This is a genomic window from Nonomuraea sp. NPDC050556 (genome assembly GCF_044457355.1).
GTDB lineage: Bacteria > Actinomycetota > Actinomycetes > Streptosporangiales > Streptosporangiaceae > Nonomuraea.
The window spans coordinates 732,603-847,945 of record NZ_JBITGU010000002.1; the positions used below are offsets into that span (position 1 = coordinate 732,603).

The window sequence follows — 115,343 nt, forward strand, 5'->3', positions numbered from 1 at the left end:
CGGCCGTCACCAGCCGCCTTCCCGCGGGAAGCGACCAGGCGAACCCCATCGTGCACTCAAGGCCCGCCTTGGTGTCGAACGCCCCTCCGCCGTTGATGTAGGCGTCGTTGTCGTCCGCCCGGCTGTCTGTTCCCGCCAGGTTTCCCAACACCGACGCGTTGGGGTCCAACCTGAGCACCACGCTGTCGACGCCGTACCGCTGTGCCAGGGCCAGTCGCAGCTCGGGCGAGACCGCCCTGGCCGTGATCAGCACCTTGTTCCGCTCCGGCCACGGCCGCGCCGAGACGAGCCCATCCGCGCCGGGCAACTGCGCGCTCGTCAGCCGCAGCACCTCACGCATGATCGTCACGTGCTTGCTGTAGCTTGACGTCACGTCGGGCACCTGAGGGTTGAAGCTGTACAACTCCGTCGGCCCAGTCGGGCCCTCGCCATCCTCATCAGTGTCGCCGTCGGAGTATTCGCCGGGGATCGTCCAGTCCGTGCCGCCGTAGCCGAGGTAGGCCGTCCCTGCCAGCGCGGCGGACCCGATCGGACGGCCGTCAGCTGTGGCGGCGGGTACGATCACCTGGCCGCTGACCATGTCCACGTACGGGTCGGCGAGTTTGTCCCCGTTGGCCGCCGCCCGGTCGAAGGCGGCGCTCAATGCGTGTGCCTGCGGTTCGGCCATCTGCACCACATCCTGACCCCAGGTGGCCGGAGCCTGGATCACCTCGACCCCGTCCGGTCCGGCCGGGTTCACCACCACCGGCTCACCACCAGGCGAGAACGTCGCCGTCAGCTTCGGCGGGTCGTTGAAGTCGCTGTCCTCAGACGACGGGTAGACCCGGTAGTTCCGCACCGCCCGCTCCGCCGGCGACATCAGCACGAGCCCGTAGTTGCCGACATCGGCAGCCCACTGCTTGGCCACGGCTGTGATGTCCCAGCTCATCGGGGCCGGCGCGCCTCGCCGAAGCTCCCGGACTCGGCATCCCCGTCGTGATTCTGCCTGCCGTCAACGACGCATTCGCATCACGAGCACCTTTCCAACGCAGCGTCGAAAGCCTGCGAGCCGAAGGCATCCCCGTCCTACTCGGCCCCGGCCAATTCGAGCCACACCCACTCGGTTCCGGCGGCGACAACCTAGAGAGCTACCCCTGGGAACTGGCCGTCAAAGAGATCGGGCTACGACGCCCCCGCTGAGCGGAAGCGCTCATTTTCGCTGCCGAGTTGTTCTCATTGATATCAAGCGGCGGCGCGGCGCGCCGCCGTATGCCCCGCGTCAGCGCTACCGCGCCACGCTGCGGCCTGGGGGCCGGTCACGGCGCGGGCACGCGCGCGGGGCATCGCCGCACGGCCAACCGCCGTACCCACGATCCCCGACGACCTGGGCGCCACGCCGCCGCACACAGACGGTCATTCCGCCACCGGCCCCCACCGCTGCGCGGCCCTTTGGGTGCTCCGCACGGGCGCCGGCCGCTCCACTCGCGACATCCAGGAAAGCCGCTGCAAGCATGCCTCCGGCGGGGAACTTCGTCGGTCTCCGGCTCCGGTGGGGTCAAGGCTCATGATGGCTAGATGAGGTCTAGGCGAACAGCTTCCCGTAGGCCTTCTTGGGTGTCATAGACCTCGAAGAGGTATCGCGCATACTTCGGAAAAGTGAATAGAGGTCAACGAATCGCTGCCGGTCCGCCTCATAGTCACGGACAAACAAGCCGACGTTCCGCCACCTCTTAAAGGTTTCCTGAAACAGATACTGATTTACTTCCTGGGTGACAGTACGGCATATCATTGCTGCTTCGTGAACACGGGCAAGGTCGATATTCAAAGTAAATCTACTGCCGGCACTAGGCAGTCCCAGAGCGACTGCATTCCCAGTTCCAATGTTGCCATGCGCGTGGACTGCTGCATGTCGCAGATGGCACAATGCGTCGTATTTTTCTAGTGCAGTCTTGAGCGGCCCCGTTTGAGCAAGATCAATGTCGGTAACCTTCTTGACAACTCTCTTGATCTCCGATGCGCCGGCCAAACTGGTCCCATCAAACAGCCCAAGGGCAACATCCTCTGATTCGTAGTAGTGAATGCTGCCAAAGGGAACGACTTGGGAACTTGCATGTTCCTTGCAGAGGGGACAGAGATTTACGAGGCCAGCCAGTACAGTCCGGAAGAAGGTCTCTGTTGCCCCCACATGCCCCAGAAGCAGGAGTCGACCTAGGATGGAATGCTCTTTGAGCAGGCCCGGCTTGCCCACGAGTGTCATCGACTCGGCTGCATCATAATAGTCGTCAATAGGCGCCTTACGACTTCTGGTATGAGGCTGACAAGCAGACGCGATGTCCAGGAGAACGCTTGGGCTCAGATCACACACCCTGACCGAAGGCGAATTAGACACTGACGTACTCCTCGGCTATGGAGTAGATCTTCTTTGCCCACACAGCTCCAATATAACGACCTCGAAGTAGCTCCTTGAACTCCACATCGAGCAGCACATCTTGGATCGAACGTAGGCTTGTTCTAGCAAGGGCGATCTTCTTCTTCTCAGGGATTTGTAGGTCGCTAATGGGGCGCTGCAAGATCTCATGGTAAATCGACTTGTCCGTGAGCGGCTTTCCGCACTTCATACAGAACTGCGCATCTTCACTAACGCGCGGCGCACCACACGCACTACACGGCGTTAGGTTGAGGGTACAGCGTGAGCGATAGTCCTCACCCAGGAAGGTCTCGGGCCTACCTCGCACGAGAGCGGCAGGTGGGCGCTTGAGCAGTGCGCCTACTATCTCGCGGGCAGCAGGGTTACGGCCCAACGCCAAAGCATTGGCGTTAATTACGAAAGACGAGTGAATTTCGTATCTTTCGAACACTCCTGCGCTACCCCTGGACTGGGAATCAAGTGTCCGAATAATTCCTGCATACGCCATTAGGTCGACGACCTGCTGGAACTCTCTTGCGAGAGGGCGTCTAGGAGCTGTTTCTTGGATCTGCTGACTGTGGGTGTTGTTGTTGTCACGATTGGTTCATGGGTCGTGGAGATCTGACGAATGCCGAGTGGGAGCGGTTGATTGCGTTGCTTCCCGAGGCCGGTCAACGTGGCGGCCGGTGGAACGATCATCGGATCACCATCAATGGGGTGCTGTACCGGGCACGTACTGGGCTGCCGTGGCGTGATCTACCGGAGCGGTTCGGGCCGTGGATCACGGTCTACAAGCGGCATCGGCGCTGGTCGGCGGATGGCACATGGGAACGGCTGCTGACGGCGGTCCGCGCGGCCGAGGACGCGGCCGGCCGGGTGGACTGGGACATCTCCGTGGATTCCACCACCGCGCGGGCGCATCAGCATGCGGCCGGGGCATCGCGTGCCAGGCCCGCGATGGTCGGGCAAAAGGGGGCCGGTGGGGGGACAAAGCACCTCGATCCGGTGCTGGCCAGGCTGGCGGACCGGCTGGTGGAGGTGGTCAGGCTGGGGAATGCCTAGGCAGGTCCCGCGGCGGGTTCACCACGAAGATCCACCTGTCCGCTGACGGTCGCTGCCGTCCCTTGTCGGTGCTCTTGACGCCCGGCCAGCACGGCGACAGCCCGCAGCTACGGCCGGTACTGGAGGCCATCCGGGTGCCGAGGCTGGGGCCAGGCCGTCCCCGCACCCGGCCCGACAGCCTGGCCGCCGACAAGGCCTACTCCTCCCGCGCCAACCGCACCTACCTGCGCCGCCGCGGCATCCGACACACCATCCCCGAACCTGCAGACCAGCAAGCCAACCGACGAAAACGCGGGCCGGCCGGCGGCCGACCGACCGGCTTCGACATCGAGCGCTACAAAGCCCGCAACGTCGTCGAGCGGGCCATCAACCGGCTCAAGAACTTCCGGGCCGTGGCCACCAGATACGACAAGCGCGCCTACATCTTCCTCGGCACCGTCACCCTGGCCAGCCTGATCATCTGGCTCCGAACCTGATCCAGGAAACAGCCCCTAACCCCAACTGTCGCGGTCTTTTGGCCGACGATCTTCGACGCATTGAAGCGAGTGAGGCTACCAAGAAACGAGTCCTCTAGGCGGCGCCCCTCAGCAATTAGATTCGAATAGCGCGGAATCTTCTGGCCTGTGCTTTCAAATACTGCGCGCGCGATTGCTACATTTCTTTCGATGGCCAGGTCAGCTCGCCGTCGCGTTGGCGGCTTATGAGATCCTTCATCCTCGTCGTAATCGAGAACCTCTTGAATCATGGTAAGGAAACTTCTCGGCATCCCAAAGGACGCGAGCGCCAGATACTGAAGAAGTTCGGACCGCTCCCCACTGAACTCTTCATTCATCTCGGCAGGCAGACGCCTAGTCAACACTTCTTGCATTGTTTCTAGAAAGGCGGGGTCATCGGCTCGATACCACGCCTCTAGCACCTCTGCATCATGTCCGATGTGCATATTTGCGGAGTAATTGGTGACGCCTGGATAGACAGCTGCCTTCGGGGCTACAACCCGGGTTCGCAGTTGTCGAAATATCTCGAAAAACTCTCTTTGCTGCTGGGCTGAGAAAGCATGCGCCGCATCGTCGAACAGCAGGACTGCGCGCTTGCGGCCAGCCGATGAGACATAGTTATTTATGTGCGCAATCAATTGTGTAGGCGACACCCTGCGAAAGTTTTCCGGAACGTTTCCTACTTCCAAGTCTTCGATAAACTCAGAGGCCTCCGTGAGGTGATCGAGTGTCTCATTCGATACCGTATTAAGCGCCACTGTATCGGTGTCGCGAAGTCCAATGATGACCTTGGCGATCACCCATTGCCGAAACAATTCGGTGGCGTCCGGGCGCGCCTTGAATATTGGTTCGAGAGCAAGGTGTTTGGCGTAATTCACGTAAATGGGAAAAACATCACTGCTATCAAGCAGCTGAAAGTAGGCCGTGCGCATCAAGGTGGATTTTCCAGAGCCGCGAGGCCCGATCAGAAGCTTCGCGCCCGTAGCCTTTAGCTTGGCTACCACTTTGGTCTCACGCTCTGAGAGCGCGGTCCAAGACTCTAGCTCGGTACGTGACAGGTGCTCAGCACGCGCCTCGAAGATGTTTCCAGCACGCTCATCATGTAGCATCGCGTCTCCTGAGCCCACACAGTTACAGGAACTCCACTAATAGTAGTAGAGGTGGCAAGGTGGCCGTGCGCCTCCCGATCGCCTCCTAGCGCCCGTCATAGCCATGCAGGCGGCTACATATTGACATAAACCCGGCATTTGTCCTCAAGTGCGGGTGCACTTACGCCGGCGAACCTGGGGTGTCAATGGCTCAGAGAAGCCTTGCCTGCTCTCACGCGCCGGCAGTGGTTGCCGAGCGACGTCTTACAACTGGCGCGGCTCTCGGATCGCTAGGTCGTAGTAGACCGCCGTAGATGGCCTGGGACGATCGGCGCGCTGAACTTCGTTCCTCAACCCTGGCCCAGCGAGTGAGGTGTGCGCTTGACCACGTACCGGCCACGAGCTTCAGGCGAGCGATATGCGTGTATGGTCTTGGCAAGCCAGATGCGTGGGAAATCCTTGCAGGTCAGCACATTGGGTCCCGGTGCCCATCTCCCCTCGGAATCGAACTCCCATGAGCCGAGCTCATCGGTGTGTTCTGTTCGAGATTGGAACGCATACCGCGCTGACTCACCGCGGGAGCGCGATCGCGTGATGATGGCGAGGTCCTCAGACGAGCGCTGTCTCTACCTGGGTGAACCATCTCGAGCTCTCAAAGCCTCACGTTTGGTGCTGTCACTACAGGAGAGATCGAGGTGCAGTATAGATCGTTTCTGTCGCTCCTAGCCCTGTCTCATCTTTGCCGCAATCGCCCGCGCCCTCGCGCTACTGATCTCAAGTTCTCGACGGAGGTTCTCCGCCGAGATGGGACGACCATGGTGGGACTGATGACGCTCGTCGGCGCGGCAGGCACGGTCCAGCAAGACGGAGTCCGACTCCGTCGGACCGCGACTGGTCCGCCCTGACGACTGACGGGGTGTGCGACGAGGGCGCCTGCCCCGCTGGTCTTCTGACCGGTCCGACTCTTGCTGAGGTTCTATGGATAGCCCCCCGAAGTCGGACCCCGCACAGTAGATCTGACGCAGCAGACCTGGTCCGACTTCGGACCAACCAATGAGAAGGAGTGGGGCCACCGCATCGACGGCCGCCCGCCCGAACTGGCCCTGAGTAACTGGCTCGGCCACGTTGAGCGCGAGCGTAGCCAGTCCGGAGAAGACGAGAAGGGCACGCGCGGGCCGTAGTCCGACTGCATGGGGAGTGCGGAGGGTCAGGTATTGGATGCCGAGTAGCAGTCCGACTACCGACAGATCCACAGCCGGTCCGACCAAAGGCGCGATCCATGCCGGGACGCCGAGCGAGCTGGCCAAGTGCCAGACGTTGCCGAAGCTGAAGGCGAAGGTGAGCAACGCGATGAGCGCCATCACCAGCGTCACCGTTCTGGCGATAGACCTCTCCACTGCCGGATTGGGCGGCTCAGGTTCTCGGACAACGGAGAGCGGGGCGGAGCCACCCTCGGGTGATGACCCTCTCGTGAGTGGGGTAATGGAGGAACTCGTCATCGCTGCGCCTCACCCCGGCTTGCCCTCCGGCCACCTCGCGGCTGAGGAATCGGCCTGATCACCTCGAGGATGGAGTGACGCATCCACCCCACGCCAGCCCGAGACCCCTCTTCGGGGGAGCTTGCCGGGCGTTCCCTAGTTGTTGATATCTCGCAGGGGGCACAGGATCTTGACCAGCGGTTTCTAGCCGTTGACCAGGAAGAACGGCATAGGAACGGGCGGGTCTCCAGTCTCATGGAGTCCCGCCCGTTCTCGTTGACGCTCGCCGGTTACGGACCCATAGCGGACCAAGCTGGGTCGCCCCTGAAGAGCGCCCCCTTAGCGGCGCGTGATGCACCGCTGGTTCAGCGGCGGTCGATCCAGACGTCGGCATATCCCGCCATGCAGCGGTGGTAGATCCTCTGCAGCACCTCGACGCTGCGCCCTGCCCATTGCGCCGCCTGGGCGGCAGGAACACCGGTGAACAGGCGCCACGTCACGCCGGCATGGCGCAGGTCGTACGGCCGCGCCATCAGCGGCGAGTCGAGCTGATCCGGGGTGAGCACCAAAGCGCGTACCTTTTGCCAGAGCTTGGCGGACGTCGACTTGGGGACGGGCCTGCCGCTGTCGGTGAAATCCTTCCGACCTCCGGTGTGGAGGCTTCCAGAATGATCAGTCCCCATCCGCTCTCGGGGGGTTTGCAATCGCGCAGGCGAAGCCGCTTCACCTCCGCGGGGCGCATCATCGCGTAGTACATGCAGCCGAAGAACGCCACGAACCGTGGCCCCTGCTGTCGGCCGATGTAGCTGCAGATAATCAGGGCTAGGGTTGGCGACAGCGCGGGGATCTACAGCGTCGTCTCCTTGGGGCTGCCTTTAGTCCCGCTGGACCTTTTCGCTGTCGAGAGGGTTCTCCTTGAGGCGCTATTCGGCCACCGCGAACCGAAGGGCGTTGTAGAACACCCGCCGCATACGCCGGTGATACTCCGCCGACGCCTCCGAGCCGTCCAAGAGGGTCGCGCAAGCATTCATCGCCTTGGCCACGACCTTCGGCTCTTCCAAGCGCTGATCGGCAGGGATGCCTGCCGCAGCCATGCCAGAGCCGCCGCCACTCCTCTTCGTTCCGAGAAGGCAGCAGCGCCCATCTGAGCGCGCTACGCATATCGCTGATGTCAGGGGCCCACATCAACGCCGGGGTTACGGTGAGCATCCGTTCAGGCCGGCGTCAACGGGCTGGGGCAGAACGGTCGCGTCGTCACGACCGCCGTACTGATCATGGCGGCCGGGTTCGGCGGGTTCGTGTTCATGGACGATCCCATCATCAGGTGCACCGGACTCGCGCTGGCGCTCGGGGCGTTCGTGGTCCGTCTGACCCTGGTGCCTGCGGTGATGGCCCTGCTCGGCCGCGCGGCCTGGTGACTGCCCCGGTCTGTCGACCCGGTCCTGCGGAACCTCGACGGCGAGAGCGTGTACGGGGACCTGCCCGCTCGGCACGGCTCCAGGGACAGGGTGAAGATCTGAACCTCTATACGCACGGCGATCGGCCGCCGCGCGGCCGTGCCGTACTGGCGCGTGGTGGGGCTACAGGCTGCGGGCGGTGATGTCGCCGTTGGAGGTGGTGGCGCGGATGTCCAGTACGGCGGTGCCGTTGTTCTTGAGGGCGTTGCTGATGCGGCCGTAGGGGGTGCCGGCGTCCAGGGTGGCCGAGACGCCTGCGGCTGCGGCGACTGTGATGTTGCCTGACTGGGTGGTGAGGACGACCGTGCCGCCGGTGGCTTCGGCGATCCGGATGTCGCCTCGTGCGGTGGTGATCTCCGCGGGGCCGCCCAGGCGGCCGACCTCGACGTTGCCGTCGGTGGCGGTCAGGCGCAGGCTCGCGGTCTCCTCCAGCTTGATCTGGCTGTAGGCGCCCTCGAACACGACGTCGCCGAGGCGGCCGGTCGTCTTCAGCTCGGTGGCGTCTGTCCTGGCCTCGATGTGGGAACCGGTCGGCAGGGCGACCGTCACCTCTACCGAGCCGGTGGAGCCGAGGTACTGGTTCTTCGTTGCGTACTCGATGCTCAGCACGCCGTCGGTGTAGGTGACCGTGGTCTGCTCGGCGGCCTTGACGTCGCGGGACTTGGCGGGGTTCGCGGGCAGGACCTCGACGGTGGTGTCGGTGCGGTCGGTGGCGACGAACTGGACACGCCCGGCGGGGATGTTCAGGACGGTGGTGATCGGGGCGGCGGTGGCGAAGGTGTTCATGGTTGGCGCTCCTTGATGAAGTGTCTACATGGCTCGGGCTGCGGCCACGTGGCCGCTATCGCTGAGCCGTTCATGGCCTTAGCTTCGCCGGGCGCTCTGATACCGGGCCCACACTGTCCTGACGGCCCTCTGACACCGCGCGCAGGGCCGGGGTTCTCTTCCGGGCGCGACCATGCCCTTTCCTGGAGGAATTGCTCGATCACCGGAGGTGGCGGTTGGGAGCGCCGGGATACGACGTGGCGGCATCCTCGCCAAGGAAGCCGGGCGTGGACGGTCGGCGCTGCCCAGAGCATCCAGGTTCACAGGGCCTAGGCTGGCCGGATGAGCCTTCTCGAAGAAGTGGCGGAGCGTGACCGCTGGCGCTGCTGGGTGTGCGATGAGCCGGTCGATGCCGACATGTCGGTGAACGACCCGCGTGGCCCCAGTGTCGACAGTCGCACCGCTGACCGGAAGACCAAGGTCGTCCCGAGGCTCGCGCACCGTGCCTGCAACACGCGGAAGGGCGCGGTCAAGGTGGTCATCGCCTGGCCGGACCGCCTGCACGTGGCAGACCCCGCCCCGCTGATCGCCGTGGCTGAGCGTCTCGAACGGAAGGGCGGCCGCGAACTGGTCGGCCGCTGCCTGAGCAAGAAGGACGCCCAGGAAGCGGCCGACTGGCTCGTCGACCGCTTCTCGCGGCTGGTTCCCGGGCTGCCGGTGACCGCGAGCGTCGACGCGGGTGGCGGCCAGTTCCTGGTCGCCCTGGCCACTGGCCGCCGCTGAAGAGCGAGGCGAAGCCGCCCTCGGGTGATGACCCTCTCGTGGGTGGGGCAATGGGCGAACTCGTCATCGCTGTGCCTCACCCCGGCCAGCTCGCGGCTGCGGAATCGGCCTGATCGCCCCAGGCCCCTCGCTCCCTGGTTGGCAAAGGGTCCTTAGCAGCGCTTGATCGGGTCTTCACGTGGTGCACGGCTGGGTCAGCGGCGGTGGGTCCAGATCAGGCCGTTGCCGCCTGAAGCGCCCACTGCCCATACGGAACCGGTCTCCGGCTGCAGGGCTAGGTCGCGGACGGTCGCGCTCCGGTTCAGTGGGACAGGGAAGGTGCCTGGCTCTACCGTGTCGGGGGTTATGTGGAGGAAGGCGCTGCCGTAGACGATCCAGGCGCCGCCCCTGCCGTCGGGTTCGGCCTGGGCGTGGCGCTGGATGCCTGGTTCGCTGCGTACCTCGAAGGTGAAGCCTCCCAGGTAGCCGGTCAGTAGCAACGTCTCACCGCAGGTGGCGGTGCCGCAGGGCCAGGAGGCCCAGCCGACGGCCATCACCCGCGCGGTCTCGCCGTCCATGGCGACGTCTGTCAGCTCCGAGGTCTGGCCCGGGTGTGTGGAGGGAATCGCGGGGAGGGGGACCGTGCGCCAGGCTTTGCCGTTCCATCTGGCCAGTGCCGCCGTGCCCCGCAGCGAGCCTGCCGCCCACTTCCCGTCGAGGCCCTTGACCGTGATCGGGGTGGGGACCTTGCGCCACACCGACCCGTCCAGCCGGCGCAGCCTGGAGTTCTCGATGACCCACAGGTTCTTGCCGATGGAGTACGCACGGTCCACCCGGCCGTAGGGCCAGCGCTTGACCTGCCACCGCTTGCCGTCCCACCGGGCATATCGCGACGTGCCGAACGCCCAGACCCTGGTGTCGGACGCCGACGCCAGGTGCTTCACGCGGAAGCCTGGTCCGGTGACCCGTTTGAAGGACTTCAGCAGGAGCGGCTCGTGGCCCCTCGTCCCGGCGACCCAGACCGCCCCGCCCGGGGTCACCGTCACCGCGTCGTAGGAGTCGTGGCGGGCGTCCTGAACGACGCTCCAAGGGGGAGCGAGGAGAAGGGCGACGGCGGAGGTGATCAGCATTCCCACATGGGTGAGACGCGCCTGCAGCACGAAGGGTTGGCACGGCCCCTATCGCCGCGCCGGTACTCCGGTGAGGCGGCCGTGGATGTCGGCGAGGAGCTGTGCCTCCTGGTCGACCAGGTAGAAATGGTCTCCGGGGAAGGGCACCAGAGCGAAGTCGCCGGTCGTGACGTCCGCCCAGTGCCGGACGTCGGGCAGGGGGGTCGTCACGTCCGCGGTGCCGGTGTAGGCGACCACGGGGACGTTGAGGACGGCGGGCGCTTCCCGGCTGTGGGTTTCTACCAGTTTGAGGTCGGCCCGGATGGACGGCATGGCCAGCTCGCGGAGGCCCGGGTCGGCCAGCGCGTCCGCGTCCAGCTGGCCGAGGCGGCCGATCTCGGCGATCAGTGATTCGTCGTCGAGATGGTGGATCTGCCGCCGTCGCGGGCGGTGGGGCGGGGTCTGGCCGGAGACGAGGAGGGACTGCACCTCCACCCCGTGCTCCTGGCGCAACGACAGGGCGATCTCGTAGGCCACGCTGGCGCCCATGCTGTGGCCGAACAGGACCAGCGACTCGTCCAGGAACGGCTCAAGTGCACCGACCAGCTGCCGCACGAGTTCCGGCATCGCGGTCACGCAGGGTTCCAGGAAACGGTCCTGGCGGCCGGGGTAGCGGACCGCCAGCAGGTCGACGTCCGATGCCAGCCGCTGTGGCCAGGAGCGGAACAGGCTGGCGCCGCCGCCGGCGTGCGGCAGGCAGACGAGTCGGGTCCGCGGGTGGGCCACTGCGGGGGCGAAGCGGCGGAACCAGGGCTCGATGGTCATGTTCTCCTCGATCTTCATAGGTCACCTGGCGCGGCGGCGGTACCGGATGATCGACAGCGGGGCGAACACGAGGACGAGCGCCCCCGTCCAGGCGAGGCTGTGCAGCACGGGTATGGTCGCCGATCCGCCGGTCAGCAGGGCACGGGACGCGTCGACGATGGACGTCGTGGGGTTGATCTCGCTGAAGACCCGCAACCAGGTGGGCATCGTCGCCGGATCGACGAACATGGAGCTGCCGAACTGCAGGGGCAGCGTCCAGAGGAACCCGATCGACTGTACGGTCTCCGGATTCCGGATCGCCAGTCCGACGAAGGCCGACACCCAGCAGAACCCCATCCCGTAAAGCATGAGCAGGGCCAGGGCCCCGAGCGCGGACAGCAGGTCGGTCTCCACCCGGAAGCCCATGATCAGCGAGAAGAGGAACATCACCATCAACCCGAGCAGCATGCGGCACATGTCGGCGAGGATGTGGCCGGTGAGCACCGCTGACCGGGCGATGGGCAGCGTCCTGAACCTGTCCATCAGGCCGTTGGAGAAGTCGAACGACAGCCCGATCCCGGTGGACCGGGCGGCGAACGTGACGATCTGCACCATGATCCCCGGGATGAGGAATCGCTGGTAGTCCGCCGACCCCTTGCCGATCGCCCCGCCGAACACCCAGACGAAGATGAGCGTGATCACCAGCGGCATCAGGATCGCGTCGAGCAGTTGCTCTGGGTCGTTGCGCAGCTTGATGAGGTTGCGCCGGGCCAGCGCCAGCGAGTGGCGCAGGGTCGCGCCCAGCCCGATCCGGGCTGACGGGACCGGGATGTCGAGCAGCACTGTGGAAGTCATACCGTTGTCCGCCCAGGAACGTCGCTGGTCAGGGAGAGGAACACCTCGTCGAGGCTGGGCAGGTGGGTGTCGATTCCGGCCAACCGGAGGCCGGCCGCCGCCAGGGCGTGGATCGCCTCGGTCAGCTCCGCGTCCCCTCCGATGGGGAGCGCCACCAGGCCGTCGTCGACCAGGGTCATGGGGGTGCCCGAGCCGATGCTCGCGAGCACGGTCGCCACCGCCGCCAGGTCCGCCGGATCTGCCGGCCGTACCTGCAGGACCTGGCCGCCGACGGCCGCGCGCAGCTCGGTCGGGGTGCCCGTGGCGACGATCTGGCCGCTGTCGATCACCACGATCGCGTCGGCCAGCGCCTCGGCCTCCTCCATGTACTGGGTGGTCAGCAGCACGGTCGTACCGGCGGCCACCAGCAGGCGGATCTCGTCCCAGAGGCTGTTGCGGCTGCGCGGGTCGAGGCCGGTGGTCGGTTCGTCGAGGAAGAGCACCCGGGGGTTGCCGATCATGCTGACGGCGAGGTCCACCCGCCGCCGCATGCCGCCCGAGTAGGTGCGCACGGGCCGGCGTCCCGCCGCGACCAGGTCGAAGCGTTCGAGAAGCTCGTCGGCCCGCCGGCGGGCGGCGGACGGGGACAGGTTGAGCAGCCGGCCGACCAGGTAGAGGTTCTCCCGGCCCGAGATGCTCCCGTCCACCGTGGCGTACTGACCGGTCAGGCCGATCATCGTGCGGACCTGCTGCGGTTGTCGTACCACGTCGTAGCCGTGCACCTCGATGCGTCCGGCGTCCGGACGGACCAGGGTGGCGAACATGCGGACCACGGTCGTCTTGCCTGCGCCGTTGGGACCGAGCAGACCCAGCACGGTGCCTGCCGGAACCGCGAGATCGACGTGTCGTACCGCCTCTGTCGTGCCGAAACTCTTCCTCACGCCTTCGGCTCGTAGCGCGTAGCTCAGTCCGTCGATGGCCATAGGCGTGACCCTAGCCACGGGCGTTTTCGTCTCCCTATCAGCGCCGCCGCCGGGCGATCCGGAACCGATAACGAGAAGGAACAGGCCGTCCCTAGCGTGGAGCCGATGGGGACCCATGTTCACGGGGTCCCGGACGATCTATCCCGGAGGTCCCGACATGACGGTGGTCACACCTTCCGTCACAGCGCCCCTATCTGTCGAACTCAGTGCGGATGACCGATCATCTGTCGCCCAGGTGGCCGAGGCGTTGTGCGGCCCCGGCACGTTCCAGGTCGACGATCCCAGCTGGGTTGCCCGAGCCAGGGCTGCCTGGGAGGAGTGCCCGGTCGGCCTGCGCCAGCCGCTTCGGGCGTTTCGCCGCGATGCCGGCCCGCACGGCGCGATGATCATTCGCGGGCTGCCCGTGCCGGAACGCACGCTGCCTGACACGCCTTCCGTGGCTGGCTCGGTGCAGAGGTCCGCGACGGTTCCGGCAACCCTGCTGATCATGGTTGCCGCCGGTCTCGGCGATCCCGCCGCGTTCCTGCCGGAGAAGTCGGGATCGCTGGTGCAGGACGTCGTCCCGGTGCCCGGCAAGGAGGAGTTCCAGGGCAACGTGGGCTCGGTGCTGCTGGAGTGGCACAACGAGAACGCCTTCCACCCGCACCGGCCCGACTACGTGATGCTGCTGTGCCTGCGCTCCGACCACGAGCAGATCGCAGGCCTGCGTACGGCGTGCGCCCGCCAGGTGCTCCCGCTGCTCAGCGAGACCGCCCGCGCGGCGCTCTTCGCCGACGAGTTCGTCACAGCGGCGCCGCCCTCGTTCGACCTGGCCGACAGCACCGTACGGCACGCGGTACTGACCGGCGCCGAGGAGGATCCGGACATCCAGGTGGATCTCGCCGCCACCACGGGGCAGACTCCCCGGGCCAGGATGGCGCTTCACGAGCTGCGTGTCGCGTTCGACGAGACGGCGCTGGTGCACCTGCTCAAGCCGGGTGAGTTGGCGATCGCGGACAACCGGATCACGGTGCACGGGCGGACCGCGTTCCAGCCGCGCTACGACGGCCGCGACCGCTGGCTGCAGCGGACGTTCGTGACGAACGACCTGCGGCGCTCCCGCCACCAGCGGCCCGCCGACGGATACGTCCTCATGTGACGCACAGAAAAATAAGGGGGCGAAGGTCGAAAAATCCGACCTTCGCCCCCTTTCTGCTTCCCTAACCGAGAGCCAGCGCCGCGCAGACCTCGGCCACCGGGCCCGGGTCCATCAGCTCGTGGTGCCGGCAGTCGATCTCGACCACCTGGATCGACCCGTCCACCCGGGACTTCCAGCTCTCCGGAGTCATCCACGGCTGCAGATCCCGGAGGGCCGCGATCAGCAGCACGTCGCCGGTGTACCGGTCCGGCTCCTCGTCCAGCAGCAGGGCCTGCACGTTGCTGAGCATGACGTCCAGGATCCTGGAGCGTTGCTCGACGGTCAGGAAGCGCAGCTCGCTGGTCCCCCGCCCGAGGTAGCTCAGGCACTGCGCGCGCAGCGCGGCGGGGTCGGTGGCCGTCTTCACGTCGTCGACGCCGTCGTAGAACTTGGCGTACCCGGCGACCATGGCCGTCATCATGGGCATGTCCTCGGGCGGAACCCTGGACTCAGGGTCGTCCGACGGGTACGAGTCCATGATCCCGACCAGGCCCACCTCCTGCCCGGCCCGCTGGAGCTGCACGGCGACCGGCTGCACGAGGTTGCCGCCGAACGACCAGCCGAGCAGGTGGTACGGGCCTTCCGGCCGGACGCCCCGGATGACCTCGGCGAGCTCGGCGGCGATCTCGGCGAGGTCGTTCGTCTGCGGCCCGTCCCCGGTGAGTCCCTGGGACTGGATCGCGTACACCGGCACCCGGGGGTCGAGCGCGCTCAGCAGGTTGACGTACCGCCAGCTCATCCCGGTGTTCTGCGGCAGGCAGAACACCGGCGGCAGGTCACCCTCCGCGCGCAGCGGCAGCACCCTGGCGAACGGATCCAGCTCGCTGCCCGCCTCGTCCAGCAGCGCGTCGACCCCGGCGGGGGTCGGGGCGCCGGACAGGTCGCGTGCGCTCAGCTCGACCCCGAGCACCGAGCGGAGCCGCGCGGCCAGCCGGGCGGCGAGCTGCGGGGTTCCCCCCAGCTCGAAGAAGTCGTCCTCAGGGGCGGTCTCGGGCAGGCCGAGCACCTCGGCGAACAACCGGCACAACACGTACTCACGCAGGGTCTTCGGCGCCTGCCGGCGAGACCGCGCCTCGGGCAGCCTGGCCGTGTCCAGCTTCCCGCCGGGGGTCAGCGGCAGCGCGTCCAGCGTCACGAACGCCGAGGGCACCATGTGTTCGGGAAGCTGCCCGGACAGGTATTCACGCAGCTCACCGGCGGAGACCGGCTCCCCACCGGGAACCACGTAGGCGACCAGCCGCTGGTCCTCGCGCACCACCACCGCGGCGGCGGCGAGCCTTTCGTGTCCGCGCAGCGCGGCCTCGACGACCTGGTCGTCGGCGCGCCCGACCAGCTCCAGCCGCCACTCCCCGGCGTCGCGCCGCCATCGCGCGAGGTCCCCGGTGCGGTACAGCCGTGCCCCCGGCGTACCGAAGGGGTTGGCCACGAAGCGTTCTGCGGTCAGCGCGGGCCTGCCGTGATAGCCACGGGCCAGCCCGGTGCCAGCGACGTACAGCTCGCCGGTCACGCCCGGCGGCACGGGACGCAGCGCCGCGTCCAGCACGTAGGTCGACGCGCCGGGCTGGCGCTGGGCGAAGGTCACGTCGACGGTCGCCTCGGCCGGGCCGTACGCGTTGACCACCAGCCGGTCCTGCGACCAGCGGTCGGCTAGCTTCTCGAGGTACGGCTCCGCGCCCGTGATCCACGCGCGCAGGTGGGGCAGCGGCACGGCGGGCACGCCGAGCAGCACCGCGGGCGGCACCTGCGCGTGGGTGATGCGCAGCCGGTCCAGCTCCGAGGCCAGCTCGGCGCCGGTCGGCCGGTCGGGCGGCACCACGAGGCAGGCGCCGGAGAGCAGGGCGAGGGTCAGCTCGGCGACGGACAGGTCGTAGCCGAGCACCCTGGACTCGGGGGTGACCTGGTAGTGCTCGCGCTGGTTGGCGGCGAGGCCGGACAGCCCGGCATGAGTGACCACGGTGGCGGCGGAGGTGCGTACCACGTACGCCGGGTGGTCCGGGCTCAGCGGCGCGGTGCGATCCGCGTCGGTCGGCTCCGTGCCGGGAAGCCCGGTCAGGTCGAGACCGCCGGTCAGCACCACCGCAGGAGCGAGACCGGCGGGCAGGTCGTCGGCCCGCGCGTAGGCGGCCCCGGCCTTGGTGACGGCCAGGGCGGCCACCACGAACTCGGCGGACCTGGGCAGGTCGAGCGCGACCACCTGCTCAGGCCCGACACCCTGGCCGATCAGGTGGTGCGCCAGCCGGTTGGCACGCGCGTCCAGCTCGGCGTAGCTGACCGCCACTCCCCCGGCCTCGACTGCCGGGCGGTCCGGGGTCTTCCCCGCCTGGGCGGCGAACAGCGCCGGCAGGGTGGCCTGCGGCTCAGTGCTGACGTCGGCGGCCACCAGCTCGGCGCGCTCCGTCGCGGACAGCAGGTCGAGCGCGCCGAGGCGGAGGTCCGGGTCACCGGCGACCTGCGCCAGCAGCCTCCCCAGCCGGTCCGCGATGGCCTGCGCCGTGTCGGCGTCGAACAGGTCCAACGCGTAGTCCAGCGTGCCGTGGATCCCGTCCGGCGCTCCGTCGGTGAACCGCTCGCCCACGCTGAAGGACAGGTCGATCCTGGAGGCGCCGATGCTGAAGTCCTCGGCTGCCACCTTCAGGTCCGGCATGTCCAGCGTCGGCCCCGCGTTGTTCTGGAACACCAGCATCACCTGGAACAGCGAGTGGTGCTGGGCCGCGGACCGCGTCGGGTTGGCCATCGCCACCACGCGCTGGAACGGCACGTCCTGGTGGGCGAACGCCGCCAGGTCCGCCTTCCTGACGCGGCCGACCAGGTCGCGGAAGCTGGGCTCGCCTGAGGTGTCCGTGCGCAGCACCAGGGTGTTCACGAAGAACCCGACCAGGTCCTCCAGCACCTGGTCGCTGCGTCCCGCGACCACGGTGCACAGCCGTACGTCGGTGCCCGCGCCCAGGTGGGTGAGCAGGGCGGCGGTCGCGGCGTGCACCACCATGAACATGCTGGACTGGCTGGCGCGCGCGAGGTCGGCCAGCCCGCGGTGCGCGGCGGCGTCCACCTCGAAGGACACCACGTCGCCCCGGTTGCTCGGCGTCGCCGGGCGCGGCCGGTCGGTCGGCAGTTCGAGCTGGCTGGGCAGCTCGGCCAGGTTGTCCCGCCAGAACTCCAGCTGGGTGCTGACCAGGCTGCGCGGATCCGACTCCGAGCCCAGCAGCTCCCGCTGCCACAGCGTGTAGTCCGCGTAGTGCACCGGCAGGTCCTGCCAGTCGGGACGGCGCCCGGCGCGGCGCGCGGTGTAGGCGGCGACCAGGTCCCGGCCCAGCGGACCCGCTGACCAGCCGTCGCTGGCGATGTGGTGGGTCAGCATCAGCAGCACGTGCTCGTCCGGGCCGGTGGCGAACAGCCAGGCACGCACCGGCAACTCGGTGGTCAGGTCGAACGTGGTGGTCGCCGCACGCAACATCGCGGCGGGCAGCTCGTCCGCCGTCACCTCGACGAACTCGACGACCGGGCGCGCCATCGCCTGCGGCAGCACCTTCTGGTACGGCGAGCCGTCCACCTCGACGAACAGCGTGCGCAGGCTCTCGTGCCTGCCCACCACGTCGCCGAGCGCGGCCACCAGCGCCGCCCGGTCGAGCTCGCCGGTCAGCCGCATCGACATGGGCAGGTTGTAGGTGGCGCTGGGGCCCTCCATCTGGAAGCTGAACCACAGCCGCTGCTGGGCGAAGGACAGCGGCACCCGGTCCGGCCGTGCCGTACGGCGCAGCGGGGGCCTGGCCATGCCGGCGTCGTCCAGCCGCGCCACCAGGGCGGCGACGGTCGGCGCCTCGAAGACCGTGCGGACCGGCAGCTCCACGCCGAACACGGCCCGGGTGCGGGAGAGCAGCTGGATGGCGCTCAGCGAGTGCCCGCCGATGTCGAAGAAGTTCTCGTCCGGCAGGACCCGGTCGCGGCGCAGCACGTCGGCCATCAGGCCGCACAGGATCTCCTCGCGCGGGTCCCTGAGCCTGCGCACGAGCGCGTCGGCGGGGGCGGGGACGGACCCGGCGAGCAGGTCGCCGAACAGGGTGGCCCGGTCGGCGTCCGCCAGGGCGACGGCGCGGCCCAGCGGCCGCTCCCCCGCCTGGATCAGTCCGCGCAGAGCGTCCGAGAACGCGTCCGCCACCCAGCGCACCGCTGCCTCGCCGAACAGGTCGTGCCGGTACTCCAGCACGATCTGCAGGCGCTCGCCGGTCAGCCTGACCACCAGGCGCAGCGGGTAGTGCGCCGCGTCGTCGCCGGTGATCTCGGTCAGCCGCACGCCCGGCGCGATCTCCCGCGCGGACGTGTCGACCGGGTAGTTCTCGAACACCACGAACGTGTCGAACAGGGTGGACAGGCCGGTCAGCCGGGTGACGTCGGTCAGCCGGAGGTGCTGGTGCGCCATGAGCCTGGACTGCTCGTCGGCGAGCCTGGCCAGGTTGTCCGCCACGCTCGCCTCGGGCCGCAGCCTGACCCGTACCGGCACCGTGTTGATGAACATCCCGACCATCTTCTGCACGCCGTCGATCTCCGGCGGCCGGCCGGACACCAGGGTGCCGAAGACCACGTCGTCGCGGTCGGTGATGGCCGCGAGCACGCTCGCCCACGCCGCCTGCACCAGGGTGTTGGCGGTCAGTCCCGTGGACTGGACGAGCTGTCTGAGCTGCGTGCCCACCTCGGCGTCCGGGCGGATGTCGACCTGCGCTGGCAGCTCGGAGCCGAGCTCGGCGTCCGGGGCCACCAGCGTCGGCCGGTCCACTCCGGCCAGCGCCACCTGCCACGCCTGCGTCGAGGCCGCGGTGTCCTGCCCGGACATCCAGGTCACGAAGTCGCGGTAGGGGGTGACGGCAGGCAGTCCTGTGGCGTCGCCGCCGCCGGCGTAGAGCGCGAACAGGTCGTCGATCAGCACCGCCAGCGACCAGCCGTCCACCAGGATGTGGTGGTTGGTCAGCACCAGCCGGTACTCCTCGTCGGCGAGCTTGACCAGGGTGAACCGCAGCAGCGGCGGCCGCCCGAGGTCGAACCTGGCCACCCAGTCGGCGGCCACCAGCTCGCGGAGCTTCGCGTCCCGCTCCTCGGCGTCGAGGTCGGACAGGTCCACCTCGGTCCAGTTGAGCGGGACCTCGCGGTAGATCACCTGGATGGGCTCGCCCGTCTTGCGCAGCCGGAAGCCGGAGCGCAGCACGGGGTACCTGCGGATCAGGCTCGCGGCGGCGGCGCGGAGCACCTCGGGATCCAGCCGTCCGGCGAGGGCGAGCACGCCCTGCGCCTGGTAGACGTCGACTCCGTCGTCGTCGTAGGCGGCGTGGAAGAACATGCCCTCCTGCAGCGGCGTGAGCGGCAGCACGTCTTCAAGCTTGGTCACTAGAGCGCCCCCTCTTCGGCTTCCAGCTCGGCTTCCAGCTCGTCGATCTCGGCCTGCATGAGGTCGATGGACAGGTCGGACGGGGTGAGGCCGCCGGCGCTCGGATCCACGGCGTGCCGTACCAGTGCGCGCAGCGCGTCGAACCACGCCTCGGCCAGCTCGGCCACGTCCTGCCCGGTCAGCAGCGCCTCTGGCCAGGCCCAGCTCACGGAGAGGCTGGGCCCGTCCGGTCCGTCGACCGCCGCCGCGTTGATCTCCAGGACGTGGGGTACGGCTTGCGCCGCGTCGAGCGCCGGGGGCTTGGCGATGTCGTCGACCTGGCCCCAGTCCTCCGCCGCGACGTCGCCTGAGCCGACGCCGAACCGGCCGATGTAGTTGAACCCCAGCTGCGGGGCGGGCAGGCCGGCGAGCGCCGGCGCGGTCTCGGCGTTCAGGTGGCGCAGCAGGCCGAACCCGATGCCGTGTCCCGGTATGACGCGCAACTGCTCCTTGACCGCCTTGAGCGCGCGGCCGATCGCGGGCCCGCCCGCGCTGACCTCCGCCCAGTCCGCCGGTCCCGGATCCAGCCGCACGGGATACATGCTGGTGAACCAGCCCACCGTGCGGGACAGGTCGGCTCCCTGCAGCAGGTCGTGTCGGCCGTGGCCCTCCAGATCGAGGAGTACGGCGCTGCCGGTCCGCTCGCGCCACTTGTTGATCGCGAGGGCCAGCCCGGTGAGCAGCACGTCGTTGATTCCGGCGTTGAACGCGGCGGGCACCGTGGTCAGCAGCGGCTCGGTGTGCTCGACAGGCAGCGTGGTGGACAGGTGGCACAGGGTGCCTGCGACGTCCACTGCCGGGTCGAGCGCCCGCTTGCCCACGTGCGGTTCCGTTCCGGCGAGCAACCCCTGCCAGAGGTCGAGCTCGGCCACCCGCTCAGGCCGGTAGGACTCCTCGGCCAGCCCTCTGGCCCAGGTACGCGCCGGGGTCGGCACCGGGTCCAGCTGCGGCGCGTTGCCCGCCGCCGCCTGCCGCCAGGCCAGGGCCAGGTCGGGCAGCAGGATCCGCCAGGACACCACGTCGGTGGACAGGTGGTGCACGACCAGCAGCAGCCGTCCTGCCCGGTCCTGCCCGTAGTCGAACCACACCGCCTGCAGCGGCAGGCCGTCCCGTGGGGCGAGGCGGTCGCGTGCGGCAAGGGCGTGCTCCTCGGTCGTCGCGGCGATCCGCTCGTCCGTCGCCCCGGCGAGGTCGACCCTGGTCAGCAGGTCATCGAGCGCGGGTTCGCCGACCGGACGGACGTTGAACGACCACTGACCGTCCGGTGCGACGGTGAGCCGCTGGCGCAGCGACTCGTGGTGGTCGACCACCGCGCGCAGCGCCGTTTCGAGGTCCTCGCGGCGGATGCCGCGCGGCAGGCGCACCGCGACGGACTGGTTGAAGCCGTCGTAGTGGTCGGTGAGCTCGCGCAGCCAGCCCATGATCGGCAGGGGCCCGAACTCGGCGCCGGGGTCGTCGTCGTCCTGCCTGGCCACCGGGGCCTCCGCCCAGGTGGCCACCGCGGCCAGCGCGGTGACGGTGCGCTGCTCGAACACGTCGCGCACGGTCATGGCGAGGCCCGCTCGGCGTGCGCCCGCGACGAGCTCGATGGAGATGATGCTGTCGCCGCCGAGGGTGAAGAAGTCCTGGTCGGGATTGACGTGGGACAGGCCCAGCACCTCGGCGAACAGGCCGCACAGGATGTCCTCGCGGGCGTCGCGCGGACCGGCGGCCACCTCCTGCGCCACCTCGTTGACCGGCGCGGGCAGCCCGGCCCGGTCCAGCTTGCCGTTGGGGGTGACCGGCAGCGCGTCCAGGGTCACGAACGCCGAGGGCACCATGTACTCGGGGAGCAGCCCGGCGACGTGCCCGCGCAGCTCGTCCGCCGGGGCCGGGTCGCCGCTGGGCACCACGTAGGCCGCCAGCCTGCGGTCGCCGGGCCGGTCCTCCCGCACGATCACCACGGCCTGCTTCACCGCGGCGTGCCGCAGCAGGACCGCCTCGATCTCGCCCAGCTCGATGCGGAATCCCCGCACCTTCACCTGGTCGTCGGCGCGCCCGGCGAACACCAGCTCGCCCCACGCGTTCCACCGCGCCAGGTCGCCGGTCCTGTACAGCCGCGTGCCAGGCGGGCCGAACGGCGAGGCGACGAAGCGCTGCGCGGTCAGCGCGGGCCGTCCCAGGTAGCCGCGGGCCAGGCCCACGCCCGCCAGGTACAGCTCGCCGACGACGCCTGGCGACACCGGGTTCAGCTGCTCGTCCAGCACGCACACCCGCGTCCCCACGATCGGCCTGCCGATCGGGATCTCGGTGGCGTCCGGCGGCAGCGGCTCGCTCGCCGTCACGCACACCGTCGCCTCCGTCGGGCCGTACGCGTTGACCATCCGCCGGCCGGGGGCCCACCGCGCCACCAGCTCGGGTGCGGCCGCGTCACCTCCGACGACCAGCGTGATGCCCGTCGGCAGCGAGTCAGCGGGCAGCGCGCCCAGCGCCACCGGCGGGATCATCAGGTGGGTCACGCCCATCCGCGCCACCACGTCGGGCAGCACGGTCAGGTTGATGTCCGCCAGCACCAGGCACGCGCCGCAGAGGAGGGTTCCGAAGATCTCGCCTGCCGCCACGTCGAAGCTCAGCGCGGCGAACTGCAGCATCCTGCTGTTGCGGTCCATGGCGAGCCGCTCGCCCTGCCCGGTGACCAGGTTCTCCACGCCGCGGTGGGTGACGACCACGCCCTTGGGCCTGCCCGTCGAGCCCGAGGTGTAGATCACCCACGCGGGCGAGTCCAGGCTCAGCGGCGTCAGCCGTTCGCTGTCCAGGACGGGCGCGGCCGACAGTCCGGCCACCGCCTTGGCCACGACCGGGTCGTCGACCATCACCGGCGGCGTGCCCGCGCCGAGCTCCGGCAGGCTAGCCGCCAGCTCGCGCGTGGTCACCAGGCACACGGCCGCCGAGTCGGCGACCATGAACTCCAGCCGGTCGGCCGGGTAGTTGGGGTCGAGCGGCACGTAGGCTCCGCCGGCCTTGTGCACCGCCAGCAACGCCACGATCAGCTCCACCGACCGGGGCAGGGCCACCGCCACCAGCCGTTCCGGGCCGACCCCGCATCCCACCAGGTGGCGGGCCAGGCGGTTGGCGCGCTCGTCCAGTTCCCGGTAGGAAACGGTCTGGTCCTCGAAAACCACCGCAGGCGCATCGGGTGCCAGCGCGACCTGCTTGGCGAACAGGTTCGGAATCGTCGCCACGGGTACCGCTCCATCCATCGAGTTGTTGTTCACAAGGCGCACCGCGCTCAACGGGCGGCCGGCGTCCGCGACGACGTCCGACAGCAGCCGCATCAGCCGGGCGGCGATCAGCTCGACCGACTCGCGGTCGAACACGTCCACGGCGAACTCGAGGACACCGTCGAGCCCGGCGGGGCGGCCCTGCTCGGTGAAGGTCTCCGCCATGCCGAAGTGGAGGTCCAGCTTCGCCGCGCCGGCGCCGAAGTCGGCGCCCTCCACCTGGAGGCCGTCGAGCTCCCACTGCCCGTCCCTGCCGCTGGAACTGGCGTAGGACATGGTGATCTGGAACAGCGGGTGCTGGCCCAGCGCGTGTTTCGGCGCGAGCGCGCCGACGAGCCGGTCGAACGGCACTTCCTGGTGGGCGTAGGCGCCCATGCTGGCCTGCCGTACCCGGGCCAGCAGCTCGTCGAAGGTCGGGTCGCCCGAGGTGTCGTTGCGCAGCACCAGGTTGTTGGCGAAGAAGCCGACGAGGTCGTCCAGCGCCGGGTCGCTCCGGCCCGCCGTCGAGGTGCCGATCAGGATGTCGGTGCCCGCGCCCAGTTTGGTGAGCAGGGTCGCGATCGCGGCCTGCACGACCATGAACATCGTGACGTCGCGGCTGCGCGCCAGCTCCACCATGGCGGCGTGGGTCTCGGCGTCCACCAGGAAGCGCACGTCGTCGCCCCGGTGCGTCGGCGTCGCCGGGTGCGGCCGGTCGACCGGCAGGACGATGGGCTCGGGAAGGTCGACGAGGGCCTGGCGCCAGAACTCCATCTGCCGCCCGATGGTGCTGTGCGGGTCGTCCTCTGCGCCGAGGATCTCCCGGTGCCACAGGGTGTAGTCGACGTACTGCACGGGCAGGTCGGGCCACTGCGGCGCGGCACCGGCCCGCCGGGCGGCGTAGGCGCGGGCGAGGTCCCGGCGCAGCGGTCCCAGGGACAGGCCGTCCGCTGCGATGTGGTGGATGAGCAGCAGCAGCACGCTTTCTGTCGCGCCGAGCTCGAACAGGACCGCCTTGATCGGGATCTCGACCGCCAGATCGAAGCCGTAACCGGCGGCCTCGCGCACAGCGGCCTGCAGTCCATCCTCGTCCACGGCGACGACCGACAGCTCGGGACGCGCGTCGACAACGCTCTGGTACGGAACACCGTCGTGTTCGGGGAAGACCGTGCGCAGCGTCTCGTGCCGGTGCACCACGTCCCGCAGCGCCGCTTCGAGCGCCGCCCGGTCCAGGTCTCCCGACAGCCGCAGCGCGATCGGCATGTTGTAGGTCGGGCTCGGGCCTTCCAGCTTGTACAGGAACCACAACCGGCGCTGCCCGAACGACAGCGGCACGTACCGCGGCCGCTCGACGGGCACCAGCGCGGCACGTCCTGCGTCGGCGCCCTCCAGCCTGGCCGCCAGCCGCGCCACTGTCCCGGCGTCGAAGACCTCCCACACCGGCACCTCGCGCCCGAACACCGTGCGGATCCTGCTGACCAGCCTGATCGCCAGGATGGAGTGGCCGCCGAGGTCGAAGAACCCGTCGTCGATCCCGACCGAGTCCAGCTCCAGCACCTCGGCGAACAGGCCGCAGAGGATCTCCTCCTGGACGGACCGGGGCCCGCGGAACGCGGCCGACGCGGCCACGGCGGGCGCGGGCAGCGCCTTCCTGTCGATCTTCCCGTTGCTCGTGAGCGGCAGCTCGTCGAGCACGGTCACCATGGCGGGGACCATGTAGTCCGGCAGCCAGCGCCGCAGGTAGGCGCGCAGGGACCGGCCCAGCGCGTCGGCCTCGTACGGCCTGGTCGGGTCGTTTCCGTACTCGGCCAGCGGCCGCGCGTGCGCCGCCGCTGGGTAGACGATCCCGACGGCTCCGACGCCGTTCGACCCGTCTCGGGTGAAGAGGGCGTCGACCCGGCCGTCGTCGGCGTCGAACGTCCAGGACACGCCCGTCCGGAGTCCGAGCCTGCCGCCGAGGTCGTAGAGCGCCTCGGGCTCGACCGGACCGGCCGGAGCCGCAGGAGTTGCTTCGTCGACAGCCGACAGCGCCGCCAGTTCGGGCGCCAGGCGGGCGTTGGGGATGCCGGTCACCCGGATCGCCCCTCCGCCGGACCCGGCCAGCTCGGCCTCCAGCGCCGCGAGGTCGGCCACGTCCGCGCCCCAGCGCAGCTCGCGGGGCTCGATCACCGGCTCAGCGCCGGAACGACGCAGCACGACGTCGTAGCGGTAGCGGCTCAGCTCGTTCTGCGCCACACCGCGCTTGACCCCGATCTCCACCGCCTGGCCCAGCGCGGGGAAGAACTCCGGATCGATCAGGAGTTCCTTCTCCCGCCGCACGGCCTGCGCCGTGGAGCGGCGCCACTGCTCGGGTTCGTCGTGCGGGTGGCGCGCCACCTCGACGGCGGCCCGGAAGCAGCGGAGCAGGCGGCGGTTCCGCACGTCTCCCACGAACACAGCGCCGCCCGGGACCACCAGGTCCAGCGCCTGACGCAGCACGGACTCGAGGTAGTCGACGTTCGGGAAGTACTGCACCACCGAGTTGATGACGACGGTGTCGAAGAACCCCTCGGGCAGGCCGTCGAACCGGTCTGCGGGCTGGGTGCGCAACACGACCCGGTCGGCCAGCTCCGGCTTCCCGGCGACGACGTCCCGCAGCGCGGTCACGGCGATGTCCGAGAAGTCCGTCGCCCAGTAGGACTCGCTGTCGGGGGCGAGCTGCGCCATCAGCAGGCCGGAGCCCACACCGATCTCCAGGACGCGGCGCGGCCGCAGCTCGCGGATCCGCTCCACGGTCGTGTCCCGCCACACGCGCATCTCGGGGAGCGGGATGGGGGCGTCGTCGTAACTGCTGCGCCACACCGAGAAGCTCTCGCTGAACTCGCCCGACCTGGCGTCCGCCTCGTAGGCGGAGTCGTAGACCTGCTGCCAGTCGTCGACCTGCTGCCGCTCCACCGAATCGTCGGCGGGCTGATCCTGGGCGAGCGGGGTGACGTAGGCGATCAGCTGCTCGTTCTCGCGGGCGACGACGGCGGACTGCGCGACCTCGGGATGCCGGGACAGCACGCTCTCGATCTCGCCGAGCTCGACGCGGAACCCGCGCAGCTTGATCTGGTGGTCGACCCGGCCGAGGAACTCCAGCTCCCCGTCCCTGTTCCAGCGGGCCACGTCACCGGTGCGGTACATCCGCGACCCAGGCTCGCCGTGCGGGTTCGCGACGAACCGCTCGGCGCTGCGCCTGGGCTGCCCGTGGTAGCCGCGGGCCAGGCCGGCGCCCGCGATGTACAGCTCGCCCGCGACGCCGACCGGCACCGCGCGCAGCTCGCCGTCCAGGACGTGCACCTGGGTGTTGGCGATCGGGCGGCCGATCGGCGGCACCCGGTCGTCGCCGGGCACCGAGGCCGTCGTGGACCAGATCGTGGTCTCCGTCGGGCCGAACTGGTTGACGACCACGGCGGAACGCTCGCGCATCCGCGTGGCCAGCCCGGCGGGCAGGGCCTCGCCGCCGACCAGCATCCGCACGCCGCGGAAGGTGTCGCTCCCGGTGCTCAGCAGCACCTGCCACATCGTCGGCGTGGCCTGCATGATCGTGCAGCCGGTGGCGACGGCGAGCTTGGCCAGCGCCACCGGATCGTGGACCGTCTTCTCCCGCGCCAGCACCACCTGGGCGCCGTGGACCAGCGGCATGTACAGCTCCAGCGCCGCGATGTCGAACGAGACCGTGGTCACCGCCAGCCACCGGTCCTGCGGGGTCAGCGCGCACTGCTCGCGCATCGCGGCGAGGAAGTTCGTCAGGTTCTCGTGGGTGACCACGACGCCCTTGGGCACGCCGGTCGACCCGGAGGTGTAGATCACGTAGGCCGGGTGGTCGGCCCGCAACGGCTGCACCCGGTCGCGGTTGCCGGGGTTCGTGTCCGCCTGGACGGCCAGCCGTTCGACGGTGTCCTGGTCGTCCAGCAGCAGGCGGGTGCCGGGAAGGCCCGGCAGGAGGTCCGCCGTGGCCGTGGTGGTGACCGTCAGGACGGCCCCGGCGTCGCCGAGGATGTAGTCGAGGCGGTCGGCCGGGTAGTCGGGGTCGAGCGGCAGGTACGTCCCCCCTGCCTTCTGCACGGCCAGCAGGGTGACCAGCAGCTCGGGCGCGCGCGGCATCAGGACGGCCACGATCGACTCGGGCCCGACGCCGTAATCGATCAGCGCCCGCGCCAGCCGGTTCGCCCGGCCGTTCAGCTCCGCGTAGGACAGCTCCTCGTCGTCGTAGGCGAGCGCGATCGCGGCGGGGTCGCGCAGAACCTGGGCCTCGAACGCCTCCGCCATGGTCGCGGCCGGGATCTCGGCGTCGGTGTCGTTCCAGTCCAGCAACCGGTCGCGTTCGACAGGCAGCAGGACGTCGTGCGCGCCGATCGGCTGGTCGGGGTCGGCCAGCAACGCGCCCAGCCACCGGGTCCACCGGTCGCCGAGCCATTCCACCGTCGCCTGGTCGAACACGTCGGTGCTGTACTCGATCACGCCGGTGATGCCGTCTGGTGCGCCTTCGGCGTTCCGCTGCTCGTTGAGCAGGAAGAACAGGTCGAACTTGGCGGTGCGGGTGTTGATGTCCGAGGTGGTGACGTTCAGGCCGGGCAGCTCGAAGTTCGTGCTCGAATAGGCGAAGAAGCCGAGCATGACCTGGAACAGCGGGTGATGCGCCGCGGAGCGGGCCGGGTTGAGGAGCTCGACCAGCCGCTCGAACGGCAGGTCCTGGTGGGCGTAGGCGGCGAAGTCGGTGGTGCGCACCCGGTCGAGCAGCTCGCGGAAGCTCGGCTCGCCGGACGTGTCCGTCCGCAGGACCAGGCTGTTCACGAAGAACCCGACCAGGTCGGTCAGCGCGTCGTCGGTACGGCCGGCGAACGGCGTGCCCAGCGGCACGTCCGTCCCGGCGCCGAGCCGCGTCAGCAGGGACGCCAGGGCGGCGTGCAGGACCATGAAGACGGTGACGTTGCTCGACCGCGCCAGGGCTATCGCGGCGCGGTGCGCCTCAGGCGACAGCCCCACCTCGACGTGGTCGCCGCGGTACGACGCCACGCTCGGCCGCGGGCGGTCGTAGGGCAGGTCGAGCTGCTCCGGGATCCCCCGCAGCGCCGTACGCCAGAAGTCCACGAGCGTGTCCGCCGTGCTCGGTTCGTCCAGCAGGTTCCGCTGCCACAACGTGTAGTCGGCGTACTGCACCGGCAGCGGCTCCCACGCCGGGGCCTTCCCCGCGCACCGCGCCTCGTACGCCGAGGCCAGGTCGCGCACCAGGGGTTTGAGCGACGAGCCGTCGGCGGCGATGTGGTGCATGACCAGCACCAGCGTGGCGTCCTCCGGCCCCACGACGAGCAGCTCGGCCCGCAGGGGGATCTCGGTCGCCAGCTCGAACGGGTACCGGGCCGCGCCTTCGACAGCGGCGTCGAGCTCGTCCGCGCTCACGTCGGAGGTCACCAGCTCGACGGCGGCCTCGTCCAGCACGTTCTGGCGGGCGACGCCGTCCACCTCGGGGAAGGTGGTGCGCAGGACCTCGTGCCTGGCGACCACGTCACGCAGCGCGGACGTCAGCGCCCCGCGGTCGAGCAGGCCGCGCAGCCGCAGGCCGAAGGCGATGTTGTAGGTCGCGCTCGGCCCCTCCAGCCGGTGCAGGAACCACAGCCGCCGCTGCGCGAAGGACAGCGGCACCACGTCGGCGCGCGGCTCCGGCCGCAGCGCGGGCTGCGGCGGCGCGGTGGCGGCATCGAGGCGCGCGGCCAGCGCGGCCACCGTCGGGGTCTCGAAGACCTCGCGCACCCTGAGCTCCACGCCCATGACCGACCTGACGCGGCTGATCAGCCGGGTCACCAGCAGCGAGTGCCCGCCCAGCTCGAAGAAGCCGTCGTCGACACCCACCGACTCCAGCCCCAGCACCTCGGCGAACAGCCCGCCCAGGATCTCCTCACGCGCGCTCTGGTCCGTACGGCCGGCCGACCCGGTGCCGAGCGTCGGCGCGGGAAGGGCGGCGCGGTCGAGCTTGCCGTTGGAGTTCAACGGCAACGCGGGCAGGAACACCATCGCCGTGGGGACCATGTACTCGGGCAGGCTCTGCCCGACGTACCGCCGCACCTCGGCCACGTCGGGGATCCGGTCACCGGCGGCCACCAGGTAAGCCACCAGCATCCGGTCGCCGGGCCGGTCCTCCCTGGCCACCACGGACGCGTGCGCGATGTCGGGGTGGGCGACGAGCGCCACCTCGATCTCCCCCGGCTCGATGCGGAATCCGCGCATCTTGATCTGCTGGTCGGCCCTGCCCAGGTAGTCGAGCTGCCCGGCGCTGTTCCAGCGCACCAGGTCACCGGTGCGGTACATCCGCTCGCCGGGGGGACCGTACGGGGCGGCGACGAACCGCTCCGCTGTCAGGGCCTGCCGCCTGACGTAGCCGCGGGCCACGCCGAGACCGGCGAGATACAGCTCGCCCGGCACGCCGGGCGCGGCCAGCCGCAGGTTCTCGTCCAGCACGTAGGCCACCACGTTGTCCATGGCCCGGCCGATCGGCACGGCGCTCTCGTCCTTCACCGACGCGTCCAGCTCGAACCGGGTGGCGAAGGTGGTGGTCTCGGTCGGCCCGTAGACGTTCAGCACCCGCGTCTCCGGGCAGTGCCGCAGCACGCGCAGCATCGCCGAGGAGGAGACGACCTCGCCGCCGCACCAGACCTCGGTGAGCGTCGCGAAGCACTCCGGCGACTCCTCGGCCAGCAGCGTGAACAGCGGGGTGGTCAGGAACACGGCGGTGATCCGCCGCTCGGCGAACACGGCGGCCATCGCGCTGACGTCGATGTCGGCCTCGGGCGCCACGACGACCTCGTGACCGGCCAGCAGCGGCGCCCAGATCTCGTAGGTGGCGGCGTCGAAGGCGTGCGAGGAGTGGAAGAGCACGCGGCGGTGGGCCTCGCTCGCCAGGTCGCGGTCGCACGCCAGCGCGACCACGTCGGCGTGGGTGACGGCGACCCCCTTGGGGTTGCCGGTCGAACCCGAGGTGTACATGACGTAGGCGAGGTTCTCGCCGCTGAGCCGCAGGCCCAGGTCGGTGTCCGGCAGCCCGTCGAGCTGTTGCTCCGCCACCACCAGGACGGTCGCGTCGTGACCGGTCAGGTCGCGGTCGGTGATCAGCACGGGCGCGCCGGTCTCGCGCAGCATCCAGGCGATCCTGGCCTCGGGGTAGCTCGCGTGCATCGGCACGTAGGCGCCACCGGCCTTGATCACCGCGAGCATGGCGACGACCAGGTCGACGCTGCGTTCCATCAGCAGCGCCACCGGGACCTCAGGGCCGACGCCGAGGCCGGCCAGCCGGTGGGCGAGCCGGTTCGCGCGGGTGTTGAGCTCGGCGTAGGTCAGGGTGACGTCGAGGCAGGCCAGCGCGGGCGCCTGCGGGGTGCGCCGCGCCTGCTGCTCGAACAGGGTGGCCAGGTCGCCGGAGGGGACCGGGTTCTCCTGGCCGTTCCAGACGACGAGGATGTCCTGCCGCTCCGCCGGGTCGAGCAGGTCGAGCTCGCCGATGGCCAGGTCCGGCTCGGCGACGGCCGAGGCCAGCACGAGAGCCAGCCGGTCGGCCAGGTTCTGCGCCGTGCCCCGCTCGAACAGGTCCTCGGTGTACTCCAGCGTGCCCTCGATGCCCGCCGGTTCGCCGTCGTCCGCGTGCGTCTCCTCCACGCTGAACGACAGGTCGAACTTGGCGATGCCGGACACCGGGGTCGGCAGGACCTCGGCGCGCAGCCCGTGCAGGTCCACCCGCTCGGCCCCGGCGTTCTGCAGGACCAGCATCACCTGGAACAGCGGGTGGCTGGCGAGGGTGCGGGTCGGGTTCAGCACCTCGACGACCCGCTCGAACGGCACGTCCTGGTTGGCGTAGGCGTCGAGGTCGACGGCGCGGACCCGGGCCAGCAGCTCGCGGAAGGTCGGGTCGCCCGAGGTGTCGTTGCGCAGCACCAGGGTGTTCACGAAGAACCCGACCAGGTCTTCGGCCGCCTCGTCAGAACGACCGGCGACCGCGGTTCCGATCGGGATGTCGGTGCCTGCGCCCAGCCGGGTCAGCACCGTCGCGAGGGCCGCCTGGACGACCATGAACACGGTCGTCCCGGTGTCCCTGGCGAGTCGCACCACCGCGCGGTGTGCCGTGGCGTCCAGCCGGAGCGGGACCTTGTGGCCGCGGTAGGACGCGGCGGCCGGGCGCTGCCGGTCGGCGGGCAGTTCGAGCACCTCGGGCGCGCCGCGCAGGGCCTCACGCCAGTGGACGAGCTGCTGGCTGATGATGCTGCCTGGATCGGCTTCGGTGCCCAGCACCTCGCGCTGCCACAGCGCGTAGTCCGTGTACTGGACGGGCAGTTCGCTCCACTGCGGGCCCTCCCCACGGCAGCGGGCCGCGTAAGCGGTGGACAGGTCCTGCAGCAGCGGCCGGGTGGACCAGCCGTCGGCGATGATGTGGTGCGTCACGACCAGCAGCACGTGCTCCTGCTCGCCGAGCCTGAGCAGGCTGCTCCGCAGGGGTACACCGGCGTCGAGGTGGAAGGGCAGCGCGACGGCCTCAGCGATGGCCGCGTCCAGCCCGTCCTGGGCGACGTCGACCACGGGAAGGGCCACCGGCGCGTCGTCGGGGGTCAACACGCGCTGGTACGGCTCGCCGTCCCGTTCCGGGAACATCGTCCGCAACGACTCGTGCCGCGCGACCACGTCGCCCAGCGCGGCCAGGAGCGCCTCCCGGTCCAGCGGGCCGGACATCCGTACCGCCAGCGGCACGTTGTAGGTCGAACTCGGCCCTTCCAGCCTGCTCAGGAACCAGAGCCGCTGCTGGGCGAAGGACAGGGGGATCATGAGACCTCCTCGGGCCTTGGCATCCGGCGGAGTGCCGGTCGAGCGGCCCCGGCGCCGGCCAGCTGGCCTACGAGGGTCGCGACGGTTGCCGATTCGAACAGGGAGCGCAGTGCCAGCTCGACGCCGAAGGCGGCGCGGATCCGGCTGATCAGCTGGACAGCGAGGAGCGAGTGGCCGCCGAGCGAGAAGAAGTTGTCGTCGATGGTGACCCGCGGGACGCCCAGCGCCTCGGCGAAGAGCTCGCAGAGGATCTCCTCGCGGGCCGAGCGTGGAGCCCGGCCCTGCGTGTCCGTCTGGTAGACGGGCGCGGGCAGGGCGCGCTTGTCCAGCTTGCGGTTGGGGGTGAGGGGCAGCGTGTCCAGCGGCACGAACGCCGAGGGGACCATGTATTCGGGCAGCAGTTCCGCGCACCGCGCGCGCAGCGCCTCGGTCTCCCCTGGCGGCACGACGTAGGCCACCAGGCGCCTGTCGCCCGGCTGGTCCTCGCGCACGATCACCGCGACCTGGTCGATCCCCGGATGGCTGCCGATGACCGCCTCGATCTCGCCGAGCTCGACGCGGAAGCCGCGGATCTTCACCTGGTCGTCCACCCGAGCCAGGAACTCGTACTCGCCGTCCCTCCGGCGGCGGCCGAGGTCGCCGGACCGGTACATCCGCGAGCCGGGCGGGCCGTACGGGTTGGCCACGAACCGCGTGGCGGTCAGTCCCACCCTGCCGTGGTAGCCGCGGGTCACCAGGTCGCCGGCGATGTAGATCTCACCGGCCACGCCGTACGGCACCGGCCGCAGCGCGGCGTCCAGGACGAACATCTGGGTGTTCCAGGCCGGTACGCCCAGGCTCATCACCCCGGCGGGGATCCGCTGGCCCGGGTCGATGCGGCGCTCCATGCACCCGACCGTCGTCTCGGTGGGACCGTACTCGTTGTACACGGTCACCCCCGGGTGCTTGGCCCGCCACTCGTCGAGCACCTCGCCGAGCAGCGGTTCCCCGCCGAGGACGAGCTGCCCGGTCGGCGAGAACCGGTCGGGCAGGTTGATCAGCAGCGGCAGGTGGCTGGGCGTGGCCTTGACGAACGTGGGCCGCTCCGCGTCCGCGTCCGCAGTGGACGAGGTGTCCAGCTCGATGAGGTCCACCGCGCCGCCCGCGGTCAGCGGCGCGTACAGCCCGGTGACGGTCAGGTCGAACGACACCGAGGAGTGCACGAGCGCGCTCCCGGCCACCCCCGGATAGACGTGCCGTGACCAGGCCAGGTAGTGGTTGAGCGAGTGGTGCTCCACCACGACGCCCTTCGGCCGCCCGGTCGACCCGGAGGTGTAGATCACGAACGCCGGGTTGTGCGGGTTCAGCGGGTGGATCCGGTCCTCGTCGGTGACCTCGTGGGCGGGCAGCGGTTCGAGCTCCGCGCGGGTGCGCGGGTCGTCCAGGACGAGGTGGTCGCCGCCCTCGGGCAGCCGGGACCGTCCCTCCGCGCTGGTCAGCACGAGCACCGGGTCGGCGTCGTCGATCATGAGCGCGATGCGCTCCGCCGGGTAGCTCAGGTCGACCGCGAGGTAGGCCGCGCCCGCCTTGAGCACCGCCAGCATGGCGACCACGAGATCGACGGACTTGGGCAGCGCCACGCACACGAACCGCTCAGGGCCGACGCCGCGCCGCACCAGCGCGCGGGCCAGCTTGTTGGCTCTGGCGTCCAGCTCGCCGTAGCTGAGCCGGTCGCCGTCGAACACGACGGCGACTGCGGCGGGGTCCCTGCGCACGTGCTCGGCGAACAGCTCGGGCACCATCGCGTCGGCCACCGCGGCGACCGAGTCGTTGCCGCGCGTCAGAAGTTCGTGCCGTTCTTCGGCGGAGAGCAGGTCGAGGCCGCTGATCGGCAGGTCCGGCTCGACCGCCGCGCCGTCCAGCAGCCTGACCAGACCGGCGGCGAGGAACTCGGCGGTGGGCGGGTCGAACAGGTCGGTCGCGTAGTCGAGGTAGCCCTCGATGCCCTGGCCGTCCGCGACCTCCCAGACGAAGAAGGACAGGTCGAACTTCGCCGAGCCCGCGCTGACGAAGTACGTCTCGCTGGTGAGTCCGGGCGCGGTGAGCTGCGCGTCCACCCCGTTCTCGTAGGTGAGCACCACCTGGAACAGCGGGTTGTGGGCCAGTGACCTGGCCGGGTTCAGCGCCTCCACCAGCCGCTCGAACGGCACTTCCTGGTGGTCGTAGGCGTCCAGGTCGACCTCGCGCACCCGGGTCAGCAGGTCGCGGAAGCTGGGGTCGCCGGAGGTGTCGGTGCGCAGCACCAGCGTGTTGACGAACAGGCCGACCAGGTCGTCCAGCGCCTCGTCGTCACGGCCCGCGGTGACGGCGCCCACCGGCACGTCGGTGCCTGCGCCCATCCTCGTCAGCAGCACGGCCAGGGCGGCGTGGAGCACCATGAACACGGTCGTGCCCGTGCCCCTGGCCAGCTCGGCCAGGCGGCGATGGGTGTCCGGGCCGACCCGGTAGCGCACGCGGTCGCCGCTGTAACTCGCCTCCATCGGCCGGGGCCGGTCGGTGGGCAGCTCCAGCAGCTCCGGCGCTCCTGCCAGCCGCTGGCGCCAGTGCTCCACCTGCGCGTCGAGCCGATCCCTGTTCTGCGTCTGCCGTTGCCACAGCGCGAAGTCCGCGTACTGCACGGGAAGCGGGGCCCAGTCCGGTGCGTGGCCGTCGCACCGCGCCCGGTAGGCGGCCGACAGGTCGCGGGCCAGCGGCAGGGTCGAGCCGCCGTCCGCCACGATGTGGTGCGTGACGATCAGCAGCACGTGCTCGCCGCCGGGCAGCCGGAACAGCGTCGGCCGGAAGGGGAGGTCGGCGGCCAGGTCGAAGGCGTGCCTGGCGGCCGAGGCGACGGCGTCGTCCAGCCGGTCCTCGGTGACGTCCACGACCGGCAGCTCGGGCCGGTCGGCGGCAAGCACCCGCTGGTACGGCTCGCCGTCCCGCTCGGGGAAGACGGTGCGCAGCGACTCGTGCCTGGCGACCACGTCGCCGAGGGCGCCGGCGAGCGCGCCGCGGTCCAGCGCGCCGGTGATCCGCGCCGCCCACACGACGTTGTAGGTCGAGCTCACCCCGTCCATCTGCTGCAGGAACCACAACCTGCGCTGGGCCGGCGAGAGCGGGAGCAGCTCCGGTCGCCGGGCGGGGACCAGCGGCGGCCGGGCGGGACCGGCGGGGTCGATCCGCTCGGCCAGCGCGGCCACGGTCGGCGCGTCGAACACCGCGCGGGCGGTGAGCCCGGCGTCCAGCGCCGCGCGCACCCGACCGGCCAGCTGTACGGCCAGCAGTGAGTGCCCGCCGAGCGCGAAGAAGTCGTCGTCGATGCCGACCGCGGGCACGCCGAGCACGTCCGCGAACAGCTCGCACAGCAGGGTCTCCCGCACCGTGCGCGGAGCCCGTCCACCAGAGGTCCGCGCGACCTCGGGCTCGGGCAGCGCGGCGCGGTCGACCTTGCCGTGCCGCGTCAGCGGCAGGGCGTCGAGCACCACGAAGGCGGCCGGCACCATGAACTCGGGCAGCCGGTCGCGCAACGCCCGCACCTCGACCGGGTCCTTGCGGCCCGGTACGGCAGGCACCACGTAACACACGAGCCGCACGTCTCCCGGGCGGTCCTCGCGGGCGACCACGACAGCGTCGGCCACGGTGTCCTGGGCCGAGACGGCCGCGGCGATCTCGCCGAGCTCGACGCGGTGTCCGCGGATCTGCACCTGGTCGTCAGCTCGTCCGGCGAACTCCAGCAGGCCGTCGGCGGTCCACCTGGCCACGTCGCCTGTCCTGTACATCCGGCTGCCCGGCCCGTCGAACGGGTTGGCCACGAACCGCGACGCGGTGAGGCCCGGCCGCCGCAGGTAGCCGCGGGCCAGGCCGCTGCCCGCCAGGTACAGCTCACCGGCCACGCCGGGCGCGACGGGCCGCAGGTGCTCGTCCAGCACGTAAGCGCGCGCGTTGGGCAGCAGGCGGCCCAGCGGCACCACCCCGAGCGGGTCGGGCGCGCCGGGCTCCAGCCGGTGCTCGGCGCAGTGGATGGTCACCTCGGTCGGTCCGTACCCGTTGGTCACGGTGGCCGTGGGGTGTTCCTTGCGCCAGCGGGACAACACCTCGCCGCGCAGCGCCTCCCCGCCCAGGACCAGCTCGTCACTGGGCCCCGATCCCGGCGGCAGCGCGCTCAGCAGCGGCAGGTGGCTCGGGGTGGCCTTGACGAACGTGCAGCCGAGGGCCTCGGTGGCGCCGGCCAGGTCCTCGGCGACCAGGACGCGTCCTCCCGAGGTCAGCGGCCCGAACAACGCCGTCACCGACAGCGAGTAGGCCACCGAGGTGTGCCACAACGCGGTGCCGGACAGGCTCGGGTGGTGTTCGCGGGCGGTGCGCAGGTGGTCGTCCAGGGACCGGCGCTCGATGACCACCGCCTTCGGGCGACCGGTCGACCCCGAGGTGTAGATGACGTGCGCGGGATGGCGGGGCGACACCGGGGTGGTCCTGTCGGCGTCGCTCAGGTCGGTTGCGGCGCGGGCGGCCAGCGCACGCTCGGTCTCCGGCTCGTCCAGCAGCATCAGCCGCGCTGTGAGGCCGAGCCGTCGCGCCACGCCTGACTCGGTCAGCACGACGAGCGGGTCGGCGTCGTCCAGCATGAACGCCGTCCTGCCCGACGGATAGCCCGCGTCGATCGGCAGGTAGGCGGCGCCGGTCTTCAGGACCGCCAGCAGCACCTCGATGATCCGCGCGGAGTGCGGCAGCAGTACGGCGACCAGCCGCTCGGGGCCGACGCCCAGCGCGACCAGGTGGCGCGCCAGGCGGTTCGCCCGCGCGTTGAGTTCGGCGTAGCTCAGCTCGACCGGCCCGCTCACCGCCGGGTCGTCAGGACGCTCCGCGGCGTGCCGCTCGAACAGCTCGATCAGCGGCTCTGCCGTACCATCTCGGTCGGTCTCGTTCCAGGCGGCCACCATCAGCCGCAGCTCCTGAGCTTCCATGCCGCTGGCTCCTACTCTGTCCCCGGGTCAGGCGGCATCAGCCGAACTCGACGGAAATATCGGGATCTGGCTACGCCGATTCCATGAACGAGACGAGGCTCGCCGGGCGCATGTCGGTCCAGGTGCGCTCGATGTAGTCCAGGCACGCCTGGCGGGTGTCCGGGCCGTGGCTGACGGTCCAGCCGGCGGGCACCTCGATGGCGGACGGCCACAGGGAGCGCTGGTTCTCGTCGTTGACCAGCACCAGGTAGTTACCGTTCTCGTCCTCGAACGGATTGGTCATCACTCGACTCCTCGACTTCTCGACTCGAACCCTGCTCCGAGGCTATGGGTTCTGCTTATCCCCGAGTTATCAATCCGATTCGGGGTCTCGAACTCCAGATCGAGCACGTCAGGGCCATAAATCTCCTTGACCCACCCGTGCTGGTAGACCGAGTCCAGGTACCGCTCACCGAGGTCCGGTGCGATGGCCACGGCCGTCCTACCCTCGTAGGCGGGGTGCTCGTCGAACCACTGCATCGCCCCGCTGATCACGGTCCCGGTGGACCCGCCGAACAGGAACCCCTTGCGCGCCAGGCGGTGGCAGGCCCTGATGGTGTCCACCTCAGGCACGTGGATCACGTCGTCGACGTACGACTCGTCCAGCAGCGGCGGCCGGACGCCGGTGCCCAGCCCGGGGATCATCCGGGGCAGCGGGGGCCCGCCGAAGGCCACCGAGCCGACCGCGTCGACCGCGACCACCCTGACCTCGGGGCGGTGCTCCTTGAAGTACCTGGCGCAGCCCATCAGCGTGCCCGTGGTCCCGGCGCCGACGAACAGCACGCCGAGGTCGGGAAACCGCCCGGCGATGGCGGGCGCGGTCCAGCGGTGGTGGGCCTGCCAGTTGGCCGGGTTGGCGTACTGGTTGAGCCAGACGTAACGGTCGTCGGACTCGCACAGCTCGCGCACGTACCGCAGCCGCGCGCCGAGGAAACCGCCGTCCGGCTCGGGCTCCACCACCGTGTACACGCGGCTGCCCAGCGACTCCATCAACTGCTTGGTCGCCAGGTTGCACCGGGTGTCCGTCACGCAGACGAACGTGTGGCCCCTGCTGGCCGCCAGGATGCTCAGGGCGACGCCGAGGTTGCCCGACGAGGACTCGATCAGGATGGACTCCGGCCGCAGCACGCCGCTGCGCTCGGCCGCCATGACCATCTCACGGGCGACCTTCAGCTTGATCGAACCGGCGAAGTTGAACCCCTCGCACTTGAGGTAGAGCCTGCGGCCGAAGGTCTGCTCGAGGTCGACGTAGAGATCCTCCTCGTGGTACTCCTGCGGCTCGACGATGATCGGCACCGCTCCACCCCCGTCTAGCCGTACCGGCGAAGTTCATGGAAGAAGTCCTCGACGACGTGGAGCTCCCCGCCGCGGCGCAGCTCGGCGTAGACGTGCGTGCCGACGGCGAGATCGAGGACGCCGAGCCCGAACGGCGAGAACACGAGCGGCCGGTCGGCGGGCAGCTCCACCCGGCCCGACATCACGTCGTCCAGCGTGCCGTGCACGAAGTCCCTGTTGCCGACGAGCTGCTCGGCCAGGTGCGGCGACGTGTCGGCCTTCAGGCAGTGGTCGACGTCGTCCACGATGTTGGTCGACGCGAGGATGATCTCCGGCGAGAGGTCACGCAGCGACACGTGCAGGACGATCGGGTTGTGCGCGAACCAGGCGGGGTCGCTCACGTGCGGCTTCGCCGCCACCGTCGCGAACACCAGCAGGTCAGAGCTCCTGATCAGGCTTTCCACGTCATCGTGTACGGTGACCCGGCCGCTCTCGCCGCTCCGCTCCAGATGGTCGGCGAAGCCCGCGGCGTACTCGCTGGACAGGTCGTGCACGCCGACCTCGTCGAACGACCAGCCGGTCCCGGCCAGGTAGGTGTGGATGTACCTGGCGATCAGACCGGTGCCGACGAACCCGACCCGTGGCGGGCGCCCGCGCTCCCTGGTGAACCAGTCGGCGGCCAGCGCGGCCGACGCCGCGGTCCGCGTCGCGCTGATGATCGAGCCCTCCATGCAGGCGAAGGGGTAGCCGGTCAGCGGGTCGTTGAGGATCAGCACCGCCGAGGCGCGGGGCAGCCCGGCCGGGACGTTCTCCGGGAAGCTGGAGACCCACTTGATGCCGTCCACGCCCGCGTCGCCGCCGATGGAGGCGGGCAGCGCGATGATGCGCGCGTTGGGGCGGTCGGGGAAGCGCAGGAAGTACGACGGCGGGTTGACCGTGTTCCCCGCCCCGTGCGTCCGGTAGGCGGCCTCGACGATCTCCGTCATGGGTTTCTCCTGGCCCCGGAGCGCGCGCTGGACCTGCGCGCCGGAGATCACGGAGAAGGTGGGGACGTGCTGGGGCATCAAAGCTCTCCAAAGTAGTCCAGCGAGACCGGATCCCCCATGGCGACCAGCACCTCTCGGGATCCTTCGAACGCTTCCCTGCTGTGTGCCATGCGGAGGTTGTCGACGAGCATCAGGTCGCCGGCCTGCCACGGCTCGCGCAGCGTCACCGAGTCGTAGGTCTTGTTGATGGTCTGCACGACGTCCTCGCCGATCTCGTCGCCGTTGCCGAAACGCGTGTTGAACGGCAGGCCGTCCCTGCCGTAGACGTCCACGAGGTACTCGCGCACCTCGGGCGCCATGGTCCACTCGTTGAGGAAGGCGATCTGGTTGAACCAGAGCCGCTGCCCCTGCTCCGGATGGGTGATCACCGCGGAGCGGCGCTGGCGGGTGCGGAGCTCGCCGCCGCCGGTCCACTCGAAGGTGATCCTGTTGGCGGCGCAGTAGCTCTCCACCTCGGCCCGGTCGGAGGTGGCGAACGCCTCCTGCCAGGGCACGCCGATCTCGTCGCCGTAGGACCGGGTGATGAGCCAGCCCTCGCGCTCGAACCGCTCGACGAGATCCGCCGGCAGGGCGGCCAGCACGCGGGACGCCTCGGCCACCGCCGTGGCGCCGCCCTGTGACGGCGCGCCGAGGCAGGCGAAGAGCATCGTGCCTGGGACCTCCAGCGCGTAGCTGAGCTCGTGGTGCATGCACATCGACTCGTTGGGCGGCCACTTCGAGGAGGAGTAGATCCCCTGCTCGTAGACCCGTCTCGGGGCGAACGCCTCCCGCTCGGACATCAGCTCGGCGGCCAGGTTCCTGAGCATCCTGCCCGCCTCGGCCGCGTCGCGCGGGCCGAGCCCGCGCACCATCACGGCTCCGTGACGGGCGACCGCCCGGCGCAGGGCGTCCCGGTGCCCGGCCGCCCATGCGCCGGGGTCTCCCGCGCCGGACACCCGGACGAGGGCGGGTCTGCCCTCCTCGACGTCGACGTCCAGCTCGGCATCCATCACACGCGTTCCTTCCTGTCGATGAAGGTGGCCAGCTCGGTCAGGACGGGGTACCTGTTCAGCTCCTTGAGCGACACCGCCCGCCGCAGCTTCACCACCAGCTGGACGGCGGACAGCGACGTTCCGCCGGAGTCGAAGAAGTGGCTGGTACGGCCGGGCGTCACGCCCAGCACCTCCGCCCACGCCGCCGCCACCGCCTGCTCGGTCGGCGTGCTCGGCGGTTCCACGGCGTCCTGGCCGTCGGCTCCGAGGCTCGCCGCGAGCACGGCCAGCCCCTTCTTGTCGATCTTGCTGTTGGCGGTCAGCGGCAGCCGCTCCATCCAGCGGACGTGGCTGGGCACCATGTACTCGGGCAGGCTCCTGGACAGGTGCGCGCGCAGCTCGGCGGCGGGCAGCTCGGCGGGCGCGGAGTAGAAGGCGACCAGGGTCCTGCCCCCGTCCGGCCCCTCGGCCACGACCACGGCGGCGTCCCGCACCCCGGCGGCGCCCAGCAGCCTGTTCTCGATCTCGCCGATCTCGATGCGGAAGCCGCGGATCTTCACCTGGGCGTCGCGGCGGCCGAGGAACTCCAGCTTGCCCTCGGGCAGCCAGCGGCCGAAGTCGCCCGAGCGGTACAGGCGCTGGCCCGGCCGGTGCGGGTCGGTCAGGAACGCGCTCGCCGTACGCTCTGGGTCGTTGATGTAGCCGCGGCCGACGCACACTCCGGAGAACACGATCTCGCCGGGCGCGCCGAGCGGCACCGGGTTCAGATCCTCGTCCACCACGTAGACGCGGACGTTGTTGACGGCCCGGCCGAGGGGCACCCGGTCACGCACGGGCACCCGGTCCATCACCTCGTGGTTGGTGTCGTCGCTGGTCTCGGTGAGCCCGTAGGCGTTGGCCAGCTTGATGTGCGGGAAGGCGGCGAACCAGCGCTCGGTCAGCTCCTTCTTCAGCGCCTCGCCGGTGGCCGAGACGCAACGCAGCCTGCCCAGGCCGCCGGGGTGTTCCTCGAGGTGGGAGAGCACGACCTCCAGGTAGGACGGGACGACCTGCATCACGTCGACCCCGTCGGAGACCAGCTCCACGAAGCGCTGGACGTCGAGGACGGCGCTCTGCTCCACGATCAGCGTGCGGCCGCCGACGAGCAGCGCGGACACGAGCTGCCACAGCGAGATGTCGAAGCACTGGGGGGCGATCTGCGCGACCACGGTCCCCTCGGTGATCCCCAGGTCGTCGATCTTGGCGTAGAGGTGGTTGAGCATCCCCGCCTGCTCGCACATGGCGCCCTTGGGCTCACCGGTGGAGCCCGAGGTGAAGTAGACGTACGCCAGGGCGTCCCGGTCGACCCGCACCCCCAGGTCGTGGTCGTCGTACTCCTCCGCGTAGACCTCTTCGAGGTGGAGCTTCCGCGTTCCCGGCAGGGTCTTCAGCGCCTCTTCGAGCGTGGCGGCGCTGCCCAGCTCGGTGAGCACCAGGCCGCAGTCGGCGCGGCCGAGCATCGTGGCCACCCGGTCGGCGGGGAAGTGCGGCTCGATCGGCAGGTACGCTCCGCCCGCCTTGAAGACGGCCAGCACCGAGGCCATCCAGTCCAGGTTCCGCTCGGTCACCACGGCCACGACGTCCTCGCCGGTCAGGTCCGCGGCGAGCAGCGCGCGGCCGATCCGGTTGGCGCGCCGGTTCAGCTCCGCGTAGGTCCATCGCCGGTCCCCGTGGACGGCGGCGACCGCGTCGGGGGTGCGGCGCACCTGCTCCTCGAAGAGCTCGTGGAAGCGGCGGTCGGGCAGCTCGCGCTCCGGCCCGGCCAGGCCGTTGAACTGGAGGTCCAGCTCCTCGGCCGACAGCAGGACGTGCGCTGCGTGCTCGTCGTCCGGCGCCGTGGCGATCATCCGCAGCGCGCTGACGTAGTAGCCGCCGATCCTGGCCATGTGGTCGGCGTCGAACGCGTCCGCGCGGTAGCGCAGCCGGAGCGTCCCGCTCTCGTGGGAGACCCAGAGCACCACGCCCTCGGGCAGCTCGCCCCGAGCGGCGCCGAGAACGACCTCGAACAGCGGCTCGGCGTGCTCGGTGGCTTGGAGGGCGGCGTGCGCGGTGGTTTCCCCTGCCGCCCGCTCCGCGCTCTTGATGAGGTCGCGCCACGACCCGCCGCCCACCTCGAGCAGGCACGGCAGCGGCTCACCCGCGTGCCCGTCGGGCAGGAACCCGGTCAGCACCCGCTGCTCGCCCTGCAACGCGGCGATCACCTTGGCGTGCGCGGCGAGGAGCTCGGCGGCGGTGAACCAGCCGCCCGGCGAACCGGCGGTCACCTCACGCTCCGGCGGCGGGCTGGTCGGCGGGGAGTCCGTCGGCGCGGTCCACCTCGGGATCGTGGTGGACCCGCTCGCGCTGAGGACTCTCTGCCAGAAACCCCGGTCAGTGGGCGCCATCGAGGTCCCCTCCCCTCATGGAAAACGTCGCGATGCCTCGACTGCGGATCGTCACTGGCCCGAACGTAGCCAGCGGCGATTCTCTGTCGTTATCGGCTGCGTTTCCGTCGCCCCCAGAGGGAGGTCCCCGCCGCCCCCTCACAGGCCCCTGTCAGCGCTGTGAGCTCCTGACAAACGTCTTCACTGGAGAATTTTCCGAGGGCTTCACGGGCTCATTCCGGCGCACCCGGCCGGGGTGGTTGTACGTATAGCGATACCCTGCGCGGAATAATCTCCAGCGATCATCGCTACGTGAATTTCGGACGGCCCACATATTCATCGGATGGTTAGCGTTAACCCCCGTTCGCCATCCGGTAACCTACATTTCGAGAAAAGAACCTATTGGCTCTTGATTTCACCCGGTTTTTGAGAGACTCGCGCACTCGCGCGCGTGCAGCGCCAGCAGTCGGGGAAGCCGGTAGCGGAACCGGCCGTTCGGCTCCTCCCCCGCCACCTCCAGCAGCGCGGCGTCCACGAGCTGCTCCATGAGGTTCTCCGCGTCCGTCGGATCGGTGTCGAGGAGCGTGGCGCCGAGCCGTACATCCAGGTCGGGACCGTCCGTCTCGGAACCGTTCAGCAGGCCGATCCGCCGGTACATGGCGGCGGCCGCCGGGCTGAGCTCGCGGTAGCTGAGGTCGAAGACAGCACGGATCTCGGGCTTGCCGCGGCTGAGCTCCTCGAGCCTGTTCAGCGGGTCGCGCAGGCGGCTCTCCAGGTGGGAAAGGCTCCAGTGCGGCTTGGCTGTGAGGCGGGCGGCCGCAGCGGCCAGGGCCAGCGGCAGATGGTCGCACAAGGCTGCCACCCGCACGGCCACGCCCGGATTCTCGCTGACCCGGCCGTCTCCGACGAGCCTGTCGAGGAGCGCCACCGCCTCCGTGGGCCGCAGGGGCTTCAGCCGCAGGCGTACCAAGGTGGGGATCGATAGCACCTCGCGGCTGGTCATCAGCACCGAGCAGGCGCCCTTGGGCGGGATCAGCGCACGGACCCAGCCGTCCTGCACGTCGTCGAGCACGATCAGCATCCGGCGGTTCTCGACCGATCGGTGGAACAGCGCCACCCGCTCCGCCAGATCGTCCGGGATCTCCTCCTCGATGAAGCCCAGGGTCCGCAGGAACCGGGTCACCACGGCGGGAACGGGGTCGGCGTCGTCGCTCCCGTTCTCCCTGAGGCGGGCGAACAGCTGGCCGTCCGGGAAAGCCCCTTCGACCAGGCGCGCCCAGTACGCCGCCAGGGTGGTCTTGCCCACGCCCGGCCGCCCGACGACCAGCCCCACCGCCGGTGAGCGGTCCCTGGAGGGGCGCTCCAGCAGGCCGTTCAGCGTCTCGAGCTCCTCCTCCCTGCCCACGAACGTCGAAAGGTCCGGCGGGAGTGTGGCCATCGACGAGCCGGCGCGCGGCACGATGGTGATCGGCGAGGTGCTCAGCGCCATGTCGGGCGCGAGCTCGGGATCCTCGCGGAGGATCGCGCTGTGCAGGTCCTGCAGCACCCTGCCCGGCTCAAGCCCGAGCTCGCCGACGAACACCTCCCGCGCATTGCGGAAGAGCTCCAGAGCCTCGGACCGGCGGCCGGAACGGTATTGGGCGAGCATGAGCGCGGCGCGCGCGTGCTCCCGTAACGGGCGCTCCTGGACCAGGGCCGACAGCTCAGGGACGATCTCGCGGTGGCGGCCGAGCTCCAGTTGCAGCGCCGCGTACTGCTCGTATGCGCCGCACCGCTGCTCTTCGAGGAGCGTCGCCTCGGTCTCGACGGTGTTGCTGGAGATCCCCGAGAGGGCCGGTCCCCGCCACAGGCCGAGCGCTTCCGCCAGCAGGTCCGCCGCCTCGGCCGTCCGCCCCTGCTGGGCAAGACGCTGGGCGGACTCCGCCCGCCTGGAGAAGCGCACCGCGTCGATCCTGTGGTCCTCGGCGATGAGCATGTAGCCGGGCGGGGCGGTCTCGATGACCTCGCCCGGATAGCCGGCGGCCTTGAAGGCCTTGCGCAGGCTGCTCACGCAGATGGCGATCTGGGTCCTGCTGGTCGTCGGATGATTACCGCCCCACACCGCCTCGACCAGCCGGTCGACCGAGGCCACCCGGTCCGGTGTGAGCAGCAGCGTGGCCAGTACCGTGCGCTGGCGGCGCCCACCGATGGCGACGCGTTCGCGGCCTGCCGTCACTTCTAGGGGTCCGAGGATCCGGAAGTCGAATCCCGCTGCTGACGAGTCTTCGGCCGTCCGGCCGGTTGCCTGGAAAGAGTCCTGGTAGATGTCTGCCCCCTGGTCACTCGACTGCCTCATACCCGCACTGCGATGTACCCCATGAGCCCAGAAAAGTGGCCTACTATAATGAAGGCTACGATGAGTCACATATTCGACGCGGTCCGTCGAATCACTCGGGGTGACACGCAGAAATCTCCCGGAAATCGGCTATATCCACCATATGAGATCAAATGGATATCTCCCGTATAGCGTTCGTATAAGAGGCGTTGACTACGGGTTGTTAACCCTTGTAACGCATGAAACAGCGGACGGCGTCTAGGAGGCTTGCGCCGATATAGCAGCATCTGTGATCGTGGATCATGGCACTGTTGGCACTTCGGTACCAAATGTCTAATTTGGGGGCAAGTGTGATCTTTTTCCTGTTAGGTCCGGTTTTGGCGGGGGATGCCACGCTGGACACCAGGTCCGCCCTGGTGCGGACGCTCCTCACCGCTTTCCTCATCACCGACGGCAAGCCTGTCTCGCGCAACGGGCTCATCAGCCTGATCTGGCAGGATCCGCCGGCGTCCGCCGCTGACAACATAAGGCTGCACGTCAGACGCTTGCGCAAAGCCTTGGCCTCCGTGAACCTGACCGAACGGCTCACCACGATCCGTGGAGGGGGCGGAGAAGGAGGAGGAAGCGCCTATCGCCTGCTGATCGAACCCGGAGATCTTGACCTGCACATCTTCCACGAACGTGTTGCCCAGTCGCAGAGCCTCGCGGACCGGGGCGAGATCGCCCACGCCGCGGTCCAGCTGGAACGCGCGCTGCAGCTCTGGCGCGGCCCTGCAGGAACGGACGCCAGAGGCTCGCAGCGTCTGGCACTCCACCTCGACGCGCTCAACGAGCAGCGCCTGCTCGCCTGGGAAGACCTGCTGGAACTACGGCTCCACCTGGTCCCGCCCTCGCGGGTCACCCCCGACCTGTACTCCCTCATCGCCGAGTCCCCGCTGCGGGAGCGGTCGCACTCCCAGCTGATGAGAGCCCTCTATCTGAGCGGTGACACCGTTGGTGCCCTCGCCGCCTATGACAACGCGCGTAACCTGCTGGCCGAGGAGCTGGGCGTCGACCCGGGCCCTGAGCTTCGGCGCATCCACCAGGCCGTCATCGACCAGGACGAGTCGATCATCCTGGAGTTCAACGGCGGCAGGCTGCTCGCCAGATAGCCTGAGCGCCGTCGGCCGACGACCACCCCCCAACTCCGTCGTCGTTGGCTACGTGGCAGTCGCGTCCGCCGTTCCGACATCGGCGGGAAGTCCTATCAGATGGATCAGCGGGCGGGTCGCCGCCGTGGTGATCAACGCCACCAGAACGAGCATGGTCAGGCCGAGCGCGCTGATCAGATGATGCTGATACCCGATCGCGGCGACGACCAGTTCGGTCACCCCACGGCAGTTCATCAGGGCCCCCAGACGCCAGGCGTCCCTCTGCGGCAGCGAGGCCAGGCGGGCGAAGCCGACCGCGCCGGCGAACTTGGTGGCGATGGCGGTCAGCAGTACCGCGACGAACAGCCCCCAGTGCGCGACGGACCCGCCGATCAGGCCGACCGACGTGGTCAGGCCGATCCCGGCGAAGAAGAGCGGGAGGAGCACCGTGATCACGAACCCCTGCAACTGCAGCTTGAGGTGCTCCATGACCGGCACGTCCCGGGGAACCACGACCCCGAACAGGAAGGCGCCGATCGCCGGGTGCAAACCCATCATGTGGGTGATCGCGGCGTAGCCGAGCGCGCCGGCCAGCAGCACGGGCAGCAGGAACTGACGCGCGGACCCCCGGCTCTCCGCGCGGCGGATCATGGCGGTGAGGGCGGGCCGTACCCACAACATGGTGATCAGCGCCAGCGCGACGCCGACGCCCACCGTCGTGAGGATGGAGGTCCCGCCGCTCAGGCCGAGCACGACGGTCAGCGCCATCCAGATCAGGCCGTCGCCTGACGCGGCGCAGGCCAGCGCGAGGGTTCCGATCCGCGTGCTCTCCATGCGCAGGTCCAGCAGGACGCGGGCGAGCACCGGCAGCGCCGTGATCGACAGGGCGAGGCCGAAGAAGACCACGTAGGCGGTGTGGTTCGAGGAGTCACCGGCCAGCGCGCCCTGGCCGAAGAGCGCGAGGCCGGCGCCGCCGAGGAACGGCAGGCCGATCGCGCCGACGGAGACCAGCGCGACCACGCCGCGCGAGGTGCGCACGCCACCCCGGCCCAGCTCGCAGCCCAGCAGGAACATGAAGGTGACCAGCCCCAGCTGCGAGACCATGCCGAGGGCGCTCATCACCGGCGCGGTGAACAGCCACGTGCCCGCCTCGGGCCACAGGGTGGTCAGCGCCGACGGGCCGAGCAGGAGGCCGCCGAGGATCTCGCCGAGCACGCGCGGCTGGTGGAACCTCTCCATCACGGTGCCGAGCAGGTGGCTCACGAAGACGACCAGGGCGACAGCGAGCAGGAACGGGGCGACGGGGTCGAGCCGCCCCATGCCGCTGGCCAGCAGGTCGAGCTGGAAGGCTGCCACGGCAGCCGCGACCACCACCAGCCCGCCGACCAGCCGTAAGGGCACGATGTGCCGGATCGTTTTCAGCCTGCCGGGCGGGGTCGACGTGGGAAGGTCCGGCTCGACGCTCACCACGATGAGGACTCCATTCCGGACGGCGGACCCATACGTGTGACGGAGGTCATAGCACTCCCCTCTCGACGTCGCCATGCCGGACCCGGAATCTACGGACCCGGGATTTTGGTTCGTTATCCTCGCCTCGCGCCGGACGCCGGATAAATCGCTGATAAGGCAGGGATACCTCGTGCCCGTAGCTTCCTGAGCCAGGCGGATTTCAACGCCGATGGCTGGCCTGAGTCGGAGGAGCTTTCATGGGCGACTCGTCCCCACTTTCGAACCCCGAGATCATCCCGGACCCGTATCCGGTCTACGCCGACCTGGCGGATCACGACCCGGTGCACTGGTGTGCGGGCCTCGACGGCTGGGCTCTGACCCGGTACGCCGACTGCGCTGACGCGCTCAAGGACACGCGCTTCAAGGCGGAGCGCATGACCGAGGTGCTCAGCACGAAGTTCGACGGCCGTCTACTGGCCAAGGACAACATCTACCACCAGTTCACCAGCAACGTGATGATGTACACCGACGCGCCGAAGCACACCGCGCTGCGCCGGTCGACGCAGTCGGCGTTCTCGCGCATCGCCCACGAGCACTACAGCAAGGTGATCGAGGAGGTCGCGGCCGAGTTGGTCGCCTCGATCCCGGCCGGGACGGAGTACCTGGACGCGGTTCCCGCGCTGGCCGCCAAGCTGCCGGTCAACGCGGCCGTCCGGGCGTTCGGCGTCCCGCAGGAGGACCTCGACTACGTCATCCCGCGGGTGGACGCCCTGATGACGTACTGGTCGGGGCCGCAGGACCAGCCGGTCGAGCTGGACGTGCTGCTGGACAACCTGTCCGAGCTGCACACCTACTCCCTGGAGCTGGTGCAGGGCAAGCGCGGCACGGTGGTCGACGACACGGTGATCGCCCGGCTCGCCGCGGCGGTGGGCTCGACGCCCGAGGTTTCCGTCGACCAGACCATCCACCAGCTCGTCCTGCTCCTGATCGCGCTGTTCGCGCCGACCACCCCGGGCTCGACCAGCAGCGGCATGCTGGCGTTCGCCACCCACCCGGAGCAGATCGACCGCTACCTGAACGACCCGCGCTGCGCTGACAACGCGACCAACGAGATCGTCCGCTTCAACGCCTCCAACCAGTTCACCTGGCGGCTGGCCGGCGAGACCGTGGAGATCGAGGGCACGACGATCGAGGCGGGGCAGAACGTCGCCCTGTTCCTCGGCGCGGCGAACCGCGACCGGCGGATGTTCGACCTGCCGGACGTCTTCGACCTGGACCGGCCCAACAGCAACAAGCACCTGACCTTCGGTCTCGGGCCGCACTCCTGCCTGGGCCGGCAGATCGCCTCGCTGGAGCTGAAGTGGTTCTTCGCCAAGCTCTTCGAGCGCTACTCCCGGATCAGCCTGGCCGGTGAGCCGGTCTGGAACCAGAACCTGGAGTTCCGATCGCTGCGGTCGCTTCCGTTGCGGCTCGCCTGATCGACCTGGTAGCGGCCACCCGGGCCGTTACCTGCGCCCGGACGGCCCGTGTCCGGCGTCGGCGGCAGAGCAGGATTCCGAGCATCCGTGAGGAACGACGATGCAATCCGAAATCTCCCCCAGGGACGTCTGTCCCGTCCCCGGTCACGCGCAGCGGTTCACCGGGCCGCGACCGCAGCTGGCAGTGTCGACCGAGGTCACCGATCTCGAGTCCGAGGCCCTCGAATTCCTGGGCCGGTACCACGCCGAGAACTCCGGTCGCAGCCCGGCGCTGCCCGACCGGGTGGCCGTGGTACGCGCCGAGATCGCGGCGACCGGCACGTACACGCAGACCTCCGACGAACTGGCCTTCGGCGCCCGGGTGGCCTGGCGCAACGCGTCACGGTGCATCGGCCGCCTCTACTGGAACAACCTGCAGGTCCGCGACCTGCGGCAGGTGCAGTCGGCCGAGGAGATCCACCGGGAGCTCTGCGAGCACCTGCGCCTGGCCACGAACGGCGGGCGGATCCGGCCGATGATCTCCATCTTCGCCCCGGACGCGCCCGACAGCCCGGGACCGCGCGTGTGGAACGACCAGCTCGTCCGGTACGCCGGGCACCGCAGCCCGGACGGCGCGGTGATCGGCGACCCGGCCTTCCTGGACTTCACCGACATGGTGCGGGAGATGGGCTGGCAAGCCTCCGGCGGGCCGTACGACCTGCTGCCACTGGTCATCGAGGCCGCCAACCAGCGGCCCGAGTTCTTCGAGGTGCCCCGCGACATCGTCCTGGAGGTGCCGCTCACCCATCCCGAGTACCCGTGGTTCGCCGACCTGGGGCTGCGCTGGTACGCGGTACCTGCCATCTCGAACATGCGGCTGCGGATCGGCGGCCTCGACTACCCGCTGGCGCCGTTCAACGGCTGGTACATGGGCACCGAGATCGGCGCGCGCAACCTCGTCGACGTCGACCGCTACAACCTGCTGCCGGACGTGGCCCAGCAACTGGGCCTGGACACCGGGAACGAGAGCACGTTGTGGCGCGACCGCGCGCTCGTGGAGATCAACATCGCGGTGCTGCACTCCTTCCAGTCTGCGGGCGTGAAGATCTCCGACCACCACACCGAGTCGCGGCGGTTCCTCATGCACCTGGCGAAGGAGGAGGGCCAGGGCCGGATCGTGCCCGCCGACTGGAGCTGGATCGTCCCGCCCATCTCGGGCGGGATCACGCCGGTGTTCCACCGCTACTACGACGAGGTCGAGCTGAGTCCGGGCTTCCACCCGGACGAGGAGGCCAGCTTGCGTAGCCGGGGCAAGTGCCCGGTCCAGCCGGGTCGCACCACCGCCGACTAGGGCATTTCGCACTTCAAGAAGGGACCACTCATGATCCGATCCGTAGTCATTGTGGGCGGCGGAACCGCCGGCTGGATGACGGCCAGTTATCTCAAGGCGGCCTTCACCGACAGCGTCGACGTCACGCTCGTCGAGTCGGCGCAGGTGTCGCGCATCGGCGTCGGTGAGGCGACCTTCAGCACCGTGCGCCACTTCTTCGACTACCTCGGCCTGGACGAGGCGGACTGGTTGCCCAAGTGCGCCGGCGGCTACAAGCTGGGCATCCGCTTCCAGGACTGGAGCGCACCGGGGCAGCACTTCTACCACCCGTTCGAGCGGCTGCGGACCGTGGACGGGTTCTCGCTGGCCGACTGGTGGCTGGAGGTGGGTGACCACAGCCAGCCCTACGACCGCCAGTGCTTCATCACCACGGCTCTGTGCGACGCCAAGCGCTCGCCGCGGATGCTCGGCGGCGCGCTCTTCGCCTCGGAGGTGGACGGCTCGCTCGGCCGCTCGACGCTGGACGAGCAGCGGGCGCAGTTCCCGTACGCCTACCACTTCGACGCGGACAAGGTGGCGTCCTACCTGGCCGAGTACTCCGTGAAGCGCGGCGTCCGCCGGGTCATCGACAGCGTGGAGAACGTCCGCCTGGACGAGCGCGGCTTCATCGCCGACATCCAGACCGCCGAGCACGGCGCCATCTCGGGCGACCTGTTCATCGACTGCACCGGCTTCCGCAGCCTGCTGATCAACAAGGCGCTCGACACGAAGTTCCTGTCCTTCGAGGACGTGCTGCCGAACAACCGCGCGGTGGCCCTGCGCGTGCCGCGTGAGGACATCACGCAGATGGAGCCGTACACCACGGCCACCGCGATGAGCGCGGGCTGGATGTGGACGATCCCGCTCTTCGAGCGCAACGGCACCGGCTACGTCTACTCCGACCAGTTCATCAGCCCGGAGGAGGCGGAGCGGGAGCTGCGCGCCGCCGCCGCGCCGGGTCGCGACGATCTGGAGGCCAACCACATCCGCATGCGGATCGGGCGCAACACCGACTCCTGGGTGAAGAACTGCGTGGCGATCGGGCTGTCCAGCGCGTTCGTGGAGCCGCTGGAGTCGACCGGCATCTTCTTCATCCAGCACGCGATCGAGCAGCTCGTGAAGCACTTCCCGGACGAGAACTGGAACCCGGCGATGGCGCGCGACTACAACAACCGCGTCAACCGGGCGGTCGACGGGGTCAAGGAGTTCCTGGTGCTCCACTACAAGTCCGCCAGGCGCGAGGACACCCCGTACTGGAAGGCGGCGAAGCTCAGGCCGATGCCGGACGGCCTGGCCGAGCGGCTCGACATCGCCGCGAACCGGCTCCTGGACGAGGAGACGATCTACCCGTACTACCACGGGTTCGAGAGCTACTCCTGGAACGCCATGAACCTCGGCCTCGGCCTCCAGCCGAAGGCCTCGCCGGCTCTCAAGCACCTCGACGCCGACGCGGCCAGGGAGGCCTTCGCCCAGCTGCAGAAGGAGGCCGACGAGCTGGTCTCCATGCTGCCGTCCTGCTACGAGTACCTAGCCTCCATCAACGGCTGAGGGAACACCATGAGCGTCGTTGCTAGGACGTCGTCCGGGTCGACCGCGGAGGGCGATCCGGCGGACCACTTCCGCCTGTTCATGAGCTCCTGGTTCACCGGCGTGGCCATCGTCACGTCGGTCGACGCCGACGACCGACCGCACGGGCTGACCTGCACGTCGCTGGCGAGCGTCGCGCTGGATCCTCCGACGTTGCTCGTCTGCCTGCAGGTCGGCAGCGGCACCCTGGGCGCGATCCAGGAGCGGCGCGCGTTCGTCGTCAACCTGCTGCACAGCAGCGGGCAGGCCGCCGCGGAGCGGTTCGCCTCGCCGGAACCGGACCGGTTCTCGCACGTACGCTGGCGTCCCGCGCCGCTCACCGGCCTGCCCTGGTTCGCCCACGACGCCGTCGCGATGGCCGAGTGCCGGGTGGCGGACTCGGCGATCGTCGGCGACCATGTGATCATCTGCGGGACGGTCGAGAACGTGGTGGCGGACGGCGGCCGGCCGCTGCTGTACGGCTCCCGCACGTTCCACACTCCCTGCCTCCCCCATCGGCATGACATTTGTCCTAAGGAAGCCGTGACATAGCCCGATAACCCGCCAGACGGCAAAGCTGTCACGGTGTGAGGGTGGAAACGATGCTTCGTCCCCCCGCCCATCGTGTGAGCCCCGCAGCCGTCTGGTACTGGACCGTCCGCGCGGCCCTCGGCTGGCTCGTCCTCGCCGCGCTCCAGGTCGTCTGGCTCGTCGCGAGCGGCGACGACCTCGGCGCGCACGTCACCGGCCTCGTGGTCACCGTGGTCCTCGCGGCCGCGCACCTGGCGGTCATGCCCCGCTGGCGCTATGCCGTACACCGCTGGGAGACCACTGCCGAGGCGGTCTACACCCAGTCCGGCTGGTTCAAGCAGGAGTGGCGGATCGCGCCCGTCTCCCGCATCCAGACCATCGACAGCGAGCGCGGCCCCATCGAGCAGCTCTTCGGCCTGACGAACGTCGTCGTCACCACGGCCTCGGCCGCCGGCCCGATCAAGGTCAGCGGCCTGGACAGGGCGACGGCCACCCGGCTGGCCGCCGAGCTCACCGCGAGTGCCGCGGCCACGGCGGGTGACGCCACGTGATCGCCGAGACGCCGTGGCGGCGGCTGAGCCCGCGCATGCTGGTCGTCCACCCGTTCCAGGAGCTGGTGCGCGCCGCGCCGGTGCTGGCCGGCCTGCTGATCGCCGGGACGAGCAGCGGCGGCCAGGGGCACCTGTGGAGCCTGGCGGGCGTGGGCGTCATGGTGGTGTTCGGCGTGCTGCGCTGGTTCACCACCACGTACACGATCACCCCCGAGCACGTGCAGGTGCGCAAGGGCCTGGTCCGGCGGCAGGTCATCACGGTGCCGCTCGACCGCATCAGGTCCGTGGACGTCACCTCCAACGTGCTGCACCGCGTGCTCGGCCTGGCCCGCGTGGAGATCGGCACCGGCCGTTCCGACCGCAAGGGCGGCGGCGAGCTGAAGCTGGACGCGCTGGAGGCCCCTGCCGCCCTGCACCTGCGCGAGGAGCTCCTGCACCGGGAGGCGCCCGCGCCGTCAAAGGCGGCGGTCGAGACCGAGCTGGCCTCGCTGCGGCCGGGCTGGATCAGGTACGGGCCGTTCACGCTGTCCGGCGTCGTCACCGTCGGCGTTCTCGGCGGCTTCGTCTTCCGCCTGGTCAACGAGGGCAACGTCGACCTCGACACGATCGGTCCCGTGCACGACGGCTACACCTGGTTCCAGGCCCTGCCCGGTCCCGTCGCCGCGCTGGTCGTCGCGGCGGGCCTGGCCGTCTTCGTGGGCGTCGCCTCCACGCTGGGGTACGTGTTCGCGTTCTGGGGTTTCCACCTCTCGCGGCACACCAGCGGCACCCTGCACGTCAAGCGCGGGCTGATCACCACCAGGGCGACCACCGTGGAGGAGCGGCGGCTGCGCGGCGTCGAGGTGAGCGAGCCGCTGCTGCTGCGCGCGGTCGGCGGCGCCAGGCTCATCGCCGTCACCACCGGCCTGCGGGTCGGACGGGGCGCGCAGCGCGGCGGCTCGATGTTGCTGCCTCCCGCGCCACGCGCCGAGGCCGAGCGGGTCGCCGTCGCGGTGCTGGGCGAGGCGACGGCGGTCACCGCGCCGGTCCTCGCCCACGGCCCCGCCGCGCTGCGCCGCAGGTTCACCCGCGCGCTCGGGGTGAACCTGCTGCTGGCCGCCGTACTGCTCGCGGCAGCGCTGGCGTGGGCGTGGCCGACCTGGTGCTGGGTCACCGTACTCGCGATGACCCCGCTCACGGCGCTGGTCGCGTTCGACCGCTACCGCAACCTCGGCCACGCCCTGGCCGGTCACTACCTGATCACCCGCTGGGGCTCGCTCGTCCGCCGCCGCGTGGCCATCGAGCGGGACGGGATCATCGGCTGGAACGTCGAGCGCTCCTTCTTCCAGCGCCGCGCCGGGCTGGTCACCCTCACCGCCACCACGGCGGCCGGCCGCCAGGGCTACCAGGTGCGGGACCTGGCGCTGGGCCAGGCCCTCGACCTGGCCAGGGAGGGCGTCCCCGACCTGCTCGAACCCTTCCTGAGTGACAGGATCCCCGTCAGCCGAGGTTGACCGGCTGGTTGTCGATCGCGTTCACCTTGATCCCGGTGATCTTCAACTGCTTGATCCGCACCTGCGGGCTGCCTCCCGGCTTGGTGCAGGCGAACGTCAGCAGGCCGGTGCCGCTGAAGGTGTGCACCAGGTGCACCAGCATCGTCTGCTGGGCGCCCGGCGCGAGCGTGACCGAACTGAAGTCGGTGTCGGCCCCTCCCTCGGCGCTGAGCTGGCAGGTGTAGTTCTGGATCGCGCTCGTCCCGAGGTTCTCCGCGGTGAGCTTGGCGGTGATCGTGTACGGCGCGGCAGGAAAGCCGAGGTTGGCCGCCGCGCCGATGGAGCCGCTGTGCAGGACGTCGTTGTCCCAGCGGCTGATCACCTCGGGCGCCACGGCCTGTGCCGTACCGCCGGAAAACGCCAGCAGCGCGCCCGCCGCCACGGCCGCGGTCGCCACCGCGACGATCCCGCGCCTCGCCGGGGTGGTGAATGAGTAGGTCATCTTCGCTCCCGTTCTGGGTTCTGCCCGCGCCGGACGGCACGGGTACGGCGCGCCCGGTGGCCGAGGCGGTAACCGCCGGGCGCCTGCCTGACGGACACCCTAGGAAGCGATACCGGGAGGCTGCCGCGCAAAGATCCACATACCGGGCATGGTCTTTGCCCTTGTCAGCCAGACTTCCGTTTTCCGATGGTCACCCTATGTAGTGGATCAGCTACTTAACACCGCCTGCCGAGCCCCGTAGCGTCCCACGCATGAACCTGACCCTGCGCAGTATCGGCGCGATCACCCTGGCGGCCTTCGCCGTCCTGCCCGCCACGGCCCCGGCGCTCGCCACCCCGCGCCCGCCGTCGCTGCAGAGAGCCGCCGAGCAGTGCGGGGCAGGCGAGATCTGCTTCTGGCGCGATCGCGACTACAACGGCGAACCGTGGCGGTGGACCAGGGAGAGCGGCTACCGCGACATGCCCGGCTACCTGCACGACCACGTCTACTCCTTCTACGCCAACACCAGCGGCTGCTTCATCGACTGGGACCCCCAGGAGAAGCGGCAGGTCAACAGCGGCGACTACGCCAAGGCCTACGACACCAACTTCGGCACCAGGGTCGACGCCGTCGACACCGGCTGCTAGCCGTGGAACGAACCGTCCTCGCCGCGGTGGCCGAGCGTCCCGACGCCGACACCGCGCTCGCGGAGCAGCTCCGCCGCATCGGCGCGGCGATGGACTCCCTGGGCGTCCGGCTGCGGTGGACACACCGCACGCGGGACGCCCTGGCGGTGATCGGCTCGGACGCCTCGCTGGCCGGGATGCTGGCCGACTGGGCCGAGCCGGGCGCCGAGGAGGTGCTCGGCGCGGTCATGCGGCGCTTCCGCGGCCTGCCGGTCTTCCTGATGACGGCCGAGCAGGAGCTCCCGCTGTGGGTGTACGAGGTCATCCAGGGTTTCGTGTTCCCGCTGGAGGACACCCCCGACTTCATCGCGGGACGCATCGCGCACGCCACGGAGGAATACTCCGAACGCATCCTGCCGCCGTTCTTCCGCGCGCTGCGCAGGTTCGAGGACCATCACCAGTACTCCTGGCACACCCCCGCACACGCGGGCGGAGTGGCGTTCCTGAAGTCGCCGGTCGGCCGCGCCTTCTTCGACTTCTACGGCGAGCGCCTGCTGCGCACCGACCTGTCCATTTCCGTCCCCGAGCTCGGCTCGCCGCTGGACCACACCGGGCCGATCGGCGACGCCGAGCGCAACGCCGCCCGCGTCTTCGGCGCCGAGCGCACGTTCTTCGTGATGAACGGCAACGCCACCGCCAACCGCATGGTCGGCCACCACGCCATCGCCCGCGACGAGACCGTTCTGGTGGACCGCAACTGCCACAAGTCGCTGCAGCACGCGCTGACGATCAGCGGCGCCCGGCCCGTCTACCTGGTGCCGGAGCGCAACGGCCTCGGCCTGGCTGGCCCCGTCCCGCCCGCCGCGCTGGAGGCGGGCGCCGCGCACGATCCGACGTACGCGGTGATCACCAACTCCACCTACGACGGGCTGTGCTACGACGCCGTCCGGGTCGCCGAGCTGCTCGACGTTCCGCGCCTGCACTTCGACGAGGCGTGGTTCGCCTACGCCCGGTTCAACCCGCTGTACGCCCGCCGCTACGGCATGGCCGTCGACGAGCACACCCTGCCGGGGCCCGGCCGTCCCACGGTGTTCGCCACCCAGTCCACGCACAAGCTCCTGGCCGCGCTGTCGCAGTCGGCGATGCTGCACATCAGGTCGGCCCCGCGCGCGCCCGTCGACTTCGACCGGTTCAACGAGACCTACCTCATGCACTGCTCGACCTCGCCGCTCTACCCGATGATCGCCTCCCTGGACGTGGCGGCGGGCATGATGGACGGCCCGGCCGGGCCGTACCTGACCGGAGAGGCCGTCATCGAGGCGGTACGGTTCCGGCAGACGATGGTCAGGCTCGCCGACCGCATCAGGGCGGACGGCACGAGGCCCGGCTGGTACTTCGGCGTCTGGCAGCCTCCCCACATCACCGCCGAGGCGGACCCGGCGCTGCTCAGCACCGACCCGTCGTACTGGACGCTGGAGCCGGGCGCCTCCTGGCACGGGTTCGACGGGCTGACCGACGGCTACTGCCTGCTCGACCCGGTCAAGGTGACGATCACCTGCCCCGGAGCCGACGCCGTGGAGGGCACGCAGGAGTGGGGCATCCCCGCCCGCGTCGTCGCCGCCTACCTGCGGCAGCGCGGCATCGCCGTGGAGAAGACCGGCGACCACACCCTGCTGGTGCTGTTCTCCATGGGCATCACCAAGGGCAAGTGGGGCACGCTGATCGACGCCCTCACCGACTTCAAGCGCGCCTACGACCAGGGCCTGCCGCTGGCCGAGGTGATCCCGGGCTTCGGTCCGTCGAGCGGCACGCTGCGCGGTTACTGCGACGAGGCCCACGGCAAGCTGCGCGACCTGCGGCTGGGGGAGCTCGTCAACGAGATCTTCACCGCGCTGCCCGAGCCCGTCCGCACGCCTGCCGACAGCTACCAGGCCCTGATCCGCAACCGCACGGAACGGGTCCCGCTCGCCGAGCTGCCCGGCCGCGTCAGCGCCGCCATCGTCGTCGTCACCCCGCCCGGCATCCCCATGCTCATGCCCGGCGAGGCGACCGGCCCGGCCGGCGGCCCGCTGATGCGTTACCTGCACGCGCTGGAGGAGTTCGACCGCTGCTTCCCCGACCTCGCCACCGACATCCACGGCGCCCACCGCGACGCGGACGGCCGCTACCACGTCGATGTCTCGTTTGGTGATTTTTAGCTGTATACACGCCGCGACGCTGAGTCACGGATCGCCGTGGTCCAGGCGGCCAGCGCGGGGTCGTCCGCCGTCGCCTCGCACAGGCGTTCCCACAGCTCCGCCCTGCTCCAGCGGGCGAACCAGCGATGGGCCGTCGGCACGGTGACACCGAACGCGGGCGGCAGGTTCTGCCACGCGCAGCCGCTCGTCACGACGTACACGACCGCGGCCAGGACCCGTCGCGCGTCCGCCGCCGCCCTGCCGCCGCCCTGGGGTCGCGGCCGCTGCTCCGGCATGAGCGCGCTGGCCACCTCCCACATCTCGTCGGTGACCAGCCGCCGGGCAAGTGCCTCCATGCCGATGATCCTCTCGCACACCCTCTGACCTGCCAAATGAGACATAAGCCCATGTGCGAGAAGGCGATTTTGGGTCTAACGTCGGCCGCTCACCGACGAACGGAGAAGATCCATGACGATCCTCGTGACCGGCGCGACAGGCACGGTCGGCCGCATCGTGGTCGACCGGCTGCTCGAAGCCGGTCAGCGGGTCAGGGCACTGACCAGGAACCCCGCCAAGGCGGGGCTGCCCGCCTCTGCCGAGGTCGTGCGGGGCGACTTCGCCGACCCCGCCTCGTTCGCCACCGCGTTCGACGGGGTAAAGCGAACCTTCTTCCTGTCCGGCATGCTCGACCCCGCCCGCGCGGTCGAGCAGGCACAGGCCTTCCTGGCGCACGCCGCCAAGGCGGGGGTGACGCGGGTGGTCGACATGACGGGCGCGGCCGTCACCACGCGGCGTCCCGGCAGCTTCGAGATGCTCCACGACGTGGAGCAGGCCCTGGAGGCCACCGACCTGGAGTGGACGCACGTACGGCCGGGCGAGTTCGCGATCAACAAGCTGGACACCTGGGGTGAGTCGATCAGGTCGGAGGACGTGGTGCGCAGCGCGTTCCCGGACGCGATCGGCGTTCCCATCCACGAGGCGGACATCGCCGAGGTGATCGTGGCCGCCCTCCTGGAGGACGGCCACGCGGGCCAGGCCTACACCGTGAGCGGGCCTGAGGCGCTCAGCCACCGCGAGCAGGCTCTCGCGATCAGTGAGGGCCTGGGCAGGCCGCTGCGTTTCGAGCCCGTGACGTACGGCCAGGCCCGCGCTGCCTACATCACCGGCGGGATCCCCATGGATGCCGCCGAGTACATCCTGGGTTACCAGGCCGAGTACGCCGAGGAACCACCGGCGGTCTCCCCCGACACCGCACGCGTGCTCGGCCGTCCTGGCCGCACCATGTCCCGCTGGGCAGCCGACCACGCGGCCGACCTGACCTGACCTGATCCCCGCGCCCGATCTGCCCCGCGTCTCAGGCGGGGCAGATCGGTGAGGGGTCGGGGGTGGCCGGGTCCGTCACCACTGGCCGGAGCAGGTCGCGGAAGTCCAGCGTCAGCGGGCCGGCACAACCGGGCCGGTAGATCTTGATGAGGCCCTCGTGCCCGGACGCCCGGAGGAACTGCCCGTCGGCCAGCGGCCAGCCGGTCAGGTCGTCGGGCCGCTTGACCCCGTCGATCTCCAGGATCCGGTTCAGGTACTTGCTGCCGAACCGGTGCAGCTGGAACCGGTAGGTGTGGTCGTCCGGGGCGCGGAAGGTGTAGGGTGTGGTGACGTCCAGGTTCGCCGGCAGCCCGGCGTTGAGCTCCTTGACCTTGGTCGCGAAGGTACTGAACGGCATCTTCGCCTTCTCCAGCGCGTAGAAGAACCCGGCGTTCTCGAAGATCCCCGGCTGGACGCCCTTCTTGTTGATCTGGATGGCCACGTGGAAGCCGGTGCCGCCGCACTTGTCGGCGTCGAGCAGCAGCCACTGCCCGTTGGACTCCGGCCCCACGCACCGCAGCCAGCGCTCGGGCACCGCGCCCTGCAGCCCGCAGGCGAAGCCTCCGGCCACGCAGGTGTTGACCACGTCCCGGTCCGGCGGCGTGTGGCCGGGGCGGCGGCCGCCCTCGAACCGGATGAGGTCGGCGAACTCCAGGTTGAGCGAGGTCGGCATCAGCGTGGTCGACTGGGCGTTGCCCCGCTGCGGGAACCCGGTGATCTCGTCCATCCGGTAACCGCTGTTGAGGAACACCCCACCCGCGGTGATCATGAAGGAGGGCGAGCTGGAGTAGATCTCGACGCCGCCCTCGGCCCGGTCGGCGTCCGGATGGATCTTCGGCCGGTCGCCGTGGTAGAAGCGCTCCTCGTACGGCGTGCCCTTGTTCGTCGCCAGCTCGTAGGCGGCCCGCGGCGGCCGGTAGGACGACAGCCCGGCGATGGACGCCTCGATCCGCCAGGCGCCGGGGATCTTCCCGCCGGTGAACTCCGACAGGCCGGTGTAGAGCAGGAAGAAGCCCGTCACCGGGTCGGAGTCGCCGCTGAAGTAGCTCTTGTTGGCCGCGTCGGTGTACTTCGCCAGCCGGCGGAACGGCCCGGCCTGGCGCAGCATGTTGCTCGACACGGCGAACTTCGTGGTCGCGTAGTCCAGCACGATCCGCGCCGCCGCCCTGATCCGCGGCTGCTCGGCGAAGTCGTACAGGTTCATCAGCCCGTGGAGCGAGTAGCGCTGGTACGGCCGCGCGTTGAACTCCAGGAAGTCGTGCTTGGCGATGGTCTGCAGGAAGCGCAGCAGGTACACGTCCATGCCGTTGACGTGGTTGTCCCAGATGGCGTTCCGCGTCTCGGCGAAGAAGATCTGGTTGGTCAGGTACCTGGCGGTCTCGATGAGCAGCACGTGGTTCTCCGACTCCGGCGAGACGAAGGCGCAGATCACCTTGCCCTCCTCGCTGACCCGGTGCGGGCCGTTCATCGTCAGCAGCTCGTGAGTGATCTTCTGCCAGACGTCCTGGTCAAGCAGCGCCCGCTCCCGGTAGGCGATGGAGATGAGCCCCTTGAGGAAGGTGTCGTAGTCGCCGAGCGTCTTCTTCTCGACCGGGCAGTCGTCGGTCTCGGTCCCCACCGGTTTGGTGGGCAGGTCGCGCAGGACCTCGTTGACGAGCAGGCGGTTGGGCAGCTCGCCTGGGCAGGCGTCGCCGTTGCCCTCGAGCTCGACCCGCTTCAACCGGCTGACCATCGTGGCCGCCTCGTCCTCGCCCGGCTGGGTGCCGTCGAGGTCGAGGATCTTCTGGCAGGCGAGCTGCTCGACCACGGCCTTGGTCCGGGCGTCATGGGTGGTCAGGGCGGCGATGTCCACGTCCTCGCTGAACGCGGTGGGCTTGAAGCCGACGGGGATCGTCCAGCCCTGCTTGCAGTGCGAGCCGGTGAGGTTCTTGTCGCAGCCCTCCACGACGAAGCTGATCGGTCCCCACTCGGGCGGCAGGCCGACCCGGATCTTGCCGCTGGTCCTGGAGCCCTTGACCTCCTGCTGGCCCAGGTTCTTGCCGTTGCTGTCCCACCGTACGAGGAAGGCGTCGTAGTCGAAGCGGGGCTTGCTCGGGCCCCACTCGAAGACGGCCTGGCCCTCCTGCTGGTAGGCGGCGACCACCATGGCGTCGCCCTGGTCGGGCGACCAGGCGATCTGGCCGTGCCGGAAGTCCTGGCGCTTGCCGTTCCTGCCGTCCACGTCCTGCTCGGGGCCGGTCGGGCAGCCGAGCAGGCCGGCCGAGCCGCGCAGTTCCTGCCAGCGGTCGCCGATCAGGCCGCCGCTCCGCCGTTCGCAGCTCGCCTGGCCGGGCAGGGCCTGGAGCTTGACGTGGACCGGGATCGTCCACCCCTGGCGGCATGTGGACGAGCCGAGGAAGCTGCCCTCGTCGCACCCTTGGATGACGAAGGAGTAGTCGCCCATGCCCTGCAGCCGCCTGGTCCAGCGGCCGAGGTCGCCGTCGTCTGGCGACATGAGCCTGGCCTTGAGCTCGTCCTGGCCGAGGTTCGCGCCGTCCTTGTCGTAGCGGATCTGGAAGAAGTCGTAGGTGTAGGGCGTGGTCGGGCCCCAGTCGACGCTGACCCGGTTGCCCAGGAGGTAGGCCGCGACCGTCAGGTGCTCGCCCTGGTCGGGCGACCAGACGATCTCGCCGCGCTCGAACGGCTGGCGCTTGCCGTGCCGACCTGGCACGTCGACGGCCGGTCCTGTGGCGCAACCCAGCGGCCCGTTCTCATGCCCGAGGCTGTACCACTTGCCGTAGATATCACCCTCGAAATCCCCGATGTAGCACTTGGGCGGCACGCCATCACGAGTGCCCCCGGTCAGATCCACGTGCGCGGTGACCGGAATGGTCCACCCCTGGCGGCACTTGGACGACCCGTACCGAGGCTGATCACACCCCTCGACAACGAAGACGTAGTCACCACTCTTGTCAGGATCAACGACGTGCGACCCGGAGGTCGACGTGGCGAACCTGGCAGACTTCTGCCCGAGATTCTGCCCAGCGAAGTCCCAACGCACGAGAAAGGTGTCATAGCTGAACGGATCACTGGGCCCGAACTCCACTACGGCCGACTTGCCGAGCTGGTAGGCCGCAACCGTGAGCTCCTTGCCCTGATCAGGCGACCAGGCGATCTGCCCGTGCTCGAAGTCCTGACGTTTCCCGTTACGACCAGGCACATCCTGCTCAGGCCCCGTGGCACACCCGAGCGGCCCGTCCTTGCCCTCCAGCAGCTCCCACCGGCCGAGGATGAGCCCGACCGGCACGACCGCACAGGGGCCCTCAGCCCGGCCGGGCGGCCCGCCAACGACCAGCATGGCGGCGACCAGGGCAAGCAGGGCGAAAACTCGGGTGAGCATAGGACTCATCATGAAATCGAGCCCCGAGAGCCACCAGAGTATGCCCCTACTCAACCCCCTCGGCTACGTGGCGTCCTCCTCGGGCAGGACGAGCACGTAGGTGCGCGCATAGGTGAACGACGCCTCCCGCGGCCAGTCCAGACGGAGTAACGCCGCCGACGCCTCCTCGTGGACCTCGCCGTTGATCCGGACCTCGGCCATCTCGCTCTCCAGGTCACCGCCGAAAAGGATCTTCATCCCGTTGATACGCGGGTCGTCGAAGGCTCCGGCCAGCGTGTCCCGGATCTTCGGAAGGACCGGGTTGTCGATGTACCACGTCGTGATCGGGCCGATGTCTCCGGAGAAGGTGAAGGCTCCCACCGGACCGTGGACCACGTGATGCCCAGGGAGCCCGTCAGGGTCGTCCTGCGACAGGTGCGTGCCCTGCTCGCCGTCCTGGTGGACGAGCTCCATGAACGCCGCCCCCGCGGTCATCGCCCACATCTCCACGGCCTGCTTGATCGCCGCCTCGTCGGTCGCGCCCGCTCCCGTCGTGCAGTCCCACAACACGGGCGCGGTGTCGTCCTTGGCGTCCAGGCTGATGCCCAGGTCGAGGTGGGCGGGGCCGTCATCGAAGTCGATGCTCCGGATCACCACCGCGCTCTGACCCGGCCCCCGAACCCGCCCGTCCCTTGCGCGCCACTTCCCGCCGAACTGACTCATCCGCTTGGCGATGGTCTTCAGCGCGAACTCGGCGTGACTGGCTTTCCCCATGCCGGAGACCCTAGCGGGGACGACTGTCGCGATCTATCCAGATAATTGACCAAAGCGGGTGCGAGGGCTGTGGGGGCGGAGGGTACGGGCTGAGCCAGTGTGAAATTCCGGAGGGTGCCTTGCTCGGTCGTCGTTCCCTGCTGCTGGCGCTGGCCATGGCGCCGATGGTGGATCTCGCCTCCCTCCCGCCCGCCTCCGCCGCCCCAGGGATGAATGCGCTCACGCTGTCCACCCTTGAGGCCTACGCCGACACGATCGTTCCTGGGGAGAAGCGGTACCCGGGTGATCTCGCGGTCGCCGGGGCCGCGCCGGGGCCGGGGGCCGTGCAGGCCGGGGCGATGGATCTGCTGGCCTACCCCGGGTTCGGGCTGGCGCCGCTGCTGCCGCCGCTCGCCGTCGCGATGAACGCCCGCGTGCTGCCCTTCGCCGCCACCCGGCTCATTCCGGTGAACCCGCTGAGCCCTCTGGTCAGCCTGAGCTACCGCCACCGCGCCGCCTTCGTCGAGGACGTCGTCGGTTCGGTCTTCCCCGACCAGCTGCTCTGGGTCGGGGTCGCCCTGCTCGCCAGCCTCGCCTTCGACCTGGCGCCGCACCTCCACACCGGCGAGGCCGTACGGGCCGGGCATCCGGGTCTGACCTGGTTGCGGTACCCACCCCCGGGCCCCGATGGCCTGTGGCGGTTCGAGAGCTTCTCGTACGGCAGGCAGCTCGCGGACGCCCACCCCGCCACAACCCCGCAGGGAGGCCCCGCGTGAAGACGGCGGAGCTCACGGACGTCCTGGTGATCGGCAGCGGCTTCGGCGGCGCGATCCCCGCCTACCACCTGGCCGCCGGCGGCGCGAAGGTGCTGATCCTGGAGCGCGGCCCGCAGATCTCCTCGGCCGGCTTCGAGCAGGACTGGAAGCACGGCACCTGGACCCGCGTCCTCGACCTGGTCAAGGGCGACGGCATGACCGCCCTGGCGGGCAACTGCGTCGGCGGCGGCAGCGTGCACTACTACGCGGTCTCGCTGCGCGCCCCCAGCTTCACCTTCGAGCGCGGTGGCGGCCGGATGTGGCCCCGCTCGATCCGCCGCGCCACCCTCGACCCCTGGTACGAGCGGGCCGAGGAGTCGCTGCCCGTCACACTGCTGGACTGGAAGGAGGTCTCGTACGCCGGAGGCCTGTTCGCCGCCGCGTGCCGTAACGCGGGACGCACCTGCCAGCCGGTGCCCGTCGCCGTCGACACCGAGGCGTGCGTGAACTGCGGCTGGATGGTCGGCGGCTGCCACTTCGGCGCGAAGCGCTCGATGATCCTCAACTACCTGCCGGCCGCGCAGGCGCACGGCGCGGTGCTCCGCCCGCTGTGCGAGGTGCAGCGCCTGTCGAGGGCGCAGACGCCCGGGTACCGCTACCGCGCGCACTACGGCGCCGAGGTGGTGGAGGCCAAGGTCGTGATCGTGGCGGCGGGCGCGATGGCCACGCCGGTCCTGCTGCGCCGCTCGGCGTTCGGGCTCGGCGGGATGCCGGGCGCGGTCGGCCGGTACTTCTCGGGCAACGGCGACCTGCTGACCGTCACCCAGATGGACGAGGGGCGGATCGCCGACGTGCTCGGCCTGGAGCGCGAGCCGGGCATCGCCTACCAGGCCTACCCGATCGGCAAGAGCATCACCACGCAGAGCCTCGACCACACCGACCCGCGCAAGCCGGAGTTCACCCGGTTCTCGATCCAGCAGTGCTACAACACGCCGCTGACGAACATGCTGGCCGAGGGGCCGAGCTGGTTCGGCGTCGGCAAGAAGCAGGCGCGGCGCGAGTGGCGCTCGTGGCTGGGCACGCTGGCGATGTACGAGGACGACAACGAGGGCGTCTTCGGCCTCCTGCCGCCCACCGGGGCCTACCTCAAGCTGGCCGACGGGCTGGGGCTCAGCCCGCTGCGCTACCGCCGCTCCGCCAACAGCGAGCGCGCCAGGTCCCTGGTGCTGGCCGAGCTGCGGGCCATCCTGGAGAAGGACGGGCTGGGCCGGGTCATGCCGTTCACCGAGGACCTGATCGGCGAGGTCACCGCCCACCCGCTGGCGTCGGCGCGCATCGGCGACGACCCGGCGACCTCGGCCTGCGACGAGGGGCACCGGCTGCGCGGCCACGAGGGCCTGTTCGTGACCGATGGTTCGGCCGTGCCCGGCGCGTTGTGCGTGAACCCGTCGCTGACGATCTCGGCGCTGGCCGAGCGGGCCGTGCCGTACATCGTGCGTCAGTTGAGGGACGACGGGGTGGCGGTGACGTACGGCGCGCCCGCGCCCGGCGGTGCGACCTCGGGCCGCCGGGCCACCCTGGAGCTGGCGGAACGGGTGATCTCCGGAGGGTGAGTTGCCCTCGCTCCACGGGGCTTGGAGCGAGGGCCGGTCTACGCCGTTGGGGGTGGGCCAAGGCGCGACGCCGCAGGGTCATCGCCGTCGGGAAAGGCGTCTTACCCTGCGGAAGGATCACAACGTACCGACGGCGTACGAGGGTGGTCTAGCTGTTACCCGCAGTAATGGCAGGCCCCCCGATAACGATCAGAGAAAGGCCTTACTTTCCGGTAAGGGACGCATCCCGGATAAACGGTTAACCTTCTTTCCAATTTACCCTCTCCCGGGAGGTCGGCATGCGCCGTCTGGCCGCGTTCTTGTGCTTGCTCGCCCCGCTCTTCCTCGCCTCCCCCGCCAGGGCGGCGGTCACTCCCCTCCAGGTCTACGGGTCCTGGCACTGCGGCAACGACGCCTGCATCTGGGGCGCGGTCAGGGACACGGCCGAGTTCGACCAGAAGAACCACTGGCTCATCGACCGCGGTGACGGCCGCCCGTCGGTCAACGTCGTGGTGCTGAGCTTCGTCCACCCCGTCAAGCTTCTGCACAAAACGACGGACGCCCAGACGCTGGACGGCATACCGCGCGGCATGACCGCCGACATCGTGAGCTATTTCCGCAGCCGCGGTATCCGGGTCATGCTGTCCATCGGCGGCATCACCTATACCGACGCCTGGAATTCCGCGCTCGCCGAGAACGCCGCCCAGTTCGGGCGCAACGCAGCCGAAGCCGCCCAGCGGCTCGGGGTCGGCATCGAGATCGACTACGAGGAGAACAGCGGGCCGAACCTGACCGGGCTGCAGGCGTTCATCGACGCCTACCGCGCGGCGCTGCCGTACGACGCCAGCGGCGCCAACCAGGCCGCGCGCCTCACCATCGACCTGGCCGCCGGCGACCGCTGGCTGATCGACATCGGCAGGAAGGCCACAGCCGACTGGCTGCGCACCACCACGCCCGTCCTGGACTACGCCAACGCGATGGTCCCGGCCCGCCAGCCGAGCACGTCCAGCGCGATCGCCAACTGGCAGGAGCACCTGGACGGCAAGCCGACCTACTCCCCGCCGATCCCGCCGCTGGCCCCCGCCAAGTTCACCGGCTCCCTCTACATCGCCGAGGGCAGCAAGGTACGCCCCGAGTGCGTCAACTTCGGCGCCTCCCTGCAGAAGTCCACGGGCTCCTTCGTGCAGAGCGCCGCGCCCCACGGCGCGGGCACGACCGCGGGACTCCTCGGCTACATGTTCTGGGCGGCGGAGAAGCCCTCCAGCCGCGGCGTGACGACCGCGCCGCCCAACAGCTGCGAGGGCGGCGTCGGCGCGGGCGCCACCGCCTACACGATCCCCCTCCCGATGCCCGCCCTGCGTCAGAGCTAGTCGCGCAGGGGGAAGTGGCACGCCACCTGGTGCTCCTCCCCCTGCAAGGGCGGTTCCGTCGCGCAGATGTCCTGGGCGAGCGGGCAGCGGGTGCGGAAACGGCAGCCCGTGGGCGGGTTGAGCGCGCTGGGCAGCTCGCCCTGGATCGCGGTGGCCGGGCTCGGAGCGTGGCCGGGGTCGGGCGACGGGACGGCGTCGATGAGCGCCTGGGTGTACGGGTGCCTGGCGGCACGGACCACCTGCCTGGCCGGCCCGATCTCGACGAGCTTGCCCAGGTACATCACGCCGATCCGGTCGGCCATGTAGTCCACCACCGACAGGTCGTGGCTGATGAACACGTACGACAGGCCCAGGTCCCGCTGCAGGTCGCGCATCAGGTTGAGCACCTGCGCCTGGATGGACACGTCCAGCGCGCTGACCGGCTCGTCGGCCACGATGAGCCGCGGCGACAGCGCCAGCGACCTGGCCAGCCCGATGCGTTGCAACTGGCCGCCGGAGAACTCGTGCGGATAGCGTTCGACCGCCCGCGAGGGCAGCCCGACCTGGTCCAGCAGGGCAGCCACCCGGGTACGGCGAGCCGCGGCGTCCCCGACCTGCTGGATCTCCAGGGGCTCCGCCAGGATGCCCTCCACGCGCATGCGCGGGTTCATCGCGGCGTAGCTGTCCTGGAACATGAGCTGCACCTGCCGGTGCATGGCACGGCGGGCCCGCCGGTCGAGGGTGGCGATGTCGGTGCCGTCCAGGACGATCTGGCCGCCGGTGGGCTCCTCCAGCCCGGCCACCAGGCGGCCGACGGTGGACTTGCCGCAGCCGGACTCGCCCACGATGCCGAGCGTCTCCCCCGCCCTGACCTCGAAGGACACCCCGGCCACCGCGCTGACGACCCCCTTGTGCGGCCCGTCGTAGGTCTTGACCAGGTCCCGCACCGACAACACGGACTCGCCGGATATTTCACGAGAAGCGCCCTGGGAAGACGGAGCGAAGCTCACGGGCGACGTCACCGGGTGCAGGCACGCGAAGCGGTGGTCCTCTCCCGCCAGCGTCACGTCCGTGGTCCTGCACTCCTCGGTGGCGAACCGGCACCGCTCAGCGAAACGGCACCCCACCAGCGGCAAGGACAGGTCCGGCGGCATACCCGGAATGCTGTAGAGCTTGCCGTCCGAGGCCGACTCCGGCAGCGAGTGCATGAGCGCCTCGGTGTAGCGGTGCTTCGGCGCGCGGAACAGCTCCGCCGTCGTCGCGCTCTCCACCACCCGCCCCGCGTACATGACCGCCACCCGGTCCGCCCGGCTGGCGATCACGCCCAGGTCGTGGGTGACCAGGATGACCGCCATCCTGAACTCCTCGCGCAGGTCGTCGATGAGCTCGAGGATCTGCCGCTGCGTGGTGACGTCCAGCGCCGTGGTCGGCTCGTCGGCGATCAGCAGGCGGGGGTTGCGGATGAGCGCCATCGCGATGACCGCGCGCTGCCGCATGCCGCCGGACAGCTGGTGCGGGTAGTTGTCGACGATCTTGTCGGGGCGCGGCATGCCGACCCTGCGCAGGATCTCGATGGCCCGGTCCCGCGCCTCTGCCTTGGAGACCCCCTGGTGGGCGCGGAGCGGCTCGGCGACCTGCGCGCCGATCTTCATGGTGGGGTTGAGCGAGGTGAGCGGGTCCTGGAAGACCATGCCCATCTCGACGCCGCGCACCCGGCGCAGCTCCTGCGGCGACATGCCCAGCAGGTCGCGGCCGTCGAAGCGGATCTGGCCGCCGACGACCTGCCCGCCCTGTGGCAGCAGCCCCATGACCGACAGCACGGTCATGGTCTTGCCGCTGCCGGACTCGCCGACGATGCCGAGCGTCTCGCCCTGCCGTACCTCGAGGTTGACGTGGTCGAGGGCGTGCACCGTGCCCTTGCGCAGGGCGATGTCGGTGCTGAGGTCCACGAGCTGCAAAAGGCTCACGGCTATCTCCTCCTCAGGCGGACCTCGAAGACGTCCCGCAGGCCGTCGCCGATGAAGTTGAAGGCCAGGACGATCAGGACGATGGCGATGCCCGGCGGGTACAGCAGCCACCAGTGGCCGCTGAAGGTGTCCGACAGGCCGTCGGACAGCATGCCGCCCCAGTTGGCCGCCGGTGGCGGCACGCCCAGGCCGAGGAAGGACAGGTAGGCGACGTAGAGGATCGCGTCGGCGATCTGGAAGGTCGCGTTGACGATCACGGTGCCGATGGCGTTGGGAATGATGTGCTTGCGTACGGCACGCCCGCCGCCACCGCCCATGCCGCGCATGGCGATGACGTACTCGCGCGACCGCAGCGACAACGCCTCGCCGCGCACCAGCCGAGCGGGACCGAGCCAGGCGAAGGCGCCGATGATGAGGATCAGCATCGGCACGGTCGGCGTGAAGATCGAGGCCAGCAGCATGAACAGGAACAGCGCCGGGATCGACATCATCGCGTCGACCACGCGCATCATGGTCGCGTCCACCCAGCCCCCGGCGAAGCCCGCGATCGCGCCCCACAGGGTGCCCGCGATGGTGGCCAGGAGACCCGCGGCCAGGCCGACCACGATGGAGGTCTGGCCGCCGACCATCATCCGGCCGAGCTGGTCGTAGCCGACCCCGTCGGTGCCGAGCGGGTGGCCGGCCGTACCTGGTGCGAGGTAGACGCTGGCGAGGTCGGTGTGGACCTGGTCGGTCTGGTAGACGAGCGGGCCGAGGAAGGAGAAGGCCGCCAGCAGGATGAAGATGCCCACCCCGACCAGCGCGAGCCGGTTCTCCGCGAAGGATTCGAGGCGCTTCATGAGCGGGCCGCCCTGAGCCTGACGCGCGGGTCGACCGCGGCGTACAGCAGGTCGGCGATCAGCGCGCCGAACACGGTGGCCAGCGAGATCAGCAGCGTCACGCCGAGCAGGATCGGGTAATCGCGCTTGAGCGCGGCCTGCCAGAACAGCAGGCCCATGCCCGGGTAGTTGAACAGCCGCTCCACCACCAGCGCGCCGGAGAAGAGCGCGGGCAGGTACATGCCCAGCAGCGTGATCACCGGGAACAGGCCGTTGCGCAGCGTGTGCCCGACGATGACCCGCCCCTCGGGCAGCCCCTTGCTGCGTGCCGTACGGACGTAGTTCTCGTTGAGGTTGTCCACCATCGAGGAGCGGATGTAGCGAGAGTAGACCGCGATGGTGATGATGGCCAGCGTCACCACGGGCAGCACGAGCCCGGCCGGGTCGGCCAGCACCTCCCCCAGCGTGAAGCCCTGCGGCGCCTCCGGCGGCAGGATCGCCCAGGTCTGGGCGAACAGGATGATCATCATGAGACCCATGAAGAAGATCGGGGTGGCGTAGGCCAGCAGCGTCACCGCGTTGATGGCGTAGTCGGTCGCCTTGTTGCGCCGTACGGCCTGAAGGACGCCCAGCGGGACGGCCACCACGATCGCCAGCAGCGTGGAGAACAGCGACAGCACCATGGTCTTGGGCAGGCGCTGCCAGATGGCCTCGGCCACCGACTGGTTGAGCTGGAAGGAGTACCCCAGATCACCACGCACCAGCCGCTGCAGGTACAGCGCGTACTGCTCCCACAGCGGCCGGTCGTAACCCATCTCGTGGTTGAAGGCGGCGATCTGCTCCAGCGTCGCTTCCTTGCCCAGGATGGCCCGCGCCGCGCCGCCCGGCAGGAAGTGCAGGATCACGAACGTGATCAGCGTCACCAGGACCACGATCACCAGGGCCTGGCCCAGGCGTGTCAACAGGTAGCGGGCCATCGGGTCAGCTCTTCCAGGACCAGTCTTGGAAGTACATCAGGTTCATCGGGTCCTGCGGGTCCACGCCCTGCAGCCCCGACTTGTAGGCCGAGATCTGGTACACCGGGTTGGGCATCCAGAGCACCGGCAGGTCCTTGGCCAGGAACTCGTTGTAGGCCGTCAGCGGCTGGGCGTCGGACGAGAACTGCGCGGCCTCGATGAGCTTGTCCGCCTCGGGGTTGGAGTAGCTGCCGAGGTTGACCGGGGCGTCGGTCTGGAACAGGCGCTCGCCGGAGGCGAAGGCCGGGTAGTACCAGCTGCCCTGGGAGCCGAAGAAGGACATGTCCCACGAGCACTTGGCGTCGGCGGGCTTGCAGGCCGGGGTGACGGCGACGGAGTCCGGCACCTCCTTGATGGTCAGCACCGCGCCGACCTTGGCCATCTGCGACTTGATCTCGGCGAACATCTTGGACGTCGCGGTGAAGCCGGACTGGCTGGTCACCGTGAAGGCCAGCGGGGTGCCCTTCTCGATGCCCTCGCCGCAGTCTCCCTCACAGGTGGTCTGCCCGTCCGGGGCGACCTTCCAGCCGTTGTCGGTCAGCAGCTGCTTGGCCTTGGCGGGGTCGAAGGAGTAGGCGCAGGATTCTCCCTTGGACGGCACTGGGCCGCAGGTGGGAGCCGCCATGCCGCCCCAGATGACCTTGCTGATGGTCGGCTGGTCGATGAGCATCTGCAGGGCCTGGCGCAGGTACGGCTGCTTGAACAGCGCGCCGGTCTTGGGGTTGTTGAAGTTGAGCTGCAGGTAGGTGATCGACCACCCGTACCAGGGGGAGATCGTGTAGCCCTTGGACTTCAGGTAGTCCTGCTGTGACAGGTTGGCGGGTGGGATGTAACCGTAGTCGATGTCGCCCGCGCGCAGCACGTTGAACTCGGAGTCGTCGCCGGTGAACGGCCGCAGCACGATCTTGTTCAGCTTCGGCTTGTCAGGACCGGAGTAGGTGGCCTGCTTGACGAGCTCGACCTCGCCGTTGGGCACGTACTTCGACAGCTTCCACGGGCCGCTGTTGGTCTGCCACAGCGGGTTGGTGGCGTAGGTCTTGGGGTCCTTGGCCGCCTCGGTGAGCTGGGCGAAGGTCGTCTTGGCGTCGCCCTTGTCCCAGGCGTGCTGCGGGATCGGGACGATGCGGTTGAGCTGGTTCCCGACGAACCAGGAGGTGTTGTAGGCCTTCTTCGTGGTGAAGGAGAACGTCTTCTCGTCCTTGACCTTGAAGGCGGCGATGTTGTCGGGGAAGCCGCCGGGCCGGTAGGAGGCCCACTTGTCCTTGTTGGCGGTGACCAGGTCCCACCAGAACTGGATGTCCTTGGTGGTCAGGGGCTTGCCGTCGGACCAGGTGTTGTCCTTCAGCGTGATGGTCAGCGTCTTGCCGCCGTCACTGACCTGCGGCGCGTCGGCGAGCGAGCGCTGCGGGTCGATGTTGTCCGCGCTGGAGCCGTCCAGCTTGTACGTGTACAGCTTGCGGTACAGCGCGGTGGAGAAGATGTCGTTCTCGCCCTGGGTGAAGCCGGGGGCCGAGATCGGCAGGATCCAGTTGGGCGTGCGGAAGGCCACGGTCGCCGTGTCCTTGCCCTGGGTGGCGGGTGCGGCCGCCTGGCCGCCACCGCCGCCGCTGCAGGCGGTCAGGCCGAGCCCGATGGCCGCCACGCCGCACACAATGCGGGTTCTCGTCCCCATGTTTCTCCTCGTCGAGACGTGCGTCTTCCCTTCCGGGCGCGCTCAGCCGACGAATGTATTGACGGAACAAACGGAAGTCAACCGAAAAATGTACTTTGTTCGGCGGGCTTATTTCGGTGTAATGTTCCCGTCGCGTCGTGCCCGATGATGGACACCTGATGCGCGCCCCCTGGGAGGAGAGGTATGTCGGATCCGGCCACCCTGCGTGAGCAGGCGCTGAGCCTGCTGGCCAGCGGCAGGGCCACCTCCCGCGCCGACCTGGTGGAAACACTGCAGGTCGCGCCGTCGACGGTCTCCAGCGTCGTGCGCCGCCTCCTGGAGGACGGCGTGATCCTTGAGGAGGGCGTGGGCGTCTCCACCGGCGGCCGCCGGCCCAAGATCCTCCGCCTGCGCCACTCCGGCGGCGTGTACGGCGTGGCCGAGCTCGGCGCCGGGCACGCGCGGATCGGCCTGTGCTCCACCGACGGCAGCCTCCTCGCGGTCGAGGAGAGCGTCATCGATATAGGAGCAGGCCCCTCCCCGGTCTTCGACGAGGTGAGCGCCGCCTTCGCCAGGATCGGTCCTGGCCAGGACCTGCTCGGCGTCGGCATCGCGCTGCCCGGCCCGGTGGAATACCCCTTCGGCCGCCTCATCGGCCCCGCCCGCATGCCCGGATGGAGCGGCTACGACGCCCAGAGCGACCTGCACGACCGCTTCGGCGTGACCGTCGTGGTCGACAACGACGCCAAGGCCGCCGCAATAGGCGAGCACGTCGTACGGCAGGCCGACGGCGGCGACATGATCTACGTCAAGGCGGGCACGGGCATCGGCGGCTGCCTGGTCTCCGGCGGGCAGATCTACCGCGGCGGGCGCGGACTCAGCGGCGACGTCACCCACGTGCGGGTGGCCGACAGCGGCGAGCGCGAGTGCTCCTGCGGCGGCCGCGGCTGCCTGGAGACCGTCGCCAGCGGCGCCGCCCTGGCCCGCGACCTGGCCGGGCGCGGCCTGCCCGTCACCAGCACCCGCGACGTCATCTCCGCCACCGTCAACGCCGACCCCGCCGTGGTCACCACGGTCCGCCATGCGGGCCGCCTGCTGGGCGTGGCGCTGTCGGGGCTGGTCAACTTCCTCAACCCGGACAGGGTCGTCATCGGCGGCGCGCTGTCGAGCCTCGACGTGTACGTGGCGGCCGCGCGCGGCATGCTCTACGAGCGGTGCCTGGCGTCGATGACCCAGTCGCTGACCATCGAGGCCAGCCTCGCCGGGCCGGACGCCGCCCTCCTGGGCCTGGCCCACCTGGTGCGCGCCGCCACCCCGCAAAAAGTCGCGTAAGAAGGAGCTTCTTTCATCGTGTCCCGCCCGTTGCGTGTCGCCGTCGGCGGCATCCACATCGAGTCCAGCACCTTCTCCCCGCACCTGAGCGGCACGGACGACTTCGAGGTCACCCGCGGCCAGGCCCTGCTCGACCGCTACGACTGGCTGTCCGAGCCGTGGGCCGCCGACGTGGAGTGGGTGCCGCTGGTGCACGCCCGCGCGCTGCCCGGCGGCGCCGTCGAGGCGGCCGCCTACGACGCGTGGAAGGCCGAGATCGTCGAGGGGCTGTCGCACGGCACCTTCGACGGGATGCTGCTCGACATCCACGGCGCGATGAGCGTGGTCGGCCTCCAGGACGCCGAGGGCGACCTGATCACCGCCATCCGCGCCGTGATCGGGCCTGACCCGCTGGTGTCGACCGCGATGGACCTGCACGGCAACGTCTCCCACGAGCTCTTCGCCGGGTGCGACCTGCTGACCTGCTACCGCACGGCGCCGCACGTGGACGTGTGGGAGACGCGCGAGCGGGCGGCGCGCAACCTGCTCGACGCGCTGCGCGGGGGCGGCCGGCCGTACAAGGCGCTGGTGCACGTGCCGATCCTGCTGCCGGGCGAGATGACCAGCACGCGCACCGAGCCGGCCAAGGGGCTGTACGCCCGCATCCCCGAGATCGAGGCGCGGCCCGGGGTGATCGACGCGGCGATCTGGATCGGGTTCGCGTGGGCGGACGAGCCGCGCTGCATGGGCGCGGTCGTGGCCACCGGCACCTCGGAGGAGGCGGCCGAGTCGGCCGCCGCCGAGCTGGGGCGGGCGTTCTGGGAGGCGCGGGAGGAGTTCGCTTTCGTCGCACCCGCCGCGCCGATGGACGAGTGCCTGGACGCCGCGCTCAAGTCCCCGTCCAGGCCCTACTTCATCAGCGACTCCGGCGACAATCCGGGCGCGGGCGGCGCTGACGACGTCACCTACGCCCTCGCCCGCATGCTGGCCAGGCCCGAGGTCCGCGCCCTGCGGTCCGTCTTCGCCTCGCTCTACGACCCGGCAGCCGTCGCCTCCCTGGAGGGGGTGGCGGTCGGCTCCCCGATCAGCGTGTACGCCGGAGGCAGGATCGACACCCGCGAGCCCGGACCGGTGCTGCTCGAAGGCGTGCTGGAGGCGCTGGCCGACGACCCGGACGGCGGGCGCGTCGCCAGCGTGCGGGTGGACGGGCTGAGCGTCTTCATCACCTCGCGCCGGATGCAGTACCGGCTGCTGGAGTCCTACCGGCGGCTGGGCGTGGAGGTGGCCGACCTCGACCTGGTCACCGTCAAGATCGGCTACCTGGAGCCCGAGCTCTACGAGGCCGCGCGGGACTGGATGCTGGCCCTGACCCCCGGCGGGGTCGACCAGGACCTGCCGCGCCTGCCGTACCGGCATCTGAAGCGTCCCATCTTCCCCCTGGACCGGGACTTCGCGATGTAATTGCTCACGTGGATCCACGGGCACAGTTCGCCGAGCGGCTGCGCGCGCTGAAGGACGCCGCCGCCATCTCGGTGCGCGACCTGGAGATCGCCAGCGCGCGCACCCCCAGGCGCGGCGCCGGGCAACCGCCCCTGCGGCTCAAACGCAGCACCATCGCGGGCATGACCAGCAGGAGCCGCCCGGTTTGCCCGCAGCGGGAGAACTTCGAGGTCTTCGTCGACACCTGCCTGCGCGTCGCCGCGTCGACCGGCCGCTCCGTCCCCGAGGAGCTGGCCAGCCGGACCAAGTGGGACGCCGCCTATCACGAGCTGGTGCTCGGGCTGAGCGGCGACCAGCGACAGCCGGGCGTGCGAGCCGTACGGCAGGTGACCGCTCCGGCGAGGACGTCGCCGCTGGCCGAGGCCAAGGAGGTGCTCGCCGGGCTGGTCGAGCAGCAGTGGCGCACCGAGGCGGCGCTGCGCTCGCTGGACGACCCCGACCCGATCCCGGTGCGCTGGCGGGCGACGGGCGACCAGCGGCTGGTGGACCACCCGGAGAACCGGGGACCGTCGGGCCAGCCGCTCAGGGCCAGCAGTGGCGACATCGCCGGTCTGACCGCGCGGTTCCGCGCGATGCGCCGGCGCCGTCTGGTGATATTAGGCGGACCGGGTACCGGCAAGACGACGCTGGCCGTACAACTGCTGCTCGACCTGCTGGCCAGCAGGAGGGACCATCCGGACGAGCCGGTGCCTGTGCTGGTCTCCGCAGCGGGCTGGGACCCAGCCGCCTTCCCGCTCCTCCAGGACTGGCTGGCCGTACGGCTGGCCAAGGACTACCCCGCGCTGGACGCGGACTCCGCGGCCGCGCTCGCCGGGCGCGGGCAGATCCTGCCGGTCCTGGACGGGCTCGACGAGCTGCCCGCGCCCGCGCAGGCGGCGGTCATCGTGGCGCTCAACCGCTGCCTGGGCGGCGCCGACCAGCTCGTGGTGACCGCCCGCACGGCCGACTACGCCGTCGCCGTCGAGAGCGCGGCCGACGTGCTCACCTCGGCCCAAGTGATCGAACCGCAACCGCTGGCGCCCGCCGACGCCACGGCCTACCTGCGCCGATGCCTGCCTCCCTCCAGCGCGCACGCCTGGGAGGAGGTCCTCGCCGCGCCCGGCGCCCTGGCCGACGTCATCGCCACCCCGCTGGGGTTGTGGCTGCTCCGCACCGTCTACCTCGCCCCCAGCGCAGCGGACCCCGCGTCACTGCTCGATCCCGTACGGTTCCCCGACGCGGCCGCGCTGCGCGCCCACCTGTTCGACGGGCTCATCCCCGCCCTCATCGAGAGCCGCCCGCCCAGCGCCAGGCCCAACGACCCGTTCCGCCCCAGGCGCAGGCACGACCCAGAGCAGCTGCGGCGCTGGCTCGGCCACCTGGCCAGGTCCGGCACCCGCGACCTGGCGTGGTGGCAGCTGGCCGGGACCATCTCCACGGGAACGGCGGCCGTCATCGGTGGCGCCGTGGCCCTGGCGATCATCCTCACCTCCGTGTGCTCCATGTTCTACGCGGTCGGGCCAGCCGCCGCGTTCCCCGGCGGGCTCGGCTACGGGACGGGGTTCGGCCTGGCCGCCGGGCTGGTGACCGCCGTCTCGGCGCGGTCCTGGGCCCGCCAGCCGCCCGGCTTCGCCGACCTGCGCCTGCGCCGTCGCCGCCCCTGGTCGCGGCCGCGCCTGGTCACCGCGCTGGAGCGCGCCCTGGCCATCGGCCTCGCCGCGGGAGCCGTGATGGCCGTCGCGATGACGCTGAACGTCGGGTTCGTGCCCGCGCTGCTCGCCGGGACCGTCTCCGGCGCGGCCGTCACCGTCGCGTTCGGGCTGGCTGCCGTGTTCACCGCGTGGGCGGAGGCGCCGACCCCGGAGGGCCAGGCCTCCACCCCGATGGCGAGCTGGCGGGCCGACCGGGCGCTCAACCTCACCCGCGCCGCCACCACCGGCCTGGCCAGCGCGCTGACCGGCGGCGTGGCCGCCGGGCTGGCGGCGACCGCCAGCGAGACACCCGCCTTCGGCCTGGCCGTCGGGCTCAGCTACGCCGTCACCTTCGGGCTCACCGCGGCCCTCGCGGCAGGACACCATCACGCGTGGATGGCCTACGTGATCGCCACCACCCGCTTCGCGCTGAACGGAACGCTCCCGCGCGGGCTGATGCCCGTCCTGGACGACGCCCACCGCCTGGGACTGCTACGCGCCGTGGGCCCGATCTACCAGTTCCGCCACGCCGAGCTCCAGGACCACCTGGGTCAGGACGTGTAGGTGTTCACGAGGACGTCGCCGGGGAAGCGGCGGGAGGCGGCCAGGTGGAGTTCCCTCGGCTCCGGCAGGTCCCGCCACAGGTGGGTGCCCTGGCCCAGGGCGATCGGGTAGACGTCGAGCAGGTACGCGTCGATGTGGTCGGCCAGCGTCGCCAGCAACGACGGGCCGCACATCAGCAGGAGGTCGCCGCCCTTCTCCCTCTTGAGGTCGGCGATCCTGGCCGCCGGGTCCTCGCGCAGCACGGTGGTGTTGCCCGCCGGGTCGGGCAGTCCCGTCGACACGGCGTACTTCGGCAGGTCGCGCACGCTGGTGGCGTACCTGACCTCGGCCGCGGTGGCCGGGCCGCTCGGGTGCCGCCCCGCGTCGGCGACACCCGTCCAGTACGGGACATACTTCTCGTAGACCGTCCGGCCGAAGACGAGCCCGCCCGCCTCGGCGAAGGCGTCGGCGTAGTAGGTCTGCAGGTCCTCGCTCCAGTGGGGGCCGAACCGCAGGTCGCCCTTGGGGTCGGCGATGAAGCCGTCCATGGAGGTCAGCATGCGCAGGATGAGCTTTCGCACGTTCTTCGTCCTCTCGTTGGGGTTTGCGGACCGTGTAGACGACGGGGTTCGGGGAATTCGTCGGCGGGTGAGCGATGAATTTCCCTGCCGGGGATCGTCTTCATGGAGGTGATCGACGAAGCGGCGTTCGCCGACCTGGTCGGCCGCCACGAGCGGGAGTTGCACGTCCACTGCTACCGGATGCTGGGCTCCTTCGACGAGGCGGAGGATCTGCTCCAGGACGTCCTGCTGCGTGCCTGGCACGGCTGGAGCTCCTTCGAGGGGCGGTCCTCGGCACGGGTGTGGCTGTACCGCATCGCGACCAACGCCTGCCTCGACCGGCTGCGGCACCGGGCGCGGCAACCCGAGGTGGACGAGCTGTCCGACGTTCCGTGGCTGCAGCCCTACCCTGACGATCCCGGCGAGACGGCCGTCGGGCGGGAGACCATGGAGCTGGTCTTCCTCGCCGCGCTGCAACTGCTGCCGCCGCGCCAGCGGGCCGTGCTCATCCTGCGCGACGTGCTCGGGTGGCCGGCCCGCGAGACCGCTTCGCTCCTCACGACGACCGCAACCGCTGTGCACAGCTCGCTCCAGCGCGCCAGGGCGACGCTGCGCGAGCACCTGCCCGACCGGTCGGAGTGGGTACGGCCGGCCGCGCTCGACGGCAAGGACCGGCTGATGCTCGACCGGTACCTCGCCGCGCACGAGCGCGGGGACACCGAGGCGGTGCTCGCGCTGCTGCACGAGGACCTCGTGGTGTGGATGCCGCCCGACCCGCGCGTCTGGCGCAGCCGGGCGGACTACGCGGCCTACGCGTTCGGCGGGGAGCCGCCCGGCCGGTGGCGTCTGCGGTTCACCGGGGCCAACGGGCAGCCGGCGATGGCCTTCTACCTGCGGCGGCCGGGCGACACCGCCTTCCGCGCGACGGCGCTGCAGGTGTTGCGCGTCGAAGGCGGGCTGATCACCGAGATCACCGCCTTCCAGCAGCCCCGGCTGTTCGCCGCGTTCGGGCTACCGCCGGAAACGCCGGCGTGAGACACCCGACGGCTCCGCAGGCGGTGTGGAAGGTGAACCGGTACAGGCGCCACGGCGGCGGGCCCGCGCTCGGGGCGCCCTCCAGGCCCAGGGATGGTGGCCGCCGGGTTGCGTATCTTGCGCGGATTCGAGCGTGTTGCGCGCCCGGCTCCATGCCCCGCTGGGCGGTGTCGGCGCCGACACCGCCCACCGGGACGCGGCCGCCTGATCAGCCGAGCAGCTCCTTCGCGTTCCGGTCGAGGACGGCGTCGGCCTCGTCCGGGGACAGCGCGTCCTCGATGGACGTGACGGCCCGCCGCAGCAGGTCGCCGCTCTGGTAGGGGAAGTCGGTGCCCAGCACCAGCCGGTCGGCGCCGAAGGACTCGGCCGCCGCCCTGATGGCGGGCACGTGGCCGTGGCTGACGGTGTCGAACCACATCCTTCGTACGGCCAGGCTGGGTTGTTCCTGCGTCTCCGGCGACTCCCACTGGTACTGGTTGTCCGCCCGCTGCAGCAACATCGGCAGCGCACCGCCCAGGTGCGAGATGATGATCTTCACCCGGGGATACCTGGCGGGGATGCCCGCCAGGATCAGGTGCATCGCGGCGATGGTGTCCTCCATCGGCGCACCGACCATCCACCGCATCCGGTGCTCGCCGATCAGCGGGGTGTCCGCGTCGTGCCCTGAGGGATGCACGTAGAGCACGCTCCCCCGCCGGTCGAGCTCCTCGAACAGCGGCGCGAACGCGGGATCGGCCAGCGTGCGGCCCAGCACGTCGGTCGTGACGGTGGCCCCGACCATGCCGAGCTGGTCCAGCGCCCGCTCCAGCTCGGCCAGCGCCGCGTCCACGTGCGGCAGCGGCAGCGCGGCGAAGGCGGAGAACCGCGCGGGCCACTCGGCGACCACCGAGGCGTAGAGGTCGTTGGCGAACGTCGCCGCGTGCACCGCCTGCGCCCGGTCGGCGAAGTGCGGTACCTGCGGCGACACCGACAGGACCTGGTGCTGGATGCCCGCCGAGTCGTTCAGCGCGAAGCGCGCCTCCAGCTCCTTCTCGGTGGCCCCTGCCCCGGTGCCGCGCTGGGTGCCCGTGTCGGCTCTGCCGTACGAGTCGAGGAGGTCCAGGTAGGCGTCGGTCCAGAGGTGGGCGTGTACGTCGATGCGCATGGAGGTGCCTTTCAGCTGTCGCTGCGGACGAGCGGCCAGTCGATGGCGACCCGGCCGGCCTTGTTGAGGTAGTTGGTGAACACGTTGAGCGCCACGTGCGCGACGACCTCGGCGATCTCCCCGTGCGAGAGGTCCTCGCCGGCGGCGTCGAGTTCTGCGTCGGAGACGTCGCCCTGGTTGCGCAGCAGCGCGGTGGCCAGCGTCAGCGCCGCGGCCGCCTTGGCGTCACCGGCCTGGCCCTTGCGCGCAGCGGTGGCCTCCTCCTCGCTCAGCCCGGCGAGCTTGGTGCCGATGTAGGTGTGCGCGGACAGGCAGTAGTCGCACCCGTTCTCCTGGGCGACCAGCAGCGCGATGCGCTCGCGGAGGGCGGAGGGCAGGGCGCCCTCGCCCAGCGCGCCCCAGAAGTCCAGGTACGCCTTGAGCACGGCGGGGCTGTTGGCCATCGCCCTGGTCATGTTGGGGGTGACGCCGAGCGCCTTCTGCACGCCGTCGAGCAGCTCGGCGGCCTGGCCGGTGGCGGTGTCCGACTGGATCAGCGGAAGTCCGGACATAAGGTGTCTCGCTCTCTTGTTAGGTGGACTGCGAACGCATCATCCGAGAGCGAGTTGCTAGATTTCCCATGCGATCGCCATGGATCACTACATAGGGGCATTTTTGAGCGTGAAGTTGACCGTGCTCGGGCCGGTGGCGATCTCCGCCGACGGGCGGCAGGTGTCCGGCGCGGCGCCGCGGCACCGGGCCGTGCTCGCCTACCTGCTCCTGCACGCCAGGACGGTGATCAGCACCGAGCGGCTGATCGGCGCGATGTGGGGGCACACCACGCCGGACACCGCCCGCTCCCAGCTCCACGCGTCCATCGCGGCGGTGCGCCAGGTGCTGCGCCAGGCCGGCGCCGGGGAGATCCTGCAGACGCGGTCCGCCGGATACGTGATCGTGCCCGAGCCGGGCCAGCTCGACATGGACGAGTTCACCCGCCTGGTAGCCGAGGCGAACGCGACCGAGGACAGGAACGCCACGTCCCGCCTGCTCCGCCAGGCGCTGGCGCTGTGGCAGGGGCAGCCGCTCGCCGGGATGAACGCCGACTACGTCGGCGACGCCGTACGCCGCCTGGAGGAACGGCGGCTGGCGGCCGTCGAGCGGATGATCGAGGTGGAGCTCGACCTCGGCCGCCACGCCGACCTGGTCGAGGAGCTGACCGCGCACGTGGCCGAGCATCCGCTGCGCGAGCGGCTGTCCGGCCAGCTGATGCTGGCGCTGCACCGCTCTGGCCGCCAGGTGGACGCGCTGGCGGCGGGCCGCGCGTTCAGGGAGCGCCTCGTCGAGGAGCAGGGCCTCGACCCCAGCCGCACCTTCCTCGACCTGGAACGATCCATCCTCAGCGACGCCCCGGCCGCCCGGGAGGCGAGCTCCTTCCTGCCCTTCGACATCCCCGACTTCACCGGCAGGGCCGAGGAGCTCGACCGGCTGGCCGACTCGTGGGCGGCCAACGGCGGCGTGGTGACCATCTCGGCGATCGACGGCATGGCCGGGATCGGCAAGACCACGCTGGCCGTGCACACCGCGCACCGGCTGGCCGGCCGCTTCCCCGACGGGCAGCTCTTCGTCGACCTGCACGCCCACACCGCGGGCCAGCGGCCGATGGAACCGGCGGTCGCGCTGGAGACCCTGCTGCGCCAGCTCGGCGTCCCGTCGGAGCGGATCCCGCAGAGGGAGCTCGAACGGGCGGCGCTGTGGCGGACCGAGCTGGTCAACCGGCGCGTCCTGGTCGTGGTGGACAACGTGCTGGACGCCGACCACGTCAGGGCGCTGCTACCCGGCGCCTCGCACAGCCTCATGCTGATCACCAGCCGACGGCGCCTCGTGGACCTCGACGGCGCCTTCACGCTGTCGCTGGAGGTGCTGCCCGCGCAGGACGCCATCACCCTGTTCACCTCGATCGTCGGCGCGCGCGCCGTCGAGGAGCCGACGGCGGTGCTGGACGTGCTGCAGCTCTGCGGCTTCCTGCCGCTGGCCGTGCGCATCGCGGCCGCCCGGCTGCGCCACCGGCCCCGCTGGAGCGTGGCCTACCTGGCGGAACGGCTGCGCGACCAGCGGCGCAGGCTGAGCGAGCTGTCCACCTCCGAGCGGGGGGTGGCGGCCGCGTTCACCCTGTCGTACCAGCAGCTCGACGAGGCCCAGCAGCGCCTGTTCCGGCTGCTCGGGCTGCACCCGGGCACCGACTTCGAGCCGTACGCCGCCGCCGCGCTGGCCGGGATCCCGGCCGACGACGCCGAGCAACTGCTGGAGGAGCTGCTCGACGCCCACATGCTGCTCCAGCACGAGCCGGGCCGCTACACCTTCCACGACCTGCTCAGGGACCACGCGCGCAGCGCGGCCGAGCAGGAGGGCGACGAGCCGCTGACCCGGCTGTTCGACCAGGCGCTCTACGCCGTCTGCACGGCCAGCGACCTGCTCTTCCCCGACTTCAGGCAACTCCGGCCCACCGTCGAGGAGCCCAAGTCCGAGACCGTACGGCTGCGCGGCGAGCAGGATGCGAGCGCGTGGCTGGAGTCCGAGCGGGCCAACCTCGCCGCCCTTGCCGCCCGCGGCGTCGAGCAGTGGGCAGGCCACACCATCAAGCTGGCGGCGGTCCTGCACCGCTACCTCTTCACGCACGCCCACTACGCGGACGCCCGGAGCGTCCAGGAGAGCGCCCTCGCCGCCAGCCGCCTCGTCGGCGACGCGGAGAACGAGGCCAGAGCCCTGATCAACCTCGGCGGCGTGTACTGGAAGACCGGCCAGTACGGCCAGGCCCACGACAACCACCGGGCGGCCATGGAGCTGTGCGCGCGGATCGGCGACCGGATCGGCGAGGCCCGCGCGTCGAACAACCTCGGGCTGGTCTACGAGGCGCAGGGCGAGTACGACCTGGCCTACCAGCACCACCTGCGGGCCGTGGAGCTGTGCCGCGAGACGGGCGACCGGGGCAACGAGGCGGCGTCGCTGGGGAATCTCGGCATCGTGCTCATCCGGCAGGGCCGCTACGAGGAGGCCCGCGGGCACTGCCTGGAGGCGCTGGCGCTGTACCGCGAGGTGGGCGACCTGGGCGGCGAGACCAGCATCCTCACCGACCTGGGGATGCTCTGCTCGGGACTGGGCGACTACCAGCAGGCCCGCGACTATCTCGGCCGGGCGCTGCTGCAGTATCGCGAGCTCGGTTTCCCCAACGGCGAGGTGGAGGCCCTCCTCGGTCTCGGCGACGTCGCCCTGGCCGCGGGCGACGCAGCCGCGGGAGACGAGGCCGTGGGGCACTACTCGGCGGCCCTCGCCATCGCCACCGCGGTGGGGACCCCGCTGGAGGAGGCGCAGGCCCGCCGGGGCCTGGCCGCCGCCCACCGCGCCCTCGGGCGGCCCGACCTGGCGCGCTCGCACGAGGCCGCGGCCGCGGGCCTCTAGTCCTGCGGGATGCCGCTGTAGGCGGGTGCGAAGAACACCAGCGTCACCAGGTCCTCGGTGACGTCGTGGAAGCGGTGCTCCTCGCGGGCCGGGACGAAGAGGGCGGTTCCCGGGCCGACCTCGACGGTCTCCCCGCCCGAGGTGAACGAGGCGCGCCCGCTCGTCACCACGTAGATCTCGTCCTCGTTGTGCGGCGACTGGTCGTCCTTGGCGCCGGCCGGGATGGAGTAGGTGCCGAAGCTGAGCGCGGGGACGCTCAGGTGCTCGGCGAAGTCGGCGGATCCATCCGCCGCCGGGACGAAGCGCCCGCTGTCGATGATCTGCATGACGTCGGATCCTTTCACGAGCAGAATTCGGCGGCGAGCACGGCGTCGAAGGGCGCCAGGCCGCTCCAGTCGCCGTTGACCTGGGTGGTCACGAAGTGCTTGCCGTCCTTCGAGCCCATGGCGTACACCCACGAGCCGAAGGTGGCTCCGCCGCCGCCCCAGACGGTGACGCCGCAGGGCAGCGTCTGCGAGAAGACGCCGAGGCCGTAACGGGTGTTCGGGATCCAGCCCGAGGTCTCGACCGTGGTGAGCAGCTCCTTCTGCTCGGCCGCCGGCAGCAGGCGCCCGCCCAGCAGGGCGCGGAAGAAGACCTGCAGGTCGCCGGTGGTCGAGACGGCCCCGCCCGCCGCCCAGGCGAAGGACTGGTCGGCGTCCGACGCGTCGTACACCTTGCCGCCTGGGACGAACAGGGTCGAGTAGTGCACGGGGTGCGGCCCGCGGATCACGGTGTCGGCGCCGGGCAGGTAGGTGCCGGACAGGCCCAGCGGGCGGGCGATCCGGCGCTCGATCTCCCTGGCGAGCGACCTGCCGGTGATCTTCTCCACGATCATGGCGGCGAGGAAGTAGTTCGTGTTGGAGTAGCCGAAGCCCTTGCCCGGCTGGAAGTAGGGCGGGTTGCGCAGGCCGATCTTCACGAGCTCCTCGGGGGTGTGGACGTCGTAGCGGTGCTCGAACCACGCCTCGCCCACCCCCAGCTTGAAGAACTCCGGGTCGTTGCCGTAGTTGAAGATCCCGCTGGTGTGGTTGAGCAGCTGCCTGACGGTGATCGTGTTTCCGTCGTAGCCGTTGCCCTGGACCAGGCCTGGCAGCCACTTCTCGACGGTGTCGTCGAGGCTCAGCCTGCCCTCGCCGACGAGCTGCAGCACGACGGTGGCGGTGAGCGCCTTGGTGGCGCTGCCGATGCGGAACCGCTCCTGCGCCTTGCGCTTGCGCCCTGTCTCGGTGTCCGCGGCTCCGGCCGAGCCGTACCAGCGCTTGTGCCCGTCGCGGACCTCGGCCGCCATGCCGGGGGCGCCGTCGGCGACCGCCTGGTCGAGCGCGCTCTGCACGCCTGGGGTAGTCGTCAGCATCACGGTGGCGAGGAGCACATTGGTCATGAACGTCATGGCAATTCCTTTCAGTGAACGAGCTGAGGGACGAGCGTGGCGGTACGGCGCGCCTTGACGATCACCCATGCGGTGGTCGTCAGGGTCAGCGCGGCCACGGCGGCGAAGGCGGTCAGGGTCTGCGCGTCCGGGTGGATGAACGACTGCCCGCGACCGGCCTGCCAGGTGACGACGGCGACGAACCCCGAGTAGCCGAGCGCGCCGATCCCGACGAGCCGGGCGCGCACCTGCTCGTCGCGCAGCCACACCCGCCTGGCGGAGAGCGCTGCCAGGATCGCGGCGAGGACGAGCAGGGCCTGGATGCCGTGCAGGGCGAAGAAGTGCGGCGCGCGGAAGTCGCCGCCGGTGGCGCTCCAGTTGGTGAGCGGCATGCCGGTCCCGTCGGGGGCGCCGATGCCGTGGCCCTGGTACATGGGGATCCGCGCGCCGTTGGCGTCGGTGACCGTGCGGGCGTGGATCTCGGTGACCATCCAGTAGAGCGGGATGAGCATGCCGGCGGTGGCCAGCCCGATGCCCCAGCGGATGGCGCGGTTGAGCGCGGCGCCCGCCGTGCGCTGGACGAGGATGACGACCGCGAGGATGAGCTGGGTGATGAGGACGATCATCACGCCGTAGGTGAGGACGGGGACCAGCGCGAGGGTGACCGGGTCGGTCTGGCTGGCGTTGAAGTGGCTGAAGGTGCCGCGCGCCGCCTGGACGGTGATCGCGCCGACCTCGACGGTGGCCGCGACGGCGAACACGGTGCCGAGCCACCAGCCGAGCCGCCTGGCCTTGGTGAGCTTGGTGAGCAGCCAGGCCAGCGTGCCGGCGTAGAGGGTGAAGGCGAAGCCGAACTTCAGCGGTTTGACCCAGACCGACTCGTTGAGCAGCGTCCGGTCGTCGATGACGAGCCCGGCGGCTGCGGCGAGCATGAGGCAGAACATCAGGGCCGAGCAGATGGCCAGCGGGCGGTGCCAGGTGCGCCAGGCGATCGTCATGAGCGGAGTTCCTTTCGCGATAGCTCTTGTTTCGACAACGTGAAAGCTACAGTGCTTTCACAGAGTCGTCAACGCTCGATTGCAGAGCTAGTAGGCGCTCTTGCAATGGCTTTGAGAGCAAACGCAAAGGAAGCCTTGCAATGGGCTGCGGCTTAATGCAACAGGCTCAGACGCAGGGGAACACGGCGGCGAGCGTGGCCAGTGCCGGGTCCAGGGACGTGTCCCCCGGCTGGTAGGCGGGGCCGGGGCGGCGGCCGACTGCCAGCCGTACGGCGGTGAGGTTGGCCGCCGCGCGGGCGTCGTGGCCCTCGATGGAGCGGATGGCGTCGATCGCGTCGGCCAGGTGCGGGGTCGTGCGGGTCAGCGCGCGGTGGATCTCCAGCGGGCGGGCGACCTGGTCGAGCCGGCGCCTGGCGCTGACGAACCGCTCCCAGCCGTCCGGGTCGGCGAGGGCGGCGAGGGCGTCGGCGACCCTTCTGCGCACGACGTCGGTGGTCCTGATCGGGGCGACCAGCCAGGAGGTGGCGATCGCCAGGACGGCGCCGGTGACGATGGCGCCCAGCCGCAGGCCGAGCGCGCCCTGGCCGAGCAGCGAGAGGGCGGCGGTGACCCCGGCCGCCCAGTAGGCGTAGCTCCTGGAGCGCAACCAGGCGGCGGCGACCAGCACCGGGAGGGCCAACCAGACCGCCCCGGTGAACGGCACGGCCAGAACGGTGCCCGCGGCCGCGCCGAGCGTGCGCAGCACGCCCCGGTAGGCGGCGTCGGCCCGCCCGCGCGCTCCGGCGCACACGATGTACGCGGTGAGCACCACCCAGCCCCAGTGCTCGCCGAACAACAGCTTGCCCGCGATCAGCGCCAGCGTCAGCGCGACGGCGGTCTGCAGGGCCATCCTGGTGGCGGCCCTGGGGTTGGGGGCCGACGGGTGGCGCAGGACGTACGCGGCGCTGAGCGCGCTGACGACGGCGACGAAGGCGAGGCTCGCGGGGGCGGGCGGCATCGGTACGGCCAGCAGCGTGACGATCGGCAGCGCCGCGAGGGTGGCGGCGCGGGGGAAGGAGCGGCGCAACCACACGAGGGCGGCGATCATCAGGACCGCGAGCATGCTCCCGATAGTAAGTGATATCTTAGCAATATGACCAGCGAGGTTTCCGAGATCCGGCAGGGCGTCACGCGGCTCGCGCGCCGGATGCGTGCCGTACGGTCGCCTCAGGCGCTCAGCGGCAACAAGCTCGGCGTCCTGTCCCACCTGCACCGGCACGGCCCAGCCACGGCGGGCGAGCTGGCCGCCGCCGAGCGCCAGCAGCCGCAGTCGCTCACCAGGGTCTTCCGCGAGCTGGAGGCGGACGGCCTGGTGACGAGGTCAGCCGACGACCAGGACCGGCGGCAGTCCGTGTTCACCCTCACCCACGCGGGCGCCGAGGCGCTGCGCGACGACATGGCAGAGCGCGACGCCTGGCTCGCCACGGCCTTGGACGGGGTCACCGAGACCGAGCGCCAGCTCCTCCTGATCGCCGCACGCCTCATGGACCGGCTGTCTTATTAAGAGGCTACTTACAAAAAGGTCTCGTACTCGACCTGGTCGACCAGTCGGCCGTCGCCGTAGTCGAAGCCGCGGACCGCACCCGACTCCGCGAAGCCGGTCTTGAGGTAGAAGCGGCGCGACTGCGGCGTGTCGCGCAGCGTCCACAGGTGCGCGTGGGTGAAGCCGCGCTGGCGCAGCGCGTCCAGAGATGCGGCAATCAGCACCTTCGCGACGCCGCTCCCCCACCCGTCCGGATGGCCGTAGAAGCCGAAGATCTCCGCCGACCCGGGGTGCGACGGCGACGGGCCCATGGACGAGAACGCCAGCGGCCGCCCGTCCACCGCCCCGAGCATGACGATGTCCCTGCCCTCGGCGAGCACGGCGTGCCAGCGCGTGCGGCGGCGGTGCAACGCCGTGTCGAAGAACTCCTGGTCGAAGAAGCCCGCATAGGCGGCCCGCCAGGACTCCGCGTGGATCTCCCCGAGGACGTCGCCGTGTTCGGGCAAAGCGCTGTAGACCGTGAACATCAGAGCCAGCCGGCCCTGGCGTCCGTCAGGGGCGCGTCGGAGGGGGCGACGCCCAGCTCGCCCGCGCGGACCCGGTCGAGCAGCCGCCCGGCGGCCTCCACGATCTCGGGCGCCGCGGCGCGCAACGCGGCCTTGTCGTCGTCGCCGAGCACGGCCAGCGGCCCGTCCGCCGCCTCCAGGCGCTCGGCCAGCCACTTCAGCGGCTCCGCCGACAGCCCGCGGTCGAACACCCGGGAGCTCGGGTCCCAGCCGGTGAACTCGGGGTGGTGATGGGTGCGGTCGAAGCTGCCCGGCTGCCCGTCCACCGACTCCAGCAGGTCGAGGCGCCAGATCGGCCGCCCAGCCGCGATCGGCTGCGCGGAGTAGATCGTCCCCTTGAGCTCGCCTCTGTCGAGCTCCCTGACCTCCAGGCGCACGCCGTGCTCGGCGCCCTCCTGGCCCTTGGCGGGCTTCGGGTCGACGAAGTAGAGGTCGCTCAGCAGGACGCCGGTACGTTCGAAGCCGAAGACGTAGAGCATGTCACCCCTCGAGATAGACGATCAGCCGTTGTTCCTCGGAGTCGGGCAGCTCCAGGCTCTCATAGGCGAGCGTCAGCGTGCCCCACCGCTCGACGCCCGTCCTGGCGGGAAGCGCGCCTGGGCTGTCGTAGCGCCTGCTGAACTCCGCGCCCGCCAGCTCGTCGGCGAGCAGTGCCGCGTGATGGTCGCCCAGCGCGGCTGCCGCCCTGAGTTCCGAGGCGCGGGCGTCGGCCATGGCGTCCCAGTCCGGGAACGCCGTGCGCGCACGGGGGTCGGTGAAGACGTACCTGGCGAGGTTGGGCACCTCGGGCTCCAGCAGGCCGATCGGGAGGGCGAGCTTCTCGAAGCCGGAGGTGAAGGCGAGCACGTCGGTCAGCGTGTTGACCACCAGGGCGGGGGCCGGGTCCAGGCGGTCGAGCACCGCGCGCACCGTGGGCCGGACCGTGCGGCCGGGCGGCTGCGCCGCTGCGGCGCACGCGCCGCCGGTGACCGCCTTGACCAGCCGGTGCAGGTGGATCCGCTCGTCAGCGGGCAGGCGCAGCGCGTCGGCGAGCGCGGCGAGGATCTCGCCGGACGGGCGGCGGTCGCGCCCCTGTTCCAGGCGGGTGAGGTATTCGACGCTGACCCCGGCGAGCGTGGCCAGCTCGGCACGGCGCAAGCCTGGGGTACGGCGGCGCGGCCCGGCGGGCAGGCCGGCGGCCTCGGGGGTGGCGGCCTCGCGCTTGGCCCGCAGGAAGGCGCCGAGCTCGTTGTCTGCCATGCCTGGAGTCTATGCGTGGCCCTGCCGGGGCCAGTCTCGGCGCGGTCTCCCTGCCTCCGGCCGCGCGATGCAGACTCCTGCCCATGCGTTACCGACTGCTGGGCCGTACCGGCCTGCGTGTTTCCGAGGTGTTCTTCGGCGCCATGAGCTTCTACCAGCGGGGCGGGCCGTTCAGGGAGATGCTCGACCTGTACGCCGAGGCGGGCGGGAACGTCGTCGACACCGCCTCCGCCTACGGCGAGAGCGAGGCGATCCTGGGCGAGCTGCTCGGCGAGGAGCGCGACCGGTTCGTGCTCGCCTCGAAGTACACGCTCCAGCGCGACCGGCGCGACCCGAACGCGGGCGGCAACCACCGCAAGAACCTCACCCTGTCCCTGGAGCAGAGCCTGCGTCGGCTGCGTACCGACTACATCGACCTGTTCTGGGTGCACATCTGGGACAGGCACACCCCGATCGAGGAGACGATGCGCGCCCTCGACGACGCCGTGCGCGCGGGCAAGGTCCTCTACGTGGGCATCTCCGACGCGCCCTCCTGGCTGGTCGCCCGCGCCAACACGCTGGCCGAGTGGCGCGACTGGACGCCGTTCGCCGGGCTGCAGGTGCCCTACAACCTGCTGAAGCGCGACGTGGAGCGGGAGCTGCTGCCGATGGCCGAAGCGTTCGGCATGAGCGTGGCCGCGTGGGGCCCGCTCGCGGGCGGCGTGCTGTCCGGCAAGTTCACCGCGCCGGGCGGCGTGGACGGGCCGACGCGGGTCAACCCCGCCACCCTGACCGAGCGCGACCACGCGGTGGCGCGGGCCGTCCAGAAGGTGGCCGGTGAGCTCGGCGCCAGCGCGGCCCAGGTGGCGATCGCCTGGACCAGCAGCAGGTACGCGGCCGTGCACCCGATCGTCGGCGCGCGCGACGTGTCCCAGCTCGCCGACAACCTGGGCGCGATCAACGTGGACCTGCCCGCGGAGGCGATCGCCCAGCTGGAGGCGGCGACCGGGTTCGAGCTGGGCTTCCCCGGCGACTTCATCGCGGAGTACGAGTCACACGGTCTGCCGGTCGAGGGCCGTTGAGCAGGTCGGCGCCGAGCCCGGTCGCGCAGTGCACGACCTCCTTGCCGCGCCGGTGGCTGGCCACCAGCCCGGCCTCCCTGAGCACGGCCACGTGCTGGCTGGCCGAGGCGAGCGAGATCGACAGCAGCCTGGCGAGCTGGGTCGTGCTGCGCGCCTGACCGGTGGCCACGCTCTCGAGTACGGCGGCGCGGGTCCTGCCGAGCAGCGCGGTGAGCGAACGTTCCTCGATGCCGCGGTCGGCCCAGCCCAGCTCGTGCTCGATGGGGCAGACCAGGACGGGCGGCAGCTCGGGGTCGCGCAGGGTCAGCGGCCCGGGAAAGCAGAAGAACGAGGGCAGGATGACCAGGCCGCGCCCGTCGAGGTACATGTCGCGGTCGGGCACGGTGTCGGTCAGGTACTCGATGGTGAGCACAGGCGGCTGCCAGGTGATGCGCGGATGCAGGCTGGACAGGAGCGCCTCCGTGCCGCCCGCGGCGAGCGCGCGTAATCGCTGCGCGCGGTCGGCCTGCACGTCGGACTGGATCCTGGCCCAGTACGGCTGGACCGCCGCGTCGTGGAAGGCGCGCAGCTCGCCGCCGAGCCGGCGGACCGTGTCCAGCTCGCCGTCGGCCAGCGAGCGCGCCCACGACGGCAGCGGCCGCTCCTCGTCGAGCCTGCCCAGGTCGGTGGTGAGCCTGGCCGTGCCGGTGGACAGCACCGCGTCGACGCCTGCGGTCAGGTCGAGCGCGCCCGCGCTCGGGGTGACGAAGTCGGCGATGTACCCGACCGGGGGCGCCAGGCGCCAGAACATCTCCACCGACCGCGGCATGGCGCGGCGGGCGAGCTGCTTCCACGCGCCGAACACCAGGGTGGCGTAGTTGTTGCACAGCAGGTTCGCGGCCAGCGTCATCTCCCACAGCGGATCCGGCCCGTCGGCCAGCCTGACCCGGCACAGGTCGTCGCTGGTGAAGTGGATCCGCTGCATGCCGACATCATCCCGATATCCGGACGTTTCGGCCAGGAATGAAAGGTAGTTGTCATGGTCCGGGCGCGCACTGATGGTTACCGCAGACGGCGAACGTCACGGAGGCACGTTCGCCGTCACCAAGACAGTCCGAGCTCCAGCTCGTGGCGGATCGGAATGCCGTCGTTACCCGCCCCCGGAATCGACGGCTTGAGCAACCGCGACCGCGTCGACCAGCGCGGTGCCCACGCCCGCGCCCTCGCGGACGGCGTCGAGGGTGACGAGCTCCCAGTCCGTGCCGGGGCGGTAGCGCGAGGTGAACAGGTCGGTGAGCCAGGCGAGGTCGTCCGCGGCGAGCGGGCGGGTGCTCAGGGGCATGGGGACGAGCCTACTGAGATCACCGCCACTCCCCCCGCGGGAACCTCGCCGGTGAAAGGGGCGCCGGTGAGCAGGTCCTGCCCGGTGATCCCGGGCACCTGGGCCGGGGTGTCGGCGTGGTTGATCAGGAAGGCGTGGCCGCCCCGCCGTACGAGCTCCAGGGTCTCGGGCAGGCCGTGCGGGCGTTGTACGGCCGCGCCGTCCAGCACCTGGCGGAGGAGAGCGCGCAGGTCGGCGGGGTGCGGCGCGGTGGCGAGGTACCAGGCCGTGCCCGCGCCCAGCGCGTGCCGGGTGACCGCGGGATGCCCCGCGTCCGGCCCGTCGCCGAAGGTCCGTACGGCTGCCGCCCCATGGAGCCGGACCCGCTCCGACCAGATCCGCGCCGGCCGGTCCAGCGTCACGGTCTGGTCCGCGCGCAGCGGGTGGAACTCCTCCACGGACAGCCCGAGCACATCGCGCAGAGCCCCGGGGTAGGCGCCGTGGTGCACGGTGTCGTGCTCGTCGACGATGCCGGAGAAGTACGAGACGAGCAGCGTGCCGCCGGTCTCGACGTACCGCTGCAGGTTCTTGGCCGAGGCGTCCGCGAGCAGGTAGGAACTTGGCGCCACAACCACCCGGTATCTCGAAATATCGGCGGAAGGGTGGACGAAGTCGACGGTCACGTGCTCGCGCCACAACGCCTCGTAAAAAGCTTCCACCCGTTCCAAATATGACAGGTCGCCCGACGGGCGCCACTCCAGCTCCAGCGCCCAGTACGACTCCCAGTCCCAGACGATCGCCACCTCCGGCGCGTCCACCCGCGCCCCCCTGAGCCCCGCCAGACCACGCAGATCGGCGCCGAGCGCGACCACGTCCCGCCAGAGCTGCGAGTCCGTACCGGCCTGCGGCACCATCGCCGAGTGGAACTTCTCCGCGCCGAACCTGGACGCCCGCCACTGGAAGAACAGCACCGAGTCCGACCCGCGCGCCACGTGCGCCAGGCTGTTGCGCCGCATCTCGCCCGGCCGCTTGGCGATGCCGCGGTCCTGCCAGCTCACCGCGCCGGTCGAGTGCTCCATGATCATCCAAGGGCCGCCACCGGCGAGTGACCTGCTGAGGTCGGCCGACATGGCGAGCTGGATGTGGTTGTCCTCCCGCTCGGCCACCAGGTAGTGGTCGTTGGCGATCACGTCGAGTTCGGGCGCCCAGCTCCAGAGGTCCATCGACTTGCAGTTGACGGTCCCGGCGAAGTTGGTGGTGACCGGCTTGCCGGTCCCGGCGAGAAGCGAGCGCTGCAGCCGGTAGTGCGCCAGATGCTCGTGGTTGGCGAAGCGGGCGTAGTCGAGGCGCTGGGCCGGGTTGACCACGGTGTGGCTCCAGCGGGGCGCGTCGATCTCGGCCCACTCGCCGTAGGTCTGGCCCCAGAACGTGGTGCCCCACGCCTCGTTCAGCGCGTCGAGGCTGGCGTACCGGGTGCGCAGCCAGTCGCGCCAGGCGTGCACGGAGGCGGGGCAGTAGCACTCGCCGAGCGGCGCGCCGTACTCGTTGTGCACGTGCCACATCACGACGCCCGGGTGGTCGCCGTAGCGCTCGGCGAGCCTGCCGACCAGGCGCGAGGTGGCGGCCAGGAAGCCGGGATGGCTGGAGCAGGCCGTCTCCCTGCCGCCGAACCCGATGCGGGTCCCGTCGCGGGTGACCGGGAAAGCGTCCGGATATTTCCGGAAGAACCAGGCGGGTGGGGCGGCCGTCGGGGTGCCCAGGTTCACCGAGATCCCCGACGCGTGCAGCCGGTCCACGACCTCGTCGAGCCACTCGAAGGCGTAGACCCCGTCGCGCGGCTCCATCCGCGCCCAGGCGAAGATGCCCAGGCTCACCAGGTTGACCCCGGCCTCCCGCATGAGGCGCACGTCCTCCTCCTGCACCTCCAGCGGCCACTGCTCGGGGTTGTAGTCACCGCCGAAAGCCAAACCCTGCACGTTTCCCCCTTCGAGCTTCTGTGAACGTGCACAGTAGCCCACTCCTTTCAGAAAAAGGAAGAAGTGCCTGGTGGTTAACGAGAACGTAACGACCGTTGACAGGTCACATGTTGGCGAATCAGTCTGTGCACGTTCACAGAAGAGACCGGAGGCACAATGCGCACCAACCGCCTGGCCGTCGCCGCCCTGGCCACGATGCTGGCCGCGGGCTGCGGCGGGACGACGCCCACCGCACCGGCGGCGAGCCCCGCGGCGAAGGCCGCAGCAGCGCCGGTGACGCTCACGTACTGGACCTGGGCCCCGAACATGGACAAGATCGTCAAGGTCTGGAACGACGCCCACCCCGAGATCCAGGTGACCGTCAGCAAGCAGGCGGGCGGCGACGACGCGGCCGCCAAGTTCCTCACGGCGGCCAAGGCGGGCAACGCCCCCGACCTGGTCCAGGCCGAGTACCAGCACCTGCCGTCGTTCATCGCGGCAGAGGCGGTCGCCGACATCGCCAAGGGGGCCGCCCCGGTCAAGGCGGAGTTCAGCGAGGGCCTGTGGGGCCTGGTCACCCTGGGCACGGAGGCGGTCTACGGCATCCCGCAGGACAGCGGGCCGATGATGTTCTACTACCGCAAGGACCTCTTCGAGAAGTACGGCATCGCCGTACCGAAGACCTGGCAGGAGTACGCCGAGGCGGCGCGCAAGGTGCACAGGGCGGACCCGAAGGTCTACCTCGGCACGTTCTCCAGCAAGGACCCCGGCTGGTTCGCCGGGCTCTCCCAGCAGGCCGGGGCCCAGTGGTGGGGCATCAACGGCGAGGCGTGGAAGGTCGCGGTCAACGACGACGCCACGAAGAAGGTCGCCGACTTCTGGGGCGGCCTGGTCAAGGAAGGCGTCATCGACAAGCAGGCGTTCTTCACCCCCGAGTGGAACAAGTCCCTCAACAACGGCACCCAGCTCAGCTGGCCGTCCGCGGTGTGGGCGCCGGGCGTGCTGGAGAGCAACGCGCCGAAGGCCAAGGACAAGTGGGCCGTCGCGCCGCTGCCGCAGTGGAACGCCGGGGAGAACGTCAGCGGCTTCTGGGGCGGCTCCGCCGTCGCCGTCTCCGCCTCCAGCAAGAACACCGACGCCGCCGTGACGTTCGCCACCTGGCTCAACACCGAGTCCCAGGGCGTGGACCTGCTGGTCAAGGAGGCGTTCATCTACCCGGCCGCGTCCAAGGCGCAGAGCGCGCTCGGCGAGCCGCCCGCCTACTTCGCGCAGAGCCAGCCCGACTTCTGGCAGCAGGCCTCCACGGTCGGCGCGACCGCGCGCGGCTTCACCTTCGGGCCGAACGTCGGCGTGACCTACAACGCCTACAAGGACGGCTTCGACGCGGCCGTGGCTGGCAGGTCCACGTTCGGCGACGCCGTACAGAAGATGCAGGACGCGACGGTCGCGGACATGCGGAAGTCGGGATTCACCCTTGCGCAGTAAAGCCGCGCCGTACGTCTTCCTGGCGCCCGCTGTCGCCCTGTTCACGTTGTTCCTGGCGGTCCCGATCGGCTACACGGTCTACCTGAGCACGCGCAGGACGAAGGTCTCCGGGCTCGGCCTCGGCAAGGGCGCCAAGAAGGAGATCTTCGTCGGGCTCGACAACCTCAGGGCCGCGGCCGCCGACCCCGAGCTGTGGGCGGGCTGGCTGCGGGTGCTGGGCTACGGCGCGATCGTGCTGGTGGTCATGCTGGGGCTGGCGCTGGTGTTCGCGCTGGCGCTCGACTCGGCCCGGGTACGGCTGGCCAGGTTCACCCGCGTGTCGATCTTCCTGCCGTTCGCGGTGCCTGGAGTGGTGGCGTCGTTGATGTGGGGGTTCCTCTACCTGCCCGGGATGACGCCGCTCGCCGGGGTCGACTTCCTCGCGCCCAGCGCGGTCCTCTACTCGATGGCGAACATCGCGGTCTGGGGCGGCACCGGGTTCAACATGCTGGTCCTCTACACCAACCTGCGCGCCATCCCCCGCGAGTTCTACGAGGCGGCGCGCATGGACGGGGCCTCGGAGCTGTCGATCGCGCTGCGGGTCAAGATCCCGATCCTGATGCCGGCGATCATCCTGACCACGGTGTTCTCGATCATCGCGACGATCCAGGTGTTCACCGAGCCGACGACGTTGCGCCCGTTCTCCAACACGATCAGCTCGACGTGGAGCCCGCTCATGAAGGTCTACCGCGACGCGTTCGTCACCGGCGACCTCTACTCGGCGGCGGCGACGTCGATCGTGATCGCGGCGATCTCGCTGGTGTTGTCGTTCGGCTTCCTGCGCGTGGTGCGCGGGCGCGCCTTCGGGGAGGCCTCGTGAGGGCGACCGGCGTCCTGGTCCTGGGCGCGATCTACTGCCTGCTGCCGGTGAGCTGGGTGCTGGTCTCGGCGACCAAATCGCCCGGCGAGCTGTTCACGCTGCCCACGTTCATGCCGGGCACCGGTTTCCTGGACAACGTGGCCGAGCTCAACGCCTACCGCGACGGCGTGTTCTGGCGCTGGCTGCTCAACACCCTCGTGTACGCCGGAGGCGGCGCGCTGCTGTCCACCGCGGTGTCGGCCGTGTCCGGGTACGCGCTGGCGAAGTACCGCTTCCCCGGCCGCAACCTGATCTTCAACCTCCTCATCGGCGGCATCCTCGTGCCCGCCGTCGTACTGGCGATCCCGCAGTACCTGGTGTTCTCCAAGATCGGGCTGGCCGACACGTACTGGGCGGTGCTGCTGCCGCAGGTCCTGCACCCGTACAGCATCTACCTGGCCCGCATCTACGCCACAGCCGCCATCCCGGACTCGCTGCTGGAGGCCGGGCGCATCGACGGCGCTTCGGAAACGCGGCTGCTCGGCCGGGTGGGGCTGCCGCTCATGGTGCCGGGAATGGTGACGATCTTCCTGTTCCAGTTCGTGGCGATCTGGAACAACTTCCTGCTGCCGTTCATCATGCTCGGCGACGACGGCAAGTTCCCGCTGACCGTCGGCCTCTACACGCTGCTGGCGGCGGGGGCGAACCAGCCGTCGCTCTACAACCTGATCATCACCGGCGCGCTGCTCTCGATCGTCCCGCTGATCGCGCTCTTCCTCACGATGCAGCGATACTGGAAGACCGATCTCTCCAGCGGAGCCGTGAAGTAAGTGAAGCGCCCCACGATCCACGACGTCGCCGCAGCGGCAGGCGTCTCCCGCGGCACGGTGTCCCGCGTGCTGAACGGTGACCGCTACGTGAGCACGGCCGCCCGGGTGGCGATCGAGCGCGCCATCGCCGAGACCGGCTACGTCGTCAACCGCAACGCCAGGAGCCTGGTCACGCAGCGGTCCGGCTCGGTGGTGATGGTCCTGTCCGAGCCGCACGAGAAGATCTTCGAGGATCCCAACTACAGCACCACGATCCGCACGGCCATCAGGCGGCTGGGCGAGCGCGACCTGTCGCTGGTCATGATGATCGCCGGTGACGACGGCGACCGGGACCGGGTGCTGCGTTACGTGAAGGGCGGTCACGCGGACGGCGTGCTGCTGCTGTCCACGCACGCGGGCGACCCGCTGGTCGAGGCGCTGCGCTCCACCGGGGTGCCCGCCGTGTCGTGCGGCGCGGTGATCGGCATGGAGAGCGTCATCCCGTTCGCCGCCTGCGACGAGCGCGGCGGCGCCCGCCAGATGACCGAGCACCTCATCGCGCGGGGGCGCAGGAAGATCGCGATGATCACCGGGCCCATGGACACGCCTGGCGGCATCCAGCGGCTGGAGGGCTTCGCCGAGGTGCTGGGGCGCAAGGCGTCCAAGAAACTGATCGAGTACGGCGACTGGACGCGGTTGTCCGGCGAGCGGGCGATGGCGCGGCTGCTGGAGCGCGCGCCCGACCTCGACGCGGTGTTCGCGGCCTCCGACGTGATGGCGTCGGGGGCGCTGGCGACGCTGCGGGCCGCCGGTCGGCGCGTGCCCGAGGACGTCGCGGTGGGCGGGTTCGACGACTCGTCGGTGGCCGCTTCCACGCACCCGCCGCTGACCACCGTGCGGCAGCCGCTCGGGGCCATCGCGGAGGAGACCGTACGGATGCTCCTCGAACTCGTCGACGGCGCCGACCAGGTGGACCCGGTGATACTGCCCACCGAACTGATCGTCCGCGACTCCGCCTAAGCGCTCACCCCGGTCAGGAGCTCTGCCTCCGACCACAGGCGGGCGTTGGCGTCCGGGTCGAGGGCGCGCTTGGTGATCCGGGCGTTGGCCGTGGGGCCGACGAGGCCGAACCGCCCGTTGGGCCCGTAGTAGCCGCCCGCCGCCGCCCGCGGGCTGGTCGCCGCATAGAGGAGCGGCTCTGTGCCCTGCTCCACCTCCTGCGAGGGCAGGAAGTTCAGCGAGTTCAGCAGCGTGTACAGCCCCGACGGCCGGTCGCGGCCGAGGCTCGGCCCGGCCGTCTGCAGGTTGGTGCGGGTGTAGCCGGGGTGCGCCGCGTTGCTCATCAGGTGCCAGCCCCGCTCGGTCGAAAGAGCCGCGAGCTGTACGGCCAGCATCAGGTCGGCCAGCTTCGACTGCGCGTAGACCAGGTTGGCGCTGTACCGCCGCCGCTCCCACTGCAGGTCACCCCACTGGATGCGGCCGTAGTTGGCGGTGCCGCTGCTCATCGTGGTCACCCGCGGCTCCTTGGCGGTCAGCAGCAGCGGCAGCAGCCGCGCGGTCAGCGCGAACGGGCCGAGGAAATTGCTGCCGAACTGCAGCTCGAAGCCGTCCGCCGTGGTCATGCGGGTCGGCACGGCCATCACCCCGGCGTTGTTGACCAGCAGGTCGAGCGGCGTGCCCTCGGCGCTCAGCCCGTCGGCGAACTCCTTGACCGAGGCGAGGTCGGCCAGGTCGACGCGCCGGATCTCGAGCCGGGCGTCCGGGTGGCGGGCGAGGATCTCGGCGCGCGCCTGCTCGCCCTTGGTGACCGTACGGACCGCCATGACGACGCGCGCGCCCGCAGCGGACAGGCGGCGGGCGGCCTCCTTGCCCGTGCCGCTGTTGGCGCCGGTGACGACGGCCAGCTTGCCGGTCAGGTCGGGGACCGTGTACATGACCACTCCTTTAAAGACTGCCGGTCTGTTAATCTCGACCGTAGCAGACCTTCGGTCTCTTAACAAGAGACCATCGGTCTGTAGACTTCACGCATGACTTTCCAACGCGCGCGCAGCGAAGAGCAGCGCGCGGCGCGCAGGCAGACGATCCTGGACACCGCGGCCGCGATGCTGACCGAGATGCCGGTGACCGAGCTGAGCCTCAACGAGCTGAGCAGGCGGGTCGGGCTGGCCAAGTCGAACGTGCTGCGTTACTTCGAGTCGCGCGAGGCGGTGCTGCTCGAACTGCTCGACCGCGCGTTGCGTGAGTGGCTCGACGAGGTGGACGGCGCGCTGGCCGCCGCCGTCTCCCCCGAGGCCTCCGCCGCGGTGCGCTGCGACCAGATCGCCGCCGCGCTGACCGCGTCGCTGGCCGCGCGGCCGGTGTTGTGCGACCTGATCAGCGCGCAGGCGGCCGTGCTCGAAAGGAACGTCTCACCGCAGGTCGCCGCCGCCTACAAGCGGGCGGCCATCGCCGACGTGGGCATCCTGGTGACGTTGCTGCGGCGGCACGTCCCCGAGCTCGGCGAGCACGACCTGGTCAGGTTCGCCGGAGCGGCCGTCATGGCGGCGGGGGCGATCTGGACGCACTCCCAGCCCTCGGCCGCGATGCTGGCCGTCTACGCGGCCGACCCGGCGCTCGCCGTCCTCAGGATCGACTTCGCCACCACCCTGCGCGAGCTGCTCGAAGTGCTGCTCGCCGGGTTGCTCGCCAGGTCCGGTGATTGACCAACGCCTGGGTTTGCCTATAGCGGGAGGCGGCGAGCATGCGAGAGTGACCGACGCCAAGCACCCCGCCGTCGCCGCCCTCGTCGCGGCCATCAACGCGGGCGACCGCGCCGCCTTCCTGGACCAGCTCGCGCCCGGCGCGACGCTGAGCGACGACGGTCGTGACCGCGAGCTCGACGACTGGATCGACCGGGAGATCTTCACGGTCGGCGGGCGCATCGACATCGAGAGCCAGGACGACTCCGGGCTCGACCTCGTGGCACGCTTCCGCAACGACACCTGGGGCGCGATGCGCACCAAGTGGCACTTCACCCTGGACGGCTCAGGCAAGATCGTCCGCATCGACACCGGGCAGGCGTGACGTGCGGATCTCCGTCACCGAGAACGGCCCGTACGAGGTGAGCGGCGGCGTGCCGCTGGCCGTACAGGAGATCGTGGCAGACGAGGCGGGCGAGTCCGTCTCGTGGCGCGAGGGACGGGCCTTTCCTGGCAAGGCGTCCTATGCGTTGTGCCGCTGCGGCCAGTCGGGCAACAAGCCGTTCTGCGACGGCTCGCACGCCACGACCGGGTTCGACGGCACCGAGACCGCCACCCGCGAACCGTACCTCTCCCAGGCGGGCGAGCAGGACGGGCCCGACCTGACGCTGACCGACGCCGAGCCGCTGTGCGCGTTCGCCCGCTTCTGCGACTACGGCGGGCAGATCTGGAACCTCGTCGAGGAGCCTGGCCAGGCCGACCTCGTCGAGCGGGAGGCGGCGAACTGTCCCTCTGGGCGGCTCGTCGCCTGGCGGCTGGCCGAGCGCCAGGCGCTGGAGCCCGAGCTGCCGCCGTCGATCGGCCTCGTGGAGGACCCGGCGCAGGGCGTCAGCGGTCCGCTGTGGGTGCGCGGCGGCGTCACCGTGACGGCCGCGGACGGTACGGAGTACGAGCGGCGCAACCGGGTGACGTTGTGCCGCTGCGGCGCCTCGCGCAACAAACCGTTCTGCGACGGCTCGCACGCCGCTGTGGGGTTCAAGGACGATCTGTGAACGGGATCGGGCAGCGGGGTTCGTGGGCGCAGGCGACCAGGTCGTCGCAGCCGGCCGCGAGCGCCTGACGGAGCGTGGCCGCGACGAGGGTGAGGTCGGCGATCTTGGCTTCCACCTCGGCCAGCTTCTCCCGCAGGCCCGTCCCTGGACTGCGGCGCGCGCCGAGCAGCCCGGCCACCTCGTTCAAGGTGAAGCCGAGCCGCTGAGCTGCCTTGATCACCCGCAGGACGGTGACCGCCTGCGGCGCGTAGACGCGGTGTCCGCCCGGGGTGCGCTCCGGCTCGGGCAGCAGGCCGCGCCGCTCGTAGTAGCGCAGGGTCTGGGCGTTGACGCCCGCGGCCTCGGCCAGCTGCCCGCTGCTCAGCCCGGTCACGGCACCTTCGCCGCCAGGGCGGCCACGATGTCCTCTGGCCCGGCGATGTCCAGCGACAGCTCCTCGCCGGTGATCTTCATGGTGAAGGTGAAGAACGAGCAGCAGCCGCTCTCCCTGGCCGCCAGGTCCGCCACCTTCGCCGCCAGCTCGACGCCGAACACCAGGCGCAGCCCGCCTGGGCGATGTTCAGCGCCGGTGGCCTGGCCGAACAACGTCTCGAACTCCGCGACCCGCGTCGGCCGCTCGGCGGACGGCAGGGTGCACGCGCCATCGATTTCCATACCCCGAAGGTAAGCCTGTACCGGGGTACCGGATGCAAGTCACACGTTGTCCCAGATCCTGCCGTCGCCGAGCTCGATCGGCACGCCGACCAGCGAGCCGTACTCCGTCCACGAACCGTCGTAGTTGCGCACGTCCTGGTGGCCGAGCAGCTCGTGCAGCACGAACCAGGTGTGCGCGGACCGCTCGCCGATCCGGCAGTAGGCGATCACCGGGCCGGTCAGCTCGCCGTAGATCGCGCGCAGGTCGGCGTCCCCCTTGAAGGTGCCGTCCGCCTCGCACGCCTGCGACCACGGCACGTTCACGGCCGCCGGGATGTGGCCGGGGCGCTGTGCGGCCTCCTGCGGCAGGTGGGCTGGGGCCAGCAGCCGTCCCGCGTACTCGTCCGGCGAGCGCACGTCCACCAGGTGCGCGCCGCCCTGGAGCACCTCGTCGCGCAGCGCGCGGATGTCGGTGCGCGGCTCGTCGGCCGTGTAGGTGGTGCGCGGCCTGTCGGGGACCGCGCTCACCAGCGGCAGCCCTTCGAGCTCCCACTTCTTGCGTCCGCCGTCCATGAGCAGCACGTCGCGGTGACCGTAGATCGTGAAGTACCAGAACGCGTAGGCGGCGAACCAGTTGTTGTTGCCGCCGTAGAGGACCACGGTGTGCTCGCGGGCGATCCCCCTGTCCGACATCAGCCGCTCGAACCCGGCCCGGTCCACGAACTGCCTGCGTACCGGGTCCTGGAGGTCCTTGGTCCAGTCGAGGCGGATCGCGCCGTCGAGGTGGCCGCGGTCGTAGGCGGTGGTGTCCTCGTCCACCTCGACGAAGACGACGGCGGGATCGTTCAGGTGCGCCTGCGCCCAGGCGGTGTCCACCAGTGCTTTCTCTCGGGTCATGCCTCGACGGTGGCCCCGGGCGATCGACGATTGATATACAGCTCGTCTCAGGAGATCTGACGCTGCAGGGAGAGCTCCTCCCGGTCCAGGTAGTTCTGGGCGCGGTCGAGCGTCTCGGAGCGGTGCGTGCCCCTGGCCCGGTCGGCGAGCAGCGTGTGCCGCTGGGCGTGCAGGACCTTCAGGCGCAGGACCTGGTACTGCTCGCGCAGGTCCTGGAAGGCGTCCACGTCCTTCGGGGTGGGGCCGATCTTGCTGTCGGCGCGCACCCGGTCCACCACCTCGGCGGGGTACTCGCCGCCGTACTCGTCCAGCGCGGTCTGGCCGCTGGCCGACAGCTCCTCCAGCAGGTCGTGGTAGTCCTCGCGCAGGCGGGCCGGGTCGTCAGGCGGCACCTCGACCGCGGCGATCACCGCGGGCAGCGTCGACCCCTGCAGCAGCAGGGTCGCCGCCGCGACCACGAACGCGATGAGGATCAGCTGGGCGCGGAACGGCGTCGTGTCTGGCAGCGTCTGGGCGGCCGCGACGGTGATCGCGCCGCGCATCCCCGACCAGGCGAGCACCAGGCCGCCCCGCCAGCCGAGGCTCTGGTCGAGCTTGAACTTCACGTCGGCGGCCACCATGTCGAGCCGGGTCTGGATGCGTTCCTTGCCGCGCGGCATGCGCTCGTCGTAGGCGCCCGCGTCGAGCTTGGCCTGGATCTCCTCCAGCCTGGGGCCCGCGCCCGCCGCCCGGCGCTCGTCCCTGCGGACCATGGTCATCAGCGGACCGGTGAACAGGATCCTGATCACGATGACCAGCGCGGTGGCGGCCAGGCCGTACAACACGCTCTCGCCCACGCTCAGGTGCCCGTCCTCCACCTGGTCGACCAGGGCGCGCAGGCTCAGGCCCATGCTGAGGAAGATGCCGCCCTCCAGCAGGAAGGCCAGCGTGCGCCAGTTGATCGCCTCGGACAGCCGGTCGGCCGCCGCGAGATACCTCGGCGCCAGGCTGCCGGTCACCACGCCGGTGACGACGACCGCGAGCACGCCGGACGCCTTCAGCTCCTCGGCCGGCCAGTACGCGACGAAGGGGACGACCAGCGAGACCGCCGTGCCCAGCACCGGGTCGCCGAGCCAGGCGCGCAGCCGTACGTTGATCCGGCCCAGAACCAGGCCGATCGCGCTCGCCACCACCACCGAGTAGAAGAACTCCAGCGTGACGCCCCAGATCGACACGGCGGCCGCCATGGCGGCGGTCGCGGAGCGCAGCAACACCAGCGCCGACGCGTCGTTGACCAGGCCCTCCCCCTCCAGCACGGTCAGCAGCCTGGACGGCAGGCCGAGGCGGCGCCCGACTGAGGTGGCCGCGACCGCGTCCGTGGGGCTGATCACCGCGCCGACCGCGAACGCCGCTGGCCAGCCGACGCCGGGCAGCAACGCGTGGATCAGCCAGCCCGCGCCGAGCGTGGTGACGACCACGAGCAGGACGGCCAGGCCGGTGATCAGCTTGAAGTTGCGCCGGAAGTCGGTGGCCGGCATGCTCACCGCCGACGAGTAGAGCAGCGGCGGCAGCACGCCCGCCAGGATCCACTCCGGCTCGACGTCGATCGGCGGCATTCCGGGGATGAACCCCAGCCCGGCCCCCACCACGACGAGCAGCAGCGGGGCGGCCAGCCCGATCCGGTCGGCGAACACCGCCACGGCCACCAGGCTCGCGACGCCCACGACCGCGATCAAAGTCAACGCCATGCCGCCATGGTGGCCAGATGTGGCCAGACTGTTCGAGGAGCCACGCTGCTGTTTTACGTTCCGCGGTATGACCCCTCTGGAGATGGCGACGATGCCGAGCGGGGACCGGGTCCCCCTGGCCGTCCGGTACGACGACGTGCGGGCCGTACTCGCCTCGCCCGCCTGCAGCCGCAACCTGCGCCTGCCCGGTCTCCCCCGCTTCGTCACCGGCACGGGCATCGACGACGACCCGGACGCGCTGATCAACCAGGATCCACCGGAGCACACCCGCTACCGCAGGATCATGCACGGGACGTTCACCCCGCGGCAGATCGAGTCGTGGCGGCCGCGCATCGCCGCCCTCGCGCTCGAACTCATCCCCTCGTCGGGCTTCGACCTGGTCGCGGACTTCGCCGTGCCGCTGCCGTGCCGGGTCATCTGCGAGCTGCTCGGCGTGCCGCGCGACGACTACCAGCAGTTCGTCGCGTGGACGGACATGTTCCTGACCACGTCCACGGCGAACGAGCAGGCGCGCTACCAGGGTTACACCGAGTTCATGGCCTACGCGGCCGGGCTCGTCGCCCAGCACCGCACCTCGCCGGGCGAGGACCTCATCGACCTGCTCATCACCGCCCGCGACTCCGACGACCGGCTGACCGAGGGGGAACTGGTCAACACGGTCTTCTCGCTCATCACGGCCGGGCACGAGACGACCACGTCGATGATCGCGCTGGGGGTCATGCGGCTGATGGCGCACCCCGACCAGTGGGACGCCCTGGCCGCCGACCCCACGCTCACCCCTCTGGCGGTCGAGGAGATCCTGCGTTACGACGGGCCGCCCGCCAACGCGTTCATGCGGCGGGTCACCGCGGACACCACGCTGCCCAGCGGGGCGACGCTGGAGTCGGGGGCGGTCGTCATGCCGGACATCAAGGCGGCCAACCACGACCCGGCCGTGTTCGCCGAGCCTGCCCGGTTCGACATCCACCGGTTCGCCGAGGCTCCCCCGCATCCGCACGTCGCCTTCGGGTACGGCCCGCACCGGTGCCTGGCGGCGAGCCTGGCCCGGGTGGAGCTGGTCGAGGCGATCCGGGCGCTGGTCACCCAGCGGCCCGGGTTGCGGCCCGCTTGGGAGTCGGTCGAATGGACGTCCGGACTGGTCCGGCGGCCGGTGTCGCTGCCGGTCAGCTGATCACGGTGGTCAGCCTGGTCGCCTCAGGCGAGGTGATGATCGTGGCCTCGACGGTTTTCAGGTAGCCGGGAGAGATGGGGCCTTTCTTGATGGTCTGACCGCCTGTCGGGCTCTGGTCGGCGAACTGCCGGAACGTCACCCTCCCGTGGCGGTCCTCGAGGACGATCACGCCCTCGTGCTGCTCAACGACGTTGAGGGTCGGGGCGAAGTGCCAGACGTTGTAGAGCTTGTGGCCGTCCGGGACGGAATCCTCGACGGTCATCGCGTCGCCTACCGTGACCCTGCGCGTACGGCTCACGCCGTACGCGTCGTCGGCGAAGGTGTTCTCGGCGATCATGCGGGTGGCTCTGCCGGGGCGGAAGGTCGCGCCCGCGACCACCGGGACGTTGTGCGCCTCCGGCATCCTGGTCCACGCGACGTACGGGGTCCGCTCGTAGGAGTGGAAGCCGGTCTCGACCAGGATCGGGCGGCCGTCGGCGAAGTAGGTCACGCCCAGGTGGTCCTCGTGGCCGTGCAGCTTGCGTCCTGGGCCGAACCTGACCGAGTAGAAAGAGGCGTCCGGGTCGTTCCACGCCGATCTGCCGAAGACGTAGCCGCCGTCGAAGACCTTCACCGTCTCCGGGCCGTGCGCGAAGGCCGGGGGGCGGGTGTCGGCTGGGCTGTCGCCGATGGGGACCAGGAGGCCGTCCGGCTGGGTGGCGTGGGCGATGTACCCCTCCAGGGCGGTTCTGCGGCTTCTGAGGGCGTCGGGGACCTTCGCGCCGCTCTCCTCGATCGCCCTGATCGCCACGCCCAGCCTGCGGTGGACGTAGAGGCCGTAACGAGGGGCCTGCTCGTGCAGCACGCCCTGCTCGTCGATGGCCAGCTGGGCGCTGGCGGTCATCCTCCTGATCGCCAGGCGTCGCCACCGCACCCTGCCCAGGCGGGTGGCCACGACGAGGAGGGCTATGTCCTGGTCGAGGCCGTGGTTGTGGCCCGGGCGGTAGAGGGTGTTGTCGGCGAGCACGCGGCCGTGTTCCTCGATGCTGTCGATGATTCTTGCGTCTTCTGTATGGGCGCTGAGGCACACCAGGACGGGAGCCCTCAGGGCGACGGCGTGCTCGGCCCAGGCCCACTCGCTCCGCGCCCCTTTTCGCGGATTTTTCGTGATCCAGTCATTGATGATGCTTTCGGCGCGGGTTCTTCCTGTCTTCTCCTGCATCAGGCGGCCCGCCCAGCGCAGGGTGTGCAGGTTGAGCATCCACGACCGGTTCCCGTGCGGGTCCATGCTCCAGTCGATCGGATCTCCGAGATCCGTGTACGGCAGGCCCACGAAGGACACCCGGCCCCGCATCACCTCCGCCACGTCGATCGTGGGGAACTGGTCGGCCAGGCAGATGGCCTTCCGCCTGGTCCCCGTCCTTCGCCATGCCTCTTTCCAGCTCACGGGCCCTCGCTGGTGAATCCGGCCTCCACCAGGACATCCGCCTGCCGGTCGTCGGTGCACGACAACACCTGCGAGCTGGCCGGGTCGATGATCACCGTCCGCCTGACGCCCTTCACCGTGAACGCGAACTGCTCCCCCGCCCTGCCCTTCCTGTCCGCCCGCTCCCCCAGGTAGCGGACGTTGGGCAGGTCGGCCAGCAGCCTGTACGCCGCGGCCCGCACGCCCGGCGGGGACGGCTTGCGCCACAACAACCCCAGCACCGCGTCGGCCACCACGTCGTCACCGGCGTCCACCGGCAACATCCCGACCACCCACGCCTTGAGCGCTGCTTCGTCGGACGGCAGGCGCTGAATCTGCGCGAACGTCAGGTCCCGGCCCGCGATGCTGAACGCCGCCCCCTTCGACGGCCATGCCTTTCCCCCGTCGCCGACCCAGGTCCGTCCGTCCCGGGCGGCCCACAGCTCGGTGACCTTGTCGCCTCGCTGCTGTCTGAGATGCCAGAACGCACCGCCCGCCGTACGGCCGGCGGAACCCGCGGCCGCCAGCAGAACCATCCGCCCTTGGCCCTGCGGCTGCGCCTGGCTTTTCTGCTGCGTCGCGGGCATGATCGCCAGCCACACCGCGAACGCGCCCGTCGCCACGAGACCCACCGACCAGCTGAACAACCTGCGCCGCCCCCTGCGCCGCTCGGCCTCGATCCGCCCCCACACCCGAGCCCGCACCCGCGGATCCACCCGCTGCGGCCCGTACAGCTCCCTGACCAGCTCCAGCTCATCCACGGTCGGCCTCCTGCAGCACCAGGGACAGGGAGCCACGCAGCTTCTTGCGTGCCCGGTTGAGCCGCGACCTGACCGTCCCGTTCGGAATCCCCAGCGCCACAGCCACCTCCTCGTGGCTCAATCCCGCCAGCGCCAGCAACTGCACGACGTCCCGATCCCGCTGATCCAGCTCGGCCAGCGCGGCCGCCAGGTCCTGACGCAGGCTCTCAGCGGCCACCTGGACGACCACCCGGTCCTCGTGCCCGGGCGTGTCCCGGTCGGGGGCGCACCGGCTGAGCGCCCGCAGCGTCCTGGCCTCCTGACGCCGATGCTTGCCGATCAGGTTGGTGGCGATGCCGTACAACCAGGTCTTTGCGGCGGCCCGCGAGGGGTCGAACTGCGCCCGCTTCCTGAACGCGATGAGAAACGTCTCCCCCACGACGTCCTCCGCGTTGTCCGGGCCTAACCGGTAGGCGACGTATCGATGGATCTCATCGAAATGCGCGTCGAAAACCGCCGCGAACGCCTCGTGATCATCAAGCGGTCTGTCCGCCACAATGCTGCCCCCTGCGCTAGTTACCCCTTATCCCCCGATCCTTTGAGTCACGTTCACGCCCATCCGTTCACACCAGGCCCGCCTCGTACGCGGCGATGACCAGATGCACCCGCGTCCGCGCGCCGAGTTTCATCAGCAGGCTGCTGACGTGCGTCTTGACCGTGCTCAAGCTGACGAACAGCGCCTCGGCGACCTCCGTGTTCGACAGCCCCTTGGCGACCAGCACGAGCACCTCCCGCTCCCGGTCGGTGATCTGCAGCCCGCCCCCTCCCGCCCCGGCGTACCGCTGGATCAGCCGGCGCGTCACCGTGGGCGCCAGCAGCGACTCCCCGGCCGCCACCACCTCGATCCCCCTGAGCAGCTCCGCGGGCGGCGTGTCCTTCAACAGGAACCCGGCGGCCCCCGCCCTCAGCGCCCCGTAGACGTACTCATCCAGATCGAACGTCGTCACGATCAGCACCCGCGTGGCCGGACGTTCCACCCCGATCCGGCGCGTGGCCTCGATCCCGTCCATCACCGGCATCCGCACATCCATGACCACCAGATCCGGACGCTCCCGGCCGACCACCTCCACCGCCTCGACCCCGGTCGCCGCCTCCCCGACCGTCACGAACCCCGGCGCACTGTCCACCAGCCTCCGGAAGCTGGCCCTGATCAGCGCCTGATCATCAGCCACCACCACCCGCTTCCTGGCGACCGCCATCACAACGGCAACCTGGCCATCACCCGGAACCCCCGCACCGCCCGCGCACCCGCCTCGAACTCGCCGCCGAACACGTGCACCCGCTCGCGCAACCCCAGAAGCCCATGCCCGTACGGCTGCGCCTGCCCGCGCACCCCGTCGTCCACCACCTCCACGACGAGCGCCTCCGCCAGCCGCGAGATCCGCACGCCCGCCCTCCTCGCCCCCGCGTGCTTGATCACGTTGGTCAGCGCCTCCTGCACGATCCGGTACACCGTCAGCTCCAACTCCCCCTCCACCTCGCCGTCGACCACCAGATCCACCTCCACCCCCGCCGCCCGCGTCCGCTCCACGAGCGCACCCAGATCCGCCAGCCCGGGGGCGGGCTCGAACTCCGCGTCACCGTCCTCACGCAGCACCCCCAGCAACCGCCGCGTCTCACGCAGCGCCGACCTGCTCGTCTCCTCGATCGAGGCCAGCGTCCTGCTCATCTCCTCCGCCCCGCCCACGTGCCCGGCGACACCCGCCTGGACCGCGATCGTGCTGAGGCTGTGCCCGATGACGTCGTGCAGTTCCCGCGCGATGCGCAGCCGCTCCTCGGCCGCTTCCGCGCGCACCCGCTCTTCCGCGTGTACGGCGAGCCGTTCCGTGTAGAGCCTGCGCTGGCGCACCGCCGTACCGACCGCCCAGGACGCCACCGTGATCCCCAGCACCAGCCCCAGCTGGTCGCGCACATTGCCCGTCAGGGGAACCCGCAGCACCCCCTGGACCCCGGCGGCACAGGCTGCCAGCAGCGCGACGGCGGCGTTCCGGCGGGTCGCCAGCGTGTAGAGGGCCAGCGGGAGGCAGAGAGCGTCGGCAGTGGGCAGCAGGAACTCCCGCATCCCCAGCCCGGCGACGAGAACGACCGCGAACACCGTCCGCGGCCAGAGCCGTCTGACCGCGATGGGCAGGCTCGTACCGAGCGCTGCGGCGAAGTCGACCGCATCGGGGGCCGAGGTGTTCCGCGAGACGACCAGCCCCAGGAACGCGGCGGCCAGAAGAAGGGCAACGAGGCCGTCGACCACCACCCATGCCCAGGTCGGCACCCGACTCAACAACGGCGCAGGGGTCGTTGCGGGCTGCAGGAGGGTCGTTGCGGGAGGGCCTGCAGGGGCGGGCGTCACAGGAGCGGACGTTGCCGGGCGGGCACCACCGGGGGTGGCCGTCACAGGGATGGCCGTCACGGGGGCGGGCGTCACGGGGGCGGGCGTCACAGGGGGCGGGCGTCACAGGGGGCGGGCGTCACCCGGGTGGGTGGGTTACGGGCAGGGGGACGTTGGTGTGGGTTGGGGGGTTGGGGAGTTTGGGGTGCAGCGGTGGTCGACTATGGAGGCGACGCCTGGCCGTGACTGCAACGCGGTGATGATGGGGGTTGCGTCGGCGTTCGGGGTGAGGGTGATGCGGAAGGAGGCTGGGAAGTCCTCCACGCGGAGGACACCCTTCAGGACTCCGCTGTCGGCAGAGGCTTTGAAGACCTCATAGGCCTTTGCCTGGTCTTCGTAGTACACCTGGGCCACGCCGGGCAGCGACTTGATCTTTTTGAGGATCGCCGTGAGGTCCTTGTTGGTGACGCCCTTGGGGCGGGACTCGCAGGACGGCTGGGAGCTTGCCTTCGTGCAGAGGAAGACGTTGATGTCGGCCGTGTTCTCGTAGGAGGTCGTGGGGCGGATTGCGGCGGTGTTCACGTCGGGGTCGGGGGTCTGGCCGTCGGGTAGCCACAAGGTGGTTGCCGTTGCTCCGGCAATGACGATGGCCACTGCTGCCACTGCGTGCCGTACGTCGACTCGGGGTCTTCTCGGAGCCGACACGGTGGGGAGGGGCTTCAGGGTTTCCGGGGTCACCAGGGCGCCCACTTCGTTCAGTGCCTCGCGTAGGCGCTGCTCTACCTCGCTGTTCATCGGGTCCCTCCCGTGCGTCCGTGGTCTTCCTTGCCCAGGGCCCTGCCCAGGGAGGCGAGGGCGCGGGCGATCGTCGATCGGGCGGTGCTGCCGCTGATCTCCATGGTGTCGGCGATCTCCTGGTCGGAGAGGTCGAAGTAGTAGCGGAGGACCAGCGCCTCGCGTTGGCGTCTCGGCAGGTCGCGCAGGGCCAGCAGCACCTCTCGGCGCTCCTCGCCGAGCATCGCGGCGCTCTCGGCCGACCAGACCGGTGGCTCGTAGGGCGCGGCCCAGCGGAAGAGCCTGACTCTTCTGCGGAGGACGTTGCGGCTCTGGTTGAGTACGGCGGAGCGTACGTAGGCCAGGGCGCTGTCGGGGTCGCGGAGCCTGGTACGGCCGGCGTGGGTGCGGGTGAAGGCCTCCTGCACCACGTCTTCGGCTGTGGCCAGGTCGCCGACCATGAGCAGCGCCAGCCGTACCAGGCCTATGTGGTGTTCGGAGAAGATCGCTGCCACGTCTACGCGGTCGCGGGTCTGGGGCTCTCTTGGGGAGAGCAGGTCAACTTCCACGTCACAGAGACGCCTGGGAGGTCTGTCTGCTGCTTCGGCCACGGGTCGGGTTTTGGTCTCGTCGGGGGCGGATCACCGTAACATCGTGCGGCTCTTTTGGGGGCGGGTCGGCGGAGGGCTGTGGAGGAGCTGACGTCGGGTTAAGTGCAGGGGCGGAGTAGTGGGCTGCGGATGGAGGGGGGCGAAGCAGGATGCGGCCAATGGGGCCCGGGGCCTAAGGGCCTAAGGGGGTTGGGGCCATGGGGGTTGGGCCAGGGGGTGGGAGGGCGGGGTTCGAGGCCAGGGGGTGGGAGGGCTGGGTTGGGGGGTGGGATTGGTCTGGTGGGTGGGGTGGGGATTGGTTCTGGGGTGGGGGCCAATGGGGTTCTATGGTGGGGTTTGTGATCTCTCCCTCTACTCTTGCGCTCTTCGCCACCGCCTCCGCCGCGCTGGTGGTGATCCCTGGGCCCAATCATCTCTACATCGCCGCTCGTGGCCTCGCGCAAGGGCGGTCGGCGGCTATGGCCAGTGCGTTCGGGGTTGAGGTCGGGACGCTGGTGCACACTGCTGCAGCGGCGGCTGGGTTGTCCTACCTGATCTCGCGGTCGGCCACCCTGTTCGCGGTGGTCAAGTGGGTGGGGGTTGCCTATCTCGTCTATCTCGGGGTCAGGGCGTTTCTTGGCAAGGACAGCCCCCACGACCAAAACGCGGCTGCGCGGCAGCCGCTGGGGAAGGTGTTCCTGGAAGGCGTGCTGGTCAATGTGCTCAATCCGAAGGTGGCGCTGTTCTTCCTGGCCTTTCTGCCGCAGTTCGTCGATCCAGGGGCGGGCGCTCCGGCGGGGCAGATCGTGGTGTTCGGGGTGACGTTGTTCGTGCTCGGGTTCCTCTCGGACATGGTCTACGCCCTGTCGGCAGGCGCGCTGGGCGGGAAAATGGCGCGGCATGGGCGGAAATTTCGGTACTTCAGTGGGGTTGTTTATCTCGGGATGGGGGTTCTCACCGCCTTCGCCGGGAGGCGCTAGGGGGAAGATAGGCGGATGGCACCCCGCAAGAAGCAGGCGATCTTCGAGGCGACGCTCGACCTGGTCGCCGCCAAGGGCTACGACGGCCTGACCATCGAGGGCGTCGCCGACCGCTCCGGTGTCAACAAGACGACGATCTACCGCTGGTGGCCCTCCAAGGCCGCGCTCCTCGGCGCCGCCCTCGTCGAGGCCGAGCTGCTGGAGTTCGACCCCCCGGACACCGGTTCGCTGCGCGGCGACCTCACCGCCATGGTCGACGCCATCGCCAAGCTCCTCGACGACCCGCCCACCCGCGAGGTCGCCGTCGCCGCGCTAGGCGCCGCCGTACGCCATCCCGAGCTGGACACCCGCCGCTTCTTCGCCGACCGGTTCGCCCGCGAGCAGGAGATCTTCCAGCGAGCGGTACGGCGGGGCGAACTCGACCCGGCGACGGACCCGATGCTCCTGGTGGACCTGCTCGCCGGAGCCGTATGGATCAGGGTGATCTTCCGCGACCTCCCCCTGACCGAGAACTTCGCCCGGGACGCCGTAGGCGCAGTACTGGATGGTGTCGGGTGCTCCTCCGCCTCCTAGTCGGCCTGTTATTACTCCTGGTGATCCCCTCCTCAGCGGCGGAGAGCCGGGCGGCCCTCGTCAGACTGACCGTCGACTCGAAGGCCCTCGGCAGGAACGCCCAGGTGGAGGTCCTGCTCCCCAAGGGCTGGCGGCCCGGGACGAAGTGGCCCGTGCTCTACCTGCTCGAAGGGTGCTGCCACCAGGGCCTCGAATGGATCACCCTCGGCAGGGCGGACGACGTCGTGAAGGACGTCATCGTCGTGATCCCCGAGGGCGGCGAGTCGGGCTTCTACTCCGACTGGCGCAGGGGCCCGAAGTGGGAGACGTTCCACCTGACCGAGGTGCGGGAGCTGGTCGAGGAGCGGTACGGAGCATCCGACCGCCGAGCGATCGCCGGGCTCTCGATGGGCGGCTTCGGCGCCCTGTCCTATGCGGCGCGGCATCCCGGGATGTTCCGGGCGGCGGCCTCGTTCTCCGGCCTGGTCGACGTGTCACGCAAGGACACCGACTACATCGCAGGTCCCGAAAAATCGCCGGATCTGTGGGCGGAGAGCGACATCCCGCTGCACAACCCGACCGCCCTCGCGGCGAAGCTGAAGGACATCCCCGTCTACATCTCCAGCGGGAACGGCCAGGCCGGGCCGCTGGACGCGCCGGGCACCAGCTTCGACGGCGGCGAGGCGGTCATCGAGCAGCAGAACCGGCGCTTCCTGGCCGCAGCCCAGGCCGCCGGAGTGCAGGTCACGGCCAACCTGTACGGTCCGGGCACCCACAGCTGGCCGTACTGGACGAGGGAACTACGGACGGCCCTGCCCATCCTGCTCAGATGAGCGCGGCGGGAATGCGGTCCAGCACGGGCAGCGGCGCCAGGCCGTACGCGTAGAAGTCGACCGCCCACGCCCCGGCCGCCTTGGCCCCGCGGACCTTGGCCGCCAGCCGGTCCACCGAGTCGCTGTCCGGGTACCCGGGGCGCAGCACCGCGCGCACCTCCCGGTCCTTACCCACCGAGCGCAGGTAGGCCCCGACGTCGTCGGCGATCCTGGCGGCGTCCCGCGCGTAACCCAGCACGGCGAACGAGGGCACCAGGTCGCCCAGCGCCACCAGGTCCACCCCGAGCTGCCAGGCGTCGTGCGCGGCGAGGCCAGGAGAGGGCAGCCCGTCGCGGTAGCCCTTGACCGCCCCCGTCGCGTCGATGAACACGAGCTGCGACCCCTCGGCCGACACCGCCGCGGAGACCTCGGACACCAGCGAGGTGACCGTCTCCGACCGTGCCCGCGCGTAGGCCACCACGTCGGGGCCCGCGTAGGCGGTCAGCGCGGCGCGCGTCACCTCGCCCTGCGCGGGAGCGTCGCCGTCGAGCACCCCGCCGACGATCCTGGCGCACTCGTCGCGGGCCAGCAGCGCGTCGACGCCCAGGTCGGTGGCGCGCCGCATGCAGAAGTCGCAGAAGCAGAGACCCATGAGGTAGGCGTCCATGGGCCCGAGCTGGACGAAGGAGCGTTGCGCCTTCAGCGGTCTGAAGTGCAGCGACTCGGCCACCACGCTGTCCACGCCGAGCCTGGCCACGGCGCGGGCGAGCGCCACGGCGTAGAGCCGTACGTCGGGATGCGCCGGGCACAGGTCGGTGATCGCGCCACGGTCGCCGAAGCAGTCGCGGACGGTCACGTCGGGGTGTTCCGCGCCGATCGTGCCGTTGCGGAGGAAGACGGTCCAGCCGTGCAGCTTGAGCCCGCGGGCGCGGCAGGCGTCGAGCAGGCCGTCGAAGGAGTCAGCGAACCCGGCGGGCGGGCGCAGGCGCAGGTCGGCGAACAGGTCGGACGGCAGCGGGAAGTGCGCGCCGTCCTCCCTTACGGTCAGCTTGGACAGCCCGTGCGGGGTGATGTCGCGCGAGCCGTGGTGCACGGCGCCGACGGTGATCCCGGCCACGCCGTACCCACGCACCCGGTCGAGCACCCGCTCGACGCCCTCGCCGCGCAGGTCCTCGACGAAGACGTACATCGAACTGTCCACCGTGTCCACGGCCTCCCTCTGGTCGGCGCTCGGTCGCTCTTAGCCGATCTCTTCCCTCGTCGCTCCGGTCGCTTCGCTCCCTGCGCTCCTCAGTCCAGAGACCGGCGCTCCCTCGCCGACCTTACGCGCTCTTGTGGGCGACGAAATCGATCTCGACGAGGATGTCCATCAGGTCCGACCCGACGGTGGTGCGAACCGGGTACGGCTGGCTGAAGTACGACTTGTACACCTCGTTGTAGGCCGCGAAGTCGCGCTTGAGGTGCTGCAGGTGGACGGTCGCCTTGACCACGTCGTCGAAGCCGAGCCCGTGAGCGGCCAGCACCGCCCCGAGGTTCCTCATCGTCTGGTGCGTCTGCGCCGCGACGTCGTCGCCCACGATCTCGCCGGTGTCCGGGTCGAGCGGCCCCGCCCCAGAGGTGTAGACGAAGTCACCGACCACGAGCCCCTGGGAGTAGGCGCCGATCGGGGGCGCACCCTCGTTGGTCCTCAGTTCCTTCTTCATCAGATCTCCCTAGAAATGCGTATTTATCGTGCCAACAACGCGGTAGTCAGCAGCGACGAGCGGCAACGTCCGCCACTTGTCGAACGCCGTGCACGGATGCGAGATCCCGAACGACACCAGCTCCCCCACCCGCAGGGACCCGCGCACCACCGTGTGCTGGTCCTGCATCCTGACGACCTCGAAGTCACCGCGCGGAATCGGCAGCCCCTCGTCATAAGGGGCGTCCCGCTTCCCCATCCCGATGATCGCCAACCCGGGCTCCGGCGTCGAGAGCACGTGCGCGAAGATCTCGAAGGCCGGCACCAGCGAGCCGGGAATCCGGTTGAACGGCGTGCGCTCCCGGTAGTAGCCGTCGTCGTGCGAGACGTACGCCCCCGCGCGCAGCATGACCCGCGCCTGCGTGGCCACGAGCTCCCGCCCGATCACGTCGAACCACTGGCTCCCGCCGACCGACAGCAGCGGGTTCCGCACCCGGAGATACTC

At 70.3% G+C, this 115,343-nt stretch carries 91 protein-coding genes and 1 pseudogene (2 of these 92 cut by a window edge); 35 read left to right on the forward strand and 57 right to left on the reverse strand.

The features are described 5' to 3' along the window. The 3 genes from ACIBG8_RS21585 to ACIBG8_RS21595 form a co-directional block, all read right to left on the reverse strand. A protein-coding gene (locus ACIBG8_RS21585; RefSeq protein ID WP_397344647.1) for a trypsin-like serine protease crosses the window boundary here: on the reverse strand, positions 1–928 show its 5' portion. The gene continues 575 nt to the left of window position 1, outside the view; only the first 928 of its 1,503 coding nucleotides appear in the window; its start codon is at positions 926–928; the stop codon falls past the left edge of the window. A 633-nt stretch (positions 929–1,561) separates the two neighbouring features. Beyond that, a complete protein-coding gene (locus ACIBG8_RS21590; RefSeq protein ID WP_397344648.1) occupies positions 1,562–2,236 on the reverse strand; it encodes a hypothetical protein in 675 nt (224 codons plus the stop codon). A gap of 124 nt (positions 2,237–2,360) precedes the next feature. After that, on the reverse strand, positions 2,361–2,894 hold the full coding sequence (locus tag ACIBG8_RS21595) for a zinc ribbon domain-containing protein (RefSeq protein WP_397344649.1): 534 nt from the start codon (positions 2,892–2,894) through the stop codon (positions 2,361–2,363). A gap of 98 nt (positions 2,895–2,992) precedes the next feature. Here ACIBG8_RS21595 and ACIBG8_RS21600 point away from each other — a divergent pair. Continuing rightward, positions 2,993–3,924 (forward strand): annotated as a pseudogene (locus ACIBG8_RS21600) (IS5 family transposase). Here ACIBG8_RS21600 and ACIBG8_RS21605 read toward each other — a convergent pair. The 3 genes from ACIBG8_RS21605 to ACIBG8_RS21615 all read right to left on the reverse strand — a co-directional run bounded on the left by ACIBG8_RS21605 (position 3,867) and on the right by ACIBG8_RS21615 (position 7,074). Continuing rightward, complete coding sequence (locus ACIBG8_RS21605) at positions 3,867–5,051, reverse strand: AAA family ATPase (RefSeq protein ID WP_397344650.1); 1,185 nt, start codon at positions 5,049–5,051, stop codon at positions 3,867–3,869. The pseudogene ACIBG8_RS21600 and the gene ACIBG8_RS21605 sit on opposite strands and share 58 nt — an antisense overlap. A gap of 701 nt (positions 5,052–5,752) precedes the next feature. Next, the gene (locus ACIBG8_RS21610; protein ID WP_397344651.1) at positions 5,753–6,529 is read right to left on the reverse strand and encodes a DUF2637 domain-containing protein; all 777 of its coding nucleotides are present in this window, start codon (positions 6,527–6,529) and stop codon (positions 5,753–5,755) included. A 344-nt stretch (positions 6,530–6,873) separates the two neighbouring features. Then, complete coding sequence (locus tag ACIBG8_RS21615; protein WP_397344652.1) at positions 6,874–7,074, reverse strand: hypothetical protein; 201 nt, start codon at positions 7,072–7,074, stop codon at positions 6,874–6,876. A 708-nt stretch (positions 7,075–7,782) separates the two neighbouring features. Here ACIBG8_RS21615 and ACIBG8_RS21620 point away from each other — a divergent pair. After that, positions 7,783–7,926, forward strand: coding sequence for an MMPL family transporter (locus ACIBG8_RS21620; protein WP_397344653.1), 144 nt, complete (start codon positions 7,783–7,785; stop codon positions 7,924–7,926). 162 nt (positions 7,927–8,088) lie between these two features. Here ACIBG8_RS21620 and ACIBG8_RS21625 read toward each other — a convergent pair whose 3' ends face one another. Further along, entirely contained in the window at positions 8,089–8,751 is a 663-nt protein-coding gene (locus ACIBG8_RS21625) for a DUF4097 family beta strand repeat-containing protein (protein ID WP_397344654.1), read from the reverse strand. A 321-nt stretch (positions 8,752–9,072) separates the two neighbouring features. On the opposite strand from ACIBG8_RS21625, the gene ACIBG8_RS21630 reads away from it, so the two are divergent. Next, entirely contained in the window at positions 9,073–9,513 is a 441-nt protein-coding gene (locus ACIBG8_RS21630) for a hypothetical protein (RefSeq protein ID WP_397344655.1), read from the forward strand. A 194-nt stretch (positions 9,514–9,707) separates the two neighbouring features. Here ACIBG8_RS21630 and ACIBG8_RS21635 read toward each other — a convergent pair whose 3' ends face one another. The 4 genes from ACIBG8_RS21635 to ACIBG8_RS21650 are packed head-to-tail and all read right to left on the reverse strand — an operon-like array spanning position 9,708 to position 13,222. Next, positions 9,708–10,622, reverse strand: coding sequence for a hypothetical protein (locus tag ACIBG8_RS21635; RefSeq protein ID WP_397344656.1), 915 nt, complete (start codon positions 10,620–10,622; stop codon positions 9,708–9,710). Positions 10,623–10,670: 48 nt separating this feature from the next. After that, positions 10,671–11,444 (reverse strand): thioesterase II family protein, encoded by a 774-nt coding sequence (locus tag ACIBG8_RS21640; protein WP_397344657.1) that lies wholly within the window; start codon positions 11,442–11,444, stop codon positions 10,671–10,673. A 3-nt stretch (positions 11,445–11,447) separates the two neighbouring features. Further along, positions 11,448–12,260, reverse strand: coding sequence for an ABC transporter permease (locus ACIBG8_RS21645; RefSeq protein WP_397344658.1), 813 nt, complete (start codon positions 12,258–12,260; stop codon positions 11,448–11,450). Continuing rightward, positions 12,257–13,222, reverse strand: coding sequence for an ATP-binding cassette domain-containing protein (locus tag ACIBG8_RS21650; protein WP_397344659.1), 966 nt, complete (start codon positions 13,220–13,222; stop codon positions 12,257–12,259). The genes ACIBG8_RS21645 and ACIBG8_RS21650 overlap by 4 nt, the downstream gene beginning before the upstream one ends. 157 nt (positions 13,223–13,379) lie before the next feature. On the opposite strand from ACIBG8_RS21650, the gene ACIBG8_RS21655 reads away from it, so the two are divergent. After that, complete coding sequence (locus ACIBG8_RS21655; RefSeq protein ID WP_397344660.1) at positions 13,380–14,360, forward strand: TauD/TfdA family dioxygenase; 981 nt, start codon at positions 13,380–13,382, stop codon at positions 14,358–14,360. A gap of 61 nt (positions 14,361–14,421) precedes the next feature. Here ACIBG8_RS21655 and ACIBG8_RS21660 read toward each other — a convergent pair whose 3' ends face one another. The 9 genes from ACIBG8_RS21660 to ACIBG8_RS21700 form a co-directional block, all read right to left on the reverse strand. Then, positions 14,422–19,776 (reverse strand): alpha/beta fold hydrolase, encoded by a 5,355-nt coding sequence (locus tag ACIBG8_RS21660; RefSeq protein ID WP_397344661.1) that lies wholly within the window; start codon positions 19,774–19,776, stop codon positions 14,422–14,424. Next, positions 19,776–31,883 carry an amino acid adenylation domain-containing protein gene (locus ACIBG8_RS21665; protein ID WP_397344662.1) on the reverse strand — a complete coding sequence of 4,036 codons (12,108 nt, stop codon included), beginning with the start codon at positions 31,881–31,883 and terminating at the stop codon, positions 19,776–19,778. Before ACIBG8_RS21665 ends, ACIBG8_RS21660 begins: the two co-directional genes overlap by 1 nt. Further along, positions 31,880–36,865, reverse strand: a complete 4,986-nt coding sequence (locus ACIBG8_RS21670) for an amino acid adenylation domain-containing protein (protein ID WP_397344663.1) — start codon at positions 36,863–36,865, stop codon at positions 31,880–31,882. The genes ACIBG8_RS21665 and ACIBG8_RS21670 overlap by 4 nt, the downstream gene beginning before the upstream one ends. Before the next feature lie 70 nt (positions 36,866–36,935). Next, positions 36,936–37,148 (reverse strand): MbtH family protein, encoded by a 213-nt coding sequence (locus ACIBG8_RS21675; protein WP_397344664.1) that lies wholly within the window; start codon positions 37,146–37,148, stop codon positions 36,936–36,938. Beyond that, positions 37,148–38,200 carry a 2,3-diaminopropionate biosynthesis protein SbnA gene (gene sbnA, locus ACIBG8_RS21680; protein ID WP_397344665.1) on the reverse strand — a complete coding sequence of 351 codons (1,053 nt, stop codon included), beginning with the start codon at positions 38,198–38,200 and terminating at the stop codon, positions 37,148–37,150. Before sbnA ends, ACIBG8_RS21675 begins: the two co-directional genes overlap by 1 nt. Positions 38,201–38,214: 14 nt before the next feature. After that, positions 38,215–39,243: a 2,3-diaminopropionate biosynthesis protein SbnB gene (gene sbnB / locus ACIBG8_RS21685; RefSeq protein ID WP_397344666.1), complete on the reverse strand. Its 1,029-nt coding sequence runs from the start codon at positions 39,241–39,243 to the stop codon at positions 38,215–38,217. Beyond that, positions 39,243–40,214 carry a TauD/TfdA family dioxygenase gene (locus ACIBG8_RS21690; protein WP_397344667.1) on the reverse strand — a complete coding sequence of 324 codons (972 nt, stop codon included), beginning with the start codon at positions 40,212–40,214 and terminating at the stop codon, positions 39,243–39,245. The genes sbnB and ACIBG8_RS21690 overlap by 1 nt, the downstream gene beginning before the upstream one ends. After that, positions 40,214–42,619, reverse strand: a complete 2,406-nt coding sequence (locus ACIBG8_RS21695) for an amino acid adenylation domain-containing protein (RefSeq protein WP_397344668.1) — start codon at positions 42,617–42,619, stop codon at positions 40,214–40,216. The genes ACIBG8_RS21690 and ACIBG8_RS21695 overlap by 1 nt, the downstream gene beginning before the upstream one ends. Positions 42,620–43,013: 394 nt before the next feature. Next, positions 43,014–44,933 (reverse strand): BTAD domain-containing putative transcriptional regulator, encoded by a 1,920-nt coding sequence (locus tag ACIBG8_RS21700; protein WP_397344669.1) that lies wholly within the window; start codon positions 44,931–44,933, stop codon positions 43,014–43,016. A 356-nt stretch (positions 44,934–45,289) separates the two neighbouring features. On the opposite strand from ACIBG8_RS21700, the gene ACIBG8_RS21705 reads away from it, so the two are divergent. Next, positions 45,290–46,063: a BTAD domain-containing putative transcriptional regulator gene (locus tag ACIBG8_RS21705; protein ID WP_397344670.1), complete on the forward strand. Its 774-nt coding sequence runs from the start codon at positions 45,290–45,292 to the stop codon at positions 46,061–46,063. A 48-nt stretch (positions 46,064–46,111) separates the two neighbouring features. Here ACIBG8_RS21705 and ACIBG8_RS21710 read toward each other — a convergent pair whose 3' ends face one another. Continuing rightward, positions 46,112–47,509, reverse strand: coding sequence for a cation:proton antiporter (locus ACIBG8_RS21710; RefSeq protein ID WP_397344671.1), 1,398 nt, complete (start codon positions 47,507–47,509; stop codon positions 46,112–46,114). Positions 47,510–47,748: 239 nt separating this feature from the next. Here ACIBG8_RS21710 and txtE point away from each other — a divergent pair, with 239 nt between their 5' ends. The 6 genes from txtE to ACIBG8_RS21740 all read left to right on the forward strand — a co-directional run bounded on the left by txtE (position 47,749) and on the right by ACIBG8_RS21740 (position 54,458). Beyond that, complete coding sequence (gene txtE, locus ACIBG8_RS21715; protein WP_397344672.1) at positions 47,749–48,969, forward strand: 4-nitrotryptophan synthase; 1,221 nt, start codon at positions 47,749–47,751, stop codon at positions 48,967–48,969. 100 nt (positions 48,970–49,069) lie between these two features. Next, the gene (locus tag ACIBG8_RS21720; protein ID WP_397344673.1) at positions 49,070–50,299 is read left to right on the forward strand and encodes a nitric oxide synthase oxygenase; all 1,230 of its coding nucleotides are present in this window, start codon (positions 49,070–49,072) and stop codon (positions 50,297–50,299) included. Positions 50,300–50,329: 30 nt separating this feature from the next. Beyond that, positions 50,330–51,865 (forward strand): tryptophan halogenase family protein, encoded by a 1,536-nt coding sequence (locus ACIBG8_RS21725; RefSeq protein WP_397344674.1) that lies wholly within the window; start codon positions 50,330–50,332, stop codon positions 51,863–51,865. A gap of 9 nt (positions 51,866–51,874) precedes the next feature. Beyond that, positions 51,875–52,435, forward strand: coding sequence for a flavin reductase family protein (locus tag ACIBG8_RS21730; protein WP_397344675.1), 561 nt, complete (start codon positions 51,875–51,877; stop codon positions 52,433–52,435). 50 nt (positions 52,436–52,485) lie between these two features. Further along, the gene (locus ACIBG8_RS21735) at positions 52,486–52,965 is read left to right on the forward strand and encodes a PH domain-containing protein (protein ID WP_397344676.1); all 480 of its coding nucleotides are present in this window, start codon (positions 52,486–52,488) and stop codon (positions 52,963–52,965) included. Then, complete coding sequence (locus tag ACIBG8_RS21740) at positions 52,962–54,458, forward strand: PH domain-containing protein (RefSeq protein ID WP_397344677.1); 1,497 nt, start codon at positions 52,962–52,964, stop codon at positions 54,456–54,458. Before ACIBG8_RS21735 ends, ACIBG8_RS21740 begins: the two co-directional genes overlap by 4 nt. Here the strand turns inward: ACIBG8_RS21740 and ACIBG8_RS21745 are convergent. Continuing rightward, positions 54,445–54,939 (reverse strand): hypothetical protein, encoded by a 495-nt coding sequence (locus ACIBG8_RS21745; RefSeq protein WP_397344678.1) that lies wholly within the window; start codon positions 54,937–54,939, stop codon positions 54,445–54,447. The genes ACIBG8_RS21740 and ACIBG8_RS21745 overlap by 14 nt on opposite strands. A 251-nt stretch (positions 54,940–55,190) precedes the next feature. On the opposite strand from ACIBG8_RS21745, the gene ACIBG8_RS21750 reads away from it, so the two are divergent. Both ACIBG8_RS21750 and ACIBG8_RS21755 read left to right on the forward strand, forming a co-directional pair. Further along, the gene (locus tag ACIBG8_RS21750) at positions 55,191–55,565 is read left to right on the forward strand and encodes a peptidase inhibitor family I36 protein (protein ID WP_397344679.1); all 375 of its coding nucleotides are present in this window, start codon (positions 55,191–55,193) and stop codon (positions 55,563–55,565) included. Positions 55,566–55,567: 2 nt separating this feature from the next. Beyond that, the gene (locus ACIBG8_RS21755) at positions 55,568–57,742 is read left to right on the forward strand and encodes an Orn/Lys/Arg decarboxylase N-terminal domain-containing protein (protein ID WP_397344680.1); all 2,175 of its coding nucleotides are present in this window, start codon (positions 55,568–55,570) and stop codon (positions 57,740–57,742) included. Here the strand turns inward: ACIBG8_RS21755 and ACIBG8_RS21760 are convergent. After that, positions 57,739–58,077, reverse strand: a complete 339-nt coding sequence (locus ACIBG8_RS21760) for a transposase (protein WP_397344681.1) — start codon at positions 58,075–58,077, stop codon at positions 57,739–57,741. The two genes, ACIBG8_RS21755 and ACIBG8_RS21760, sit on opposite strands and share 4 nt — an antisense overlap. Before the next feature lie 112 nt (positions 58,078–58,189). Between ACIBG8_RS21760 and ACIBG8_RS21765 the strand changes: the two genes are divergently transcribed. Next, positions 58,190–59,044 (forward strand): NAD(P)H-binding protein, encoded by an 855-nt coding sequence (locus ACIBG8_RS21765; protein WP_397344682.1) that lies wholly within the window; start codon positions 58,190–58,192, stop codon positions 59,042–59,044. Positions 59,045–59,075: 31 nt separating this feature from the next. On the opposite strand, the gene ACIBG8_RS21770 is transcribed toward ACIBG8_RS21765, so the two are convergent. Further along, complete coding sequence (locus ACIBG8_RS21770; protein ID WP_397344683.1) at positions 59,076–62,462, reverse strand: LGFP repeat-containing protein; 3,387 nt, start codon at positions 62,460–62,462, stop codon at positions 59,076–59,078. A 63-nt stretch (positions 62,463–62,525) separates the two neighbouring features. Then, positions 62,526–63,215: a DUF6348 family protein gene (locus tag ACIBG8_RS21775; RefSeq protein ID WP_397344684.1), complete on the reverse strand. Its 690-nt coding sequence runs from the start codon at positions 63,213–63,215 to the stop codon at positions 62,526–62,528. A gap of 119 nt (positions 63,216–63,334) precedes the next feature. On the opposite strand from ACIBG8_RS21775, the gene ACIBG8_RS21780 reads away from it, so the two are divergent. From ACIBG8_RS21780 to ACIBG8_RS21790, 3 genes are all read left to right on the forward strand, one after another. Continuing rightward, complete coding sequence (locus tag ACIBG8_RS21780; RefSeq protein WP_397344685.1) at positions 63,335–63,970, forward strand: DUF5987 family protein; 636 nt, start codon at positions 63,335–63,337, stop codon at positions 63,968–63,970. Then, a complete protein-coding gene (locus ACIBG8_RS21785) occupies positions 63,967–65,562 on the forward strand; it encodes an FAD-dependent oxidoreductase (protein WP_397344686.1) in 1,596 nt (531 codons plus the stop codon). Before ACIBG8_RS21780 ends, ACIBG8_RS21785 begins: the two co-directional genes overlap by 4 nt. Positions 65,563–65,840: 278 nt before the next feature. After that, a complete protein-coding gene (locus tag ACIBG8_RS21790) occupies positions 65,841–66,911 on the forward strand; it encodes a glycosyl hydrolase family 18 protein (protein ID WP_397344687.1) in 1,071 nt (356 codons plus the stop codon). On the opposite strand, the gene ACIBG8_RS21795 is transcribed toward ACIBG8_RS21790, so the two are convergent. The 4 genes from ACIBG8_RS21795 to ACIBG8_RS21810 are packed head-to-tail and all read right to left on the reverse strand — an operon-like array spanning position 66,908 to position 72,363. Continuing rightward, complete coding sequence (locus tag ACIBG8_RS21795; protein ID WP_397344688.1) at positions 66,908–68,857, reverse strand: dipeptide ABC transporter ATP-binding protein; 1,950 nt, start codon at positions 68,855–68,857, stop codon at positions 66,908–66,910. The genes ACIBG8_RS21790 and ACIBG8_RS21795 overlap by 4 nt on opposite strands. A gap of 2 nt (positions 68,858–68,859) precedes the next feature. Further along, the gene (locus ACIBG8_RS21800) at positions 68,860–69,696 is read right to left on the reverse strand and encodes an ABC transporter permease (protein ID WP_397344689.1); all 837 of its coding nucleotides are present in this window, start codon (positions 69,694–69,696) and stop codon (positions 68,860–68,862) included. Next, positions 69,693–70,652, reverse strand: a complete 960-nt coding sequence (locus ACIBG8_RS21805; protein ID WP_397344690.1) for an ABC transporter permease — start codon at positions 70,650–70,652, stop codon at positions 69,693–69,695. Before ACIBG8_RS21805 ends, ACIBG8_RS21800 begins: the two co-directional genes overlap by 4 nt. 4 nt (positions 70,653–70,656) lie before the next feature. After that, entirely contained in the window at positions 70,657–72,363 is a 1,707-nt protein-coding gene (locus ACIBG8_RS21810) for a peptide ABC transporter substrate-binding protein (RefSeq protein ID WP_397344691.1), read from the reverse strand. A gap of 183 nt (positions 72,364–72,546) precedes the next feature. Here ACIBG8_RS21810 and ACIBG8_RS21815 point away from each other — a divergent pair, with 183 nt between their 5' ends. Genes ACIBG8_RS21815 through ACIBG8_RS21825 form a run of 3 tightly spaced genes read left to right on the forward strand, consistent with a single transcriptional unit; the run spans position 72,547 to position 77,387 of the window. Then, a complete protein-coding gene (locus ACIBG8_RS21815; RefSeq protein ID WP_397344692.1) occupies positions 72,547–73,674 on the forward strand; it encodes an ROK family protein in 1,128 nt (375 codons plus the stop codon). A gap of 18 nt (positions 73,675–73,692) precedes the next feature. Next, on the forward strand, positions 73,693–75,114 hold the full coding sequence (locus ACIBG8_RS21820; RefSeq protein ID WP_397344693.1) for a M81 family metallopeptidase: 1,422 nt from the start codon (positions 73,693–73,695) through the stop codon (positions 75,112–75,114). Between the two features lie 8 nt (positions 75,115–75,122). Then, positions 75,123–77,387 (forward strand): NACHT domain-containing protein, encoded by a 2,265-nt coding sequence (locus tag ACIBG8_RS21825; protein ID WP_397344694.1) that lies wholly within the window; start codon positions 75,123–75,125, stop codon positions 77,385–77,387. Here the strand turns inward: ACIBG8_RS21825 and ACIBG8_RS21830 are convergent. Further along, positions 77,375–77,947: a dihydrofolate reductase family protein gene (locus ACIBG8_RS21830; protein WP_397344695.1), complete on the reverse strand. Its 573-nt coding sequence runs from the start codon at positions 77,945–77,947 to the stop codon at positions 77,375–77,377. The genes ACIBG8_RS21825 and ACIBG8_RS21830 overlap by 13 nt on opposite strands. Positions 77,948–78,049: 102 nt before the next feature. Here ACIBG8_RS21830 and ACIBG8_RS21835 point away from each other — a divergent pair, with 102 nt between their 5' ends. Beyond that, positions 78,050–78,961, forward strand: coding sequence for an RNA polymerase subunit sigma-70 (locus ACIBG8_RS21835; protein WP_397344696.1), 912 nt, complete (start codon positions 78,050–78,052; stop codon positions 78,959–78,961). Between the two features lie 208 nt (positions 78,962–79,169). On the opposite strand, the gene ACIBG8_RS21840 is transcribed toward ACIBG8_RS21835, so the two are convergent. Both ACIBG8_RS21840 and ACIBG8_RS21845 read right to left on the reverse strand, forming a co-directional pair. Beyond that, on the reverse strand, positions 79,170–80,105 hold the full coding sequence (locus ACIBG8_RS21840; RefSeq protein ID WP_397344697.1) for an amidohydrolase family protein: 936 nt from the start codon (positions 80,103–80,105) through the stop codon (positions 79,170–79,172). An 11-nt stretch (positions 80,106–80,116) separates the two neighbouring features. After that, the gene (locus tag ACIBG8_RS21845; RefSeq protein ID WP_397344698.1) at positions 80,117–80,656 is read right to left on the reverse strand and encodes a carboxymuconolactone decarboxylase family protein; all 540 of its coding nucleotides are present in this window, start codon (positions 80,654–80,656) and stop codon (positions 80,117–80,119) included. 109 nt (positions 80,657–80,765) lie between these two features. On the opposite strand from ACIBG8_RS21845, the gene ACIBG8_RS21850 reads away from it, so the two are divergent. Then, on the forward strand, positions 80,766–83,540 hold the full coding sequence (locus tag ACIBG8_RS21850; RefSeq protein ID WP_397346157.1) for a BTAD domain-containing putative transcriptional regulator: 2,775 nt from the start codon (positions 80,766–80,768) through the stop codon (positions 83,538–83,540). Here the strand turns inward: ACIBG8_RS21850 and ACIBG8_RS21855 are convergent. The 4 genes from ACIBG8_RS21855 to ACIBG8_RS21870 all read right to left on the reverse strand — a co-directional run bounded on the left by ACIBG8_RS21855 (position 83,537) and on the right by ACIBG8_RS21870 (position 87,051). Next, a complete protein-coding gene (locus ACIBG8_RS21855; protein WP_397344699.1) occupies positions 83,537–83,866 on the reverse strand; it encodes a cupin domain-containing protein in 330 nt (109 codons plus the stop codon). The two genes, ACIBG8_RS21850 and ACIBG8_RS21855, sit on opposite strands and share 4 nt — an antisense overlap. 14 nt (positions 83,867–83,880) lie before the next feature. Then, complete coding sequence (locus tag ACIBG8_RS21860) at positions 83,881–84,972, reverse strand: serine hydrolase domain-containing protein (RefSeq protein ID WP_397344700.1); 1,092 nt, start codon at positions 84,970–84,972, stop codon at positions 83,881–83,883. 11 nt (positions 84,973–84,983) lie between these two features. Next, positions 84,984–85,949, reverse strand: coding sequence for a hypothetical protein (locus ACIBG8_RS21865; protein WP_397344701.1), 966 nt, complete (start codon positions 85,947–85,949; stop codon positions 84,984–84,986). A 166-nt stretch (positions 85,950–86,115) separates the two neighbouring features. Further along, positions 86,116–87,051 (reverse strand): hypothetical protein, encoded by a 936-nt coding sequence (locus ACIBG8_RS21870; protein WP_397344702.1) that lies wholly within the window; start codon positions 87,049–87,051, stop codon positions 86,116–86,118. Between the two features lie 30 nt (positions 87,052–87,081). On the opposite strand from ACIBG8_RS21870, the gene ACIBG8_RS21875 reads away from it, so the two are divergent. Next, positions 87,082–87,492 (forward strand): MarR family winged helix-turn-helix transcriptional regulator, encoded by a 411-nt coding sequence (locus ACIBG8_RS21875; protein WP_397344703.1) that lies wholly within the window; start codon positions 87,082–87,084, stop codon positions 87,490–87,492. A gap of 8 nt (positions 87,493–87,500) precedes the next feature. Here the strand turns inward: ACIBG8_RS21875 and ACIBG8_RS21880 are convergent, their stop codons facing one another. Genes ACIBG8_RS21880 through ACIBG8_RS21890 form a run of 3 tightly spaced genes read right to left on the reverse strand, consistent with a single transcriptional unit; the run spans position 87,501 to position 89,276 of the window. Further along, the gene (locus tag ACIBG8_RS21880) at positions 87,501–87,998 is read right to left on the reverse strand and encodes a GNAT family N-acetyltransferase (protein WP_397344704.1); all 498 of its coding nucleotides are present in this window, start codon (positions 87,996–87,998) and stop codon (positions 87,501–87,503) included. Continuing rightward, the gene (locus tag ACIBG8_RS21885) at positions 87,998–88,516 is read right to left on the reverse strand and encodes a hypothetical protein (RefSeq protein ID WP_397344705.1); all 519 of its coding nucleotides are present in this window, start codon (positions 88,514–88,516) and stop codon (positions 87,998–88,000) included. Before ACIBG8_RS21885 ends, ACIBG8_RS21880 begins: the two co-directional genes overlap by 1 nt. A gap of 1 nt (position 88,517) precedes the next feature. Beyond that, positions 88,518–89,276, reverse strand: a complete 759-nt coding sequence (locus tag ACIBG8_RS21890) for a helix-turn-helix domain-containing protein (RefSeq protein ID WP_397344706.1) — start codon at positions 89,274–89,276, stop codon at positions 88,518–88,520. Positions 89,277–89,359: 83 nt separating this feature from the next. Here ACIBG8_RS21890 and ACIBG8_RS21895 point away from each other — a divergent pair, with 83 nt between their 5' ends. Then, a complete protein-coding gene (locus ACIBG8_RS21895; RefSeq protein WP_397344707.1) occupies positions 89,360–90,337 on the forward strand; it encodes an aldo/keto reductase in 978 nt (325 codons plus the stop codon). On the opposite strand, the gene ACIBG8_RS21900 is transcribed toward ACIBG8_RS21895, so the two are convergent. From ACIBG8_RS21900 to ACIBG8_RS21910, 3 genes are all read right to left on the reverse strand, one after another. After that, positions 90,291–91,301, reverse strand: coding sequence for an ArsR/SmtB family transcription factor (locus tag ACIBG8_RS21900; protein WP_397344708.1), 1,011 nt, complete (start codon positions 91,299–91,301; stop codon positions 90,291–90,293). The genes ACIBG8_RS21895 and ACIBG8_RS21900 overlap by 47 nt on opposite strands. Before the next feature lie 165 nt (positions 91,302–91,466). Beyond that, positions 91,467–91,658 carry a hypothetical protein gene (locus ACIBG8_RS21905; RefSeq protein WP_397344709.1) on the reverse strand — a complete coding sequence of 64 codons (192 nt, stop codon included), beginning with the start codon at positions 91,656–91,658 and terminating at the stop codon, positions 91,467–91,469. After that, complete coding sequence (locus ACIBG8_RS21910) at positions 91,649–93,613, reverse strand: beta-galactosidase (RefSeq protein ID WP_397344710.1); 1,965 nt, start codon at positions 93,611–93,613, stop codon at positions 91,649–91,651. Before ACIBG8_RS21910 ends, ACIBG8_RS21905 begins: the two co-directional genes overlap by 10 nt. A gap of 156 nt (positions 93,614–93,769) precedes the next feature. On the opposite strand from ACIBG8_RS21910, the gene ACIBG8_RS21915 reads away from it, so the two are divergent. Genes ACIBG8_RS21915 through ACIBG8_RS21930 form a run of 4 tightly spaced genes read left to right on the forward strand, consistent with a single transcriptional unit; the run spans position 93,770 to position 97,744 of the window. Next, positions 93,770–95,077: an ABC transporter substrate-binding protein gene (locus ACIBG8_RS21915; protein WP_397344711.1), complete on the forward strand. Its 1,308-nt coding sequence runs from the start codon at positions 93,770–93,772 to the stop codon at positions 95,075–95,077. Continuing rightward, on the forward strand, positions 95,067–95,936 hold the full coding sequence (locus ACIBG8_RS21920; RefSeq protein ID WP_397344712.1) for a carbohydrate ABC transporter permease: 870 nt from the start codon (positions 95,067–95,069) through the stop codon (positions 95,934–95,936). Before ACIBG8_RS21915 ends, ACIBG8_RS21920 begins: the two co-directional genes overlap by 11 nt. Next, complete coding sequence (locus ACIBG8_RS21925) at positions 95,933–96,745, forward strand: carbohydrate ABC transporter permease (RefSeq protein ID WP_397344713.1); 813 nt, start codon at positions 95,933–95,935, stop codon at positions 96,743–96,745. The genes ACIBG8_RS21920 and ACIBG8_RS21925 overlap by 4 nt, the downstream gene beginning before the upstream one ends. Beyond that, positions 96,746–97,744 carry a LacI family DNA-binding transcriptional regulator gene (locus tag ACIBG8_RS21930; RefSeq protein ID WP_397344714.1) on the forward strand — a complete coding sequence of 333 codons (999 nt, stop codon included), beginning with the start codon at positions 96,746–96,748 and terminating at the stop codon, positions 97,742–97,744. On the opposite strand, the gene ACIBG8_RS21935 is transcribed toward ACIBG8_RS21930, so the two are convergent. Then, positions 97,741–98,658 (reverse strand): SDR family oxidoreductase, encoded by a 918-nt coding sequence (locus tag ACIBG8_RS21935; RefSeq protein WP_397344715.1) that lies wholly within the window; start codon positions 98,656–98,658, stop codon positions 97,741–97,743. The two genes, ACIBG8_RS21930 and ACIBG8_RS21935, sit on opposite strands and share 4 nt — an antisense overlap. Positions 98,659–98,751: 93 nt before the next feature. Here ACIBG8_RS21935 and ACIBG8_RS21940 point away from each other — a divergent pair, with 93 nt between their 5' ends. From ACIBG8_RS21940 to ACIBG8_RS21950, 3 genes are read left to right on the forward strand one after another with little or no spacing between them, the layout of a single operon-like run. Further along, a complete protein-coding gene (locus ACIBG8_RS21940) occupies positions 98,752–99,426 on the forward strand; it encodes a TetR family transcriptional regulator (RefSeq protein ID WP_397344716.1) in 675 nt (224 codons plus the stop codon). Positions 99,427–99,472: 46 nt separating this feature from the next. Next, positions 99,473–99,787 carry a nuclear transport factor 2 family protein gene (locus tag ACIBG8_RS21945; RefSeq protein ID WP_397344717.1) on the forward strand — a complete coding sequence of 105 codons (315 nt, stop codon included), beginning with the start codon at positions 99,473–99,475 and terminating at the stop codon, positions 99,785–99,787. Between the two features lies 1 nt (position 99,788). Further along, positions 99,789–100,454, forward strand: a complete 666-nt coding sequence (locus ACIBG8_RS21950) for a CDGSH iron-sulfur domain-containing protein (RefSeq protein ID WP_397344718.1) — start codon at positions 99,789–99,791, stop codon at positions 100,452–100,454. Here ACIBG8_RS21950 and ACIBG8_RS21955 read toward each other — a convergent pair. Genes ACIBG8_RS21955 through ACIBG8_RS21970 form a run of 4 tightly spaced genes read right to left on the reverse strand, consistent with a single transcriptional unit; the run spans position 100,438 to position 103,711 of the window. Beyond that, the gene (locus ACIBG8_RS21955) at positions 100,438–100,827 is read right to left on the reverse strand and encodes a MerR family transcriptional regulator (RefSeq protein ID WP_397344719.1); all 390 of its coding nucleotides are present in this window, start codon (positions 100,825–100,827) and stop codon (positions 100,438–100,440) included. The two genes, ACIBG8_RS21950 and ACIBG8_RS21955, sit on opposite strands and share 17 nt — an antisense overlap. After that, positions 100,824–101,108, reverse strand: coding sequence for a hypothetical protein (locus ACIBG8_RS21960; protein WP_397344720.1), 285 nt, complete (start codon positions 101,106–101,108; stop codon positions 100,824–100,826). The genes ACIBG8_RS21955 and ACIBG8_RS21960 overlap by 4 nt, the downstream gene beginning before the upstream one ends. Positions 101,109–101,147: 39 nt before the next feature. Continuing rightward, on the reverse strand, positions 101,148–101,984 hold the full coding sequence (locus ACIBG8_RS21965) for a sulfurtransferase (protein ID WP_397344721.1): 837 nt from the start codon (positions 101,982–101,984) through the stop codon (positions 101,148–101,150). 47 nt (positions 101,985–102,031) lie between these two features. Next, entirely contained in the window at positions 102,032–103,711 is a 1,680-nt protein-coding gene (locus tag ACIBG8_RS21970) for a cation:proton antiporter (RefSeq protein WP_397344722.1), read from the reverse strand. 67 nt (positions 103,712–103,778) lie between these two features. On the opposite strand from ACIBG8_RS21970, the gene ACIBG8_RS21975 reads away from it, so the two are divergent. Continuing rightward, the gene (locus ACIBG8_RS21975) at positions 103,779–104,882 is read left to right on the forward strand and encodes a cytochrome P450 (RefSeq protein WP_397344723.1); all 1,104 of its coding nucleotides are present in this window, start codon (positions 103,779–103,781) and stop codon (positions 104,880–104,882) included. On the opposite strand, the gene ACIBG8_RS21980 is transcribed toward ACIBG8_RS21975, so the two are convergent. The 7 genes from ACIBG8_RS21980 to ACIBG8_RS22010 all read right to left on the reverse strand — a co-directional run bounded on the left by ACIBG8_RS21980 (position 104,875) and on the right by ACIBG8_RS22010 (position 110,738). Then, positions 104,875–106,308: a heparinase II/III family protein gene (locus tag ACIBG8_RS21980; protein ID WP_397344724.1), complete on the reverse strand. Its 1,434-nt coding sequence runs from the start codon at positions 106,306–106,308 to the stop codon at positions 104,875–104,877. The two genes, ACIBG8_RS21975 and ACIBG8_RS21980, sit on opposite strands and share 8 nt — an antisense overlap. Then, positions 106,305–107,087 carry a hypothetical protein gene (locus ACIBG8_RS21985; RefSeq protein WP_397344725.1) on the reverse strand — a complete coding sequence of 261 codons (783 nt, stop codon included), beginning with the start codon at positions 107,085–107,087 and terminating at the stop codon, positions 106,305–106,307. The genes ACIBG8_RS21980 and ACIBG8_RS21985 overlap by 4 nt, the downstream gene beginning before the upstream one ends. Then, entirely contained in the window at positions 107,080–107,622 is a 543-nt protein-coding gene (locus ACIBG8_RS21990) for an RNA polymerase sigma factor (RefSeq protein ID WP_397344726.1), read from the reverse strand. The genes ACIBG8_RS21985 and ACIBG8_RS21990 overlap by 8 nt, the downstream gene beginning before the upstream one ends. A gap of 67 nt (positions 107,623–107,689) precedes the next feature. After that, the gene (locus ACIBG8_RS21995; RefSeq protein WP_397344727.1) at positions 107,690–108,325 is read right to left on the reverse strand and encodes a response regulator; all 636 of its coding nucleotides are present in this window, start codon (positions 108,323–108,325) and stop codon (positions 107,690–107,692) included. Further along, positions 108,325–109,392 carry a sensor histidine kinase gene (locus ACIBG8_RS22000; RefSeq protein ID WP_397344728.1) on the reverse strand — a complete coding sequence of 356 codons (1,068 nt, stop codon included), beginning with the start codon at positions 109,390–109,392 and terminating at the stop codon, positions 108,325–108,327. Before ACIBG8_RS22000 ends, ACIBG8_RS21995 begins: the two co-directional genes overlap by 1 nt. A 213-nt stretch (positions 109,393–109,605) precedes the next feature. Next, a complete protein-coding gene (locus tag ACIBG8_RS22005) occupies positions 109,606–110,244 on the reverse strand; it encodes a cell division protein FtsX (protein ID WP_397344729.1) in 639 nt (212 codons plus the stop codon). Further along, positions 110,241–110,738 (reverse strand): SigE family RNA polymerase sigma factor, encoded by a 498-nt coding sequence (locus ACIBG8_RS22010; protein WP_397344730.1) that lies wholly within the window; start codon positions 110,736–110,738, stop codon positions 110,241–110,243. Before ACIBG8_RS22010 ends, ACIBG8_RS22005 begins: the two co-directional genes overlap by 4 nt. Before the next feature lie 422 nt (positions 110,739–111,160). Here ACIBG8_RS22010 and ACIBG8_RS22015 point away from each other — a divergent pair, with 422 nt between their 5' ends. The 3 genes from ACIBG8_RS22015 to ACIBG8_RS22025 are packed head-to-tail and all read left to right on the forward strand — an operon-like array spanning position 111,161 to position 113,178. Continuing rightward, positions 111,161–111,793: a LysE family translocator gene (locus ACIBG8_RS22015; RefSeq protein ID WP_397344731.1), complete on the forward strand. Its 633-nt coding sequence runs from the start codon at positions 111,161–111,163 to the stop codon at positions 111,791–111,793. A gap of 15 nt (positions 111,794–111,808) precedes the next feature. After that, positions 111,809–112,366 (forward strand): TetR/AcrR family transcriptional regulator, encoded by a 558-nt coding sequence (locus tag ACIBG8_RS22020; protein ID WP_397344733.1) that lies wholly within the window; start codon positions 111,809–111,811, stop codon positions 112,364–112,366. Continuing rightward, positions 112,348–113,178: an alpha/beta hydrolase gene (locus ACIBG8_RS22025; protein ID WP_397344734.1), complete on the forward strand. Its 831-nt coding sequence runs from the start codon at positions 112,348–112,350 to the stop codon at positions 113,176–113,178. Before ACIBG8_RS22020 ends, ACIBG8_RS22025 begins: the two co-directional genes overlap by 19 nt. On the opposite strand, the gene ACIBG8_RS22030 is transcribed toward ACIBG8_RS22025, so the two are convergent. The 3 genes from ACIBG8_RS22030 to ACIBG8_RS22040 all read right to left on the reverse strand — a co-directional run. Continuing rightward, a complete protein-coding gene (locus ACIBG8_RS22030) occupies positions 113,171–114,358 on the reverse strand; it encodes a hypothetical protein (RefSeq protein ID WP_397344735.1) in 1,188 nt (395 codons plus the stop codon). The genes ACIBG8_RS22025 and ACIBG8_RS22030 overlap by 8 nt on opposite strands. A gap of 121 nt (positions 114,359–114,479) precedes the next feature. Further along, the gene (locus ACIBG8_RS22035; RefSeq protein WP_397346158.1) at positions 114,480–114,863 is read right to left on the reverse strand and encodes a RidA family protein; all 384 of its coding nucleotides are present in this window, start codon (positions 114,861–114,863) and stop codon (positions 114,480–114,482) included. Positions 114,864–114,869: 6 nt separating this feature from the next. After that, positions 114,870–115,343, reverse strand: the 3' end of a protein-coding gene (locus ACIBG8_RS22040) for an alanine racemase (protein WP_397344736.1). It continues 543 nt past the right edge of the window; the window shows 474 of its 1,017 coding nt (coding positions 544–1,017); its start codon lies beyond the right edge, outside the window — the gene reads right to left on this strand; the stop codon is at positions 114,870–114,872.

Bases quoted from the DNA above. Each gene is read 5' to 3' on its own strand.
- ACIBG8_RS21890 (WP_397344706.1), bottom strand. From the start codon at position 89,276: ATGGCAGACAACGAGCTCGGCGCCTTCCTGCGGGCCAAGCGCGAGGCC.
- ACIBG8_RS21875 (WP_397344703.1), top strand. From the start codon at position 87,082: ATGACCAGCGAGGTTTCCGAGATCCGGCAGGGCGTCACGCGGCTCGCG.
- ACIBG8_RS21725 (WP_397344674.1), top strand. From the start codon at position 50,330: ATGATCCGATCCGTAGTCATTGTGGGCGGCGGAACCGCCGGCTGGATG.
- ACIBG8_RS21665 (WP_397344662.1), bottom strand. From the start codon at position 31,883: ATGATCCCCCTGTCCTTCGCCCAGCAGCGGCTCTGGTTCCTGAGCAGG.
- ACIBG8_RS21700 (WP_397344669.1), bottom strand. From the start codon at position 44,933: ATGAGGCAGTCGAGTGACCAGGGGGCAGACATCTACCAGGACTCTTTC.
- ACIBG8_RS21960 (WP_397344720.1), bottom strand. From the start codon at position 101,108: ATGGAAATCGATGGCGCGTGCACCCTGCCGTCCGCCGAGCGGCCGACG.
- ACIBG8_RS21695 (WP_397344668.1), bottom strand. From the start codon at position 42,619: ATGGCGCCCACTGACCGGGGTTTCTGGCAGAGAGTCCTCAGCGCGAGC.
- ACIBG8_RS21860 (WP_397344700.1), bottom strand. From the start codon at position 84,972: ATGACGTTCATGACCAATGTGCTCCTCGCCACCGTGATGCTGACGACT.
- ACIBG8_RS21900 (WP_397344708.1), bottom strand. From the start codon at position 91,301: ATGCAGCGGATCCACTTCACCAGCGACGACCTGTGCCGGGTCAGGCTG.
- ACIBG8_RS21745 (WP_397344678.1), bottom strand. From the start codon at position 54,939: ATGACCTACTCATTCACCACCCCGGCGAGGCGCGGGATCGTCGCGGTG.
- ACIBG8_RS21805 (WP_397344690.1), bottom strand. From the start codon at position 70,652: ATGGCCCGCTACCTGTTGACACGCCTGGGCCAGGCCCTGGTGATCGTG.
- ACIBG8_RS21895 (WP_397344707.1), top strand. From the start codon at position 89,360: ATGCGTTACCGACTGCTGGGCCGTACCGGCCTGCGTGTTTCCGAGGTG.
- ACIBG8_RS21595 (WP_397344649.1), bottom strand. From the start codon at position 2,894: ATGGCGTATGCAGGAATTATTCGGACACTTGATTCCCAGTCCAGGGGT.
- ACIBG8_RS22020 (WP_397344733.1), top strand. From the start codon at position 111,809: ATGGCACCCCGCAAGAAGCAGGCGATCTTCGAGGCGACGCTCGACCTG.
- ACIBG8_RS21650 (WP_397344659.1), bottom strand. From the start codon at position 13,222: ATGGCCATCGACGGACTGAGCTACGCGCTACGAGCCGAAGGCGTGAGG.
- ACIBG8_RS21635 (WP_397344656.1), bottom strand. From the start codon at position 10,622: ATGCTGATCACCTCCGCCGTCGCCCTTCTCCTCGCTCCCCCTTGGAGC.
- ACIBG8_RS21760 (WP_397344681.1), bottom strand. From the start codon at position 58,077: ATGGAGGCACTTGCCCGGCGGCTGGTCACCGACGAGATGTGGGAGGTG.
- ACIBG8_RS21940 (WP_397344716.1), top strand. From the start codon at position 98,752: ATGACTTTCCAACGCGCGCGCAGCGAAGAGCAGCGCGCGGCGCGCAGG.
- ACIBG8_RS21640 (WP_397344657.1), bottom strand. From the start codon at position 11,444: ATGAAGATCGAGGAGAACATGACCATCGAGCCCTGGTTCCGCCGCTTC.
- ACIBG8_RS21750 (WP_397344679.1), top strand. From the start codon at position 55,191: ATGAACCTGACCCTGCGCAGTATCGGCGCGATCACCCTGGCGGCCTTC.
- ACIBG8_RS21995 (WP_397344727.1), bottom strand. From the start codon at position 108,325: ATGGCGGTCGCCAGGAAGCGGGTGGTGGTGGCTGATGATCAGGCGCTG.
- ACIBG8_RS21865 (WP_397344701.1), bottom strand. From the start codon at position 85,949: ATGACGATCGCCTGGCGCACCTGGCACCGCCCGCTGGCCATCTGCTCG.
- ACIBG8_RS21880 (WP_397344704.1), bottom strand. From the start codon at position 87,998: ATGTTCACGGTCTACAGCGCTTTGCCCGAACACGGCGACGTCCTCGGG.
- ACIBG8_RS21790 (WP_397344687.1), top strand. From the start codon at position 65,841: ATGCGCCGTCTGGCCGCGTTCTTGTGCTTGCTCGCCCCGCTCTTCCTC.
- ACIBG8_RS21765 (WP_397344682.1), top strand. From the start codon at position 58,190: ATGACGATCCTCGTGACCGGCGCGACAGGCACGGTCGGCCGCATCGTG.
- ACIBG8_RS21590 (WP_397344648.1), bottom strand. From the start codon at position 2,236: ATGACACTCGTGGGCAAGCCGGGCCTGCTCAAAGAGCATTCCATCCTA.
- ACIBG8_RS21620 (WP_397344653.1), top strand. From the start codon at position 7,783: ATGGCGGCCGGGTTCGGCGGGTTCGTGTTCATGGACGATCCCATCATC.
- ACIBG8_RS21905 (WP_397344709.1), bottom strand. From the start codon at position 91,658: ATGCCCCTGAGCACCCGCCCGCTCGCCGCGGACGACCTCGCCTGGCTC.
- ACIBG8_RS21630 (WP_397344655.1), top strand. From the start codon at position 9,073: ATGAGCCTTCTCGAAGAAGTGGCGGAGCGTGACCGCTGGCGCTGCTGG.
- ACIBG8_RS22015 (WP_397344731.1), top strand. From the start codon at position 111,161: ATGGTGGGGTTTGTGATCTCTCCCTCTACTCTTGCGCTCTTCGCCACC.
- ACIBG8_RS21670 (WP_397344663.1), bottom strand. From the start codon at position 36,865: ATGGAAGCTCAGGAGCTGCGGCTGATGGTGGCCGCCTGGAACGAGACC.
- ACIBG8_RS21870 (WP_397344702.1), bottom strand. From the start codon at position 87,051: ATGCTCGCGGTCCTGATGATCGCCGCCCTCGTGTGGTTGCGCCGCTCC.
- ACIBG8_RS21835 (WP_397344696.1), top strand. From the start codon at position 78,050: ATGGAGGTGATCGACGAAGCGGCGTTCGCCGACCTGGTCGGCCGCCAC.
- txtE (WP_397344672.1), top strand. From the start codon at position 47,749: ATGGGCGACTCGTCCCCACTTTCGAACCCCGAGATCATCCCGGACCCG.
- ACIBG8_RS21815 (WP_397344692.1), top strand. From the start codon at position 72,547: ATGTCGGATCCGGCCACCCTGCGTGAGCAGGCGCTGAGCCTGCTGGCC.
- ACIBG8_RS21625 (WP_397344654.1), bottom strand. From the start codon at position 8,751: ATGAACACCTTCGCCACCGCCGCCCCGATCACCACCGTCCTGAACATC.
- ACIBG8_RS21730 (WP_397344675.1), top strand. From the start codon at position 51,875: ATGAGCGTCGTTGCTAGGACGTCGTCCGGGTCGACCGCGGAGGGCGAT.
- ACIBG8_RS21770 (WP_397344683.1), bottom strand. From the start codon at position 62,462: ATGCTCACCCGAGTTTTCGCCCTGCTTGCCCTGGTCGCCGCCATGCTG.
- ACIBG8_RS21690 (WP_397344667.1), bottom strand. From the start codon at position 40,214: ATGGATGCCGAGCTGGACGTCGACGTCGAGGAGGGCAGACCCGCCCTC.
- ACIBG8_RS21775 (WP_397344684.1), bottom strand. From the start codon at position 63,215: ATGGGGAAAGCCAGTCACGCCGAGTTCGCGCTGAAGACCATCGCCAAG.
- ACIBG8_RS21975 (WP_397344723.1), top strand. From the start codon at position 103,779: ATGACCCCTCTGGAGATGGCGACGATGCCGAGCGGGGACCGGGTCCCC.
- ACIBG8_RS21800 (WP_397344689.1), bottom strand. From the start codon at position 69,696: ATGAAGCGCCTCGAATCCTTCGCGGAGAACCGGCTCGCGCTGGTCGGG.
- ACIBG8_RS21675 (WP_397344664.1), bottom strand. From the start codon at position 37,148: ATGACCAATCCGTTCGAGGACGAGAACGGTAACTACCTGGTGCTGGTC.
- ACIBG8_RS21935 (WP_397344715.1), bottom strand. From the start codon at position 98,658: ATGTACACGGTCCCCGACCTGACCGGCAAGCTGGCCGTCGTCACCGGC.
- ACIBG8_RS21965 (WP_397344721.1), bottom strand. From the start codon at position 101,984: ATGACCCGAGAGAAAGCACTGGTGGACACCGCCTGGGCGCAGGCGCAC.
- ACIBG8_RS21605 (WP_397344650.1), bottom strand. From the start codon at position 5,051: ATGCTACATGATGAGCGTGCTGGAAACATCTTCGAGGCGCGTGCTGAG.
- ACIBG8_RS21970 (WP_397344722.1), bottom strand. From the start codon at position 103,711: ATGGCGTTGACTTTGATCGCGGTCGTGGGCGTCGCGAGCCTGGTGGCC.
- ACIBG8_RS21645 (WP_397344658.1), bottom strand. From the start codon at position 12,260: ATGACTTCCACAGTGCTGCTCGACATCCCGGTCCCGTCAGCCCGGATC.
- ACIBG8_RS21810 (WP_397344691.1), bottom strand. From the start codon at position 72,363: ATGGGGACGAGAACCCGCATTGTGTGCGGCGTGGCGGCCATCGGGCTC.
- ACIBG8_RS21720 (WP_397344673.1), top strand. From the start codon at position 49,070: ATGCAATCCGAAATCTCCCCCAGGGACGTCTGTCCCGTCCCCGGTCAC.
- sbnB (WP_397344666.1), bottom strand. From the start codon at position 39,243: ATGCCCCAGCACGTCCCCACCTTCTCCGTGATCTCCGGCGCGCAGGTC.
- ACIBG8_RS21915 (WP_397344711.1), top strand. From the start codon at position 93,770: ATGCGCACCAACCGCCTGGCCGTCGCCGCCCTGGCCACGATGCTGGCC.
- ACIBG8_RS21855 (WP_397344699.1), bottom strand. From the start codon at position 83,866: ATGCAGATCATCGACAGCGGGCGCTTCGTCCCGGCGGCGGATGGATCC.
- ACIBG8_RS21610 (WP_397344651.1), bottom strand. From the start codon at position 6,529: ATGACGAGTTCCTCCATTACCCCACTCACGAGAGGGTCATCACCCGAG.
- ACIBG8_RS21840 (WP_397344697.1), bottom strand. From the start codon at position 80,105: ATGCGCATCGACGTACACGCCCACCTCTGGACCGACGCCTACCTGGAC.
- ACIBG8_RS21885 (WP_397344705.1), bottom strand. From the start codon at position 88,516: ATGCTCTACGTCTTCGGCTTCGAACGTACCGGCGTCCTGCTGAGCGAC.
- ACIBG8_RS21655 (WP_397344660.1), top strand. From the start codon at position 13,380: ATGACGGTGGTCACACCTTCCGTCACAGCGCCCCTATCTGTCGAACTC.
- ACIBG8_RS22005 (WP_397344729.1), bottom strand. From the start codon at position 110,244: ATGAACAGCGAGGTAGAGCAGCGCCTACGCGAGGCACTGAACGAAGTG.
- ACIBG8_RS21845 (WP_397344698.1), bottom strand. From the start codon at position 80,656: ATGTCCGGACTTCCGCTGATCCAGTCGGACACCGCCACCGGCCAGGCC.
- ACIBG8_RS21735 (WP_397344676.1), top strand. From the start codon at position 52,486: ATGCTTCGTCCCCCCGCCCATCGTGTGAGCCCCGCAGCCGTCTGGTAC.